The organism is Acetobacterium wieringae, assembly GCF_023700225.1.
GTDB classification, from domain to species: domain Bacteria; phylum Bacillota; class Clostridia; order Eubacteriales; family Eubacteriaceae; genus Acetobacterium; species Acetobacterium wieringae.
Map to the genome: position 1 here is coordinate 2,243,342 of NZ_CP097897.1, position 115,343 is coordinate 2,358,684.

The window sequence follows — 115,343 nt, forward strand, 5'->3', positions numbered from 1 at the left end:
CTGCCAGCCCCTAAAATTTCACGGATTGATCCTAAAACTGTTAAAGCTAATGTAAAACCTAGACCCATACCAACAGCGTCAGCAAAAGAATCAGCAATGCCATTTGAAAAAGCAAATGCTTCTGCCCGAGCCAGAATAATACAGTTAACAACAATCAAGGGGATAAAAATACCCAATGCTGCATCAAGTGCCGGCACATAGGCCTTCATCAACATCCCGACAATCGTAACAAAAGAGGCTATAACAACGACAAAGGCCGGAATTCGGATATTATCGGGTATTACTTTTCGCAATGCTGAGATCGCCACATTCGAACCAATCAATACCAACATGGTTGCCAGGCCCATCCCCATACCGTTGATGGCTGATGTGGTAACCGCAAGGGTTGGACACATCCCCAATACAAGTACAAAGGTGGGATTTTCTCGGATGATTCCTCGAGTAAGATTTTTCATAAAATTCATCTTGCGTTCCCTCCTATTCTGATAAAGTCTGGTAAACCTGGATTGAGACGTTTACCCCAGATGTAACCGCTTTTGAAGTAATTGTTGATCCAGTGATGGCCTGAATTTCATTGCTGTCTTCTTTAGCAGTACCTTTTACAACCACCAATTCTTCTTCAGCCGATTTGCCGGTAAACTGATCATTCCATTCTCCTGCTGCCAAAGCACCTAAGCCTGGAGTTTCGTTATGCTTAATAATCGTAATACCAGTGATGACTCCGTCCGACGAAATACCCGTTAAAACTTGAACTTCTCCTGCATAACCGCTGGTTGGTCCGGTTTTTACCGTATATCCCACTGTTTCGCCATTATTTGTTCCAATATAGACTTCCATCAGTTCTTCCGGTTTTTCCATACCAATTTCTGAAGCAATTTTTGCTACATCTTCTTCAGGAACTTGTTCAAACTCAGTGGCATCTGGCAGTACTTCCTGCCGTGCTTCCGTGTTTGCATCAATATTCATCTGTTCGATGGTAGGAGCTGTTACATAATTGGTTAATGCCAAGGCGCAGGCGGCTACAGCAGAAATAACCAACAAAATAAGACCGAGTTTGAAAACGACTTTCCAGTCGATTTGCACTTTTTCTTTTGCTTCCATTATGCCTTTGCCTCCTTTTTGATCTTAGTCACACCATAGATTCGCTCTTTGGTGAAGCGTTCAATTAGAGGTGTTGCAACATTCATCAATAAGATTGAGTACGAACATCCTTCCGGATATCCACCGTAGATACGAATGATCATGGTAATCAAACCACAACCGACTGCATAAATGATTTGACCTTTTGGAGTAACTGGAGACGAAGCATAATCAGTCGCCATAAAGAAGGCCCCTAAAACGACACCACCTGAGACAATATGAACAATTGGATCTTGTCCCACTAACAAAGCAAAAATGCCGATGGTTAATAAATAGATAACTGGGATTCTCCAACTGATAATTCCTTTAATAATCAGGTATACCCCACCGATTAATAAAGCCAGGGCAGAAATTTCTCCGATACAACCATAAACACCATTTAATCCTGTGAAAAGATCCAGTGTTGACGGCATACTTGCCAGATCACCAGCTTTTAATAATGCCAGCGGGGTCGCTGTGGTAACCGTGTCCGTAACCGGAATATAAGCGGTACTGGTCATATGTCCTGGCCAGGATGCCAACAGAAAGGCGCGTGCGGCCAGGGCTGGATTGATAAAATTCTGTCCTAACCCACCAAAACATTGTTTTACAATGGCAATAGCAAAAACAGAGCCCACAACAGCAATCCACCAGGGTGCATTAATCGGTAAGTTGAATGCTAAAAGCACACCTGTTACAACGGCACTCCAGTCATTGACTGTGATCGGTTTTTTCAGCAGCTTTTGAATGACTGCTTCCGTAACAACTGACGAGATAATACAAATAGCTACGAGTGCCAATGCCCATACCCCAAAAACATATCCTGCGACAGCCAATGCAGGTAACAAAGCAATAATAACATTTTGCATAATGTTGGCTGTTGAATGTTTTGCCCGGATATGAGGGGATGATGACACTGTAAGATTTAATTCATTCATCAATATTCCTCCTAATTTCCTTTTCTTCGTTGTGCGATAATCTCACGTTTTGCCACGCGAATAGACGATACCAGGGTACGTTTTGCGGGACAGATATAAGAACAGCTTCCACATTCGATACAATCCATGGCATGATTTGCTTCACATTTATCCCATTTATTTCGTTGCGAGTACTCAGCAATATAAAGTGGCTGTAAATGAATTGGACAGACACCAACACATTTACCACAATGAATACAATTTGAAGGCGTCGCAATTTTAGCTGACTCTTTCGTCAAACATAAAATCCCTGATGTTCCCTTCATTACTGGAATTTCAGTTTCAAACTGAGTAACACCCATCATTGGTCCCCCTGAAATTACTTTTCCAGGCTCAGCAGAAAACCCACCACATTGATCTATGACAGACTGGAACGGAACTCCCACACGAATTTCCATCGTCTGGGGATTTTTGATGGCATCCCCTGTGCAAGTCAGATAACGCTTATACAACGGCATGCCTGTCGTCATGGACTCAGCAATTTGAGCAGCAGTCCCGACATTCATAACAACCACACCGGCGTCAGCTGGCAGTGCTCCCGATGGAACTTCACGACCCGTTATTGCCGCAATAATTGTTTTTTCGGCACCCTGCGGGTATTTCGTGTGCAATGAATATACTTCTAATCTGCTATCGTTTCCAATAGCTTTTACCAGGGCTTCAATAGCATCGGTTTTGTTATCTTCAACCCCAATAAATCCTTTTTCAACACCAACCGCCTTCATGGCGACCTTCAATCCCATGACAACCTTTTCAGCTTGATTCAACATCAAGTGATGATCGGCCGTCAAATAGGGCTCGCATTCAGCGCCATTTAAAACGACACAATCAACTTTTTTGTCTGGTGGAATCGCCAGTTTTACATGCGTTGGGAACGTTGCCCCACCTAAACCAACGATACCAGAGTCCAGTACCATTTTTTTTATGGCTTCTGCATCCATATCTTCCAACGTACCGTATGGTTTAATACTGGGATCGATGGTATCCAAACCGTCTGATTCAATAACAACCGCCATGATTCGGTCTCCCGATGCATGTGGACGTTCCTCAACCGCAACAACAGTTCCAGAGACGCTGGCATGTACCGGTGCGGAAACAAACCCATTTGGTTCTCCGACTCTCTGGCCAAGAAACACCTGATCGCCTTTTTTTACGATCGGCGTACAAGGTGCCCCAATGTGCAGCGACATGGGTATGATCACCATTTCCGGCTTTGCGCCAAAGCCCAGAGGCACTTCAGCAGTACTTTCCTTTCTATAGGGTGGGTGGATTCCCCCCTTAAAGGTTCCATGTTTTACATTCATCTTTAGTCAAACACCCCTCAAATTAAATTTTTTACACAAGAGAAACTGTATACTTGTATATATAGGCAGTATCATAACATATAAATTATTTTTTTTCCATACGAATTGATAAATTTGTTTAAAATAATACTGTACCCGCTGGGCCCATAAAAAAAATGATAATTTATAGTTCTAAAAGTGTAAATTCTAGACCATAATTATCATTTTAAGGTGAACATTTATCTGACAAAAACCACAAATGGATTATATGGCATTTGTTACTATATTAACAAATGCGTTTTTCAAATCTGTATTTCGTCTTAACAGGTATTATTTTGTCATTTTGCTACGCCAGAAAGCTTTTATAGCCCTTATAACACATAAAAAGATCAACTTTAGAAGCCAATTCAAATGGCGAGTGCATACTTAATAGCGCTGGACCACAATCCAACACATCCATTCCATACTCAGCTAGAATATGGGCAATGGTTCCTCCGCCACCAAGATCTACCCGGCCAAGCTCTCCCATTTGCCAAACCACCCCAGCTGCTTCCAGTGTTTGTCTCATTTTTCCCATAAACGCCGCATGCGCATCATTGGATCCGGATTTTCCGCGGGCACCACCATACTTTGATAAAACCATTCCTTTACCAATATACGGAGCATTCCCTCTATCGTGGGTACCGGCAAAGTTAGGATCAACGCCAGCAGTAACATCAGCAGAAAGCATTTCAGAATTCATAAAACATCGGCGGATGGCCAATTCTGGTTTATTCACATCCATCAAATCGATAAGTTCAGCTACAGCGTTTTCAAAAAAACGAGAATGCATACCGGTGTTGCCTACACTGCCGATTTCTTCCTTATCAGCCAAGATTACACATCGTGTGCGAATCGGAACCGTCTCCTGATCAACCAAAGCACGGAGCGCCGTGTAGGCACAGATCCGATCATCCTGGCCATATCCCCCAATCAGACTTTCATCGAAACCAACATTTCGGGCTGCCCCGGCCGGCACTACTTCCAGTTCAGCAGTGGCAAAATCTTCTTCCATCATCCCATATTTTGTATATAAATGATTCAGTATGTTTAGTTTAACACCCTCTTTGAGATCTTTTTCCGGATATGGCTGGCTCCCCACAATAATGTTGAGCCCTTCTCCAGTAATCCCCTCAGTCATTTTTTTTGTATTTTGTTCTTGAGATAAGTGAGGCAGTAAGTCCGTGATACAAAAAACAGGATCTTCTGGGGCTTCTCCAATAGAAATGTTGACTGTTTCACCGTCTTTTTTTACGACTGTTCCGTGCATAGCCAGCGGGATGGTCACCCAATGGTATTTTTTTATGCCACCGTAGTAGTGGGTCTTGAAGAAAGCCATATCATCACTTTCATACAACGGCGATGGCTTTAAATCCAATCGGGGCGAATCAATATGGGCACCAACAATAGCCATTCCTTTTTCAATCGGTTCGCTACCAGCCACAAAGAAAGCGACAGTTTTGTCTTTATGAATCATATAAACCTTATCACCAGGCTTGATTTCCCCGGCTTTCTGATAGGTCTCCAAGGGTTTAAAACCAGCCTTTTCAGCCAATTCAACACTGAGCTCAACACATTGCCGTTCGGTTTTTCCAGCTGTCAAAAAGCGCATATAGTCATTGCTGATAGCCTTGACTTCTTCAACCTCTTCATCACCAAGGTCTTTCCATGCCAACTCCCATTTTTTTCCAAGCTGTTCCTGAAGCATAACAGCAGGGCTCTTTTCTTTGTCTTTATTTTTCATGTCATTTTCTCCTTAGTTTCTAGACTCGTTTACAATTCTACTTATCGACAATTTCAATATTGTCCAGTTGGGCTCTCAAATTTGTTCTAACAGCCGATAAATATTCAGCTCGCAATGTCATTTGTTCATCCGATTCATCTTCAGTCAACCCACACTCTTTTTTCTTCCGGGCCAATTCGTTGATTCGATCAATTTTTTCTTTTGTTATCATTTTAATTACCTCAAATTCTTTATCTTAATTTTTATATTTTTACGAGTTGCTTATCCTTAAGCCGCTGGAGGCTAAGCAAAACCCCCAGTTTGCCATGAAAATGGGTCAGTCCCCCCTGAAAATAGACATAATAAGGTTCTCGCATCGGCGCATCAGCTGAGAGTTCAATGGAAGATCCTTGAATAAAAGCCCCTGCTGCCATAATTATCGGATCTGAATAGCCGGGCATGTCCCAGGGTTCAGGAGTGGCCTGGCTATCAACCGGGGCCGCCTCCTGAATTGCCCGGCAAAAAGTCTTGACCCCTTCAGCCGTTTTTAAACAAATGCTCTGAATAATATCACTGCGATAATCTGACACTTCCGGGCAAACAGCAAAGCCCAGCTTTTTATAGCAAGCTGCCAAAAGCACCGCCGACTTAATTGCCTGAGCAACTACAGTTGGTGCCAGGAAGAGACCTTGCAACAACGTTCGATTAATTCCCAGTGTTGCCCCTGTTTCTCTGGCAACTCCAGGCGCCGCCAGTCGGCAGGCAGCCAGATGAACCAGATCTGCCCGTCCCGCTACATAGCCGCCAGTTGGAGCCAAACCGCCACCGGGATTTTTAATCAGGGAACCGGCCATCAAATCTGCCCCGATGGACACCGGCTCAACTCGATCCATAAATTCGCCGTAGCAATTGTCAACAAAAACAATGACGTCTGCTTTTACTTTACGAATTTTTTTGATCATCTTTTCCATCTCATCCATTTGCAGCGCAGCACGCCAGCTATAGCCAGTAGAACGTTGCAGATAGATCATTTTTGTCTCTGGAGTGATTGCAGCAAGTATGGCTGACTCATCAAAACAGCCGTTTGAGAGCAGTTCAATCTGATCGTAGTTTACCCCAAACTCTTTAATCGTTCCCTGGCCAATACCAGTGTCTTCCAGACCAATAACAGTACGTATGGTGTCATAAGGTGAACCAGTAATAGCCAATAAATGGTCACCAGGCCGCAATACACCATAGAGAGCCAATGCTATTGCATGCGTCCCCGATGAAATATGCGGTCGCACCAAAGCGTCTTCTGCACCAAATACATCAGCATAAATAGCTTCCACTACTTCCCGACCCACATCGTCATAACCATAACCGGTCGAAACGGTGAAGTGGCGATCTCCCAAACCTGCCTTTTGCATGGCTTTAATCACCCGATACTGATGCAACTCCGACAAATCGTCCAATTTCTTCAACTGTAGTGCGATATCTTTTTCTGTATTTTTTACGAAATTAATAACTGACTCTGATATTTTAAATTCCTGTTCAAGATAGGTTTTAATGTCTTTTTGAATGTTCAAACAATTTACTCGCTTTCATTTATTGATTCTAACTGTGGTTTAATCAGACCAAGGCACTCCATAACCTGATTTTCTAAATTGCTAGGTTCACCCATTTTTAGCCATTGGATACGCTCGTCCTTTCGAAACCACGTCATTTGACGTTTGGCATAGTGACGGGAATCCCGTTTCAAAATGCTGACCGCTTCTGCCAAAGTGGACTCACCGTCCAGATAAGGCTTCAGTTCCTTATAACCAATTGCCTTCAACGATGTCAGATTCCAATCATAACCCCTTTCAATCAGCATTTTTGTTTCTTCGATCAGACCTTCCTCGATCATCCGATCGACCCGATGGTTTATTCGATTATAAAGGGTCTCCCGATCCCAATCCAAACCGATCATTATATAATCGTAAGGCACTTCCCGTTTTCTTGATTCTTCATCAAAATGAGATTTTGGTTTGCCTGTGAGCTCATAGATTTCCAGTGCCCGGATAATGCGGTTTAAATTATTGGGATGAACGATTTCTGCAGTGGCTGGATCCACCAATTTTAATCGCTCATACAATGCATCTTTGCCCAGAACTTCAGCTTCAGCAGTTAATCGCCACCGAATTGTCTCATCGCTGTCTTTTTTTTGAAAATCCCATGGGAGACTCAGACTATTGATATATAATCCAGTCCCCCCTATTATAATAGGAAGTTTTCCTTTTAAAAGAATTTCTTCGATGGCTTCAAGCGCTGCCTCTTTATACTTAGCCACGCTGAACTCTTCATCTGGGGGCACACAGTCAATCAGGTGATGGGGCACCCCTTGCATCTCTTCTGAGGTAACCTTGGCCGTGCCGATATTCATATGTTTATAGATTTGCATGGAGTCGGCTGAAACAACTTCGCCGTTGAGTTTTTTTGCGAGAGCTACACCCAGGGCCGTTTTTCCGCTGGCTGTTGGCCCTACAATGACCACTATTTTCGGTTTTTTCACTTCCATATTATATTACCCGCTTGAATAATTTCATTAATTCATATTCCTTTAATCTCATTATAATGGGGCGACCATGTGGACAGGTGTAGGGATTATCAAGATTTGTCAAATTCTCGAGCAATCTTTTAATTTCGACCTGAGTTAAGGATTGCCCGCCCTTGATGGCAGCTTTACACGCCATGGAAATGATTTTATTCTGTGCTTTTTCTGAAAAAACGTTATTTTCACAAAATCTGTCTTCACACTCAAATAAATTCTCATCAATCATCAATTTTAGCAAATCCGGACTCTGGGGCTCCCCAAGTAATATTGGAACACTTCGAACCAACAGCGTGTCTTCACCAAAAACATCGCAGTCATAACCCAAACTTTTATATTGCACCAGGGTCTGTTCAATTCCCACTAAATCTTTTGGCCGAATTTTGAGCGGTATTGGCGTCATCAACCCTTGGCTGGGAAGAATCTCCTGACGATTAAACAGACGCATCAATTCTTCGGTTAAGAATGCCTCGTGGGCAGCATGTTGATCCAGGAGATAAATTTCCTTGTCTCCCTCCAGTAGAATATAGACATTAAACAATTGTCCGACGATTTTCATTTTAGTCAGATCTTTAATGTCTGCTCTGATACTTGTCGAACTATCCGATGCCTGAATACCCTTTTCCGGATCGGGCCGACCCGGCTCGAAGATACTCAAAGCGTTATCAACCTGCCTGCGCCGATCTGATGAAAAATACACGTCAGCATTCTCAGAAAATGCCATCTTTTCTACCTTTAAGCTTTCGGTTAATGATGCTGTGTTTAGCACTTCCTCCGATTGTCCTGGTAAAGCCGATTTTCTCTGATCAACACCAAACCCCATCCGCTTTTCAGACGATGACAATTCCGTATCCAAACAGTTCGCAGAAGTCATCAAAGCGCTACTACTTAGCACTGTCTCAATGGTAGTTTGCTCTTCTGGCTGGTTATTTTGTGCTACTGACACGCTTGTCACTTTGTCAGTGTTATAAAAAATCTCTGCATCATGGTTACCAGTCGGTTTTTTATCTGCGTATTTATTTTTCTCATTAACATCGTCAAAATCAACCGTGTGTGCGGTCCCCAACTCAACAATCAGACTGGCATTTCTGAGCGTTTCTCTGATCCCCTGTTTAAACAGCAAACAAACCAGGCTTTCATTAAGAATCTTTATTTCCGTTTTAGCCGGATGGATGTTTACATCCAACATTCGACCAGGCAGTTCAATAAAAACAATACCCAGGGGATGCTGGTGTTTCATACTATATCCTTCAAAAGCTTCGTCTAAGGCTTTGGACAATCGGTTGTTTTTGATAAATCGTCCGTTAATAAAAAACATTTGATCTTCCCGATGCGTTCTCATTGTTTTAAGATTCCCCACAAACCCTTTAAGCTTCATCGGTTTATTTTCATAATTAAGGGGTATCAGATTGTCTGCCAGTTCACCCCCGAAAAGTTTTTTGACCACATCGATTACCTTTCCTGTGCCAGGGGAATCGAGAACCATTCGTCCATTACTACTTAGTTGGAAACGAATCTCCGGGTGCGAAATAGCAATTTTCTCTAACTGATCCCGGAGGATCGCCTCTTCCTTTTTGTCCTTTCCCAAATGCTTTCGACGGGCCGGGGTATTATAGAACAAATCTTTCACTGTAATTTCAGTCCCCCGATTATAGGCGCAGACCCGCTGATGAATGAGGGCCCCCCCCCTCGAACAGGGCTTGGCTCCCAATCTCTTCATTCTCGAATCGCGTCGTAATCTGAACCTTAGCCACCGCCGCTACACTGGACAAGGCTTCGCCTCTAAACCCCAGCGATCCAATTTCTTCCAGATCTTCGATGGTTGACAGCTTGCTGGTGGCATGACGTTTAAAGGCCAATGGAATCTCATTATACGCTATCCCACAACCATTGTCCCGAACCGTTATTCGGTTTTTACCGCCTGCCTCAACAATCACCGTAATCTGATCTGCTCCAGCATCAATGGCATTTTCCACCAGTTCCTTTACCACAGATACTGGCCGGATGATAACTTCACCAGCGGCTATTTTATTGATTGTTTCGTTATTTAACATCTTAATTTTCATGGGAGATATTATATCATAAGAAAATACAGCCGTCGACTGAACCTGCTAGAAAAAAGGAAGCTGCCATCTGACAGCTTCCTTTCTACTCTACTAAACAGCGCTTTCTTATTGCATTTTTAAAATACTGGCATTTATTCCTCAACCATACTCAGTTGCACATTGGAATCACCTTGTGGTCTATTTAATACCAGTTTTGATTCTGGTAATTCGATCCCCAATGCTTCTTTTAGCACTTCTTCGATGGTTGCAACATGAATAATGGTTAACGCATTTCGCACTTCTTCAGGAATATCACTGACGTCTTTTTCATTATCTTTTGGCAATAGTACTTTTGTGATGCCACTGCGTTGAGCAGCAATAACCTTTTCTTTAATGCCGCCTACCGGTAATACCTGACCACTTAAGGTAATTTCCCCTGTCATGGATAGTTTTGAATCAACCGGTTTCCCGAGGATCAATGAAGCCAGTGCCGTCGTTAGGGTAACGCCGGCGGATGGTCCATCTTTAGGGGTTGATCCGGATGGCACATGAATATGGGTGTCATTTTTAAAGTAGTCAAAGCCATTGGCCAGATCACCCAATCGGGACCGGATCAGACTCATCGCAATCGTAGCACTTTCTTTCATGACATCACCCAATTGGCCCGTCAAAGTCAGCTTGCCACTTCCAGGCATCAGGCTTGCTTCGGTAAAGAGAATTTCTCCACCAACTGCTGTCCACGCCATTCCTGTTACAACGCCAGGTTTGTTATTTTCACCAGCTTTTTCATGTCGTCTGGTTTTATTACCTAACACGTCACTCAGGTTTTTCGTTGTCACAACAAACGGAAGCTCCACTTTTTTAGAGACAATTTTTTCCGACACAACTCGGGCAATTTTTGCCAACTGCTTGGTCAAACCTCGAACACCCGCTTCAGCTGTATAGTTTTCAACAATTGCTTCGATGGCAGAATCTTCAATCTGAAGCATTTCAGTGGTCAATCCATGATCTTTTAAAACGCTTGGCAGCAGGTGATCGATGGCAATCCGTTTCTTTTCACCGTTGGTATAACTCGACAGCTGGATTATTTCTGCCCGATCCAAGAGCGGTGCTGGGATGGTGCTCAAATCATTAGCTGTTGCGATGAAAAATACCTCCGATAAATCGTATGGGATTTCCAGGTAATGATCGGAGAAGGCACAATTTTGTTCTGGGTCTAATACTTCCAGCAAAGCTGAACCAGGATCACCCTGATGCGACATCCCCATTTTATCTATTTCATCCAGGATAAACACCGGATTCTTAGCTTCAGCATTGGCAATACCTTTAATGATACGTCCTGGCATTGCCCCCAGGTATGTTTTACGATGGCCTCGAATCTCAGCCTCATCCCGAACCCCACCCAGACTGGCTCGTACGTATTTACGATCCAACGCTTCAGCAATACTCCTTCCCAAACTGGTTTTGCCGGTTCCCGGAGGTCCCACCAGCAGCAGGATTGAACCTTGTTTATCTTTTTTTAATTTCATTACGGCCAGATGTTCAATGATTCGTTTTTTTACATCATCGATACCAAAATGATGAGACTCCAATACCGCTCTGGCGTGTTCAATATCAATTTCTTTTTTCTCACTGGTCCATGGTAGTTCTAAAAGCAAATCCAGATAGTTCATAATCACATTGCTTTCACCCCCATTGGGCGGTGAGTTTTCAAATTTCCTGACCTCTTTCAAGGCGATTTTTTTAACATCCGGGGGCATATCCGAATCCAGCACTTTTTTGCGGTAATCGGCTTCTTCTTCCAGCTCTTCATCGAGTTCTCCGAGTTCGGCTTTAATATTTTTTAACTGTTCCCGAAGCATCGCTTCACGATAGGTTTTATCCTTTCGTTGGGAATACTTTTTGCTGATTTCCAGTTGCAAATGAACCGAATCTTTTTCCCGGATAATATAGTCAATAAAGCTCAAGGCACGTTCTTTTAATGAATCAATTTCTAAAAGAACCTGTTTGCTTTTTAATGGAATGCCCATCATCGGAATGGTATAACCCATAATTTCTTCTAATGAAGGCAGACCTTCCAGGATACTGACAAAATACTCAGCTCCTTTAAAATTATGACTTAAGTCTTTCATCAATCCTTTAATGTAAACAATCATTTCCTGCTCTTCATCAGCATTAATGTCCAGTATATCGTCTTGAACAGTATATGAAGCAGTAATCTGTTTTTCTTCGAAGGTAAAATCCAGAACCTTTACACGATTGATGGTAGTAATATCAATAATGAAACCATTATCGGATTTCTGAATGTTGTCAAATTTCATTAACACGCCAATCCGATAAAAGGAATCAGCAGTCAATTGAACCAATCCTTTATAATCCTTAGTTGACAAGCCGATGGCCAGGGTATTATTTTTAATGATCAGTTCTTTGATATTATTACCAATATCTTCGTTGACAAAAATACGATTTGAAATCCCCGGATAAATTACAGTTTCCGTAATCGGGATTAATGGTGCGCTTTTAATTTCTAGTGTACTCATTTTTCTTCCTCCTCATCCTCTAAAGATTTGTTTTTTATTAAAGGATTTTGTTTAGTAAGGTGATCAATTGATCCAGCTCTTCATCGTTGAGACTGCTTTTAATACGTTCAATCATTTGAATCTGGGTTCTTTCCTCGGATCTGGCAATTGATTTACCCTTTGGTGTGAGATAAATAAAATACACCCTGCCATCCTCTGGTGAACGTTCACGATACACACAGCCCATGGAAATAAATTTACTAATCAATTCAGTAATCGTCGGTTTCGAATTTCGTGTTTCCTGAGCCAATTGACTAAAGGTGACACGATAATTCTTATCGATAATTTTCAGATAATATTTCTGTTTTGAGGTAACATCTTCCGCCTGACACTGACAGGTTTCATTTTCATGCAATGCCGCATCCAGTTTCAGCAGTTTATGATAGGCCTCATATAATTCGTTTTTCTTACAAGTCATATTATCACCCAACTTTTTTATTAGTTAGCGCTTACCTAACTATCTATCACTAGTATAGCGCTCCATTCCATAATTGTCAATCATGCCGTCTTATTATTCGGAATCATTAAGCTTTACTTAATGTAAATCGATCAAATCACATAATCATCCTGCTCATAGGCGCTACCCTCAACACCAGTTTAGATACAAGTGTATGCTACTTTGATTCGTAGCCTAGCTGAACTACGTATTGACAAAGATCCATCCACAGGCTATGATCATATAAGATAATAAATTTATTTGGACCTAAAGGAGACGATTATGGAAAAAACCCCTTTGGCTACCGTCAATGGTAAAACAATTTACTCTGCGGATCTCGATGCCTTAATAAGACAATTACCCCAAGAACAAGCAAATCAATTTACTTCGAAAGAAGGTCGACGTCAATTGCTAGAAGAACTCATTGCTCAAGAGCTTTTTTATTTAGAAGGCAAGGCAGCAAAGGTCGATGAAAGTGAAGAGTTTCAAAAAATGCTCATCGATGCTGAAGAAAAGCTGCTTAAAACCCATATGATTGCCAAATTCATGATGGATATCACCGTACCTGATGAAGAAGTTCAGAAATTTTACGATGAGAACCCGAACCAGTTCATTGCTCCCGACAGTATTCGAGCCAGCCATATTTTGTTGCCGACTGAAGAGCAAGCTGTAACCGTGATTGAAGAAATCAAAAATGGAAAATCCTTTGCAGCTGCTGCGAAAGAGTACTCGATGTGTCCATCCAATGAAAAAGGTGGAGACCTCAGTTATTTTTCTAAAGGTCAAATGGTTCCCGAATTCGAATCCGCCGCCTTTGCCCTTGAAATCGATGAGATGACCGAACTACCAGTACAAACACAGTTTGGCTTCCATATTATTAAGCTGACTGATCGCAAGATCGCTCAAACGATCCCCTTTGATGCCGTAAAGGAAAATGCTCGTAATTACTTACTGCGTGAAAAGCAGAACAAAGCATTTATCGGCAAGGTCGAAGACCTCAAACAAAAATATCCAGTCAAAATGGAAGCAAGCACCCTATGATTAAAAGACCGAAGCGTTTTTCGCTTCGGTCTTTTTCGTAACTCTTACCGTTCCGTTTCTCTATTCTTCATCCTGATTTTTACAACACCCTTTGCCGATAAAACGATGGCCGATGACAAACCCCGCAATCGTAAAGGCAATTGTAAGCACAACTAAAGCGCACGGGACAATTTTGTCCTTATGAACCGCTACACAGCATTGGCTCTCTTCATTATTTTTACAACACATTTTGTTTCCTCCAGCTTTCTTTAGTCTATGATCTGATTTGTACCCCATTTTTTACTTTTAAACCATCAGGCTTGCAATAATTCCCGCAACAGAATATTTATCGAAATTACCTGCACCTTATATATATTAACAATGAAAAATCCAGCCGGTGTTATAATCCGGCTGGATCCATTTAAATCGAGATATCCAACAACTGGCCGATATTAGGATCTGGTGCAGGACCAGCTACAGTGGCCGACGGAGTCGCTGTTTCGACCATTGCCATCATATCAGTCATTTGCTCTGTACCAGTTTCCATTGCCATTTTCATCACCGAAATACTGGCTTGTTGACTAACCTGCATTTGGCTCAAACCCATTGATAGTGCCGCAATATCCATATTCATTCCACCCTTCTTTTTTGTGAATCAATGAAAATTTCATGAAACAAATTCGTTCGAATCAGCCGTTGCCTTAATCTACATTCTAAACACATGTATGTTATCGTACTGCGATGCCTTTACTTTAGGATAATAATACCATAATATGAATAACAATATCTTAATCGTTACATTTAATTTTTAGACTATTAATTACTTAATTATAACACGAATAGCGATAAAATAAAAATAGTTACCATTGCTGTCATTCCCATAATCAGGGTCAATAGCGTCTGGGTACGATAGCCATCCTGGGGTGCCATTGCCCCAAAGTTTGTCACCACCCAAAAGTAGCTATCGTTTGCATGGGATAACGTCATTCCCCCAGCCCCGATCGCCAGCACTGCCAGAACTGCAGATAATGGGGTAGTTAAACCTAATGCCGTCATCATTGAGCCAGCGTCTGAATAGCTGCCCATAATTCCTGCCGTCGTAGTCATCGCAACTGTTGAAGATCCTTGAGCCGTTTTTAAAATAGCTGCAATCAGAAATGGAAAAAAGATACCGGCCTGGGATATGAAACCGGCATTGGACTGAATAAATTCAACAAAGCCAGCTGCAACAATCACCTTACCTAAAACCCCACCAGCAGCTGTTACAAATAGTATGGGTCCAACAATCTTCAAGGTTTCATTGGTCAGTTCATAAAAATCTGCTGTTTTTTTTGTTGAAATCAAGAGCCCCAACGCACATAGTAACCCTCCCGTTAGTGCAATCATGGGAGTTCCACAAAAAGCAAAAAATTGACCCAATATTCCGCCAACTGAGAATAAACTGGTAATTGAACCAAGCGCCATCAGTACCACAGGTACCAGAATCGGAGCAACGGAAGCCAGACCACCGGGTATTTCACCATATTCAGAAAGTAGTTCCGCCATATTTTTTTGATAGTCCTGATCCTCAAGTTCATCTTTTGATTTGATTTTTTCACCAATGTATTTTGAGAATATCAGCGCCGCCACTAATGTAGGAATCGACACCAGTGTACCGACACCAATAACTAACAGCAAATTATTTCCAACCCCAAGCGTTCCAGCTGCTGCAATCGGTCCTGGTGTGGGTGGAATAAATACATGAGCCGTATAAAGTCCCGCTGCCAGAGCTACCGTCATGGCTACTGATGAGGTTCTGGTTTTTGTTTGCATTGCTTTGCGAATCGGATCTAAGATTACAAACCCACTATCGCAAAAAACCGGCACTGCGACAACCCATCCTATAATCATCAAAGCCAGTTCAGGATTATTCTGTCCCACCATCTTTACTACAAGGTCTGCCAATTTAATTGCCGCACCAGTTTTTTCCAAGATTAATCCAATTAAAGCACCCAGAATAATCACAATACCAATACTTGTAAATATTCCTGAAAATCCGGATCCTAAAATTCCGGGAATTTCTGAAAGCGGCAATCCGACAACCACAGCAAGGATTAATGAAACACCCATAATCGCTAAAAAGGGGTGGACACCCCATCTTGAAATGGCGATAATCATCACACCAATTGCAATTGAAAATGTACTCATCAAAACCAAACCGGTCATAAAAATACCCCTCTTTTTATTTTAAGCATTCGTCCTGAAATCAGCGAAGCCTAGACGTTCTTACCATACTATTTAATATTCTGGCTAAGCTTTTGGCGCAAATCATTCATCCCATTGAGCATTTCATTTGCCATCAAAATGTGTTATGATTAAGATTATTATGATCCACTAGCAAATCATTTAAGGAGAACAATCCGATGCGAAAAAGACTATTTATTGTATGTATTCTATTCCTCTCTATTGCAACACTAGTTGGCTGTATACCGACTTCTGAAAAAGAGTCCGATTCCCTGGGTCTGGAATCCACCGACCGTTATGAGCTTCTTATCGGACTCAATGATGTGAGTACCGGTAAACAAATCATGGATACCCAGGAGGCCATTGAAATAATTAAAATGAAACTTTTAAACCATGTGAGGCGCGTAACACTAACTGTTTCTAATGGCTATTATTATATTGGCGCATTAATTGTAGATGAAACCACACTAAATTGTGTGATTTATGGTGCCAATGACGAATCCATTACCGCCCTTGTTGATGAAATAAACAAAGATCTGAATGTCTCTGTGTTGGTATCCAAAACGCCCAGCAAATACCGTCTAATCACACCATAGCGGGTAATTAGCGTCGGCGCACTGAAGATTATTTGTTCCACTACTGATGCATAAATCCGATTCAATGATCATTTTTTGTTTTAACAATATCAATGACTTTCCAGATATTGTCAATCATGAACGTGGGTTTACACTTTTCAAGAGCAAGGGGTGTATTATAGCCCCAGTTAACCGCAGCAACATCGACCCCAACCTTATGACAGGCTTCAATATCTCGGACTTCGTCACCGATATATAACATTTCACTAGGTTTAATATCATGCTTACGCAGCACCTTCTTGATTTTTTTGACTTCGACATCAGTGCCGAGCACATGATAAATTCAATCTCATGACTGATGTCGTAAGTTATTAAGAAATCAGAAACAGTTTTCTTTATATTCGAGGTGAGAATGCCAATATGCTTGGTTTCCTGTCTCAACGCCGTAAAAAACGCATGAATATCTGGGGCAAAAGCATGGATTTCATTTGATTCCTTGCGCATCATTTTTTGCCCATCCCGCAGTGCTCGAGGAAATTGATAAAATGGGATATCAACAATTTCCTTTATCTCTTTCACATGAAGATTCTTAATATGCTGAAGTTCTTCCATGGTGACAGTGCTGTATTTATATTTTGTTGCCAGTTCGTTGTATATATTAAAGGCTTTCTCTTCAGTATCCGCAAGGGTACCATCAAAATCGAAAACCACACATTTATAGGCCATAGATGACTCCTCAATTTAATTGTTTTTTTGTTTGTATCCAATCACTTTGCTTTTTAATTTCTTTTCTAATGAATCATGAAAAAAATAGTAATCCAGACCTAATCGCTGCGCCTCATGCATCGCTGCGCTACCAAAGCGGATTAAATCATCCTTAGTATTTGCATGGTCAGGAAATTTTGAAATTCCAATATGGCATTTTAATGTAAATGCGTTTTCCTCAATAACAAAGGGCACATCAAACAATTTCGATATCAATTGACAAATCTCCATAACTATTTTAATACCCGTGTCACACGGATAAAACAAAACAAACTGATCCGTATAACGACGAACGAAAAGCCCATATTTCCCAACACAGCCATATAACCGCTCACTCAACGACTGCATCAAATGATCTTCAACAGCCTGACCAAATGCGTCACCGACCAAATGAATTCCCTCAACGTGAATAAAAATCAAAGCCAGATTCTTATCAGGGTTTTTCCCGTTCTTGTCAAAGTAATTATCCAAAACCTGTTCCAACTTATAACGATTGGGTAATTTAGTGACTGGATCCTGAACAAACGCGGCTTCCAAGGCTTTGCGTTTTTCGATAGTTTCTGATACATCGATACCAAGCAGAATATTAGTGTTTTTTCCATCTCTTCTGGAAAAAGTCGCATGATCCCACTGAATATAATGGATATTTCCTTTGTAATCTCTAAAGGGTAATGGTCGTCGAAAATCTAAATTTTCATTAACAAACTTTCGATGTGCACGGTTAAGATTTCCAAAAACATCTCGAAGATTTTTATTTTCGATCTCATCATCAGTAATTCCACTCAATTGCTGAACCACGTGATTAATGTTTCTAACTTCAAAATTACTGTCAAATTCAATAAATAAAAGCCTGCTGTTGTTAAGCACCTTATCTGTGAAAATCAGTTGTGCATTTAGTTCTTCACGTAAATCGACCTGTTTTGTGACATCCTGAAGAATCCCAATGGTTCGAAGATGCTCATTTTCTTTAGTAAAATAATGTCGAATTCGCAAATAGATATCCCGAATTTCACCACGGTTGTTTTTTATCCGGTAATGTGTATCCACTTTTTCCTGCGCCTGAAATGCCCGTAAGAAGGCTTTCCAAACCCGGTTCTGATCATCCTCATAAGCCATCCAGTAGATGATGTCAAGATTCGGCTCGACCTCACCTTCTTCATAGCCAAGTATACTATAAAGCTCTTTTGACCAGTAAATTTTTTTGTTAAATAATTCATTTCCCAATAGCCCAAATGGGCAAGATGCTGAATTTCTAACAGTTCTTCTTTCTGCTGACTGATATACTCATCCTTTTCATAGGTATTTTTCAAATCCGTACCGGTTACCACCATGTAGGTTTTTTCACGTCCCTTTTTACTGTTTATCTTCAACGGTTTAAAAACTAGATGAATTGGAATTACCTCACCACTTTTATGATAAAACTTGATATCCCTTTCATACACACCCTTTTCAGCAATCGCTTTTTTTAATTGGTCCATCTCGTCTTCAAAAACATAGTCCATCGGAATCCGTTGGATACTTTTTCCGATAATTTTATCTGCTGGTTTTCCCTGATACTTCAAAAATGTTTCGTTTGCTTTATGTATGATTCCATTTTTATCAACTACAACAATACTATCTGTCACTTGATTGAATACTCCCTGAAACACCTTTTCAGCCTGTTCCCACTCTTCCCGCCGATTATTGATTTTAACGAGATGATAGATAATTGTCCCTGCCAAACAAAAAATAACAATGGTTCCTAATATTACCATTGTTGTTATATTCTCTCCTAAAAAAATATTTATCTCATTTTGCATAATGAACACCTTGCTTTCTGATGTATCATGTAATCGGCATATCAACCAAGCTATTTGTTCAAAGATGATACTTAGGATATTTGCCTTCAATTCACAGATATATTATAATACATACTGTCAACAAAATCCATTACTGTCCATTTTTATTTTTTTAAATTGGACTATCTATTTTGAACTACATCTATTTTTGTCGCCGACATGTAGATAACAATGAACATATTTGGAATCAATCATACACCAATAATCTAATCGTCCTTGCTTGTAACAAGCATCCGGCAGAAGGAAAATTGATAAATCACTTAAAAAGCTTTGACAAATTGTGAATTCATGCTACAATAGAGCTAACACTTTACCAGACTACAGCAATAAAGCAAATATGAACAAGGAGGTTCACATGCTTTTCAATTATACCATCGATGGATTCGAAAACATCCAGCATCAGGATTATTTTGCCTTGCAGCAAATCAATCATAAACTTATGTCACTTTACCGGTCCTTTGGCTATCATCAGATTTCCACCCCCACCTTTGAAACCTACGACCTTTACGTCAATGAAGATTCTATCCCCAGCGATGATCTCTTTAAGCTGGTGAATCATCAGGGCAAGGTCCTTGTCTTGAAGCCCGATGCCACCTTGCCGGTGACCCGTATGGCTGCTATGAACCATCCCAATGCTCAGGATGTCATTAAATTTTCTTATGAGACCAACATTTATCGTAATTTTTCATCACCAGAGATCATCAAAAAAGAGATTACCCAAATTGGGATCGAATATTTTGGCAACAACAGCCCGGAATGTGACGGCGAAGTGATTGCCCTGGCGATCCGTTCCCTGCTTCAAAACGGCATTAACGATGTCCATATTGATCTGGGCCATGTCGGCTTCATCAATTTTCTTTTTGACGATTTGGCCTTTTCCGCCAAAGAGAAGGCTACCCTATTTAAATACATCGAAAACAAAAACATTGGCGACATCGCCAACTATCTGGAAAAGCTGGCCTTGCCGGATGATAAAAAAGCCATCATTCTTAAACTGCCACTGCTTTATGGCGAGCCTAAAACGGTATTAAAACAGATGGAAGCCCTGTGCATCAATGATAAAATGCGTCAGGTTGTCGAAAAAATTTCTGAAATCTACGCCCATCTGGAGATCATTGGCCTGGCTGATTATGTCAGTTTTGATCTTGGTTTTACCAATCAGATGAACTATTACAGCGATATCAACTTTAAAGGTTATATCAACAGCTGTGGCGAGCCGGTGATCAGCGGCGGACGCTACAACCATTTATCCGAAAAATTCGGTATTCCCCGTCCGGCCTGCGGTTTTGCCATCGATCTGCTCAAAGTGATTGATTACATGGAGCAACATCAGCTACTGCCCCGGGATGACCAGCGGATCCATGTGCTTTTTTATGAAAAAGCACAAAAAGCCAACGCCTACAAAATGGCCGAGCAATTGCGATCTCAAGGAGCCATTGCCGAAGTTTTCTTGATGAATGAAACGAAAGAAACGCAGGCTTTGTCTTTCCAGGCAAATGCCCTTTATAAAAATGCCGCCCTGTACTTTATAATGGACGGCAAACTCTTTTCCGAAAACAACGGAAATTTTTCAGAAATCAAAACAATTAGTTCCGAAAGCGAGGTGCAATAAATGGTCATCCGATTCGCCCTGGCCAAGGGCCGTGTCGCCAAAAAAGCGATTGAGCTGTTAATTGATCTCGGTTATGTTTTTTCCGACTACTCGGAAAAAAGCCGCAAACTGATCTTTACCGATACCACCGGTGCTATTGAGTTTTTTCTGGTGAAATCACCGGATGTTCCCACGTATGTCGAAAAAGGCGCCGCCGATATTGGGATTGTCGGCAAGGATGTGCTGCTGGAACACCCGGCCCAGGTTTATGAGATGCTAAACCTTGACATCGGCAAATGCAAAATGTGCGTGGCTGGCTTTGAAAACCGTCCCATCCCCTATGGTAAAAAAATGGTGGTCGGTACCAAATACCCGGTTATCGCCAAAGAATACTTTCATACCAAAAACCAACTGGTCGATATCATTAAAATCAATGGCTCGGTGGAGCTGGCCCCGCTGATTGGTCTGGCCGACTGCATCGTCGATATCGTCGAAAGCGGCAGCACCTTGAAAGAAAACGGACTATCGGTGCTGGCAGAAATCTGCGAGATCAGCTCCCGATTGATTGTCAATCAGGTCAGCCTGAAAACTAAACGGGAAATGATCGACCCCATTATCAAGGCATTTGAAAACCAGTTGTAGTTATTAGTGACGAGAGCTGGTTATTTAATTAAATCGAGAGGAATAAAATGAAAACTATCACTTATAAACAAGGGATGGACCTTGACACCATCTTAAAACGCAACGACGATGAGCGGGAGGATATTCGCAACGCCGTTCTGGAAATAATTAAGGGCGTCAAAAAAGAAGGCAATGCCGCTCTTTTGTATTATACGCAAGCCCTTGATCACTGTGTTCTCACCCACTTGCAGGTCACCGAAGCAGAAATTGATGAAGCCTTTGCCGCGGTTCCCGCTGAACTTCTGGATATCATCCGGGAAGCGGCCGAGAACATTCGTGATTTTCACGAAAAACAGTTAGAAACTACCTGGACCTACACGCCCCAACCTGGGGTCATCCTGGGTCAGCACATCACACCGATTGAACGGGTCGGCCTCTATGTCCCAGGTGGAAAAGCAACCTACCCCTCGACCGTGCTGATGGATGCCATTCCGGCGCTGGTGGCCGGGGTCAAGTCCCTGGTGATGGTGACGCCACCGGGTCGGGACGGCAAAATCAATCCCACGATCCTGGCGGTACCGCCAAAATTGCCGGCGTCCACGAAATTTATAAAATCGGCGGCGCCCAGGCGGTTGCCGCCCTGGCCTATGGCACGGAAACCATCAAAGCGGTTAATAAGATTGTCGGTCCCGGGAATATTTATGTCGCCACCGCTAAAAAAGAAGTTTTTGGCAAGGGTCGATATCGATATGATTGCCGGTCCCAGCGAGGTCCTGATCATTGCTGATGAAAATGCCAACCCGGTTTACGCCGCTGACCTGCTGTCGCAAGCCGAACACGATGAACTGGCGATGCCGATTCTGGTGACGACCTCAGCGGAGCTCGGCAATCAGGTTATCGATGAAGTCTACCGCCAGATCAGTGAAGACTTAAGCCGCAAAGTAATCGCCAAAAAATCTGTCGATGATTATGGCTTTATCTTTATTGTCAAAGATCTCGACGAGGCCTTTGAGCTGTCCAACCAGATTGCGCCCGAGCATCTGGAACTGCTGATCGAACACCCGATGGATTCGCTGGAAAAAGTAAAAAATGCCGGGGCCATCTTTATGGGTGCCTACACCCCAGAACCCCTGGGCGATTATTTTGCAGGGCCCAACCACACTTTGCCGACCTCCGGCACAGCTAAATTCTCTTCTCCTCTGGGAGTCTATGATTATTTGAAAAAATCCAGCATCCTATCCTATGATCAGGCCGCATTGCAGTCAGTCTATCCCAAGATTGCCGCCTTTGCCCGTTGTGAAGGATTGGATGCCCATGCCAAAGCAGTTGAAAGGCGGTTTGAAGACTAATGGAATCACTGATACGAAAAAATATTCAGCAATTAATTGCCTACAAGGTCGATGCCCCGCAGTTTGAGATCGTCGTCAATGCCAATGAAAGTCCTTATGACTTTCCCATGCAGCTCAAACGAAAATTCTGCGACGAAATCTGTAACACTGATTTAAATCGCTACCCGGAGGCCTGTTTTCCGGAACTGATCGCAGCCATTAGTGACTACACCGGTGTCCCGGGCGAAGGCATTATCTGCGGTTCCGGCTCGGATGAGCTGATTGCGATGATCAACCAGGCCTTTGTCGATCCCGGTGATGTGGTGGTCTCCCACTCACCGTCCTTTGCCATGTATGATATCTGGGCCACCATTGCCAATGCCCGACATATCATGGTCCCCGATCTGCCGAGCCACATTCCCGACGTGGAGGGGTTGATTGCAGCGGCTTGTGAGAATCAGGCCAAACTGCTTTATATCTGTAACCCTAACAACCCCACCGGCTATATTTTTAGTCGAGCGGATATTGTCAAAATATTGGATTCGGTCCCTTCACTGGTGATCCTCGACGAAGCCTATATCGAGTTCTTTGGTGAATCGGGCGTTGATCTGCTGGAAAAATACCCCCGCCTGCTGGTGCTGCGGACCTTGTCTAAAGCCTTCGGTCTGGCTGGTATCCGCTGTGGCTATGCCCTCGGCAACAGTGAAATAATTGATATTCTTTACAAGGTTAAGGGTCCCTACAATCTCAATGTGCTGACCCAGAAATTGGCCGTTATCGCCCTTAAAAACTGCGATGCGATCCTGCGTAATCTGGAAATTTTAAGGGCCGAGCGCCAAAATGCGATGCAGGTGCTGGAGACCTTTCCGGGCCTGACCCTTTATCCCTCCGGCGCCAATTTTATTTATTTTGAAAGCGACCGGGCTGAAGCCATCTATCAGGCGCTCCTGAAACGAAACATCCTGATTAAACGCTTTGCCGAGACAGACGTGACTCCCGGCAGTATTCGTTTTTCGATGGGCAAACCCCAGGAAAACCAAAAGATTCTGGATATTATCCGGGAGGTCGTGTACAATGAAGCGTAAAAGCACCTTAAGCCGGTCCACCACCGAAACTGAAATTTCGCTATCACTTAATCTTGACGGCTCGGGAATCGCCCAGATCAACACCGGCGTCGGTTTTTTTGATCATATGCTGACGCTCTTCACCAAGCATGGCAAATTTGATCTGACCATCGACGCTCATGGTGACGAGGCTGACAACCACCATGCCATCGAAGACATTGGCATTCTGCTGGGAAAAGCCTTTTATGATGCCTTGGGTGACAAGGCTGGCATCAATCGCTATGCTTTCCAGTTCACTCCTATGGATGAGGCCCTGTGCCGCACCTGTGTGGACATCAGCGGTCGCAGTTACCTGGTTTTCGATGTCCCCCTGACCCGGGAATTCATTGGTGACTTTGAAACAGAAATGCTGGAAGAGTTCTTTAGTGCCTTCACCAGCAACAGCAAAATGACCCTCCATGTGGCTTCCCTCTATGGCAAGAACAACCACCATATTGTCGAAGGCATTTTTAAATCGCTGGGCCGCACGCTAAAAGACGCCTGCTCGATCGCAGCTGGCAACACCGAAATTCCATCCACTAAAGGAATAATCGAATAGGTAATTGCGAAACTACCGTGAGCTTTGCGCCCAGTTTCCACGAAACAATTTTTACACTGTACGGCGGACAGTTCGTTGAACTGTTCGCCTACACGTTACAAAATTGTTTGTGGAAAATGCACATAAAGCAACCGTTGTTCAATGCTTTTTCATTTCGCGATTACCTAGGAAAAATAAAATAACAGGAGGACAACCATTGATCGCAATTGTCGACTACGATGTCGGAAATTTAAAAAATGTCGCTACTGCCCTGGGTGATGTCGGTCTTTCCGGCACCATCACCCGAGATAAAAAGATTCTGGATGCGGCTGACGCCATCATTCTACCCGGGGTTGGAGCTTTCTCTGACGCCATGGATAACCTCAGAAAATTTGATCTCATTGATGCTCTGAATGATAATGTCAAAAAAGGCAAAATTCTGATGGGTATTTGTTTGGGCATGCAGCTGCTTTTTGATAAAAGCTACGAGGACGGCGAATTTTCAGGTCTCTCTTATATCCCCGGCGAAATCGTCAAATTCGACGCCCCCGGGATAAAAATCCCCCATATGGGCTGGAACAATCTGGTGATTAACCGGGACAGCCCGCTGGTCAAAAACATCGGCACCGAAGACTATGTCTATTTTGTCCATTCCTACTATGCCAAACCAGACAACTTTGATGATGTGGTGGCTTATGCAAAATACAGTGTCAAGGTACCCGCCATTGTTCAAAAAGACAACGTCATTGGGATGCAGTTTCATCCGGAAAAAAGCTCAAATGTGGGCTTTAAACTACTAACGAACTTTAAGGAGATGATATCATGATTGTGTTTCCAGCCATCGATTTAAAAAACGGCAAATGCGTCCGTCTGATGCAAGGACAGAAGGATGCCGAAACCATATATTTTGACAACCCGGTGGATGTCGCCCTGAAATGGCAATCTAAAGGTGCACAGTATCTGCATCTGGTCGATCTGGATGGAGCCTTTGACGGCCAACCGAAAAATCTGGAACTGATTAAGGATATTGTCGCCGCGCTGGATATTCCCGTCGAACTGGGCGGTGGTATCCGGACGCTGGAAATTGCCAAAGACTATATTGACAGCGGCGTCGCCCGAATCATCATTGGTACCCAGGCGGTAAAAGATTTCGATTTTATTGTCAAACTCCTGGATCTTTATGATGAAAAAGTCTGCGTCTCCATTGACGCTAAAAACGGTCTAGTTTGTACCGAAGGTTGGGTTGAGAGCAGCAATATTGAGGCCCTGGAACTGGCCAGCAACCTGGAAAAACTGGGTCTGTCGACTCTGGTTTATACCGACATATCAAAAGACGGCATGATGACTGGTCCAAATTTTGACATGCTCAAGCTACTCAATGACAACTTAAAAATTGATATTATCGCTTCCGGCGGCATCTCCAAATCAGCCGACCTGATCCGTCTTCAGGAAATGGGACTTTACGGCGCCATTACCGGAAAAGCACTTTATGAAGGGGCCATCGATCTGGAAAAACTGTTGCAAGAGGAGCTTAAATCATGCTGACCAAACGAATCATCCCCTGCCTGGACGTGGATCACGGCCGGGTAGTAAAAGGTAAAAAATTTCAGGATATTCAGGATGTTGCCGATCCGGTCGAACTGGGCCGATACTACTCCGACCAGGGTGCCGACGAGCTGGTTTTCTACGATATAACGGCCAGTTATGAAGATCGGGACATCTTTATCCATATTGTTGAGAAAGTTGCTGAAGCGATCCGCATCCCCTTTACCATCGGGGGCGGAATCAGCAAGGTTGAAGATTTCCGCAAAGTGCTGATGGCCGGCGCTGATAAGGTCTCAGTTAATTCATCAGCCGTTAAAAACCCCCAATTGATTCGCGAGGCAGCCCTTCGTTTTGGCGCCCAATGTGTGGTTTTATCGATCGATGCCAAACGCAATAATAAAGGTTCCTGGGATGTCTACGTTAAAGGCGGCCGGGAAAACACCGGTATCGATGCGATTGAGTGGGCGAAACAAGGCCAGGACCTGGGGGCCGGAGAGATTTGTATCAACTCCATCGATACCGATGGGGTAAAAAAAGGCTATGATCTGGAGCTCAACCAGAAACTCTCCCGTCTTTTGACCATTCCGATTATTGCCTCCGGCGGAGCCGGAAAAATGGAAGACTTTGCTGAAGTATTAAAAATAGGCGCCGATGCGGCCCTGGCGGCATCCGTTTTTCACTATAAAGAAATTCCCATTGCTGATTTGAAAAATTATTTACATGATCAGCAAATACCTGTCAGACGGGTATAGAAAGGTAAAACATGGATTTAGAAAATATAAAATATAATGAAGCGGGACTGGTTCCTGCCATCGTTCAGGATTATGAAACCCGTCAGGTGCTGATGATGGCCTGGATGAATGAAGAAGCGTTGAAAATGACCCTGGATACTAAAAAAGCCACTTTTTACAGCCGCAGCCGCCAGGCTCTGTGGGTAAAGGGCGAAACTTCCGGCAATACTCAAACCGTGGTAAAAGTTGATTATGACTGCGACGGCGATACGCTGCTTCTTCAAGTCATTCCAGCAGGCCCTGCCTGCCATACCGGCAACACCTCCTGTTTCTATCGCAGTCTGGCAGTGAATCCCGAAACAAACCTGGGCAACATGGAAGTATTGACGATGCTTTATCATCTTATAGCTGACCGAAAAACAAACCCGGTAGAAGGTTCCTACACGAATTATTTGTTTGAAAAAGGCGTTGATAAAATCTGTAAAAAAATTGGTGAAGAAGCGGCTGAAACAATTATTGCCGCTAAAAACAATGATCCTGATGAACTAATTTATGAAGCTTCAGATCTGATCTATCACTTGCTGGTATTGCTCAATAATCAGAATGTCGACCTGGAATCGCTATTCCATGAGCTGACTAAACGCCATAAATAAGTCTTTCAAAAGCCGATTAAATAAACGTTAATCGGCTTTTTTTAGACTATTTTATCCAAACAATAAGGGGCGCTTGCCACACCCCCTACTGCTCCAATTAACAACAATCACCGCCGCAAAAACTACGATTGGCCATTTTGGCTTTCATCAACATCATAACCAGTTCGTCCTGCGTCATTCCTGACCAGGTTGCTAAATCAAGGTTCGATGGATAGGAACCGCAACGTTTTATTTCACCATCCACTACAGTAACTGGCAGTGCATCCGAGCCATTTTTTTCAATAATCTCACTTATTTCCCTATTTCTGGTGAATACATCCGGATTTTCAATCAAACCGTATCGCAACACTTTTTTTCCTTCACTCGTTAACGCCCGAAGCATCGTTTTAATCCTTAAGACTTCCCGATCCGCTCCCGATCCGCAACCATTGCCACTATCGCATATTACCGAATCATATATCTCAATTATCTTCATTTTTATCAACTTAGTTCATCCCTATTTATCTTGAAGTCAATCAGATTTCGATGAACTACCTTTCATAGAACTACCTTTCATATTAGTATGATTCTAAAATAATCGAATTGACTGATTCTGTCAAGTTATCTTGCAAATCACTTAAGATGTTATACAGTTAGTTTGATAAAATATTTATATTAAAGCCAACCATATTTTTATTGCACTTACGTTATTAATCGTGTATAATATAGATACTCCGAAGTTTAAGATTTCTAAGGTGCTTGCTATGAACTTAAACCCGTAGGGTATAATCGGAAACGGTTATGTCTCCCATTGTGGAAAAGGGGCTTGACAGAATAATTTTTTTGTCATTTTGCATTGTTTAAGTGCAGAAAAAAAAGGCCATTCCATCAGGAGTGGCCTTTTTTTTCCCTGAACGTCCCTGAATTTTATTTATTTGTAACCGAAATACGTAAATCAGGACACTTTCTTTTAGACGCCAAAGCCGGACTAACCAACCGGTTTTTGGTTGTTTTTTGAAAAAATGTCTTATGTAAAAGCCAAGCCCGATTATTATCAAATCTCCGGGCTTGGCTTTTATCATCAACCTCCTGCAACAGGAGGAAAAATCGCCATATATCCATCTTCTTTAATGGGAACCGCAAGCATGGCATCAACTTTCCCGTCAACCCCATCGACGATAAGAGCTGCAATTTCCGGCGCGGTGATACCCAAACTATCGATGACATCCTGTCCTGTCATTCCCGGGGTATAATCCATTTCGACGATCTTCCCTCGGCCCTCCCGAAAATTTGCAAATAATTTTATTTTGATTGACATGTTTCCTCCTAAAACGAAAGGGACGATCAAAGATCGTCCCTTAAATTTATTCTATAATAAACCTAATTTTTCAAGACGTTCTTCCGTTGGAATACCATCTTCATCCCAGCCGCGTTCTTTGTAGTACAGTGGCAGCAATTCATCCAGTTTATGAACCCAACCTTTTGTTGGTCCATCTGGCATTGCTTCTTCTAATAAACGTGGTGGCAAGGTATCTTCTTCTGGTGAAATACCAGCTTCTAAATTAAAGAGTTTTTCCAGATTCCAGATTCGTTCACCAGCTAACAAAACATCTTCAGCCGTCCATTCGGTTCCCAGAACCTCGTTGAGCATGTCAGCATATTGCTGAGCACCCAAAGCAAATGAGGTGAACAGACATAAGCCAGTGGAATCGATAACTGCAGTCAGATCCTGGAATACTTTTGCCCATACTTCTTTACCTGAGAGATCAAAACGATCCAGTTTTTCGGGTAAACCAAGGATTTCAGGAGAAATCAGGTAGCCACGAACATGGCATCCACCACGGTTGGAGGTTGCATATTGAAGACCCATCCCCTGGATTCCACGAGGGTCATATGCTGGCAAGTCTTGTTTCTTAACCGACATGGAGTATTCAGGAACGCCAAAGAAATCAGCCAATCGGTAGGAACCACGGGCCAGTAAATCACCAAAGCCTTCTCGATTCCCCATTTTTTTGAGCCAATGAACTACTGACTCAGCGTTTCCGAATTTTAGGATCACATCATCATCAAGCATTTCGTCAGTGATATAACCACGTTGGTACAATTCCATGGCAGCAGCTAAAGTCGCACCAGCAGAAATGGTATCTAAACCCAGTTCATTACACCAGTAGTTCGCATCGATAACCACTTCCATATCGTCGATACCTAAGTCACCTGCAAACACCCAGAGGGTTTCATATTCAGGTCCACCGATGCCATCAGGACTCTTATCGCTTTTGACCCAGCGACCACAGCCAATTGGGCAATGATGACAAGGATTACGCTTGATCAGATATTTTTCAGTCATGGTTTCGCCGCTAACAGCTTCAGCGTCCGGATCGACACCTTCCTGGAAGTTTTTAGTCGGGTATACCCCATGTTCATTGATAATATTAACCAGGACAGCGGTTCCATAGGTTGGTAAACCACCACCCGTAACGCCATTCTCTTTTAACATTGCACGGCATTCTTTAGTAACTGCTTTTAATCCTTCTACATTGGCAATTTCCGGTTTTAAATTTCCTTTAACAGTAATAGCTTTTAAGTTTTTCGAACCCATTACTGCCCCAACACCGGAGCGACCAGCAGCTCGATCTTTTTCATTCATGATCGCTGCCATTTGAGACAGCTTTTCACCAGCTGGACCAATCGTTAATACCTTTGAGCCTGGTTGTTTTTCAGCCAGCAAATCACTGGCTTCTGTGGTGTATTTCCCCCACAGATCCAAGGCCGGTAAGATCTCTACCTTGTCTTCATCAATATTAATGTAGACCGGGAGACTGGCTTTCCCTTCAATGATAATGGCATCATAGCCAGCATACTTCAGGTAGGCGCCCCATTCTCCACCAGAGTTTGAAGAAGCAATGCATCCTGTTAACGGTGACTTTGTAACGACCATATACCGACCACCGGTAGGAGTCGCTGTCCCTGACAACGGACCATTGATAAAGACGATCTTATTTTCTGCCGCAAAAGGATCAACCTGCGGATCAACCTCATCCATATACAGCTTTGTTCCTAAACCACGACCACCAATATATTTTTTTGCCAACTCAAAATCCAGATCTTCAGTTGTCACTTCATTGGTCGTCAAATTGACACGTAAAATTTTCCCCATGTAACCAAACATTTCGTACGCCTCCTAAATTTTATTTATTTGTAACCACTATCATTATACCCAAATTTTACCTTTTATTCAATCGATTAAAGGAAAGTAAATGACAAGCGCAAAAATTTATAGCTTTTTTAGGATTCGCTGCGCAATTTTTGATCAGTTTTTGAGCGCAAATTTTATCAGTCCACCAAGCCGATCGTTTTTAGAATGTTATAACCCAGTCTCCGTTCCTGACCTTCATAGGGATAAGCGTGCATAACAATCATCGGATTAAAATTAAGTTCGATAATTCCATAGTTTGAATTGGGATTGCGGTAGTCTTCCAGGATAATATCAATGCCACAAAATTTGGCACCAAAGGCCCTGGCCGCCTTTAAGGCAATCTCTGAAAAGTACGGATGCATTTGATCCGTGAAATCGATACTGTCGCCGCCGGTACTGATATTGGAATTGCCCCGCAGCAAGACCATTTTCCCTTTTGCCGGTATCGACTGATTAGACAGCCCCTGTTTTTGAGAAACATTTGAGCCTGGTCATCCAGCTCAATTTTTTTAAGCGGACTGGTATGGCCATCGCCGCGATAGGGATGTTTATTCTTTTCATCGATTAATTGTTGGATCGTGGAAACCCCATCACCAACCACATTGGCCGGGCGACGATGGAGCACCGCTACAACCTCATCACCCATGGTCAGGAAACGGTATTCCAGCCCAGGAATGTAATCTTCAATTAAAATTGTATTGTCGTGTTCAAAGGCAATGCGAGCTCCTTCTAAGAGTTCCTCCAGGGTACCACCCTGATCAAAAATGCAGATCCCTAATCCAAAATTGGTGGACTTGGGCTTGATCACAACTTTATTGCCGACATATTTTGTCAATTTTTGTTTTGCTTCCATAAAGGAAAAGTATTCTTCGCCATCGGGAACCGGCAAACCATTTTCCTGCAGAATTTTTTGGTGACAACCTTATTTTCCATTAGCAGCGGGGTAACATAATTATCAGCACTGGTCTTTGTCGCCTGCTTAACATATTCCCGGCGACCGTCTTTTTCCAATCGGACAATATTGTCAGACGCATCCATTGGGATTACTTTTATTCCCCGGGTCAGTGCCTCCTTGATTAAAACCTGGGTCGACATTTCCCAGTTTTCGAACCCCTTCAGACGATAGTGATCCGCATCAGACTGTTTTTTATAGGCTTTAGCCATTTCCAGATTGGCATCCAGACAGCCCTTTTGCTGCATTAATAATTTCAATCGATGGGCATAGGTCGTTTCCGGTTGTCTTACCCGGTTCTGCATTTCCTTGATGCAGCGATCCTGTTTTAAATCAAGGTATTCATTAACCTCTGCCACCTTTTCCAAAATATCCTCAGCCCAGGCTGATTTGAGTGTCCAGTGTCGGTGATCCAGCAATTCCAAATCTGGTTCAAGCCCATGTTCGGCCACCGCCACTTCATTAATAAGCGCTTCCTGCTGCCAGGTGTCAAAAAATTCTTCTCCTTCCAACAGTAAAAAGAGCATAAAAATATTCATGAAGTCCAGATCTATTTTTGCGATGCCACACTTATCAAAAACATTGAGATCGATGGTGCGGATCTCCAGGTATTGGATCCCCTCTGCTGCCAAGGAGTCCAGTACGTTTTTATAATCCTTCGGTTTTAAGCGGATCTGGGCATACAGCTCTTTCGCTTCAGAAATATCTCCCCGCTCCACAAACTCATTGATACTCCGGATATAATCCTTAATGGAACTGTAGTCCGGATAAAGATCGATTTCATTTTTATAACCACTGCAACTGCCATTGCGGGCCGAGGTTCCGCCGGGACTGAGATAGGTTTCATTACCACAATCGCCCATACATTGCAGGCATTCCTCAATGTATGAATTATGGAGACCGGGCGTACAGCCCATTAAATAAATAATTAGCCAGCGATAACGTAAAAAATTACGTAAGACCTTTAAATAAATTCGATCTTTAAAATCTTTATAGCTCTCCTGCGTACCCAGTTCCTGCCAGATGGTTGTTAGAAATTCCTCGCCAAAAGAAAAGTTATAGTGGATACCGGAGATCAGTTGTCGCTTGCCACCATATTTAACCATCAGTTTTTCCCGATATGCCCGGGCTTTTTTTCCTTCTTCTCCCTGATAAGAGGCAATCGGGATCTGGTTGTCATCAGGAATACTACATGGCATCGAGTATGGCCAAAACAGCTCATTATTCACGCCAATCTCACCGATCACAATATCCGTAAGCGCTTCCAGAAAATCATAGGTTTCGTCGACTGAATAAAAAACCGGTGTAACCAGTTCAATCTGGCTTTCTGAGAAATCGGTAGTGATATATGGATTTTTAAGCTTATCGCCAAAAATCGGCGGATGTGGCGTCAATGCCAGTCTTCCCTGTGGTGTCACCCGGAGTCCTTCTCTTTCTACTCCAAACCCCGCCGTTAAAATGCTTTCCGGTGTCATTTTATTTTTTAATATTTCGATCATGCGCATAGCCTTTCCGTTGTTGTACAGATAAATCGGTGTGAACTGTACAAAATTTTTTTAATTATACCATAAAAAAGATTAATTCTAACTAACTATTTCCCTTTGATTGCTAGGGAATAATCGCGATTCCTGCAAAGTCCCAATCGTTCTATCCATATTTCACTACTTATTTGTTTAAAGTATTGACAAATAAAACAGAAGATGTTAGACTCTACTCATTGAGTTAGTATTTTCTAACTCAATTTTAATAATTATTATGTTAGTTATTGCTAACCAATAGGAGGAAAACCATGTTACTATCAATGGCGACACCCGGAGAAACAAATCACATCAAAAAAATCACCGGTAAAGATACTACGCATCAATTTCTGGCGAGCCTTGGTTTTGTCGAAGGCGCTGATGTAACAATCATATCTGAGCTTTCTGGCAACATTATTTTAAACATTAAAGATACCCGGGTTGCCATCGATAAGAACATGGCCAACCGCATTATCATTTAAGGAGATCAACATGAAAACACTCAAAGCTGTAAAATGTGGGGAATCCACTAAAGTTGTAAAACTCCATGGCGACGGCCCCATTCGGCGCCGGATCATGGATATGGGCATCACCAAAGGTGTTGATGTCTTTGTCCGAAAGGTTGCCCCCCTGGGTGACCCCATCGAAATCACCGTGCTGGGCTATGAACTGAGCATTCGTAAAGCCGATGCCGAATTGATCGAAGTTTTTTAACAATTACAATGCAAGAATTTAACAGCCATGGCTGTTAAATTTTTGCACACAATGTTAGTCATTGCTATCAAATTAACGAGGAGAACTTATATGAACTTAAAAATTGCACTCGTTGGAAATCCCAACTGTGGTAAAACAACCATGTTCAATGCGCTCACCGGCAGTTCCCAGTATGTGGGCAACTGGCCGGGGGTCACGGTTGAAAAGAAATCCGGCAAATTAAAAGGCCACAACGATGTCGAAATCATCGATTTGCCTGGTATTTATTCGCTGTCCCCCTATACTCTGGAAGAAGTGGTCTCCAGAAATTATTTACTGAACGAAAAACCCGACGTCATGATTAATATCGTCGATAGCAGTAATATTGAAAGAAACCTCTATCTGACAACCCAGTTGCTGGAAACTGGTATTCCGATGATTCTGGCCCTGAATATGACCGACATTGTCAAAAAGCGTGGTGATCTCATCAATATCAAAGCGCTTGCCAAGCGGCTGGGTTGTGAAGTAATGGAAACCTCTGCTGTTAAGAGCGAAGGATGTGCTGAACTGGCCGAGAAAGCCATTGCCCTTGGCAAAAGCAGACAGAAGTCAAAACCACTGCCGATTTTTTCAACTGACATCACCAAAACCTTAGGTCAAATTGAATCCATCATTAAAACCAAAAGCACCACCGAACATCCGGATTTTTATGCCATCAAACTTTTTGAGCGTGATGAAAAAGCCATCGAACAGCTTAACCTTTCAGATACGGTAATGGCTGAAATTACGGCACTTACCGTATCTTGTGAAGAAGCCATGGATGATGACAGCGAAAGTATCGTTACCTCAGAACGCTATCAGACCATCGGTCGCATCGTTTCGGATACAATCAAAAAGAAAGCCAGCACCGGCATGACCCCCTCGGACAAAATCGATCGGATTGTAACCAATCGCTTTCTGGCCTTACCTATTTTTGCCGCTATTATGTTCTTAATGTACTTTGTCTCCGTTACCACGGTAGGTGCCTGGGTAACCGACTGGACCAATGACGTGCTCTTTGGCGAAATTATTCCCCCGGCTGTAGAGGCACTTCTTGTTTCCTGGGGTACCGCTGAATGGCTGAATTCACTGATTCTTGATGGCATCATCGGTGGTGTTGGTGCGGTTCTCGGTTTTGTCCCCCAGATGTTTGTCCTGTTTCTCTTCCTTGCCATTCTTGAGGATTGCGGTTACATGGCCCGGGTTGCTTTTATCATGGATCGGGTCTTTCGAAAATTCGGTCTGTCCGGCAAGTCATTCATACCATTGCTGATTGGAACCGGCTGTAGCGTTCCCGGAATTATGGCCTCCCGAACCATTGAAAATGAGCGGGACCGCAAGATGACAATCATGACGACCTCCTTTATTCCCTGCTCGGCCAAGCTGCCCGTGATCGCCCTGATTGCCGGTGCCTTATTCCCCGGATCGGTCTGGGTTGCACCGTCGGCCTACTTCATCGGGGTAGCAGCTATCATTGTTTCCGGTATCATTTTAAAGAAAACCCGGGGCTTTTCCGGTGATCCGGCCCCCTTTATTATGGAACTGCCCGCATATCATGTCCCCGGTGCTAAAGGGGTTCTGATCCACATGTGGGAACGGGGTAAATCCTTTATCAAAAAAGCCGGTACCGTTATTTTTGTGGCCAGTATCACCATCTGGTTTTTGTCAAGCTTTAACTTTGCTCTGGAAATGGTCGACACCAACGAATCGATTTTGGCCGCCCTTGGCATGATCATTGCGCCGGTCTTTAGTCCCCTCGGTTTTGGTACTTGGGAAGCGACTGTTGCCACCATAACTGGTCTGATTGCCAAAGAAACAGTAGTCAGTACCTTTGGCGTCCTCTTTGGTTTTGCCGAAGTGGCCGAAGATGGTGCCGAACTGTGGCCCCAGCTGCAAATGGCCTTTACCCAGATGGCAGCCTTCTCGTTTTTGGTTTTTAATCTGCTCTGTGCCCCCTGCTTTGCTGCCATCGGCGCGATTCACCGGGAAATGGGCAGTGCCAAATGGACACTGATTGCCGTGGGTTATCAGACCGCATTTGCCTATACCATCGCCCTGATCATTTATCAATTGGGACTGTTTTTCACTGGTGGTGGTTTTGGTATCGGAACCGCTGCTGCGATCCTAATGATTGCTGCCCTACTCTATCTGCTTTTTAGAAAACCAGTCAGCAAAACAAAACAAAAACAATTGATATCGGTCAAAGAAATCTAACCTTTATCCTAAAAAAGCCAGACGCGAATGATGATCATTTTCGTCTGACCTTTTTACTTTTTTTGCTACAACCCCAACTCTTGTTTGAGTTTAGTCAATTCCTCATCCACCGATGTATTTCCGGTTTCGCCATACTTTTCTTCCAAAACTTCGGCAGGGTCAACCGGCTCAATATTCAGTTCGGCCATGGCATTAGCCTCATCCAGCATCCGGTCGGCCTTTTCTTCCATTCGGGTAAAGGCATCCATGGCATCCTCGGTTTGATTGGCTGAGCTGCTGGCTTGATTGATGATTTCCTGGGTTTTGGCAATCGACACCTTGGACTTGATCATGGTTCGACGGGCCTGCAGGGTTTGGATATCGGAAGCCAGTTTGTCATGCATCTGTCGCATCTTCATGGCATTTTCATGAGCTGCGGCATAGACATCCAGCAGTTCAGCATCACGGTTTTCCAGTTCCTGTTTTTTTGCGAGAAAGATCCGGGCATCGCCCTCGTTCCCAGCCACCAGCGCTTTTTTGGCCAACTCGGCATACTTTTCCACCTCAGCCTTGTTATTGTCGAGCAACCGTTTCGTACGGGTTTCTTCGCCCATTACTTCAGCAGTACTTCGCTTCACTTCGGCCAAATCCTCGAGCAGATCAATTAAATACTGATCAATCATCTTCGCCGGATCTTCCATCTGATCCAGAAGATCGTTAATGTTGGCCCGGATAATATCACCGAATCGTTCTAAAATTGCCATTTTTTTCCTCCTTTGAATTTTCTAATCAGTTTTTATCCTGATCGGACGGATTATCCTGATATTTCTTCGCCAAATCTTCAATTTCCACATCGTCAAATTTTTCCAGCGGGGTACTCAGTATTTCGGCGGTACGCTTATCCTCGAGATTCTTCTGCTTTTTGGCATGGCGCCACCAGACGAATAACAGAATGGCTAATATTACCACTGCAAATACAATTCCAATGGTCGTCATGGCTGCGATCCATGGTGACCTGGTAACGGTCATGATCCGGTCAGCCGCATCTCGGAAGGCGTTACTGAAGAACTCCTCGTCAGTGAGATTGCTGTCGTAATAATTGCGGTCAATGTAATCCAGCAAGATATCAGCCGCCTCCCGATCGATAACTGTTTTGGCCTGGGTACCGGCCACATAACGATCCATGTAAAAATCATTATACTCATAAAATACAAAGAGCAGATGGGCTTCATCCGTAAACAACTGATCATAAAGAGCATTTGCATAACTGTCCAACTCACTTTCGGTGGGGTTATACGAACCATTGATGTTATCAATTATCACCACATACGGTTGTACCCCGGTTTTCTGATAAAAGTATTTTAGCCCTTCCTCCATTTTTGTCTGATTTTTAATCCATCCCAATTCGTCGCGATAATATTCCGTTTCGTTGACCGAACCCGCTGGCAGTGGCTGCCGATTGATGGTTGATTTAGTGACTTCTGCGGGACCTGTTATGACGGATGCCACGAAAGCCCCGATAATCAGCACCAGAATCAGCACAATCAGTAGAATAATGATAAAACCGCAGCCACAGCCCACCGGTCCCCGCTGCCGCCGTCTTGATTGCCACCCCCGGGAGTACCCCCTGAACTCATTCTGGTGCCACTGCCAAACAATCTACTCCCCGAACTGCCCCCGGAACTGCCAAATGACCCCCAGGAACCACCGCCACCACTGCGGTGACTGCTCCCGATGCCACCGCTGCGACCACCGCTACTGCGACTCCCGCCACCTGAACCGCCACTTCTTCCCATGATACCCCTCCATTTATTTGCGCATTGTTACAATGGCTTTCTACCCCAAATGCGACCTTTCATTCATCATTGAACGTTGCAAAAAAAGAAGCACTAACGATCATTTTCTGATAAAATAAACAGATAAAAAAGCTTTACCAAGGAGAAAAAACACCAATGGCAAAACAAAAAGAAGTGAAAACCAATGCCATGCGCATTTTGGATAAATTAAAAATTGACTATACCCACCAAAGTTATGAATGCCATGAATTTGTCGACGGCTTGCAGACTGCCGATCTGCTGAAGCTGCCTTATGAACAGGTCTATAAGACCCTGGTGACGGAAGGAAAGAGCAAGAATTATTTTGTTTTTGTGATCCCCATCGATAAGGAGCTGGATATGAAGAAAGCCGCCAAAGCGGTTGGCGAAAAAGCGGTGGCAATGATTCATTTAAAAGACCTGACTGCGATCACCGGCTATGTCCGGGGTGGCTGTACCGCCATTGGCATGAAAAAACAGTTTAAAACCGTCATTAACAACACCGCCAAAGAGCTGGACACCATCTACATCAGCGGTGGAAAAATCGGATTGCAGATTCAGTTGCGCCCCGATGATTTCTGCACTGCGGCAGCGGCTGTTTATGGGGATATTATTACATCCTAAACCGCAATATGTTTTAAAGGATATTTTTCGGACGTTCAACTGCGCTGATTATTCAATCGGTGGCGATGATACGCCGATGTTCTTATCGGTGCTTTTAAAATTGGTTTGCTGATAACTATCATCTTATCAGAAAATTTTAAGCTGGATCTAGTTTCTTACTTCATCGATTTACCCTTTCTTTTATGAGTTGTTCCTGTGTATCCGCTAAGTTTTGATAACAATGGAAACGGGCAATCCCATCTTGAACCGATACTTTGCAGATCGTTTCAAGCTCATCCAAGTGATTCAGAATCACTTGATACACCGGTTCCCCATGCTTCGTTAGAAATTCATCCTGGAGGATCTGAATAATCCGGTCCGTTGACATCCCTTTGCGGTAGGGACGATCCTCTGAAAGGGCCGTGAATATATCAGCATAGGCGATGATATCCATCTCCTGAGAAATGCCGTCATTGACCAGATTCAAGGGATAGCCCGAACCATCGTGATTTTCATGATGACCGGAGGCCCACTCAACGATCCCCTCTAAGCCTGAGATGTGTCCCAAAATAAGATTCGTAAAATAGGCATGGGTTCTGATGTCAGCCTGTTCCGCTTCTGACAGCCGTTCTTTTTTTTCGATAATTTCAGTGGCAACGGCAATTTTACCCAAATCATGCAGCAATCCGGCCACTCTGATTTTGCGGCATTCTTTCTCAGAATACTCCATTCTTTCGGCAATGGCATAGGCCACCTGACTCACGCCGACCGAATGGGCAATGGCAAATTTGCTTCTGGAATCGATTATTTTTGAAAGAGTCAGAGCAAATTCCTCCAATAAATCCATGGTCAAGTCAATCTCGTAGCGCCTGGAAATTCCCAATTTAAGAATTTTTTCCATTTCCCAGTTATCAATATCCAACCAGAAAGAATCCTTCTGCGCCTGAATCAGATAAGCTGCCATCACCTCGGGGTGAAAGACAGTGCCATTATAAGACGCCATTTTGTCGATGATTTGTAGTTTTTGTGCCAAAATTGAACGATCCGGCTGTACCAGAATATCCGTCCGATCGGCCACATGCAAAATATAAGCTTCCAGCGGCACCGGGCCCAGTTCCGGAACATAGGTGTTGTCCAGATCATAATGCCAATGATGATAAAAGATGATACGAGAAATTTTTTCAAAGGGTGAAAATGACGACAGCATATAACTGCCTAAGCTGCTGTGCGGAAAAGGGTTCTCCACATCCATCTGAATCAGACTGTCTCTTTCACTGATGGTCAGGGCGCCAATATCATGCAAGGATGCTGCAATAATCAGATCACTCAGGCGGTCCGCTGATAACCCCATCTCAACGCCAATATGAAAAGCGGCAATGGCCGTTCGGCGGTGATGGTTCTTAAGCAGATAATTGTATAAATCAATTGATTTAGTAAAAGATGTAATCAATTCTTTCAACGTTATATTCATAAACCAGTCTCCCATCAGGTTGCGATCTTTCCTATCAAATAAATTTAATCAATTGCTTATTATATGAGCATTATTGCCAGGAATAAACAGGAATTTAAATTATTTTACTTCGATTATTAATTTTTCTGGAGGCTGTGCTTGTCACCTGTTAAGAAATTGTCTCATTAAGAGCATTCTGATTTCTTTGTTTCAGACAATCAAAACGTTCCCCTTGTTTTAATTACAATGCCTTGTTGGCTGCCAGCTCGGCTTCTGGTAGCTAAAACCAGAGCTTTTGCAGGAAAGTGCACCGATTGTGCAACAAAACGAAAAAAACTGGTTTTTGGCAAATAAATGCTTTAGTATAAAGCGTGTAGGAGGGAAACGCATGAAACTGATATTTAAAACGGATGCCAGCATCACCAAAGAAACGGCTCTGATTGTGACGCATCCTCAGGACACATTGATCAAGCAGCAACTTGAACGGGCTGTTGTGATGACTGAAAAAAACATCACCGCCATTAATCCACGCAACAGCCGGAATATCCAGGTGCCGATTGGAACCATCCTGATTGTCGAATCCGAGGAACGGATGTGCAATTTGCGCCTGACAACCGGCGAGATCTATCTCTACCCCAAGCGGCTCAAGTATGCCGAAGCGGATTTTATTAACCACGGCTTTATCCGGATCAACAATCAAACCATCATTAACAGCAAAGCGGTTAAACAATTTGTCCCCACCACAAACGCCCGCATCGAACTAACCTTAAGTGACGGTTCCACCTATTTTATCAGCCGTCATTACATTAATAATTTCAGGAGGTCACTATCATGATCAAAAATTTAAGTCAATCGTTCTTCCAGGTATTTTCCGTTACCCTGGTGTGGGTTACCCTGCTGTTGACGATCTTCTTCAACGGCCAAACCGTCGCTTTGAATTATCTGTGGAATTTAATCGGCATTGCTGCCATTTGCGCCCTACTGTTTGGTGTTGTTTACAGCGGTTTGTGGAACTATCTGACCTTAAAACCGGTCGTCAATATTCTGATTACTTCCGTTTTGAACATTGTCGGCTTAACCGCTGTATGGCTGTTCTCTACCGACATGTTTTATTTCATTGCCCCCTGGATTCCCGGCATGATCCTGCTTTCGCTGCTTCTGCACACCCTCGCTTTTTATGTCTATGCCAAAATCGATGTCAACCGAAAAGCCGCACAACTCAATGACCTGGTCAAAAACAAGCAGGCGTAAGTCGGCTCAACCCTTAAGATTAGCGTCTAAATGGTCGTCGATAATGTGCTCAAAATGAATTTGGCGGTATTAAATTTTGCCCACCGGCGCCATATAAATGACAAACTCCTGATCACCATCAAGATTAAGCAACGAATCGGCTCGTTGCTGATTATAGGCGGCAATGGCACAGGTTCCGGCGCCGATGACTTCACAGGTCAGATAGAGATTTTGACAAACGTGTCCGGCATCCAGAGCGATGACCTTGTAGGAGGCCTCGGCATAACGCCATTCCATTCGATAGGGAATGGTTGTCCAGATAAAGGTAACCGCTCCGGAACCGACAAAATACTGATTAAGAGCCGCATCAATCATCCGGTCTTTAAGATGATCCGGTGTTGATTCCAACACCAGTTGATGCCGGGAGGGCAGGTAGCGATAAATCCCCGGCTCCAGGCCGGTTACATGAAATACTACCAGATACGTCTCCAGGGCATGCCGGTTTCCGGCTGAGGGCACCGTTCGCAGGGCATTTTTCTGACGCCACTCCCGAACCCCCTGGGTAGACCAGAGCAGAAATGACAATTCGTCCAGAGATAGGGGCTGAGCTGTAAATTTCCGCCGGGATTCCCGGTGTGCAATGGCTTCTTTAAAGGCTATTGGGCCGATTTCAAGGGCCTCGGGTTCAGGCAGGGGGATTGTCCGGGCATCCGGTGGCACTGGTTTTTCAATTGGTGGCATCGGTATCCCGCTGTTCTGGTCGGTGCTGCGAAAATCGGTTTCCAGACGGATATCATCTTTTAAGAAGTATTTTAAGGTGCTTTTGTTTTCAGGTTTCATATCTTTCCTGCCTTTCCTATTTTGAGGGATAATTGGTTTAACAATTTATCTGATAAGATAACAAATTGAGGATTGCTTATTATATAAGCTTTATTGCTGGGGATAAACAATAATTTATAAGTTTATTTTATTTTTTCAGGTTGAGTTGGGATGCGCTGGCATAAAAAAGTTCAATCCGGCTTTGATTACCATGGATCGAACTTTTTCTTTGAGAAAGATTAAATTATTTCAGGTTAAAACCTAAAATTGAACAAAAATTTTATAATATTTTGTAGTACTTAGATTTTCTGAGATAACTTTTACCCATAGATAATTATTCAAAGCATTGAAATTAAAAGTATTACCAGGATAAAACGATGAGAAATCTTGATTTGTTATTTGCGTTCCATCGTTAAGATAAACGTAAATATTCGCATTGTCGGTAATTGGATTAAATGGGACACCAGTTACTTGCGGCGTATTAATCGAAACTTCTAAAAGTATGGGATCATTTAACTCTCCGGTTTCCCCAATTGAACCCAGATCATCCATGACAACTACATAGTCCAGTGTTGTGCTCGACTGGCCAGAAATAATCAACTCAGCACTTGAACTTCCAGGTGTTGTCAAGCCTAAGGCTAATACATTCAATGCTTTCACTTCTGCCGATGCATTACTTGCACCTGGTACTGCTTTTATCCGTACATACAGATCACCTGTCGCCGTGGCTGCTAAATCGCCTGTCTGCACACCGGTTGCAGGTACATCTGCCCAACTACCTGTCGAAGATGCCGCACCGTCTGCCACGATTGCGTACTCTAAAATGCCGCCAAAGTCGGTACCATAAGTAAATGTCAATTTCGTTTTGGTACTATCCGCGCCCGCAGCACTGACAACAAAGAACTTGCCTGCTCCTTTTGCCGCTCCTGCATCAGCCTGCATTGCTGGTGGCGCTGGTGGATTGATAATCACCGGCGGATTTCCTGTGTAACCAAGGGGTGGATTCCTGAAACCAGCATTATCACCAGTAATGTTGGCACCAGTGACGTTGCCATTAAACCGGGCATTATCGCCTTCGATAATGGCATGCAATATACTAACGTTTTGACCAACGGAGACATTATCAGAAAATTCATCAACCTCAAAACGATCAATAAAACTATCACCGGAAACGACTAAGCCTGAAGTACTTTTCTGAGTGTCATCGATACCCGCAATCAACCGCATAACCGTTGTTCCCGGAGCCAGCTCAAGATTGATATCCGGCGCTTGAACCAATACATCTTTAAAAGCCCCACTCAGAATAATGGGTTGCCCTTCAGGAATGTCGATGACCTCAAAGTTACCAAGGGAGTCCCAACGGCTGCAAAAAACAGGAGATCCGCTGATCGTTGTCAATCAGTTGACCTCCTGCGCCATTGCGTATGGATTATTATGTCAGTGTGCTATTTTTTTCAGGATGAACACGTCATCGATATTGGTGCTGAGAAAGGCCATGGCCGCCATCAGAATTGTACTAATCAATCGTTTTTATTTCTGCCGGAATCCACATTTTCGGGTTGTAATTGAGGGTGTATTTATACTTGGAAACATCGTTGCCGCCGAGATCTTCCACCACATAGGTGACGTTGTCGCTTAATCCGATAAAGTGCTTTTTGTAACTGCCGTCTTCATCTTCGACAATCACTTCCAGCTGATTGTCCGCCGTGTCGGCGGTGATTGACATCTTTCCGGTCATTTGAAATAACACGTCCCCCTCAATGCAATTGATCACTGTCAACTGCCTGATCACATTGAAGTTGTCGGCCTGCTGGGACAAATTGTAAGAAACTTTCTCGGCTTCGCTTTCGCAGCCGGTAAGCATTAATAAACCAAGTAGGGCAATAAAGATTGCTGTTTTTTTCATCATTCTGATCCTTTCAGCTGTTCATTTTATAAAACCGGTTACTGGGGCTGACCAAGCAGCGGCCATTTTTCGGTATCGGTAAAGTGGTCCACCAGGGTGTGGGCATTTGTGATAATCTGTTGGTCAAAATCCAAATAGTTCAGCAGGGCAATGGCATTTTTGGTCCGGGCCGGGCCGGGATGCAACTGATAATCAAAGCTGATGCTGTCATCGGTAATGGTTTCCTGAAAGTGATAATTGGCGTAACGGGCGGCCAGAATGTTAGTGAGTTCGATATCATGGGTGGCAATCAGGCACAGGCAGTTCTTTTGATCCAAATAATCAAGAATGGCCGATGAAGCGGCGATCCGCTCGATGGTGTTGGTGCCTTTTAAAATCTCGTCAACAAAGCAGAGACAGGGATAGCGATCGACCTGATCCAGGGTGCGTTTGAGGGATTTTATTTCCGCCATAAAATAACTGTCCCCGGCTAAAATGTCGTCCTTCACCGCCATGGAGGTCACCGGTAAACAATGGGCCATGGCAAAACTGCTGGCGGTGCAGGTATAAATTGTCTGGGCAAAAATGCTGTTAATCGCCAGGGCCTTGACAAAGGTCGATTTTCCCGAAGCGTTGGACCCGGTAATCAGGCTGTTTTGAGTCAGCTCAATATCATTGGCGATGGGGTCATCCAACAAGGGATGGTATAAGCCGGTGGCGGCCACGCTAAAGTCTTTGGTAAACACCGGGGTAACCGTGCCGGGCAGACTTTCCCGGAATGACGCCAGGGCAATGGCCAGATCCAGTTCGCCGATGTGCTGATAAAGGCGATGAAACGCCCCACTGTTTTTTGATACCAGGGCAATGGCTTTATTATAGGTGCGGAAGTCATAAAGGGTGATAATCTTCAGATAGTCCAGCAGCAGATCAAGATCAGAGGTGCCCCCCATCATCACGCCGGAAAGTTTGCCGGCCAGCGCTTTAAACGGGCTGGCGTCCTGGCGGATGGCGGCCATTATTTCGCTTAGTTCGGCGGTTTTTTCAAAATCCAGCAGTCGGTTGGCGCAGCGGAGGATGGCCGAAAAATAATGAATGGTCAATAAGTTTTTGGCGATTTCTTTCTTGAAATAATAATAGACCACGCCATTAACCAGCAGTGACCCCACCAGGCACACCAGACCCACCGACAGATTAAACAGACAAAGCCCCAGACAAAAAAGCGGAATAATTGCCAGAATGGTATAGACCCGGGGATTTTTCAGGGCTTTTAGCTGACTTTCAAAAATCAGGGCGGTGACGTCGTTATAGCTGGCTTTGCCGAGGCGGGACAGAATCATCTGGACTTCCAGCCGATCCCGGGGATGGGTGGCAAAGTACCTGATGTATTGCTCCCGGTCTTTGAGCGGTTTTTCACTCCACTGGGGTTGGTGCAGGGTGGCATAGAGGTACTCGTCGCCCACCGAGGTCAAACAGGTATCCAGCCGTTTAAAGACGTCGTCCATATCCAAATCGCTCCAGGTCAGTTCATCAATGGCCCCATCAATCTGTTCGTATTTGCGTTTGCGATCCCAATAATCCGACACGCTGCCCCAGATATCGGGATTAAAACTGGTGGGGGCCTTGCCGAATTCGTTTGCTAAACGCTGGCGAAAGAGCTGGCGGGCTCGGCGACTGGAGACCAACCCGAAAACAAGAATGGCGATGACGCCAATGATGATAAAAAATAGTATTCCCATTATACTCCTTTATCTTCAGGTCTGTGAATCGCAACTTGCCTGCATAGCCACCTGAAAAACATGCGTTAACTATACGCTTTCAGGGGGGCAATGTCAAATTTGATTCTTCATCACGAGATTAAGCAGCGCTGCTGACCCGATGGATTCCTTCCCCGATGCTCATTGTCAGTTGTTTTATAAGATAAGTGTGCCTGGCTACCCTAAATTACCAAAACCATGCCCTAAACCCGCAGCATCAGCCATTCCCGAAGCCGTTCCGGCAGCGCCAGCAGCAACGAAAAAACAAACGGCAATGCCACCGGATAGCGGCCTTTGAGCCTTTTCCTGGCCAGAATCGCGTCGATCTCCCCCGTAGCTTTGCTAAGATCGGCACGTTTCTGTTTTTTGCGAAAAGCCAGATCGCGCTGGTAAAAAGGATGGTACGGGGACTGGCTGTTTTGCATACGTTCATCCGAATTTTGCGACAGCGTCCGGAAAAAGTCGGTGTCCATAGCGCCGGGTTCAAGTACCGCCACCTGAATCCCAAAGCCCTGCAGCTCCAGTCGCGCAGCATCACTGATGGCTTCCACGGCGTGCTTCGAGGCGCAGTAACCGCCATTGACCAGCCCCGTCAGCCGGCCGGACACCGAACCGATGTTGATGATCTTGCCAGCCCCTTGCTGTCGCATGATGGGCGCCACGGCCTGAATCATCCGCACGATGCCGTAAACATTAACATCAAACAGATGCGCCAGTTCCTCTAGGTCAATCTCTTCGACGGCGGACCGGACCGAATAGCCGGCGTTGTTGACAAGCACATCAATCCGGCCGTACGCATTCATAACGGCGGCTATCGCCTGCTTGATGGAATCCTGATCAGTGACATCCAGCGCAACTTTCAGCGCCGCCGAGACCCCCTCCAGACGCTCAAGCGATCGGGCGGTCGCGACCACCCGATCGCCTTTTTCGGTCAAGGTCCGGCACAGTTCCCGCCCGACCCCGGACGAACACCCGGTAATTAAAACGACTTTTCCTACCATTGTTTTCACTCCCTGTTCTATCGGCGATGGCAAAACGTTGGTGAGTTTTGCCATCGTCCAATTTGTTTTAGACTAGCTTAGCAAAAACAAACAGAACTGTCATTGCCAAATGACAACTCGGTATTTAGAAAAGTGCTCCCCAGTACCGACAACTGATCGGTACAGAATTGGCCACGAACCGGGCTGCCGACTTACAGCTCCCGTTTGATGCGGCTTAAAGAACTCGGGGTGACGCCGATGTAGGAGGCGATGTATTCCTGCCGGATCTGTCTGGCCAAATCGGGATAGTTGGCGACAAATTCAAGATAGCGTTCTTTGGCCGGCAGCCGCTGGAAAGCCAGCCCCTTTTCATCACTGATAATAAAAGCCTGGCGGAATAATTTTTCATACAAATCCCGCAGTACCGGCGCGTCATCAAACGCCTGACGCAGCACCGGGACGCTAATCTGTGCCACCTGACAGTCTGCAAGTGCTTCAATCCCATATTCGGATGGCCCATCGTCCAGCAGATTGTAAATGCAGCACCAGTCACCTGTCTGGGAAAAGCATTTGGTGATGTCTGCACCCGCTGCATCCAGGTAAAAACCCCGCACGACCCCCTGCAGAATCAGACAGACAACTTTTGTGTTTTCGCCCTGCGGAAGCAGAATTTCACCTTTCTGATAGTCCCGCACGCGAAACAGCGGAGTCAGGGCCTGAATCAGGTCAGGGTCAAACCCTTGCTGGTTCAGATAGTCAGGCAGATTGATTGCATTTACCATTTTTTCCACCTTTTTCGTGGGGACTTCTGTTGATCAATAATACTTTCATTTGTTCTTCCTTTCAAAGCTATTATTTATTTTCGATTTGAAGTTAAGCATGTCTGACACCAGGGTATACACTATCAGAAAGATGTTTAGGTACACCCGATATTTTACTGCTAGATCCGGTTGTTCTTCTCTGCTGATTGCCGCTGGCGGCACACCCTGCAAGCCTGACCCGACCGGTAGCCTTTGCGCTTATCATCAATAATAGATTGCGTTTAGCGGGCTTTCCATCCCGATGATGCGCTTGTTCAATTGAATCATCGTATCGAGTTTTTCAACGGGCACTGCCACCGCACCCAATTTACAGGCCACTGAGCAGTGATAACAATGAATGCATTTAGCGCCTTCAATCGTTGCGACATCGTCCAGCCGGATGGCGCCCACCGGGCATTCTTTGACACATTTTCCGCAGCTTTTGCAGCGATCGGTTTTAATGGTGATGGGCAGTTCCCGTTTTTTGCCGATGATGTGAACCAGCGGATAGAGCAAGTCGACCCTTTTTTTCTGGACCGCAAAAAGCTCTTTCTGGCGATCATTGGCAATCGGTGCAAAATCCTTGGCCTTTATCGCTTCATAAAAATCACCGATTAAGGCTTCGGTGGTTTTTGTCGGAAACGGATCGGGGTGATGAAAATGCGGCGCCGTCACTTTCATGGCGCCGATCACGGGAATATTCAGGGCTTCCAATACTTGCGCCGTATTGGAAAAAGCCTTCCCCGAGGTGATCCCGCCATAGTTCAAATACAAAAATGCCCTGAACTGATAGGCCCGCCCGGCCGACTGCAGCGCCTGTAAAAACATTTTCATCGATTCGAGCATATCCATATGATAGGCCGGGGCGCCAAATCCGACGATATCGGCCGCATTGATGGTTTCCAGAATCGGTCCGAAATCTTGCCGGTACTCGCCGCGGCCTAAATTGATGTGTTCAACCGCATGTCCGTCTTTTTCAATGATATTTTTAAGCACCTGAGTGGTTTTTTCAGTGGTGCCATTTGGTGAAATATAGATTAATTTGAACTGCACTGCTGCCTCCTTTTAAGCGGCATCATGCCATGCCAAGTTCGTGAAAACATTGTTAGCTCCTTTCAAAATCAATAGAATCGTGCCCTTATTTTTTAACTGCTCGTCATCTATCACATAGGCTTTGATGGAAAATTCCTTGACAATTTCAGTGGACCATTTCCGAAAATGAACGGTCTTTTCAGAATTCACTTTGTAAGCAACCGCAATGAGCTTCGTTGATCTTGTCCAGCGTATATACCCAATATCGTTTTCAGAGTTCGAACCGAGTTTCAAAAGAATCCTTGTTGTTTGAAGGATTAATTCTTTCCCCAGCAGTCGAGAGTGCCAAAGTAATGCGGTCAAAATGATCTATGATCCAATCGAACACCTTCTGTTGTTCTGAAACATTGAATATATCCGCTTTATCCTCTACGACAATTGATCTGGTGGTACCGGTCGGCTTTGAATATTCCCAGTTAAGTGCCTCACCAAATTCAGACTCAATCTGATCCTTGCTTTCCTTCAGTCGGTTGTAGGTGTCTACATTATAGATATAGATTCCCATCTTGATCCGCTTCCCATATGGTATCGAAAAGAAAAGATGGTATCCGCTCGCTCCGATGTGAACATCATAATAAATCCTTTCAGAAGGCTTCTGTTTGGCGATATCAGCACTTCTTCCATGCTCTTCTGCGTACTTCGTAAAAGCACTCCAGAACTGTAATTTCTGTGAATCAGCATCTCCCTCTCCGCTATCCTCATTATCCGGTTCCGAAGCACTTGGCTCCTCCAGAACCGGAGGTATTTCTCTTCCATCAGTTACGAAGGACAGACCTGTTAGTTTTTCGATTTGTTCACCTGTCATCTGCAACTTCCATCGTGTTTGTAAGAACTTAAGCAGTTCACCGTTTCTCTTCAGTATTTCATCAGCAGACCATTCGCTGAGTTTCGATACTTCGATCTCCGAATGCGATCCGTTCTCATACCCCCGGCGACCATTTGTCTTAGAGTGTTTCTTGTCATCAAAGCTATCATTTTGAAGCGCAGAATTTACGCACTGTGACAGCGGAAGTAAATTACCAAGGGCTCCAGACAGAATCTTTATCTCAGCTGGACTATATTGCCTGAACTGATTACGCCAGTAATACTTCGTAGGTGTCTGCGGCAGAATGTGCTCAATCGAAACCTTGTCCTTTTCTGATTTTGTAAACATAGACCAGGAGCAGAATCGATCAATATTGTACTTTTCTGCAAGACTGGACTCATACTCATAAAACAAGTATCTTAGGCTGTTCCAATCATAATATCCATTGCCGCTAGACATGTATTTCTCAATTCTGGTCACAAAGTTTTGAATCGCAAACTCTGTATCATTTGTAGTTCTGTCATAAATTTCGTGATAAAGCTCATCAACGCCTTTTTCCTTCACATTGATGTGGCGGGCGGCTCTATAGTAATCGCTGCTTCCGTATGATGCATTGAAATTACCCAGACGGAAGACTATGAAGATAAAACGCTCTATCGCCTCAAAAATGGCAATTCTGCTTTCTGTAGAAATATCTCGTCTACTAATTATTGTTGTAACCAGCGGTCTGAAATGTCCGATACCTATACGATTCAGCCGGTCAACACGCTTCTGCTCTTCAGCGGTGAGATTCAAACTTTCAAACGGAAAATACGTATCGTACCAGTACTTCGCCATATCCTTGAGGCTATTTACATAGTCTTCAATCTCCTTTGGCTGAAGTCTGGAAATCTCGATAGTTTCAGGTTCTTCCGGTTCTGTGTTATCGGGCTCTTCGTTTTCCTGATCAGCTACTTCATCTGAAATAACGGCATCCGGTTCTGTCTCAACCAGTACCGGCGTCTTTTCAAAAATACCCTTGGGCGAGAATTTGCTAAGCAGGAATTTAATATAGTCATCACCACGTTCACGAGAATACCGGAAATACAGAATCCAGTGTGCTCGCAGGAAATCATCGTCTGACAGTGGAACATTTTTATTTCTGCCGAGTTGGAAGTACACTTCCTTCCATGCGTCATTGATCTTTTTTCGAAGAGCCGACTTGTCCTTCTCATCAAAGAGCTCATCGTCATAGAGCGTGGACAGATAAATAAGCCTATTTTTCAAGAGCTCCAAGTTCGTGAGCTTCTTGCCTCTGTTATTCATTGTCTCGAAAGCAACAAATACATCATAATCGTCATCGATTTCATGAAGATTGAACATCAGGCGCTGCGTCAGCTTCTTGTATACTGTGTTTACGGCTTCAAGTCCGTTTTCTTCGGCCTCTTCATAAAGTTTTCTGATGTTTTCTGCAAAGAAGTTCTTTGCAAACTTCAGATTCTTTGTATAGTAGGTTTCACTAACCGTGCCGGAAAACAGCTCCTTGAAAACCTTGTAGCGCATATATTCTGCGCTTGGATTGTCCACTTCGTATCCGAACAGATAAGTCGTTACAACACCATTCGGCGGGCGCTTTTTGCATATGTACTTGGCGACAATATCCTCAACGGTTTCATAACCAAGTGTGATATCCTTATCCGCCTTGTCAGCATTTTCTTCCAGCCCTCTGACGAAGATAACGATCTCATTCAGTAGAATAACAAAGGTAGTTATTCTCTGCTGTCCGTCCACAATATGACACGGCTTAAATCCGTTGTCTACAAGCCATAGATCATCTCCCCAGCCATGTGTTTCCTTGCCCTTTAGTGGCTTCAGCGATAACAGTCCGGTATAGTGAAATCTGTCAGGCTGCAGGTTAACAAGATCATCCCAGAAATCTACCAACTGCTGCTGCAACCAAGCATAGCCGCGCTGATAATCCGGTATTCTGAATAGTCTATTTTGGAAAAGCAGCGACAGCGGCTGCAGTTCGTTTGCCATTGCTAAACCTCCTTACTCAATAACTCCATCCATATCAAAGATATGATCCGCTTCATCCGTATTTAAGGCACGAGACACTTTGTCACGTATTGCTGTCCTATGCATATCCAGTCGCTTTAACTGATCTTTTCCGGCTGCAACCTTGCTCTTGTGAATGATCTGGATTCTGCCCACACCCGGATTCTGTCTTGAATATTCAGCAAAGCCTTTAGCATTTCAAATTAAGTGGTGCCATAAGCATCTGTCCTATGGGTTCTTATCGATCATTTAAAACGGCATCGGCGATTAAGCGATCGAATTTTCTGATGTCGACGCCTTTTCGCAAATTGACCTTAATGTGACCGGCACGTGTCCATAGTTCAACTTCGGCATTTAAATCAAGTAGCTTACCAGCATTTTCGGTCGACCACATATTAATCGCTGAGTATGGCAGGGAGTATACTTCTACCTTTTTACCGCTCAAACCCTGCGCATCTCTGACAATTAAACGTTTGTTGGTAAAAACCGCACTATCTCTGATTGTCTTATATGCAGCGACAGCTTGTTCACCTTCAACCAGCAATTCCTGGACATCTTGGGGAATCGGACACTCCGAAATGAAGGTCCATGATAAAATTAGACTTGTTTCTGCCATTTTTTCTCCTCTTTTGTTTGATTCAATTTTTATGCTTTATAATCATTTACTATGCGTTTATAGCAAATTTAAGTGATGCCTGACACGGGGGCTTTCCAAAGTTTTCAATCGGGATAAATACTTTGTTTTAATGTTTGAAAATATTTTCGAGTATTTGCTTTTTTTTCAGGTGTAAGGTCATAATTCAATTTTTTTTCAGAGATAATTTTCCTAAAAACTCTTCGCACATAATCATCTACAATACTTGATAAGTTTTTTAAACTTTCATAATTATTTTCTTTAATTATTTTAAATTGTCGCCGTGGGAACAATCCGAACGTACCCCGTATGCTTCTTTCATATAATTAATAATTTTTTCTCTTTCCTCATTATTCTTACCAATATAAACTGCTGTAATATATTATATATTTGTTTTGTGCTGTTTATTTATCGCATACAGGCATTCTAAAATTGAGCAATATTTATCAATCTTACTTGTTATCACGCCTGTCCTTCTTGCCTCTTGTAACAGTATTAGGGCCCTTGAATAACTATTTCCTTCCTTACTAATTGCTTTGTCAATTTCTCATACTGTTGTACCCCTACTACTCGTACAATTGATATGTCCCATTTTTGATTCATCCGGTAGCAGACAGCTATATACTTCATTCATTCTTTCAATTGCCTCTTTTACTTCATCAGCTGTTAAAAATGTCTCTGCTATAGAACCATTACTTAAAGTTACTGCCATTTCCCTATCAGACTGTGAATTATAGCACTAAACAGATTAAGCCAATAAATTTTCGTAGTCGAAATACAAGAATCTTTTATAAACCAACTTCCTATAGAAAATGTTTGTGCAAAATTATTTAAATGTATTGCTTTGATGCCATATTTTTCATCACATTCATTTTTTGACCATATAAATTCTTCTTCAATAGTTGGCATAAAACAAACCATCATTGGTTTTCTTAATAATGCATTATACATATTCACACCAATTTGATTTTTTAAGTTTGTCTTTTTTATCAAATCCATTACATTCATATTATTAATAATAAATTCTACATTTGTTCCAATTATAGCTCCCTCAATATTGATATCTTTTTTAATATCAACAGGTATAAATTCAAAGCTCCTTTCGCCAATATTTAAGTTATCTAGTCTATTCAAAAATATATTCATTTTTATCCTTTCGAAAGCTAAAAATAATAATCTATCAGCAAATCAACTAAACTGCCTGTGGGCCTCATCCAGACCTGCAGCGCCTTGGGGATGTTGGCATCACTGCGGACGTCCCGGAACCAGATGCCGGATTTGGTTTCGAGTTGTTTTAAGTATTTGCGGCCGTTGGTGGCAAAGAGTAAGGGCGCCTTGTAGCCGTTCCAGTTGCCGATGATGTAGGGGGCGTCGGCTTCCCGGACGGTTTGGGCGTAGGACTTGCACTGGTAGTCGATCACCGAGGGGATGTCGATGGCGGAGCGTTTAGCTTCAATCATACCGACCAGTTTGGTACCGACAAACAGGGCGTAGTCGGCATAGCCGCTTTTGCTGACGGTGGAGTCGGTGGGCCACTCGGCAATGGCCCGGGCTTTGCCCTTTTCGGGGCGGGCGCCACTGGCATAGGTGAGACTGACGGTGTCCGCCTCCCAGCCGACTTTGCGGAGCTGGCTGTCGATCAGGTAACGGGTCTGGGCTTAGCTCAGCTTAAGATGATCGGCTGCGGTTTGGCCTGTTTGGCCCGTTGCGGAAGGGTGGCCGGGGTAACAGAAAAGTGTTTTTCAACAATGCTTTGTAGTTGGGCGATCAGGGCTTCTTTTTCGGCCAGCGCCTTTTTAAGAGTCGCTGTTTCAGCCGCTTCCTGTTTTTCATAAGCCCTCCGACTGGCTTGGCTATTTCCGGTATAGAGTCATTCCTTGACAATTATCCGGGGTTCTGGCAACGCAAAAACAACGGGCTGATAGCCCCAGTCGCCGTAGACCTGCATAAACCAGACCCCCAGCTGCCAGGCCATTTCCAATAAGATCGCCGCCTCGTCACTGCTGCCGTAGTCCTCATGGACCGCCCGGTTTCAAGCTTTACGCAGGGTATAGAAAATATCGTCAATTTCCGGTGAAATCAGCCCTTCCCGTTTCAGGACTTTGAGGCGATTGGCATGGGTGTTTTCGAGCTCCGGGGGCGTGACATTGTCAAAATCCAACATCAGATTGACCATGGTTTCGCCGAACAGTCCCAGTTTGATCAGGCAGGTATTACTGTCGGTGTGGAGGTAATCTTCGGCCAGGCTACCCAGGATGGCCAGTTCTGGAAAACGATCGTTTAAAAATGCATAATTTGATTTCATAAAACATCCCATCAGTTGTTTGATTGAGTCATCTTTATTTAGATGTAATGCTTGGAATTATTGTATCATTTAATTGCCGGTAATGAAAGATTATAAAACAAAAAGACGATCCGGCCCCCACTTGGATAACGAATGAATAAAAACGGGCCAACAAAAAAACAGCGACCTGACATCGCTGTTTTTTATTACTTCAAACACACTGACGCGGCTAGTTTTTCTTAACTCAGAATGTTTTATTATCATTACTTCTTTATTCAGTTGTTAACTGTTGTTCATTTTTATTCGATTTCTTAGCATCCCGGTGCTAGAATTAATTCAGACGATGCTAATGACCAGCTACCGCCAGATCATACTACAGTTCCCGGCCGTCCCTGAGGCATTTAATCTGAACGATGCCCGACCTATAAAAATTGAGCATCAAAAGATCGTCGTTTGCACAGCTCGCATTTTCTCGGTTTCATCAGCTGACTCAAGCATTTGTATTCCACCGTTTCCGGTTTAATATGCCAGACCTGATTGCCATTAATCACCCTCGTCATAACTTTTTTCTGATAAAGATGGTTTTTCAGGGTATACTATACCCTATCAGTAGGCGATCAAGCAGATTTCAAGCGGACTTAAATAAAAAGGAGGTGCCCGATGAAAAATGAAACACCCCCCAACCCAAAGCTATCCACCAACGTCATCCGGATCACCGTGATTGCCCTGGCCATCAATGCTCTGGTCTATTTATTAATGCACAACCTGTTGGCTGACGTTGCCGACCCCGGCATTTTTTATGGCCTTAGTTTTATGGTGCTGTTTATGCCAGCCCTCGCTATTTATCTGCACCGGCAGCAAAAAAGCACCAACCCAGGCGACAGCGACCAGCTTGACAGCTGTGAAATCGATAAAACCGCCTTAACCCGTGAAATTGATGAACGTGAAGCCCGCTATCGGGTTCTGGTGGAAAACTCACCAGCAGGCATTATCACCTGTGATCTCGACGGCAACATCACCACCGTCAATCCGGCCGCAGTGAAACTGCTGGGATCGCCTTCGGCGCAGGCAACCAAACAGGTGAACGTATTTACCTTTGAGCCCCTGATTGCCTGCGGCATCGCCGGCAGTCTGAAAAGCAGTCTGGAAACCGGCGAAACGGTCACCAGTGAAACCTTCTATACCACCAAATGGGGCAAAAAGGTGTATCTGCGGATGCATTGTGCCCCGCTTCACAGTTTTTCGGGTGCCATCATCGGCGTTCAAGGAATCATCGAGGATTTCACGGCTAATAAAAAAGCCCAGGATCAGCTTAAGACCTATTATCATGTCATTGAGCACAGTCCGGTGGCGGTACTCATCAGTGATGACAAGGGGCAGATTGAATACATTAATCCCAAATATATCGAGCTGACCGGTTATACCCCGGATGACATCCTCGGCAACAATGCCAGTATTTTATATGAAAAAGACCCTGCTGCAGCGGAATACTATCAAGAACTCCTAAGCGCAGTCCGGGCAGGTAATGTCTGGCACCGAGAAGCTTTTAACGAGCGCAAGAATGGCGAGGGTTACTGGGAAAACATTTCCGTCTCCCCGGTGCTGGATGAAAATGGCCAGATTTATCATTTTGTTGTTTTGAAAGAAGATATCACCAAACGCCGGGAGGAATCGGAAAAGGCAAAATACCTGGCCTATCATGACAGTCTGACCGGGCTGTCCAATCGCAGCCTTTTTTATGACCGGCTGATGATTGCCGTGGCCAATGCCGCCCGTTATCAGAGCCGGATGGCGGTGATGTATCTGGATCTCGACGGCTTCAAGGAGATTAATGACACCTATGGTCATGATACTGGCGATGACGTCTTACAGGCCGTTGCCGGACAGCTCAAGAAAATCATGCGTAAAGGCGATACCGTCGCCAGAATGGGTGGCGATGAGTTCACCCTGATTGTTCCGGAATTTGAAGACGTGACGGATGTGGAATTAGTGGCTGAAAAAATTCTCAAGTCGCTGCGTCAGCCCTTAACAAAAAAAGCATTGCTGGTGACCCCCAGCATCGGGATTGCCTTTTATCCCCAGCACGGCACCAATCATGAAGCCCTGTTAAGCCATGCCGACAAGGCCATGTATCAGGCCAAAAAACAGGGTAAAAATAATTATCAGATTTATAAGGCGGATCAGGAAGCCTCAAATAGTGACCGGCACCAGTACAACCCGTAGACAATTTAAAAACAATGCCCGCAAAAAAAGACAGCTATCACTAGCTGTCTTAACTATTTTTTAATGGTCGGAGTGAGAGGATTTGAACCTCCGGCCTCATGGTCCCGAACCATGCGCTCTACCAAGCTGAGCCACACCCCGTAATATGTTGCATTTCCGACTCATATATTGTAAACTATAATAGATAAAAACACAATCATAAATTTAAATTTTTTCGATGTTAAGGAGGAACCCTACCATGCACAAAAGAAACCCACTCTATCGTGTTGGCGCATTGGTTTTAGTCGCCGTTATTGTTTTAAGTCTTCTTGTTGTTTACAGTTTCTAATCTGAATGAATATTCGCGTTATTGCTGTTGGAAAAATAAAAGAAAAATATTTAACCCAGGCTATTCAGGAATACACCAAACGACTAAGCGCCTATTGTCGCCTGGAATTAATCGAAGTTAAAGATGAGAAAATTCCCGAAAACGCCAGCGAAGCTCAGCGCCAAAAAGCCGTGGACAGTGAAGGACGCCGAGTTCTTTCTCATTTGAAAGATGATGAAATTCTGGCCACCCTGGAAATACAGGGCGATCAACTGGACTCACCAACTTTTGCCAGGAAAATCGAAAACTATGGCATTCAGGGAAAAAGCCAAATCACCTTTGTCATTGGCGGTTCCATCGGGCTTTCCCCTGAGATTACCAGTCGTTCACAATGGAAATGCTCCTTTTCTAAAATGACATTTCCCCACCAGTTATTTCGAGTGATGCTGTTGGAGCAAATCTATCGTTCCTTTAAGATAATCCGTGGCGAAACATATCATAAATAGCTAATTCAATTTAAACACTGAGAGGTAAAACATGCCGGACTATGTACTAAAAGCCACCGCCGGAAACGGACAGATTCGGGTCTTTGCGGCAACGACACAGGGACTCGCCGAAACCGCCCGTAAGCTTCATCACACCAGCCCAGTCGTTACCCAGGCATTGGGCCGATTATTGACTGCCGGTTCACTGATGGGGTCAATGATGAAAAATGCGGATGAACTGATCACTTTAAAAATCGCCAGTGATGGCCCACTCAGCGGCTTATTGGTAACCGCCGATGCCAGCGGCAATGTCAAAGGTTATCCCTATGTCAGTGATCTTTCTGACACCATGGAATCCCCCATGCCGGTTTCAGAAGCCATTGGCGATGGTGCCTTGAACATTTTAAAAGATATCGGTTTAAAAGAGCCTTATGTTGGTTATTCACCACTTGTCAGCGGTGAACTGGCCGAAGATTTAACTTATTATTATGCGCAATCTGAACAAATTCCCACCTCGGTTTCCCTAGGCGTTTTATTAAATGATGATGGCACAGTCCGACAGGCTGGGGGATTTATTATTCAATTAATGCCGGATACCGATGATGACGTGATTGATGCCCTGGAAGCAGCCCTGGCTGATACCCCATCTTTGACCAAACAGCTTGACGAAGGAAAAACGCTGGAAGAAATTATGGAAGGTCTGTTTAAACACCTGAACTTAAAGATTTCCAAAACAGAAATCACCCGGTTTATTTGTGATTGCTCCCGCCAGCGTATTACCAAAGCACTGATATCGATTGGAAAAAAAGATCTAATCGACATGATCGCAGATCAGGAAGATATCGAAATCAACTGTGACTTTTGTAAGGAAAAATATCTCTTTACCCCCGAAGACCTACAGTCCATCCTGGATCGCATCATAGAAAAAGAGGGTTGATATGGCTATAAAATCGCGCTCCAGTGGTGTCTTGATGCCAGTTCCCGCCTTACCGGGGGATTACGGCATCGGAACGTTAGGCAGTGATGCCCGCACTTTTGTTGACCTGCTTCAATCCATGGGCTTTGGCTACTGGCAAATTCTGCCAGTAGGTCCTGTGGACAGCTGTTTTTCGCCATATAAAAGTACATCCGCTTTTGCTGGTAATCCCCTTTTGATTGACCTTGAACGGTTATACCAATGGGGTTTATTAACTGCGGATGAACTGGCAACCGGTAAATCTACTGCTCCTGCTTACTCCATTAATTATCCCGATCTGACCTGCAATCGTCATTCTATTTTCAAGCTGGCTTTTTCTCGACTCACACCAAAGCAAAAAACAGACATTCAAAACTATGTCGAAGCCAACAGCGAGTGGCTTCCAGATTTTTCCTTATATACAGTTTTAGCCCAATATTATTCTGAAGAAGACTGGACTAAATGGGACAATCCGAATCTGGTAAAGCGAACGCCAGCCACACTTTCCATCGCCCGATCTGACTTTTGTGAAGAGATTAATTTTCAGAATTTTCTCCAATACACCTATGCTAAACAATGGTCGGCTCTTAAAGATTATGCTAATACAAAAGCGATAAAAATTATCGGCGATATGCCCATATATGTTGCGCATACCAGTGCCGATGTGTGGTGCCATCCGGAGCTTTTCCTGTTGGACGAAAAAGGCTCTCCCATTGAAATTTCCGGGGTTCCTCCAGACTATTTTGCCAAAAACGGTCAACTATGGGGTAATCCATTATATCGTTGGGATGTGATGAAAAAAGACCACTATTCCTGGTGGATGCGACGGATAAAAAAAGCACTGGCGGATTTTGACATGGTTCGAATCGATCATTTTCGGGGCTTTTCTGCATATTGGTCAGTCCCGGCAAGTGAAGCAACTGCCAAAAATGGTCGTTGGATTCCCGGCCCGGCGATGGATTTCTTCAGGCAATTGGAAAAGACCTTTCCCAAACCGAGTATCATTGCTGAAGATCTGGGGCTTCAGGATGAAGACCTGGTCAAATTGTTAAAAGACACCGGTTTTCCCGGAATGCGGATCATGGAATTTGCCTTCATTGATGATTTGGATAATATTCATCTGCCCCATAACTACAGCGCCAATACCGTAGCCTACTCAGGGACCCATGACAATAATACACTACTGGGGACTTTTTTTGACTACACCCCGGAACATCGTCGTTATGCTTTTGACTACTGCGGCTACACTGAGGCCTGGGAAAACCAATGGCAGATCGGCGGCCACCAGAGTCCTTCCTGTCGGGCTTTTATCCGCACCCTTTTTCAGAGTGCTGCCAATTTAGTCATCCTGCCCATTCAAGATATTTGCGGATATGGCTGCGACACACGCATGAATGAACCCGGAACCACAGCGAATAACTGGGTTTTTCGAATGACCCGGGACGGTCTTTTACAAATCGATGTTGATTGGTACAATCGTATCAATCATCTCTATCATCGAAAAGCTCTGTCTGTCATCTGACTACGGACGATCTGATTTCCTGATTTATTCTGCAAACCTTTACTTTAGCGCGCTAATGCAATACTGCAGATTGCGTAAATCAGTGTCATTAAAACAAGTGTCCGTATCATTCAAACATTTCTTAATATAAACTTGCAATAAAAGTGTAAACTTTGGTATAATAGCCACAGGTAAAAATTAGGAAAAAAAGAAAAAGGAGGACTTTACCTTGAAAAAACCTTTATCAGTATTATTGTCTCTGGCTTTGGTCGTAACCATGGCCGCTGGTTGTTCTAGCGGAACAACAACAACTTCTTCTGGGGATAGCGACGTCATTAAAATTGGCGTATTCGAACCCTTAACCGGTGCAAATGCCGCTGGTGGCGAGCTGGAAGTTGAAGGGGTCGAATTGGCCAACAAATTGCGTCCAGAAGTATTAGGCAAAAAGGTTGAATTGGTCATTGCTGATAACAAATCAGACAAGGCTGAAGCAACAACTGCTGCTGCCCGTTTAATTGAAAAAGACAAGGTTGTTGCCATCTTAGGTTCCTGGGGATCTTCACTCTCCATTGCTGCTGGTGACGTTGTCAAAACAAACCAAATTCCTGCCGTTGCGCTTTCAGCAACCAATCCACAGGTTACCGCCGGAAATGATTACTACTTCCGTGTTTGCTTCCTTGATCCTTTCCAGGGAACGGTCATGGCCAACTATGCTTCTAAAAAACTGAATGCAAAAAAAGTTGCCATCATCCAGGAAGTTTCCAATGACTACTCAGTTGGCTTAGCTAAATTCTTTACCGATTCTTTTGTTAAACTAACTGGCGATCCAAATGCCATCGTAGCTACTGGTAATTACAATACTGGCGATCAGGATTTCAACAGAATCTTAACCAATATTAAAGCTGCCAATCCCGATGCCATTTTTGCTCCTGGTAATTTCACCGAATCCGCATTGATTATCAAACAGGCCCGTGCCCTTGGCATCACTGCTCCATTTATTGGTGGTGATACCTGGGAAACAAACGAATTCATCACCGTTGGTGGTGCTGATGTAGAAGGCGCAGTCATGTCAACATTCTTTGACGATACCAATCCACTGACAGAAGCCGGTAAAACATTTGTTGCCGAATACAAAAAAGCTTATCCTGACCGTGAAAACATTGCAGCTGTAACAGCCCTTGGTTATGACGGCTACATGATGACCCTGGATGCGATTGAGCGAGCAGGATCTGCTGATCCTGTTGCCATCCGTGACGCACTGGCGGCCACTAAAGACTTTGAAGGCGCTACTGGGATGATTACCATTGATGCCAATGGTGACGCTACTAAAAATGAAGCGATCATTAAAACCGTTAAAGATGGTAAATTCACCTACATGGATTCCGTTACAATTGACTAACAAAAAGTCACAAATTACCATAAAGAAGTCATATTTTATGTGACTTCTTTTATGCGCAAGGGTGCGCAAAACAAAACGTACACTGTCTGTTTTGTTTGTGCTGCCTTCACAACAACTAACTTTGAGGGTATTTGTATGATCAGATACCCTCAATTTAAATTAAATGATATAACGAGGTTATAATTATGGTCGTTGGAATGACAATGGAAACATTCTTGCAGCAACTAATAAATGGTTTATCTCTTGGGAGTTTGTACGCGTTGATCGCCATCGGTTACACGATGGTTTATGGTATCTTAAGACTGATCAACTTTGCCCATGGCGATATCTTTATGATGGCTGCCTATTTCACATATTTTGGGATTGCCGTATTCTTTCTTCCCTGGTATGTCACGTTTATTATTACAATTGGGTTAACCATTTTACTCGGTGTCACGATAGAACGGGTAGCCTATCGTCCGCTCCGTGATGCACCTAAAACATCACTATTAATTTCAGCGATTGGGGTATCATTTTTGCTTGAAAATGTTGCCACTTACTTATTTTCAGGAAAGCCACAAGCGTTTCCAGAATTCCCGCTTTTGACAACACCTTTCTTTATAGGCGGTTTGTCGATTCAACCGGTTTCTATTGTTATTCCAATTGTTGCGTTTATCTTGATGTCAGCACTACTTTTTATGATTAATAAAACCAAACTTGGTATGGCCATGCGGGCTGTCGCAGTCGATTATGATACCGCCAAACTCATGGGTATTAAGATCAATGGGGTCATTTCTTCAACCTTTGCCATCGGTTCTGCGCTAGCTGCCGTCGGTGCTATTTTATGGTGTATGAAATACCCATCGGTGTTACCCCTCATGGGCGTTGTTCCCGGATTAAAATGTTTTATTGCCGCCGTAATCGGTGGAATTGGTAATGTTAAAGGCGCCGTTCTTGGGGGCCTGATCCTCGGGTTTTCGGAAGTACTGATGGTCGCCTTCTTTCCAGCACTTACCGGTTACCGGGACGCCATCGCATTTGTCATCTTAATTATTATTCTGCTCTTTCTTCCCAATGGTCTCCTTGGTAAGAAACAAGTGGAAAAGGTTTAGGGGAGGTACCAAAAATGAACGAAACTCAAAACAGCCTCGGTGCCTACTTAAAACTTCACTGGAAAACAGCGGTTTTCTTAGTTGTTCTCCTGATTGGAATAGGTTTAGCCGATATTTTTGTTGATTCCTATATGCGTCGTTTACTGAATTTATGCGCAATTTATGTCATCGTCAGTTTGGCAATGAATCTGGTTAATGGTTTTACCGGTCAGTTTTCATTGGGACAGGCCGGTTTTATGGCGATCGGCGCCTATACTGTCGCCATCTTTACAGTGCCTGTTGAATCTCGTGCGGCCATTTTTTATCTGGAACCGATGGCGCCTTTCTTAGCTAATATCCAGTTGCCCTTTGTGGTGGCATTGATTCTGGGTGGTCTGGCTTCAGTGGTGGTGGCCTTCTTTATTGGCTCCCCCTGTCTACGGCTTCGGGGTGATTATCTGGCCATCGCAACTCTCGGGTTTTCGGAAATTATTCGGATTGTCTTTACCAATACCCAATCGATCACAAATGGCGCCCTGGGTATTAAGAGTATTCCCACCATCAGCAGTCTCTGGTGGACCTATGGAACCGCTCTGCTGATCATTATCGCAACCATTTTACTTGTTTACTCGTCCTATGGCCGGGCCTTCAAGTCCATCCGGGAGGACGAAATTGCTGCCGAAGCGATGGGGGTTGGGCTCTTTAAAACAAAGATGACTTCCTTCCTGATTGGAGCATTTTTTACTGGCATCGGTGGTGGATTATTCGCCGCCCTATTGGGTACTGTTGATCCCAAACAGTTTTATTTCACCCTGACGTATAACTTTTTGCTGATCATTGTCCTTGGTGGAATGGGCAGCATCTCCGGAACCATCATTGCCAGTTTCCTGGTTACACTGGGACAGGAAGCCCTGCGTTTTCTGGATGAGCCCATGGCCTTCGGCCTGGATCTGCCGATCTTTCGACCCGGTCTGCGAATGGTTGTATTTTCATTCCTGCTGATGATTATCGTACTTTTCTATCGCAAAGGCTTAATGGGTACCAATGAACTCACCTGGGATTTCATAGCGCAGAAATTCCAGTCCATCAAGAAAAAACTGAGCCGAAAAAAGACCTCGACTGAAGGAGGTGGCAAGTAATGAGTCTGCTTAGAACAGAAAATGTCATCATGCAGTTTGGCGGTGTTGTCGCCGTCAACGACTTAAATATCAATATTAAAAAGGGTGAACTGGCTGCCCTAATCGGACCCAATGGGGCCGGTAAAACCACTGCCTTTAATGTCATCACCGGGGTTTATACGCCCACCAGCGGCAAGGTTCTTTTTACCCCAACCGATAAAAGCGGCACCGCCACTGAAATTGATATTACCGGTAAAAAGCCGGATAAAATCACAGCTCTGGGTGTCGCCCGAACCTTTCAGAACATCCGCTTATTCAAGGAATTGTCTGTTCTTGAAAATGTTCAGGTTGCTACCCACTTAAATACTGATTATAGTTTTTTATCTGCGATTTTGAGAACCCCCAAAGCCCGGAAGGGCGAAGCTCAGGCTAAAGCCGACTGTGAATTTTTGCTGGAACGATTGGGACTTATTGATTTAAGAAATGAAAAAGCTTCATCGCTCCCCTATGGACAACAGCGGCATCTGGAAATTGCCCGGGCCTTGGCAACCAAGCCACAGTTACTGCTGCTTGATGAGCCAGCAGCCGGAATGAATCCTCAGGAAACTGATGAACTGACGGATCTGATTTTTAAACTGAAAACGGATTTTGATCTGACCATTTTTATGATTGAACATCATATGGATCTGGTCATGGAAATTTCTGATCATATCTATGTATTGGATTTTGGCTGTACCATCGCCAAAGGAACCCCAGATGAGGTTCAGAATAATCCTAAGGTTATTGAAGCATATTTGGGGGTAGACGCCGATGTTGAAGATTAGTAATTTACAGGTCGCTTATGGCGGTATTGAAGCGGTTAAGGGCATTGATCTGGAAGTGCCAGAAGGCAAAATCGTGACTCTGATCGGAGCCAATGGGGCGGGAAAAAGCACCACGCTGCGAGCCATTGTCAATTTGGTTAAATCAAAAGCTGGCAGCATCACCTATAACGGTGAAGAACTGCTGGGCCTTGATACCACCAAAGTCGTTGACAAGGGTATTACTCTGGTTCCGGAAGGACGGCATGTATTTCCCGATCTGACAGTGCTGGAAAATCTCAAGATTGGCGCTTATATGCGCAAGGATAATCTGGACGCCGACATCAAGCATATTTACAGTCTCTTCCCCCGGCTGGAAGAACGTTCCTGGCAGGCCGCAGGCACCTTATCCGGTGGCGAGCAGCAAATGCTTGCAGTTGGTCGGGCCATGATGAGCCGGCCAAAACTATTGATGATGGATGAACCATCCTTGGGTCTGGCCCCCTTGGTTGTTCAGGGTATTTTTGATATCATCGAGACCCTTAATAAAGAAGGAATGACCATTCTTTTAATTGAACAAAATGCCAATATGGCCCTTCGGGTCGCTGATTATGCCTACGTACTGGAAACAGGCAAGATTACCAAAGCTGGAACTGGCCGGGAACTACTGGCTGATGAAAGCATTAAAGAAGCCTATCTGGGCAAAAGCCAACGAAACAAATAAGAAAAACTCCAATTATTCAGTTTTGAATAATTGGAGTTTTTTTATCGTCGCGAAATAATGACTTTGTTATTAATCGTCAGCGTTTTGTTAAACACCCGTTTGAATTTTTTGCCACATTCGTTGATGATCATATTATCAAATACTGAATGACCGGTTGTGAGGACATTCAGCTGGACTTCTTTTTCCAGAATCACGCAATTCACATCCTTGACGACACCATCCATACTGCGATCCAGATATTCTGATATTTGCAGAAACAAGCTCAATTGATCGATGAGGTGCCGCTCTTCATTCTGGAGCAGCCCCATGTATTCTTCCGAAATATGGATTTTTTTATTGGTACGATGATTAAGCGCAATAAAGGCACTCATTAAAAGCTCTTTCTGTTCGATCCCCAACAAACCGGAGTTTAAAATAATATAAAAACTATGCTCGTGATGATTTCCAAATTGAAGCTTGATGCCAACATCATGAAGCATGGCCGAGGCCCGGATCATCTTGCGGACGTCTTCTTTGATGCCATGGAGTGGTTTGAGCTGCTCAAACAGGTTTTCGGTCAGCTTCAGCACATGATAGGCGTGAGGGATATTCACATTAAAGTTTAACATGATATTGACCAGAGACAGTTCAAAAATATCATAAACCAGATTGTCTTCATTATAGCCAAAATAATCGTAGATGATACCATCCCGTAACCCGGCATTACTGATAATGAGTTCTGGCGAATCAATATGTTTCATAACCCGTTCCAGGGTATGGCTCGAACCCACGAAAATATCGATCCGACCCTTGGACAATCCTTTAAGATTTGAACGTTCCGCTAAATTCATACTGGCGGCCATTTCGCAGATCCGCTTGACATCATTGGATTTCATCCGATAATTATGGGCAATTTCCAAAGGATAATCGATGAAACTCCGGTGGATCCGGCCAACATTTCGAATTGTCCCACCCACGCCAATAACCGGCAACCCCTCAGCCTTTTTAAGGATTGCAATCGTACTAAATGCTTCTTTTAAAAACTCATCGAGAGCTTTCAGTTTTTTCTCTGATACCTCGTCGGTCAAATCAAATTTTTCGGCCAAATCGATGGAACCAAAGGGCAAACTCACCGCCTCTACCTTCTTGCGGTCTTTGATCAGCACAAACTCGGTACTCCCACCGCCGATGTCCATCAGCAAGGCGTCTTTAACATCAAGGGTGTTAATCGCGCCCAGGTAATCCATTGAAGCCTCGACTTCTCCGGGAATAATGGCCACATCCAAACCGACTTCGGTTTTAATTCGCGCCACATAGTCAGCTCCATTTGATGCTTTACGAACCGCTGCCGTTGCTACCGTAATTACCTTTTCGATGCCGTAGGCATCACACATACTAACAAACATGGTCAGGGTTTCGATTCCGAAATCCATCCGATCCTGCTGCAGTTTTCCGGTTTCAGCCAGCTTATCATTTAACCGGACATTCACCTTGACATCGTCAATAATCTGAAAATATTCATTGTTGTAGTATTCACCAATCACCAGATGGACACTGTTTGAGCCAATGTCGATGACTCCAATATTTCGCCTATCCATTGCTATTCTCCCTCAATATTATGTTTTATAACGGCTTTATTCTTGACCTGTTCAAATTCTGCTTCAGCTTCTTTGCAGAAGTAATCCTGACAGGAAAGCAATTCCTTGCCACGTTTGTCAACCCGGATATACTCTCCTGTTTCAGTCATTAACCGGGTTTTGATGGTGTCTTTTAAAGTAATCTCCAAAATGTGCTTTAGTTTTTTCTTGAGACTCTCTTCTTCAACCGGAAACAATGTCTCAATTCGCCGGTTCAGGTTTCGCTCCATCCAGTCGGCACTGGACAGAAAAATGTCTTCCTTACCCTGGTTGTAAAAATAATAGATCCGGCTGTGTTCCAAAAAGGTTCCCACAATGCTGTGAACCGTGATGTGCTCACTCATGCCCAACAAACCTGGTTTTAGTGAGCACATCCCCCGGACAATCAATTGAATTTCCACTCCTGCCTGAGAGGCCTCATAAAGCTTATTGATGATATCTTCATCAACAAGTGCATTCATTTTGGCAATGATTTTTCCCTTTTCTCCCATTTTGACATTTTCAATTTCCCGGTCAATGGCAATGTAAAAGGCATTTCTAAGCGTTTTCGGAGCCACCTCGATCTTTTTCCACAAAGTGTAGTGACTGTAGCCGGACAAGAGGTTAAACAAGGTTGAAACATCCGACCCATAACTCTCTTTGGCAGTGAACATTCCCAAATCGGTGTAAAGACCGGCGGTCACATCATTATAATTCCCGGTTCCAAGATGTACATACCGCCGGATCCCATCGGACTCTTTGCGAACCACCAGAATCATTTTACAATGGATTTTTAGCCCTACCAACCCATAAATGACATGACACCCAGCCTGCTCCAGTTTCTTCGCCCAGACAATATTATTGGCTTCGTCAAAGCGCGCTTTGAGTTCGACCAATACAGTAACCTGTTTACCATTTTGGGCTGCCTGAATCAATGCTTCAATGATTGGCGAGTCGCCACTGACCCGATACAACGTTTGTTTGATGGCCAGCACATCGGGATCGATGGATGCCGCCCGGACAAAATCAACCACTGTTTGAAAAGACTGATACGGATGGTGCAAGAGGCGATCCTTCTCCCGGATGACTTCAAAGATGTCGTCAACCTCATAGAATTCATTGGAGATAAGCGGGGTATAGCGGGGCTCCCGGAGTTCATTAAACTCGCTGCGGTTCTGAAATTTCATAAAGCAGGTCAAATCCAGGTTTCCCTTGAGTTCATAAAGCTCACTTTCGATAATTTCCAATTCATGCATCAACCATTTTTTCATTTTTTTACTCATGTCCCGGGTTACTTCCAGTTTAATGCTGGCTCCCCATTTACGTTGCTGAATTGATTTCTCAATTTCAATCAGTAAATCCTCGGCTTCATCCTCATCGATGGCTAAATCGCCATTACGGGTAATCCGGAATTCACTGACCTGCTTGACATCATAACCGGTAAAAAGTTCATTTACAAACGGGCTGATTAAATCTTCAATAAAAATATAGTTTAGCACATCCGATTCTTTCGCTTTCGGTAATGCAATGATTCGGTCCAGAACCTTGGGGATTTCCAGGATCGCCATAAAATCTTTTTCATCCTTAATCTTCGCCTCGGTGTCATGGAGCATGATACACAGATAAACCTGATTGTTTTTTACTAACGGAAAGGGGCGACTGTTGTCAATGGCTTGTGGCGTCAAAACCGGATAACACTCATGCCGGAAATAATGAAGGGCAAAGTCTTTGCCTTCCTCATTCAGTTCATCATAACGCAAAAAAAAGATATTGTTCTGATTCAGCTCCGGGATGATCGATTTTGATAAGCAGGTATACTGCCGAGCCATCATTTCCTGAGTCATGCTGTTAAGAACTGCCAACTGTTCAATCGGGGTTAGTCCATCTACCGATTTTTTGTTGTAGCCAACATTAATCTGATCCATAATCCCAGCAACCCGCACCATAAAAAACTCATCGAGATTTGATGCCGTAATCGCCAAAAATTTCAACCGATCCATTACCAGGTTGCATTTGTCATAAGCCTCGTCTAATACCCGGTAATTAAAATCCAGCCAACTGATTTCACGGTTTATAAATAATCTACTTTTCATGATTCAACCCTCTTAATTTTTAATATCGGTTTAATGCCATAAACATTCTCCATGGTTGCCCGACTTGCTTTAAAGAAATACTCTTCCAACTGAAAATTTTTCCCGGTGGTTAATTCAAGCATCAATTTTTCGTCCTTGACATGACAGTGAAGGTTTTGTATTTTTTGCTGATAACTCTTATCCAGGGCAATGGCCAGCTTTAAAATAGCCGCCAGTTTGGCTACCAGCAACTGTTCTTTTTCATCACTGGAATGAATCTTTTCTTCCACTTTAATAAAATTCGTTTTAACCGCCTCGGCGACCTTACCCATCACCGCTTTCTCTTCCTGGTTAACCCCGATAATGTCGGTTGTTTCAATAATATAGCGGCTTTGCACCCAAAAATTTTTATGATCAATAAAACTGCCCACCTCCATCAGATAACAGAGCATCGATAAGAGCTGCCGCTCTCTTTTTCCCAGTTGGTGATATTTTTTGAGCGAGTCAAATATCTTTAAGCTGATTTTTTCAACAAATTCCGAATGCCTGTGACTGGTATGATACTTTTTACCGATGGTTTTAGCAGAAAGATAACTGCCCTCTTCGATCCATTCAATCAACTGTTGTTTTTTTGTGATCTGGAATTCAAAATCCAAAAAAGCATCGCCGATAATCATCGGAATCAAAATAAAGGTTTCGACTCCTGTTTCAGCCAGTAGCTTTAAATAAAGCATCAGGGTATGATTCAGGGTTTCTGCTTCACTTTGATCCAAAAGTGGGTACTTTTTCAATAATTGGTTCACGGTCAGATCGCCCGCCACCTTGCACAGCTTCCCAAAATCCTCGGCATTGATCACATAATAATCCTGTCGTTCCGTGATGCCACAAAGCTGAGCAATGACATCAACTTCGTGGGAGGATACAAAAAGTCTTTTAATGTGACGTTTTCTGATGTTTTCAACAATATCCTGGGTATTGATGGAGATGAACTCCATCAGTAACGTTTCAAAGCGCTCCGAGTTTTCTTCGATGGATTTCAGGATTTCCTTCATTTTTAAATAACCCAGCTCAGCGGTCTGATGATAATCAATGACTCCATTTTTTAGGAGTGCCACTGACACATTCCCGCTGGAGATAGATGCCAGCATCTGATCCTCTTTGGTATCAGTGATTATATTAAATTGCGGATCGCACTTTAACACCATATGGCGATAAATAAGATGGGTCTCTTCTTCCTTGTCGAGAATTTCCACCTCGTAACCACCGGTATTGATTTTGATTTGTTCAAGAATATAAAGCCGATTTCTGGCTTCACGGAGAGCTGTTGTTCCAAATATTTTAATCGATTCAACGCCGTAGGTTTTAGACATTTCGATGTATTCATTAATCGTTTGACACAAGGCATATACAGATTTAAATGAGATCTCCCCTTTAGTAAAGCTCTGACTCCCAAAATTAATGGGAAACATGGCTCGATCCAATATTTTAATGCAGCCTTTGCCCCGCTGTCCAACGATCAGTTCACAACGGATTGAACCAATATAGATTACTGAAAACCGCTTAATCATAAACGTCACCTCGCATTCTTTTTTCTATTTTATCACAATTTAAACACTTTTTTTGTTAAAACTAATCGAAACACTGATTTTTTTTCAATAAAACAGCTCATCAGGGTAGTTATGTTTTCAGCGCTAGCGCTTTTATGTTACAATAGTAAAAGACTTTACATCAGGAGGAAAATCTTTTGCTTGGAACCATTATCAATGCCGCCGCCATTGTTGTCTGCGGCCTCATCGGCCTATTATTTAAACGGGCTTTACCACAACGTCTCTGTGAAACCATTACCCAAGGTCTGGGACTGGGCGTAGTTGTCATTGGCATCACGATGACCATCGAAACCGAAAACATTATGCTGATGCTGCTGAGTCTATTATTTGGCGGCATCCTGGGGGAACTGATCAATATTGAAAAACAATTAAAACGAATTGGCGACAGCCTGGAAAAAAAGATGAAAAACAATAGCAATAATATCTCCCACGGCTTTGTCAGTGCCTCCCTGCTTTTCTGCACCGGCTCAATGGCCATTATGGGTGCTTTGGAAAATGGGCTCACCGGGACGGTCAGTATTCTTCTGAGCAAGTCGCTCTTGGATGGTATTTTTTCGATGATTCTCTCATCGACTTTAGGAATCGGCGTCGTCTTTTCCGCTATTCCAGTTCTTCTCTACCAGGGCAGCATTTCACTTTTAGCTGGCTCAGTCAAAACCCTGCTCTCTCCGGAAATGATCACCGAAATGAATGCTGTTGGTGGCGTTCTAATCTTGGCCATTGGTATTAATATGCTTAAAATCAAAGAGCTTAAGGTCGGCAACCTGCTGCCAGCAGTTTTTATGCCGATTCTGTTTATCTGGATCATGGGAATTTTGGGAATTTAGCATAAAAAAAGTGTAGAATTCAAAACCGATTCGGTTAAATTCTACACTTTTTAAGCAAGCCATCATTACGACTTTTTTTATACTAATTGAAAACGCTGTTTAGACTTCTGAAAATGCGTTTTTATCAACGCCACATTCTGGACATACCCAATCTTCAGGAATATCGGCAAACGCAGTTCCAGCTGCTACCCCGTTGTCTGGATCTCCTAATTCTGGATCATATACATAACCACAGATATCACATTCAAATTTTTGCATTGTATTTCTCCTTTACTCTTAGAATGACATATTTCTATTATAATCATTCTAAGCAATATTACAATGTTTTTTTTTACTATTCAGTTTTTTCTCGCAATTTTCATTAAAAAGCAAATGCGTCAGATGAATTGTCGAAGATTGGCCGCACCGATCAAACCGGCTTCATTTCGAAAGGTAGCCAGCACAATTTCAGGCATTGCATACTGGGGATAGGTTAAACAACTTTTGGCGCTGGCCTGAATCCGGTTTAAAAGAAAATCTCCAGCCTCAGACAAACCACCACCAATTACGAATATCCCGGGATCTATGAGATCGTTGATGTTGGAAATGGCCCAACCTAAATATTTAGCCAGCCGATTGACTGCTGCCAACGCCAGTACATCGCCAGCTTTGGCAGCATCAAAAATTCGTTTGGCATCATAAGTGTCGTCTTTTTTTAATTCGGACTCCACGCCTTCATCTAGTTGTTTCTGACAATAGCGAATCAGTGCTGTTGCCGAAGCAAAGGTTTCAAGACAGCCGTTTTTGCCGCAATTGCAGTCGTAGAAATTTTCTTCCATGATCATGTGGCCGGCTTCTGAGGCGACCCCATGGGCTCCCGAAATAATCCGATCATTGATGATCACACCACCACCGACACCGGTGCCAAGGGTTAATAACACCGAGCTGGTTCGACCCCGAGTGCTGCCAAATGCCGCTTCAGCAATACAAGCTGCCGTGGCATCATTAACCAGAAGCACCTCAAGTGCCAGGACTGCTTCGAGATCTTGCTTTAGTGCTTTGTTCTTCCAATTAAGATTAGGACAGGAAACGACGGTTGATCCATCCCCTGAGAGGATTCCGGGAATTCCGATTCCCACGGTGGTTTCTTCCGGTGAAAGCTGAACCAGTTCGTTTATTAATGCAGCAAGATCACTCACTACACGATCATAGCCCATTTGGCTTTGGGTTTTGACTCGCCGTTCTTCCTGAATGACACCCCGATGATTGACAATACCACCTTTAATTGCGGTGCCACCTAAATCAATACCGATTCCCATCCTATTCCTCCCTTTTTAACTGATGGCTGTGGTTGATAATCCCGCCATCGAATTAAGACTAATCAACGACACACCTAGACTAAGACCAGCGGCTACCACTTCCAGTCCAATCACTGGAAGCGCCGTTTTTTTGTAACTCACACCGTAGACAATGGCCAGACCAATAATGGTCAGGACAATCTGCCAGATATTGAAAATGCTGAAAATCCCTCCCAGGAAGGCCACCCAATCCATCTCATAAACCTTGGTCATATCAATCGGTTTTTGAAAGAAAATATTGAGAATGTTCTGGAAAATTTTGGGGAAATAACTCAGGCCGACCACATACACTGCTGTCTTAAACGAACCCTCACCCCCCATTTTCTTTAACACCAGATTAAAGATGGCTGCCTTCACCACCATGGCAACTGCCACGCTGATGATCCCGGAGATGATTCCGGTAACAATGCTAATGGTTTTAACCATTCCCATCTGATCAGCTGGCAGATCCATGGTGCCTACCACATTTCCGGCAATGACACCTGTTAAACAGCCGATCATGGCAATAATCAAAATTGGGATAATCAGAGAATGTTTTTCTTTTTCGGCAACCTGTTTAAAAAATCTGACCGGATTAATTAATAAATATAAATAGTTCATCCTTACTCCTTCTCGTTTCAAATTTTTATCCTGTCTTTGCAACCGCTTATTCACACCTTAAAAATTGCAAGCTCAGTTATTTTTATTATCGCTTTCTGATATTTTTGCGCTCTTTCACTATTCACTGCGGATCGCATCCAGGGAACTGAGATTGGCTGCTTTGATAGCCGGACGAACGCCGGACAAGAGCCCGACCAGCGCCGAAAAAAACAAGGCAAAAACAACCAGACCGGGGGTGATGTAGGAAATCGTCACACCCCCTTCACCACCGATAAATAAACCCGCAATCAGATTGATCAGTACCGATAGCACCAGGCTGATGACAATCCCCACCAGACCGCCGATCAATCCAATCATGGTTGATTCGGCAATAAACATGTTGCGGATATCCGAAATCGATGCCCCAATGACCTTCATGATCCCAATTTCCTTGGTGCGTTCATAAATGGACATGGTCATGGTATTGACAATGCCGATACAGGCAACCAACAAAGCGACCCCACCGATACCACCCAGCAGAATCTGAAGCATCTGAAAGACGCTGCCCATCGAATCCAAAATCTGTTGCATCGAAAAGACTGTAAATTTCATCGCTTCAACTTCAGAAGTGACATCATTTACCACCGAAGAATCCTCGACGGTCACCAACGCCTGGGAATAGCCCTGCTTCTTGACAGTGGCTTTCCTCCCGGTCTGCCATTCGTTCAGGTCTGTCACTAGATGATAGTCAGCGATGATCGAGTAATCCTCATTTCCCCCAGTGGCTTCCAGCACACCAGTCACCTTCAGCTTCTGAGTCTTTATCTCTTCTTCGCCGTTGGCATTGGTACGTTTGATGGTCATGGTAATGTTCTGGCCTATTAGATCTTCCGGTTTAACCTCACTGGCTTCGAGTTGGGTTGACGCACCGGTGTAGGTAAAGCTGGTTAATACATCTTTGCCAAGGATCACACTGTTTTCATCGTTGGCTCCAGGCTTTTTACCACTGGTTGTAACATAGCGCATATCTTCCAGGACAGCATAGTCCACGCCCATCAGAGAAACCCCATATTGCTCACGATCAACTTCTATTTCCCCGCCGCTTAGATTGACCACCGGCGTAACCGCCACGACCCCATCGATTTTCTTTAAATCTTTGATGGCATCATCATTAAGGATTGCTTTATCGTCCGTTTTTCCACCACCCATCGCAGTCATCCCCATCGAAGAGAGATCCTGATAGACCTGTAGCGTGGTCACAGAACCAATCCCGGACAATTCATCCGTAATGCTCTTTTGAGCCCCGTTTCCAATGGAAACCATCACGATGATCGAGGCCGTTCCGATGACTACCCCAATAATTGTGAGGATTGTTCGAAATTTCATCCGCCAGAGATTCTCCCAGGATAATCGCAGGAGTTCTTGCTTATTCACACCTTCACCCCGCTAAGCGCCAATGCCAAAGATGACTCTGAGAAATTTTTGAAAAAAGTTCTCGTCTCCCGATTCCGCCGTCTGAGTTGTGGCTTCCTCAGAAACAATGGTAATGTTCTTTTCGATTACCCGTTCATTATTGAAACTGTCCATGTATTTTACGGATATTTTCCCGGGAAATTCACCACTTTGACTCGTGGTGACATCAGCGGAGAAGTCATCGTTATCATCTTTTTCGAAGGTGCCATAATACTGATAATCTTTGGAGAAATCGACACCATCAGCAGATACACTAACCTGCACCCCACGCACCGGATTTGATCCAAAATTAGCAATTTCAAAATTGATCGGGGTAACCCCTTTATCATTCTTAGCTAAAACAAAACGATCTGGGGCAATAATCGACATCGATTCACTTTCATTGATTACAATCCCCACTGTTTCTGTGAAATTATAAACACTGCCACCACTGGTTTCGCAATTGATTTGCAAATTTAAATTATAATTTTTAGCCTCAGCATTTGGTGATGTCACCATGGGAATCTCAATCGTTGCACTTTCACCAGAAGGAATTTCTTCCCGATAGAAATGACTGCCACTTCCTACCATCGAAAAGACCCCCAAGTCATTCGCGCCCGACTGGGACAATACATCCAGGGTTACATTATGGGCATCATAGTCACCATGATTGGTTAAGGTAACCACCATCTTGAATTCCTTACCGGGTGATACCGTCGCCGGATTGAAAGTGACTGAACTGATCTGAAGCAACGGTTGTTCCGGTGCCGCCAAAGCTGTTGGCATAAAACATAATGATAGCAGGATAATCACCAATAGGGCTGAAAGCAGCGGTTTTGTCTTCATTTCAATTTTTGTTCTTTCTTTCATAATTTCTCCATTTCTTTGAGTATTCATTCTGATCAATGTTTATTGATTGACTTCGGCCTCAATCAGGCCATCACACATGTGGATTACCTTGGTGCAGTATTTAGTCGTATCCGGATCATGGGTGACGATGACAAAGGTCTGCTTCTCTTCCCGGTTGAGTCGGGTAATCATTTCCATGATGTCGGCACTGGTTTTAGAGTCCAGATTCCCGGTGGGCTCATCGGCCAGAATTATTTCCGGATGATTAACCAGCGCCCGGGCAATACTCACTCGCTGTTGTTGGCCTCCAGAAAGTTCACTTGGTTTGTGTCCCATCCGATCCACTAAGCCAACAACTTCCAGCGCTTCCTGTGCCCGTTGTTGCCGGATTTCTTTTTTGACCCCGGCAAAGGTTAGTGCCAGTGCAACGTTTTCCATGGCTGTCATGGTGGAAATTAGGTTATAGGACTGAAAAATAAAACCCAGGTGCTCCCTGCGAAACAGACACAGTTCATTTTCAGTCATGTCGCTGATGCGATAATCACGAATCATAATGTCGCCGGAAGTAGGCGGAACCAGCCCCCCCAGAACGTTTAAAAAGGTGGATTTGCCTGATCCTGAAGGACCAAGCAGGGCCACCATTTCTCCCTGTTCAATATCCAGATCGATTCCCTTGAGGATATGAATGTCTTCCTTCCCCAACTTGAAATCTTTGTGCAAATCTCTGACTTGAATAAATATTTAGATCGCCCCGCTTTCATTTTATCTTTTTCAACCATTTAATTGCAGATTATTATAACACAAATCAACACAAATTATTCCAGATTTAGTCTTTTTTTCATAATGGTTAGGGTCGTGTAATAAAAACCCACTCCCATTACCACATTAAGTACGGTTGAACTATTAAGAAGCCAATTGATGGTAGTGATGGCATCGCTGCCATTTAGAACACTGTTCTCCAGATTTCCGATGGCAAAAACAGTCATAAAAATCGACATGATAATCTGGAGTGCAATCGTAATGACGATATAAGCCCCAAACGCAGCGACAATCCGGTGCTGATTAAATAATTGGCCAATGGCTATGGCTGCATAGATCATCAGAATCGAAGCAACGGTTTCAACCAGTAAAAAAATGATCATTTCAAAAATAAAAAAATTCAGTTCCATTCCAGTCTGCAGGTAAAACATTGAGTAAGCTGACCGGATCGCCTGAGTCAACTCCATCATCGAAAAGTTCCCCAGCGAGAAGATAAAAAAAGTCAAAAAAATCATAATTGTACAAACAGCCGACCAGATTAGGCCAACGATCAGCTTGGAGCATACCAGCTCCCAGGTTTTAACTGGCAGCGAAAACATCAGGTAGCCTTCGTCAGTAAATAAATTTTTATAAAAGCGCTGAATGATCATGACCAACGTCATCACACATATGGCTACTACCAGCACAAAATAGAGAGTGAAGCTGATACCTAAAATGATTTCCGCTGCCTTATTATTGGATACCGCTTCAGAAAAGAAATCCGGAGCACCAATTGCCATCACCAATTTGGTGAAAACTGTTAAAATCAACAGGGCGCCGTAAAGAGGAATAAAAATTCGGCTGGTGGCCCTAGTTTCATGCTTAATTAATTTTGCTAACATTTAAAAACCTCCCTGAATAATCCATCCACAGACTTGTTATGGGTTTCCCGGATTTCATCCACACTGGAACTCAATGCCAGTTCGCCCTGATTAATAAAAATAATGTCATCCAATATCTGCTCAACATCAGCAATCAAATGCGTCGAAATAATTACCGAGGCCTCTTCTTTATAATTGGTGATGATCGTATTCAATATATAGTCTCTGGCGGCTGGATCCACCCCGCCAATGGGCTCATCCAGGAGGTAGAGCTCAGCTTGACGGCTCATCACCAGGATCAGTTGCACTTTCTCCTTGGTTCCCTTGGACATGGTCTTGAGTCGATCATCAGGGTTGATATTTAGATCTTTTAACATGTTTTCAGCTTTAATGCGATTAAAGTCAGTATAAAAATCTTCAAAGAAAGCAATGATTTCACTGACCCGCATCCAATCATTTAGGTAGGTTCGTTCCGATAAATATGATACTTTCGCTTTGGTGTCGACCCCTGGAGGCTGACCGTCAATAATAATTTCCCCTGCTGTTGGCACCAGCAAACCAGCTGCTATCTTTATAAAGGTGCTTTTCCCGCTGCCGTTTGGTCCCAGTAATCCAATGATCCGGCCCCGGGATATTTCCAAGTTGATTTGGGAAAGGGCTGTTTTCTTTCCATAGCTTTTGGTTAAATTCTTAGTGCTTAATATGGTCATCTTCCTTCTCCCCTTCCTCGATCTTTTCCATCAATTCCAATATTTCATTACGACCCATCCCCAACTTTTTCATTTTTTCAAGGAATGCGCTAATTTCCTGAACTGCCAAACCCTTTTTTGCTTCTTCTATCACTTTCATATCCTCCGTAATAAATCTGCCGCTGGTTCGTTGTGCAAAGACGAGTCCCATTCTTTCCAGTTCTGCCAATGCTTTTTGCATCGTATTGGGATTGACGCCTGCATCCATTGCCATCTCTCTCACTGATTCAAGTTTTTCTCCCGGTGCATAAATACCGGAAATGATTCTAAGCTCTATTTGTTCCACCAACTGTTTATAGATGGGGCGATCGGAATCGATAATCCATTTCATGGCTGTCCTCCTTTGTATTATTGTATTACTTGATTAATACAATAATACTATTTAATTAAATTGTCAAGCGTTATTAAACAAAAAGAAAAAAACAGAACTCCGAGAGCTCTGTTTGAAGTTAACTCAGCATACCGCTTTAATATATCACGGCTTAGACTTCTTTGATTTCAAAAGCACTAACCATCTGTTTAAGCAGCTGTGCCTGTGCGGACAGCTCTTCACTGGCGGCAGAACTTTGTTCGGCAGTGGCGGAATGGGTTTGAACTACCGTCGATACCATTTCAATTCCCTGATTAATCTGTTCGATCGCGCAAGCCTGATCATGAGACGCCTCGGCAATATTTTTTACCAGATCGGTAACAATTTCAATCTCTGCCAGAATTTCTTTTATGCTGAGCGCTGTATCATCGGCGATTCGGCTACCAACTTTTACCGCATCAATGGAGCCTTCAATCAGACTGGTGGTTTCTTTGACGGCGGATCGACTGCGTACTGCAAGATTTCTGACTTCCTGGGCAACGACTGCAAAACCTTTGCCGTGCTGTCCGGCCCGGGCCGCTTCCACTGCGGCATTCAAGGCTAAAATATTGGTCTGGAATGCTATATCATCAATAACCTTGATAATTTGGGAAATATTTTGTGACGATTCATTAATAGCTGTCATAGCGGCCACCATTTTCTGCATTTGGGAATTGCCATCGATGGCATTTGTTCGCACTGCCAGCGCCCGCTCATTGGCTTCATTGGCGCGACTAGCATTATCTTTGGTTTCAACGGCCACTTCCTCAATCGATGCCGACAATTCCTGAATTGAACTGGCTTGTTCGGTCGTCCCCTGTGCCAATGCCTGGCTACTGTCAGAAATTTGGATGGCACCTCCCTCCACCTGGGCTGAAACCCCATCAATATCGGCAAGGGTGGTACTCAGTTGCCGATTGATGTCGTTAAGTGATCGTTTGATGGCTGAAAAATCGCCTCTGAATTCGGTGGTAATTTCCTGATTTAAATTACCCTGTCCCATTGCCGCCAACGTACCTGTTATTTCACCCACATAGGCCGCCAATGAAGTGATCGTCTGATTAAGATCCTCTTTAATTCTGGCATGATCGCCCTTGTATGCACCCTTAACCACCGTTTGAAGATTTCCTTGGGCCAAGTCCTGAAGCACGCTGGATGCTTCTTTGACCGGTTCGATAATCGCATCAAGCGTCTGATTAAATCCCTCAATGACCATGGCATACTCACCACAAAACTTACTGCTATCGCCTCGATGGCTTAAATCACCTTCCACCGCAATCTGAGCCATTGTTTCAGTTTCAGCCACCAATTGATAAATATTTTCCATCATCCCCACCAGGGTCGGCATCAATTTATCATTTTCGCTGCGCTTGCCATTCTGCTTTAAATCGGCCAAATCACTGAGATTGCCTTCCCGAATATTCCCTGCTATTCGTGTGATGGTCAGCAGCAACCGACGAATCCCATTGATGGACTCGGCAATTTCGGCATAAATCCCCAGGTAATCACCCTGAATTGACTGAGAAAAATCATTCTGATTCATCAGACCCAGCACCCGATTACCATCTTCCAGCGCCGCTAAGCCATCAATGCAGGCGTTGATGCTATTCTTAAAGGTTTCGAAATCACCATAGTAGGTGTCTTCTATTTTTTCGGGGATGATCCCACATCCAATCTGACTGACATATTCAGCGGCAACGTTTATTGGTACAACCAGGGCATCCAGTGTGCGATTAAAGCCAATCAGAATTTCTTTGAACCCGCCATTAAAGGCATCGGCATTGCTACGGATCTCCAACTGCCCGGCAACAGCTGCTTGAGCTAGCAAAGTAGACTCGGCAATCAGTCCCCGAATGGTTTTTATGGTCTGCTTTAACGCCGGGGTTATTTCATCCTGATCATCCTTGGCCTCAATGTTAGCCGACAGATTCCCGTTTGAAATCTGATGCATGGTTTCAATGACAACGTGCTGCAGATCATCCGCAAAATGGTCCATGGCCTCCGCCATTTCTCCCACCTCATCCTGACACTCCATCTTCAGTCGCATCCCCAAATGACCCATACTCATTTCTTTGATCATCACATTAATTCGAGCCATCGGTTTCGTGATGGTTGACGTAATCAGAAAGCCCAGCAGTAACGAGAGGATTACTCCAACAACCAACAAGATGATCGTTAACAAAGTTGATGATGCCGCAATAGCCTGGTTACTTTTAGCGGTATCTTTTACAATCACCAGTTTAAGCTCCATCATTTCACGATAATTGGCTTCAATTTGCGTATAGATTGTTTCAAATTCACTGCTCTTTGCTAGAACTCCTGCTTCGGCTGATCTCCCTGCTCGGGTCAGATCGATCATTTCAGTGACCATGGCATCAAATTGATCTTTAAGCAGATAGGTTTCATCGGCTATTTCAATGGCTTTCGAATCCATCAAGGTCGTTTGAAACGTTTTAAGATTGGAGTCGAATCGAGCGTTTCTTTTTAAGATTTCTTTTTCAATGGCATCAATGTCTTCCGGCGATGTGGCTCGGGTTAAATCATCAACTTTTCCGATAATTCCCTGAAAGGAGTCGACGATATTAACCAGTTCTCCCAACGGTTTGGCCATTTTCTCATAAAGATAAACATCTTGAAGACTGATTTTTTGAATACCCACCAACCCCATGGCTCCAATCCCTCCAGCTATGGCGGCAATGATCAGATATCCCAGAATTATTTTTCGGCCTATTTTTAAATTATAAAACCATTTCATTTACTTTTCTCCCCATCTGCTAACTGATTTATATCATTAAAGCTCATACAAACTAAATAACAGCGATTGAGATATAGGTTTCCCTATTATCTTCATCGCTGTTAAAGTCTAACATGCTCTGCAGTACCATATGTTAACGGCCTGGAAAGATTATATTAAGAGTCTGTTAATTTATCGTCATAATTATTTTAATTAAGGATCGTTCCGATTGTCAAAACAATAATTATCGGAACTAATGAGATCACCAGGTTTTGCACACTCAGTGGAAATGTCTTTGTCTTGGACTGCTGTTTTCTGAATTTTGAAATATTTTTATGAATAGGGATTAAACCCACAATTGCAATTAATCCATAAATTGGCACTAATCCAAGCATTACCATTATTATAGTGGCAGCAAACCCCAGGTAATAAAGCGCTGCAAAAATATTCAGAGCATTTTTTACACCAGTGTAATAAGGCAGGGTAAAGCGGTTTACTTTAACATCATCGTCAAGATCACAGATGTTATTTGCCAACATAATATTGGCAATCCCTGTGATCGCCGGGATTGTAACAACGCCCAATTTCAGTAGGTCCAGGATGTTAAATGACACTTGCAGAAGCCAGTTCGTAAAGGTAAAATAAATTAGACTAGCTTCAGGGGCATTAATAAAAACCACTAAGAAGGGAATAAACAAGCCCATAAATAATCCCGAGAAAATTTCGCCTAACGGCATCCGGGAAATTGGTACTGGACCGAAGGTATAGAAAATCCCCACGCCAAAACAGAGGGCGCCCAATACTAGAACAATCACTCCGGTATAAAATACCAGGGCCAGCCCCAATAATATCGCCAGAATCAAAAGGAAATACAATATCTGCTTCGCGGTTCTTTGAGAAAATTCCAAAATCTTGCCATTTGCTTTCACATCGATGTAATTATTTAAGGCGGTTGTTGCCATATCAAAGCTCAGCATTGATGTGAAAAATAGCAGTGTATTGCGAATATCAACCTGTTTATAGGTATACAGAACATAAGTCAAGCCCAGTAAAAATGGCAACAGACTGGCTATTTTTGTCCGAATTTCGACATAATTTAAAAACCGTTGGATCATCCGTTAATTCTCAACTTTCCAAATTCGCCCCAAAATCTTACCCATTAATTGTCGCTGATGCTTATTCGGCAGGGTATCGATCATTTTTTTTGTCTTGCGATAATATTTTTCGGCCACATCATGGGCCATTGAAACGCCACCAACATCGACCACCTCAGCAATGATTTCGTTAATCTCTGCCACACTCAATTGTTGCTGTCGGATTCGCTGTTTGAGTTCCGGTTTTTTCAGAAAAGCAAAAATTAACGGCAAGGTGATGACTTCTTCGGCCAGGTCATGCTTAACCGATTTTTTAGTTTCCACCACATCAGCTTCATAATCTGCACAATCATCGAGGATCTGAAAAGCCAAACCCATATTGTGACCAATCCGCCCCATAAAACGGGCTTCTTTATCACTGCTTCCATTGATGATGGCCCCGGAATACATCGCCAGCGCAAAGAGTGCCGACGTTTTACCAGCAATTATTTTCAGGTAATTTAAAACACTTAGATCGGTGTCTGAGTTATGTTTAAATTGACGCAGTTCGCCTAAACATATTTTTGTCATGGCCTGGGTAAATTCTTTCAGCTTTTCGGGATAGTGATTGGAAATCTCAGCCACCATGGCAATCGCAATGCAGAAGAGGTAATCACCACAGATTACCGCTTCTTTTTTGCCAAACTTTTTTTGCAGACTGGCTTGTCCCCGACGGATATCAGCCTCATCAATGATGTCATCGTGAACCAGGGTGGCAAGGTGCAGAATTTCCACTGCTGCTCCGGCAATAACAGCATCCTGTCGGACAAGCCCTTCTTCATCCATTGCCGACCCCAACAATAACATCGCTCTTAAATTTTTTCCAGTTCCCAATGTCAGGTGTTGCATCATCGCCTGGATTAATTCATCAGTACCCAACAAGGTCTCATCGATCAATCGTCTAACTGCTTCAAGAGCAGATTGGTGGTCCAGTCGTGGTGATAATTCACTCTTAATCATGATAAATATATAGTTTTCGGACGATTTTGATATTCTTATAGTGCTCTTTTAACCAGGGTATTGCATAATAATCAAGTCCGAATACGCTCCCTCCGCCAAAAATAACTGCCACTGCCGCAAAAATCATCCACCATGTACTCAGATAAAGCCCGGTAGTTGTCACAAACATCCCCTGGAGAACGATTGAATATAGGGCGGAAATGGTGGTGAACAGACCTAGAATCAACAAGACTCCGACAAGTATTTCAGAATAGACGATCACCGACTGAAAAAACACTTCTGAGCTCCCACTACTAAGAATCACAGTGTTGGTAAACCAATCCATAAGACCCATTTGTATTTTAATGGCAATATCCGATGTCTGAATTACAATAATTTTAAACAACCCTAAGATATTCCAATTGATGAGCAGATTTCCGGCCGCTTCAGCACCCGCTCCGGCTGCAGTAGCACTTGATACCGCATCGCCGCCACCAGTACCAGCCTGGAGAATCGAGTAATACAAATCATTTGCGCCTTTAAAAAACGGTGTCAGCATCGGCTTTTGGAGCCAACCTTCATTGACTTTCTTGATTCCCTCATAGACCCAGAAGGCACCTAAAAAAACCCGTAGGGGCACTAATAAGAAACTGGGCGTCCGATTTGAAAAATGGCCACCGACGAAGCTTCGTGAATTTCGGATCGTAAAAAACTCGTGTCGGATATAACTAAAGACCTTATTCCACCCCAAAATTTGGATGAAATAAATAATATTAATAAAATGCTTTATAAACTGAGAGAGAAACGAAGGTAAAGCAAATTTCTTTTTTTCGGTTCCGACATATGAAATACCATAACGGCCGCCGATACTAACCATTACGCCATGGAACTTGGGCGCATACCTTTCCATTTTCCCAGTTCCGGTAATGACACTGATCAGATTATGAGCTACTGTATCAGCAGATTGCTCGCAGTTTTCAACCATCTGTGGTACCGGTACTGTTTCACCCTCAGGAATATAGAAAATATTATCCCCGGCGATAAAAACATCATCTTTTCCTTCAGCTCTGAGAAATTCATCGGTTTTAATTCGGCCACGACCAACCTGAGTAAGTTGAACGGCCTGGTTAGCAATATCTGAACTCTCAATGCCAGCCGCCCAGACAACCGTCTTGGTAGGTAGTTCATGATGCTGATCAGCCTGTTTGAGGCCAATGAAGTCGGCGCCAATACAATCAACAGCTGTTTTTAACCTTACTTCCACGCCCATTTTTTCCAATCGTCTTTTTGCTTTTTCTGAAAGTTTCTCGGATAAATTAGGGACGACTCTGTCCATCATATCAACCAGCGTAATTTTTACCATCTCGCGCTCAATTTCAAATTGCTTGCAGAGTATCGGTACCCATTCCGCCAGTTCTCCGGCCATTTCGACGCCGGTAAATCCAGCCCCTAAAACATAGAAGCTTAGTAATTTCTGTTTTGCTGCTTGATCCGTTTCCTGCAAAGCTCCGGTGAACATTTCAAAAATATGTCCCTTCAGCTTAATTGCATCTTCATAAGACCAGAGCTTATAAGTATACTCTGCGGCTCCGCAAATGCCAAAAAACGAGGGTTGTGAACCCGAAGCCATTACCAGAAAATCATAGCTATAAGATGCGCTTTTCCCGGTTAGTTGCTTTTTTTCATAGTCAATCGCAGTAATTGTATCAATTACCACCTCAACATTTCGACCTTCGAAAATACGCTTAATGCTGATTCGGATACTATCCTCTTCAACACGATTTGCGGCCACCTCGTGGAGTTCAGTGAGCATGGTATGAAAGCTTTTTTTGTTGATCAAGGTAATCTTAATATCCGTCTGGCTTTTCAAACGTTTGGCAAGCTTTTTTGCAATTAGAATACCCGAATATCCGGCTCCTAATATAATAATATTCTTTTCCATAATGCACCTCCGGATTTAAACTTTTATTTTACAGCTCTCTTTTCATGATTATCTTCGTTCACTTATTGCTTAAATGAATAAGAGCCTCTAAATCGATGTCTTTCACACTTCAACTTAGAGGCTCCCAAAATTTTTATTGTGAAATGTCAAACATTACTGCTGTTGTTTTAATTCCTGAACGCCGGTAACTGAACTTGTCGCATCCATTTTAAAGGTAGCCTGGGCTTCGGGATTTGTAAAATACAAATTACCTTCGATTTTTTGATCTTTAAGTTGGAAATCTGTCGCTGTTACATAAACATCACCGACAAAAGTACCATGTTCGATGCTGGCTTTGGGACTGTTAATGGTAATTTTTGGTGCTGTCAGCGTGAATCTGGCAGTAACATTTCGGGCATCATCCTGTGTGTAGAGACCAATCTTTCGTTGAACAATATCATTTCCGGCGTCATCTTTCTTACCATTGACAAACTCACCATCCAGAACCAGGTCGGAATCAATTTTTAAATCACCAAGGGTGGCAATGATCCAGGTACCATCCTTACTGATGGCTTTTATAAAAGCACCCTCGGTATTGACAATCGAAGCGGTGGTGACAACATCTGTTGTTGTCTCTGAATCTTTTTTGTCTGTGGTTGCCGGAGTTTGCGTACAACCTGAAATCACTATAGCAAGAACTAGCAACATTCCTAAAACTACATTTCTTTTCATTTTCTTCTCCTTCTTGATTAAATTAGCTTAAGCAAAGCTTAGTATATTAATACCCAAAAGAAATCATTCTAATCTGAATTTTTAAAAAATCCACTACTCAGCGTTTCCGTTTCTTGCGATGAATCGAGATCATTAGCGCCAGACTTAAAATGATTGCCGTAGAATACCCCAGCGCCCCCAGTGCTGGAATCCCCATAAATTGAGGGGTCATGTCAGTGGTGGCAATAAAGCTCGAACCAATTAAAAGCGCTGCCAGAATAATGCAGATCACGATCTTATTAACCATCTTATCAATTTCAGCCAGAGGCTCATCCGAACCCATCACCTCCAGATTGACTTTCAACTGCCCCTTATTGGCCAGACTCAAAAAATCGGAAATTTGGCCGGGAACACTGATGGCCTTTTCGCCAGAAATCAGGATTTTTCTACGATTTGTTTCCATAAAATTATTCAAGTCAAAATTGGCAACCTGCTGTCCGGCCATGTGATTGGCCATGATCCGGACAAAATTAGCGTCCGGAGAGATTTCGGCAATGACCCCTTCGATGGTGATCATCCCGCGACTCAGCATGCTGATCCCCCGGGGCATGCCGATATGATTTTCAGCAGCGATCCGCAAAATCTCTTCTAAAAATCGGCCCATATTGATATTGCTGAGTTCTTCGGTGCCGTAGACATCAAGCATCCGGTCAATCGATTCATATAACAGTGAATGATTGATCCGTCGACTCTTGTGAACCCCCAACGATAGAATGGCCCCTTCCAGGCTTTCGACATCACGACTCGCCACGGCCTTGACACTTCGCCGTAGTAGTCCCATTTCACGCTTGGACAGTTTCCCCATCATCCCCAGATCAATCCAGACAATCTGACCATTTCTGATAAAGATATTGCCCGGATGGGGATCAGCATGAAAAAAACCATCATCGATGATCTGTTTAACATAATTTTCAGCCAGTTTAACCCCGATTTCCTGAAGATCATAACCGGCGTCCTGCAGTCGTTTTTTTTCATTGATTTCGATACCGACAATGTCCTCCATAACCAGAACCTTTGAGGTCGTAAACTGATTGTAAATTCGCGGACAACCGATGTATTTGATTTCGGCATTGAGCTCGTTGAATAATTGGGCATTCTTGGCTTCAAACAAAAAATCCATTTCCTGCTGGGCAGTACTCCACATTTCATCGACGATCATCTTAAAATCGACCACATCGCCAATGTTGCTGGCAAGATTGAGAATCCCGGTGGCCCGGTTTAAAAGTACCACGTCCTGAGCCATCACCTTATAGATTCCTGGGCGCTGCACCTTGATCACCACCTTGGCACCATCAACCAATTCGGCAGCATGAACCTGGGCGATTGAAGCCGATCCCAACGGTACCCGGTTGATTGTCCGAAATACCTCATCGATCGGGCAATCATACTCGTCTTCAATAATACGAATAAATTCATCAAAGGGCATCGGGGTAACCTGTGAACGCAGTTTTTCAAGCTCGCTACAATACTCACTGGGAAAAATATCCCGACGCATCGACATAATCTGGCCAATTTTAATAAAGGTTGGCCCCAGGTCTTCAATGATCAATCGAAGTTTTTCCGGAGTCAACCCTTTGGTAATCTCATGTTTTACCAGAATGGAAATAATTATTTTAAGCCGTCTTCCATTGGTTTCCATTGAATTTTTGGTTAGATCTTTTACTGTTACACCGGCATCACTTAAGTTCATCAATTTCCTTTTCGCTGACATTTTCTTCTAAATCAGAAACCTCGATGATTTCCTTCTCAACTGGGGCTGCCGTCGTCATCGCCTCCAGTTTGTCTTTAATCTTCTGAAGCTCTTCGGGGGTCATCTGATCGAGACTATCAATAACGACTTTCGCACTCGGAGCTGTTTCTTCTTTGACTACATTAACCGTCACTGTATCTCTGATGGTTTCTTTGATATTATGTTTTAACTCTTCATTGAGAATTTTGCCCTGCTGAACCGTCAAATCACCTTTTTCCACCAGTTCATCGATGAGAATCTTTGATTTCTCAGCGGTGATTGCCACTGCACCGACGCCAAATAAAAACACCTTTTTTAAATCTTCGCTGATATTGGTTAACATTTTTCTCCTCCTGTTTTCATCAAATTTATTTAGTTTTTCCATTGGAATAATAGACGATTTTAGCTATGATGATCTTTATTTATCTCAGTGTGCTCTTTTGGGGAGTCGCTCCATTCTTATAAAAAAGCACACCGCCGATAAAAACAGATGTTAAAAGACCTATCGCAAAAAATATACCCCGTTCTTTTTAAATCAATCACCAAACGGCATTATTTTCATTTTAATTCTGCAATTTAAAACCACCTTGAATCAGACCTTCCCGAATCTGGCGAATGTGTTCGTAATTCCGGGTTTCCAACTCGATCCGCAAAAAACAGCCATTGATATCTGATCCTTCATTGCTCCGCTCATGGTGAATGGAGATGACATTGCCACCGAGATCGGCAATAATCTGGGAAACCTTCTTCAGCTGACCGGGCTTATCCAGCAGCTCAATGTTAAATGAACAGGTTCGACCGGAAGTAAGCAATCCCCGTTTAATGATTCGGGATAAGATCGTGACATCAATATTCCCGCCGGAGACAATGCAGACCGTCTTTTTCCCTTGAATCGGTAGTTTGCCAAACATCGCTGCTGCCACCGCCACTGCCCCGGCCCCTTCAGCAATGAGCTTTTGTTGTTCAATCAGAGTCAGAATAGCCGTCGAGATTTCGTCTTCGGTCACCGTGACAATTTCATCGACAAAATCACTGCAGAGGCTGAAAGTCAACTCACCCGGTTCTTTCACCGCAATCCCATCTGCAATGGTGGATACCTGAGGTAACCGACAGATTTTATTGTTTTTAATCGACAGCTCCATACTGGGTGCGCCACAGGCCTGCACCCCATAAACTTTAACATCCGGCTTTAAGGATTTAAGGACATAGGCAATCCCGGAAATCAGACCTCCGCCGCCAATTGGGACGATCACTGCCTCCAGATCCGGCAGACTTTCCAATAATTCAAGTCCGATGGTGCCCTGGCCGGCGATGACAAACTCATCGTCAAAGGGATGGATAAAGGTATAACCCTTCTCAGCCTGAAGCTCCAAGGCTTTGGCATAGGCCTCATCATAGCCGCCTTCAACCAGACAAACCTCGGCGCCATACGCTTTGGTGGCCTCCACCTTAGAAATCGGCGCACCGTCCGGCAGGCAGATCAGAGCTTTGATCTGATCAATCGCCGCCGCCATCGCCACTCCCTGAGCATGATTGCCAGCTGAACAGGCAATGACGCCTTTGGCTTTTTCTTCGTCACTAAGCTGGGATATTTTATAGCAGGCCCCCCGAACCTTAAATGATCCGGTGATCTGCAGGTTTTCGGTTTTTAAATAAATATCACTGTCTGGACAGATTTTGGGCGCATGAATCAGATCGGTGGGACGGACGTATTTTTTTAATGTAAATGATGCGTGGTATATTTTATCCAGTGTTAGCATTAGCTCTCCTATAATATTTTACTGTTAGGTAATTGCGAAACTGCCGTGAGCTTTGTGCCCAGTTTCGCACGAAACAATTGTTACACTGTACGGCGGACAGTTCGCTGAACTGTTCGCCTACACGTTACACAATTGTTTGTGGAAACTGCACTCAAAGCAACCATTGTTCGGTGCTTTTTCATTTCGCAATTACCTATATTTTACTGTTTTTATTTGGGTTTGGCCATCTCACTGGGGTACCATTTTAGAAACCACAGTGAAAATGCAAAGGTTGGGATGCTCAAAAGAATCGGAATGATCGCTGCGAAATTGATCAGCAGCGTGGTATTAAGCCATAGGGCCAGGCCTGCCTGGGCCAGAAATACCAGTGACCAGATATAACATAACAACCGATTGGTTCTTAGAAACAACACGTTTTTAAGGGCGTTGCGGCCATTGAAATAGTGGGTGTAGTCTGCTGTTAATGGAACCGTCTTTAAGGTCGAAATGACCCAAATCAGTGCCAGGGCAAAATACCCGATGATTGCAAAAGTGTTTCCCTGATAATCCGATCCAACGGTTACCACCATTAAACTGAGCAGAGAAAAAGTTAATAAAGTCGCCCGTTCAAAATAAACCAGATCGGTGCCGCGCTTGATACCGCAAAGGATACCACTGATCATCATCGGAATCACTACTCCAATCAAGGGATTGTAATTGGCAAAAAGAAAACAGAAAATCCAGGGGCACATTGCCACAAAGAACCAGTAGGGGGTGTTTTTAAAACTGATCGGCACCAGCCGTTTTTTCTTATCGGGATTTAAATTGACCGGTCCAAACAAGCCATCGAGAAAGGCATTGAAAACCCGCATATCGCCAACAACGGCGTATTTTTTTTCTAATAGCGATTGGGCGGCATCAATTTTACCTTCCAGGATACGCTCCAGAGTGGTCAGCGTGATGCTGATCGCCGTTGTCTCCCGGGCAAAATCATTTCGGAGTAAGGTACAGGTTTCATCCTTGATCACCAGCTGATAGCGTTCTTTTATGTCGGTAAAATCAATCTGGAGCACCGCATTCATTTTAGGCCGGATCTTGGGATTAAAGGCAGCCTGAACCTCTTTCATATAATTCCAGGCGATCAGACCACCATCAGAATCCTTCATCCGGGTATCATCCACTCCCCAACTCAGATTTGTTGTCTGGAGATAGGTCGGCGTTTCCACAAAGGGTTTTGCCAGACCTTCCCGTATTTTCGGTGAAATGCTCAAGCTTTCACCGTATTCTTTTCCGGCTATTTTAACCAGATCCAGATACGGGCCGGTCAGATTGTCCAGCTGGTGGATCCCCAGCAGTTCACCTTCAACGCAAATAATTTTTTCCCACTTATCCTTGCCAAAAAGATTATTAAACTGTTCTTCGACTCCCTCATAATTGTTCTTTTTCGATGGAAAACCACATGTGCTGATCAGCACATGTTTTTTATTTTGCATTTTTTCTGGGTTCCGGAAGGGATGTCCGTAGGTTCCCCTACCTTCGTTGTCAATAAATGGGAGCAGTGCCGGTTGGGTTCGTTCCATAAATTTTTTCATGGCGCTGGAGATCCCATAATGGTACAGCGGCGTGGCCCAGATCACAATATCGGCCTCTTCATATTGATGGAACAGTTCCGTCATATCATCCTGAAAAACACATTCTCCCGGGGTGGTCGTCCAGCAGCTATGGCAGCCGGTACAGGCACTAATATTCTTCTGGATTAAATTGATGGTCTCGACGACTGTTTCCGGATCATACTCAATTAACCCCGATGTAAATTGTTCGGCAATGATCATTGTATAGCTTATGGTTGATTTATGACTGCCGTTTAACAAGAGAACTTTACGCATGGTATCCTCACTTTCTTATTTAACTAACTGAAAAAGGTCATCAAATAAACGATCCTGTTGGTGGCATCGTTTTTCCTAATATATAATACCTCATCTCCCAAAATTATAACAAAAAACATCGCCGACGAATACACCTAATTTGAAACTTATGTTTTATCAGTTCTGGGATTAAGGCATCCTTCGTGTGTCACGTGTTATAATGATACACAAAAGCGTCTCATTTTGACACACGAGACACAGATTCACCATCAAAAAAACCAGTTTCCGGCTTTTTTAAGCGTACTTTGTTTTGGCATGATTATTGCGGGTATATAATTACACGTCCATGTTTATGGGCAAATATATGGTGACTATACCAAAAGGAGATTATCATGAGTAAAACAAAAGTATCTGTTGTAAAGGTTGCACAACCTGAAGGCAATGCCTCTTTCATGAACGGAAAATATGTCCGGATTGAAGAGGATGTCAGAAAAATTGAAGCCGCTGTTGCCGAAGCAGTTGAACTCGCTATTGGTTCCCTTGATACCATCATCAAGGAAGGCGATACGGTCTTAATTAAACCGAACCTTGCTTTCCAGGCTCCCCCTGAAAGCCACGCCGTTGTTGATCCCCGAACCATCGAAGCTGTTGTTTCTTATGTTAAGAAAAACTCCAAAGCAGGAAAAGTCGTCGTCGGCGATAACCCTTCCTTAGGCATGCATGTTGGCCGGGCCAAACCTGCCTTTAAAGATTCCAAAATGGAAGAAGCTGCTAAACTTGGCGGCGCTGACGAAGTCATTTATTTCGATGAACATGATGTTGTTCCGGTAGAAATTGAAGGGGCTAAATTATTCAAACATGCCACCGTTTTTAAACCCTTCATGGATGCTGATGTAGTCATCAACCTGCCAAAAATGAAGGTTCATTTAGCTGGTACCGTTACCTTAGGCCTCAAAAACTGGAATGGGATCATCCCCAATTGTCACCCCAACGATCAACAGCAAGGGGCTCACCGTATCGAGTTGGGGCAAAAAATGGCCGATATGTATCGAATTCGCCATGCCGATCTGACGATTGTTGATTCCGTTATTGGGATGGAAGGTCAGGGACCGCACGCCGGAACCCCGATTGAAATGAACCTGATTGTCGCTGGCACCGACACCGTCGCTGTCGATTCGGTCGCCTGTTCGATTATGGGCTTTGAACCGATGGAAATACCTGCGATCCGCTGTGCCGGAACCGAAGGTCAAGGCGAAATCGATTTAGATAAAATCGACGTTCTGGGGAACTCCATCGAATCAGTCATGAAACATTTTAAACGTCCCGGAGGTGATCCCATTGGGATGTATGCCGGATTAACCTGCATCATGCAGCAAACCTGTCCTGGTTGCTTTGTCAATGTTCGAGGAGCTCTGGACTCATTTAAAAACTCCGGCATCGACATGAAAACCTTCCTGGCTAAATCCGGTGAAGTCGTGGTCATCGCCGGTGGTGTGCCAGACATTGATCCACAATTCTGTGCCGGTAAAAACGTCTTTATTTGCGGCGATTGCTGGGAACTATTCCCCTCAGCAGACAAAGTTCGGGAAGCAGCCTCACTGGCTAAATCAGTAACCTATTATCCCGGTTGTGCACCCGTATACATTTTTGCACAACTCAACGGTGATCTTCAGAAACTGGCTGCTGGCAAATAGATTTTCGACTCTCGGTATCAGGGGATCCCCCCTGATACCCTTTGTTAATCAATTGCAAAAGCAATCGCCTTCGCAAGAAACAAACCAACAAAATAGAGGAGTGTGAACGCGTTGAAAATTTCTGCTGATTTTGAGATGATTAAAAAAACCTGGGAAGACTTTATCGTATCCGGGAACGTCGGACATCATGTCCGTAAACCGATCATTGATTCCTGGCTGCGCTGTCAACAAGCAGGACTTGATCCCCGGGCTTTAAATCGCACTCCAACAGTCAGCGAAGAAAATTTTAGAAAACGCCTCGAACAGAATCAGTTATTGCTGGATGTCAGTATTCCTTTTATGGTTGAATTACAGGAATTTGTCAACAAGTCTGGTTTTTCCACCACCCTCACCGATCCCAACGGCGTCATTTTGGAACTGATTTGTGACCAAGCTATTTTAAAAGAAGCCTTCACCAAAAATCTGGTTCGGGGCAGCATCTGGAATGAACACATGGCCGGCACCAACGCCACTGGTTTAGCCATTGATCTACTCCAGCCAATTCAGGTAATCGGCGCCGAGCACTACTATGAATGCTATCACGAACTAACCTGCTCTGCCGCACCAATTCTTGATGCCAACGGCAAACTGCTGGGCGTCATGGATATGGCTGGACCTAAAGAAATGGCCTATCCCCATACATTGGGCATGGTTGTTGCTGCCACAAAAGCAATCTCCCGACAGCTCTGTATTGCCGAATCCCATCGCCAGGTTGATTTAACCAATCACTACCTGCGAACCCTGATCGACTCAATGACCGATGGGGTGGTGGCCGTCGATCTCAAAGGCAAAATCATTGGCATCAATTCTCAAGGTGCCAAGATTTTAAAAACCACTACCTTTGAATCCTACGGGAAAAATATTCTGGAAATTATGGACGGCGAAACGATTCTCGATCATAACGGTGATGTTCCGCCATCATTTGAAGAAAAAGATAAACACATTATTACAAAGAGTAAAAAAATCAACTGCCTGATTAACAGCAAACTGATTCTTCATGACAATGGCACTGTTGCTGGAGCTGTTGCCACCTTGAAAGATCTGGATAAAACCATTCAGGTTTCAGAAAAAGCCAAACGCAAAGGCACCCGATTTACCTTTGATGACATCATCGGAGAAAGCTCTGAACTGCTACGCTCTGTCCATCTTTCACAAATTGCCGCCAAAGGTAGTGCGACGGTTCTTTTAGAAGGCGAAAGTGGAACCGGCAAAGAAATGTTTGCCCAGGCCATTCATAATGCCCATCAATCAGACCAGCCCTTTATTGCCATTAATTGTGCCGGAATTCCCGAAAGCCTGATTGAAAGTGTGCTTTTTGGCTATGAAGAAGGATCTTTTACGGGAGCCAGCAAACACGGAAAAATCGGAAAATTTGAACTGGCCAGGGGCGGCACCATTTTTCTCGATGAAATTGGTGAAATGCCCTTAAACACCCAGACCATCCTGCTACGGGTTTTACAGGAGCGGTACATCCAACGCATCGGTGGAAACAAGGATATTCCCATTGATGTGCGGGTTATTGCCGCTACAAATAAAAATCTTGCCGAAGAAGTTAAAAAGGGGCGGTTTCGACAAGATCTTTACTATCGACTGAATGTATTGCAAATCAATATTCCACCGCTACGCAAACGAAAAAAAGACATTCCCATTCTGGCTGAGTTTTTTCTGCGTGACATCACCCAGACCTGCGGTAAATACATCGAGCCCCTCCACCCTTCCACTATCGCAACGATGCAGGAATATGAGTGGCCGGGCAATGTGAGACAATTTAAAAATGCCATTGAACAGGCCGTCAATTTTACCGAAACCAATCGCATTGACAACTATTTTATTGCCAGTTACTTACCCAATATTAACGCTGAGCTGACCCCGAAAGAAAACCTTCCTGTACAAAAAAAGATTATTGAAACACTAACAGAGCAACCCAATGTGGACTTAAAAAATATCGAACTCACCACCATTAAAAAAGCCCTAGCTCTTTTTTCTGAACGCAAGAAAGCAGCTGAGTACCTGGGTATTTCCCGGAGTACCCTGTACCGCAAAATGAAACTGTATCACCTGGAGGACTAAGCATGAAAAAAGACCTCATTTGGATTGACCTGGGACTGATTTCCTATGAAGATGCCTTTGTCATTCAGGAACAACTCCATAAAAAATGTGTCACCAAAACATGCCCGGACACCCTGCTTTTTCAGGAAAACTATCCGGTTATCACCCTGGGTCGGGGCACTCATGAGCAGAACCTGCTCCTGACCCCAGCTGAACTTTTGGATCAAGGTATTGCTCTGACAGCGGTTAGCCGTGGCGGTGATATTTCCTATCATGGCAATGGTCAATTCATTGTTTCACCAATTCTGCACTTTGATCAGTATGTCAAGGGGGCACATCAATATGTTCGCTGTCTGGAACAGGTGGTTATTAATCTGCTGGCTCATTATCAGCTAAAAGGCAAACGTATCAAAGGACGCAGCGGCGTCTGGGTTGTAGAACCCGAAACCGGCGAAGAAAAGAAAGTCTCCGCTCTGGGCATTGCGGTATCCCATGGGGTTACCCTCCATGGCATATCGATTAATGTCAACCCCAACCTCGAACATTTTAAGGCCATCATTCCCTGCGGCATTGCAGACAAAGGTGTCACCTCCATGGAAGCCTGTGGATGTCCCCCGATCAACCTGCCTGATCTGCGTGACCAGTTCATTTTGGCCTTCGATGAGATGTTTGGCAGCAACACTACTAAAAGAACCATTGACGAAATTGTCAGTCATAAACGTTAAACTGTGTCTTAAACAAATAGTTGTTAATCTTGAAGAAAAAATTTAAAGGAGAACCAAATGAAATACGAAATAGCAATCCCCGAATTCGCTGAAGGCGCTGAAGAAATCAATTTAAGACAATGGCTTGTGGCTGTTGGCGACACGGTTAAAAAAGGTGATAACATTGCTGAAGCAGCCACCGATAAAATTTCTATCTACATCGAATCCCCAGCCGACGGGGTTCTTTCTGCGATCCTGGCGCAAGAAGATGATCGCGTTTTAGTTGGCCAGATTATTGGCGAAATTGAGGGTTAAGAACATGGCCGGTATACATCAGGATAAGGTTATTATCATCACCGGGTCGTCCCGGGGAATTGGTTATTCGTTTGCTGAATATCTCAGTAATGAAGGGGCCAATATTGTTATTATTGGTCGAAATATTGAAACTGCCAAGGCTGCTGCCGAAAAGCTGCCGACCAAATGTATTGCTATACAATGCGATATCTCGTCCGAAGCAGACGCCATCAGAATGGTCGACATTGTTATGGAAACCTACGGGAAAATTGATGTGCTGATTAACAACGCCGGAATCTTCCCCGTTAAAACCTTCAGCGCCATGACCCTGGACGACTGGAAAGCGGTGATTGACATTGATTTAACCGGCACCTTTATCGCCACTCATGCGGTTTACAAGGTGCTGGAAAAGCAAAAACGGGGTAAGATTATTAATGTGGCTTCCATCGCCGGTCGGGTTGGTGGACTCGGGTTTACTCATTATTCCGCCGCTAAAGGTGGTGTCATCGCCTTTACCAAAGCCCTGGCCCGGGAAGCTGCTCGTCTCAACATTCAGGTTAATGCCATCGCTCCAGGAGTTATTGAAACCGATATGGCCAATTCAAACTTCCCCAAATATGCCCTGACTGAGCACACCAAAAATACCCCGGCCGGTCGACTGGGAACAGAAGAAGACTTATTGGGGATTATCTCCTTTCTTTGCTCATCAGGCAGTGATTACATCATCGGGCAGACCATTGCCATCGATGGTGGTTATACCATGATCTAATGTGGATCTGACCAAATTGTTGAGGAGACTTCCATGAATATACAAGACTCGTTTATCAAGCTAAAAACCAGTGATGTCACCATCACGTATCTGGAGGCCGATGGCCAGGAATTTACTCAGACCTACGCCACGCTTTTTGAAAATGCCATGAAAGTCCTCGGCGGTTACCAGTCAGCCGGTCTAAAAAAAGGATCCCTGCTGGTGTTTCAGCTAAAAAGTATCCAGGCCCAAATCACCTGTTTCTGGGCGGGCATCCTGGGCGGCATGGTTCCCGCCATCCTACCCCTGGCCCAGGATGAAAAATCACGGGCTTATCTGCAAAGTGTCCTTAACACACTGGAAGACCCCATCATTGTCAGTGATCTGGAAGGGGTAACAACCCTGTTTGAAAACAACCAGCTGATGTTTCGGGCCTTGACCGAATCGTCCCCGGGAACCATTGTTTCAGTGTGTGACACAGATCCTGGAATGATTCAGTTTACCTCCGGTACCTCTTCGGATCCGAAAGGCGCTGTTCTGACTACCCGCAACCTCCAAGAAGGCGGTGTTGCCAGCAGTATCATCGTCCGCGACAATGTGCAGGAACGCTATCTAAGCTGGCTGCCGCTATCCCATTGCTTTGGTTTTGTCGGCTATCATCTGGTTCCGATTGTCAACAACTTTCCTCAGTATTTAATGAGCCCGCTGCAGTTTGTAAAAAACCCCAACCGCTGGCTGGAAAAGCTCTCGCAGTTTTCCGCCACTGTCACCGGAGCGGCCCTTTTTGGCATCGAACTATTGCTGAAAGTCGGCATTAAACAGAATCGGGCAGTAAATCTTGACACTCTTTATATCTGCTTTTGCGGTGGCGAAGATGTCAATCCCCTTTCCTTAACCGCTTTCGAAGATCAAACAGCCCCAATGGGTTGGACCCGGGATACCTTAAAACCAGCCTACGGTCTTAGTGAAACCACCATGGGTGTGGCTTACACCCCCTACGGTTCACCCTTCCGGATGGATTATTTTTTGGGCAGCGGCATTGCCATTGGCGAAAAACTGTTCTTCTGTGATCCTGATGATGATACCATCGGCCGGATGTCAGTAGGTGTTTTGGACGAATGTAATGAGGTCGTCATTAAAGATCTGAACGGAAATGTTTTGGATCCGGAATATCTGGGTCTGATCCATATTCGTGGCACCAATGTCATGCAGGGATATTATTCCAAAACTAAAAACACCCCTACCGGGGTGGATGAAGACGGTTATTTTAACACCGGCGATCTGGGCTTTTTTCGAAATGGCTGGTTGAATATATTTGGCCGCTATAAAGATATTATTATCGTCAACGGTGAAAATTATCTGGTCTCCGATCTGGAAAAAACCGGCAAGCAGGCCTTGCCTGAGAATACCAACCTGATTGTTGTTCAGGGCAAAAACCGGAACACTCAGGACAACTGTCTGATTCTCTTTAGTGATTCCAAAAATCCGGAAACTTTAACCCTGGCTGGCCAGTCTATTTCTGCCACCTGGCAGCTTCCGATAAAATGGGGTGTGATGATTGACGAAATACCCAGAACCACCTCTGGAAAAATCAACCGGTTAGCTTTGGCTGTTGCCTGGGAAAACGGCGACTATGATCATTATGATCTGGCCATTCCCTTAAGCAACGTTTCTGAATCAACCCTGGATGGACCATATAATGAGATGGCAAATTGCTGGGCCGATATTCTGAAAATTTCGCCAGCGATGATTGGGCTTGACAGTCATTTTATTTTTGATCTCGGCGGCGATTCGCTGGGTCTGATTGATCTGATTAACCAACTGGAGCAGACCAATGGGATTAAAATAAACACCAATCAGTTCCGCAACTACCTGACCTTAACTGAAATGACCAATTATATTTTGTCACTTTAACAAATTTTTTAATATTTTGCTGACTCATCAGCAGTAATGGAGACAATTATGAATGTAGATCAATTAACAAAATTATTGGAAGACGTCAAAAACCACGAATGCGAGGTCAATACCGCTCTGGAGTTGCTAAAAACCTTGCCCTATGAAGACCTTTCCTATGCCAAAGTGGATCATCACCGGGAGCTACGAAACGGTTATCCGGAGGTGATTTACAGTCCCGGAAAGTCGCTGAACCAGATTAAGGGGATTGTCGAAAACATGCTGACCCGATCCACTGGCAACATCCTTGCTTCCCGGGCTGAACGGGACGTCTTCGACACCATCAAATCCATTACCCCTGATGCTATTTATTACGAAGAAGCCCGCTCCGTGGTCGTCAAACGGGAAGAATATAAAACCACCGAAGATTATATTCTTGTCGTCACGGCCGGAACCTCAGACATTCCGGTTGCTGAAGAAGCCGCTGTAACTGCCATGGTGATGGGCAATCAGGTCAAACGACTCTATGATGTGGGAGTCGCCGGGATTCATCGGCTACTTGGCAACGTCCCAATTATCAATCACGCCAAAGTCATTATTGTGGTGGCTGGTATGGAAGGTGCTCTGGCCTCAGTCGTCGGTGGACTCACCGATAAACCCATCGTTGCCGTTCCCACCAGTATCGGTTACGGCGCCAGCTTTGGTGGAATCTCGGCTTTACTGGGGATGCTGACCTCCTGCGCCAGCGGGATTGGTGTTGTCAATATTGATAATGGTTTTGGGGCTGCCTGTATGGCATCAAAAATTAACAAACTATAAACATAAGCGAAATTTCATCAGGGCGTGGCCCAAAGAAGGAGAATTGTCCATGAAGGTTTTATTTTTCGATTGTTTTTCCGGTATTAGTGGGGATATGGTTTTGGGTGCCTTTATTGATTTGGGTATTGATCCAGCATACCTTGACGCTGAACTGAAAAAGCTGAATCTCAGCGGGTTTCGTATCGAAGCCGAGCAAACCATGAAAAAGGGAATTTCCGGCACTCGCTGTCATGTTATCCTGGAAGCTGACCGACACCATCATCGGCACTTTAATGATATAAAAGAAATCATCGAAAATTCAACCCTCTCAGACGAGGTTAAAAAAACTGCTCTGGCTATTTTTATGCGGGTGGCAGTCGCCGAAGGCAAGGTTCATAATGTTTCGGTTGAACGGGTTCATTTTCATGAGGTTGGCGCTCTCGATTCAATTGTTGATATCGTCGGGGCGGCCATCTGTTATCATGCCTTAAAACCGGATCTGGTTTATGGTTCCAAAATAAATGTCGGCAGCGGCTGGGTTCGCTGTGCCCATGGTCTCTTACCGGTACCAGCTCCAGCCACCGCAGAGATCCTCTGTAATTCCAATTTCGAAATGTATTCCAAGGCCATAGACGGTGAATCAGCCACGCCCACCGGGGTGGCCATTCTCGCTGAATTGGCTACCTATTCCCCGACCACCCCCAGTTTTATTCCGGAAAAAACCGGCTATGGTTTTGGCGGCAAGGATTTTGGGGTTTTAAATGCTCTGCGGATTATTCAGGGGCGTAAATCTGAAGCCAACACCATTATGGTGGTAGAAACCAATGTTGATGACATGACTGGCGAAATGGCTGGCTATGTCCTCGAAGTTTTATTGCAAAACGGTGCCCTGGATGCCTTTTACACGCCGGTCTATATGAAGAAAAACCGCCCAGGCATCCACCTGACGGTTCTCTGCAGCGAAGCCCGGCTGCCGCTGATTGAAGAAATTATTCTAAAGGAAACCTCCACCATCGGCATTCGCAAATACCCGGTTGAGCGAACCTGCATGCACCGGCATTTTAAAAAAATAGCAACTCCACTGGGTGAAGTAACCATTAAAATATCCCAACAGGGCGATATTACCCGGGCTACCCCGGAATATGAGGATGTCAAAAAAATCGCCCAGGAATCGGGCAAATCGCTGTGGGAAGTATTAGAAATGGTTGAAAAACTAAAGTAGCGTTGCAAACCAGTAAAACAAAAGACTCAGATGCTTAGCTTTCTGAGTCTTTTGTTTTGTTGTATCCACTGATATTCCTTTTAAAATTACCCTGATTTACTGAAGCTTAAATTGATTGGTCTGTCTTTTTAATATCTCAGCCTGGTTAAAGAGTTCTTGACTGGCGGCGGCAGTTTCTTCCGATGTTGCTGAATTAGTATGAACCACGTTGGCAATAATACTGATCCCTGAATTGATTTCGTGAATATTTTGGGTTTACTGCTCTGATGCTTTGCCAACTGCTTCAACCCGGGTTTCAACGGCTTTCATACTCGCTTTGATTTCGTCCAGTGCTTCCGACACCCGATTTGCCACTTCGATACCGATTTTGACATTCTTTCCCGATGCTTCAATCAAACTGGAGGTTTGTTTTACTGCGTCAGTCGTGCGGATGGAGAGGTTTCTTACCTCGCTGGCGACCACTGCAAACCCTTTGCCATGTTCCCCGGCCCGAGCGGCCTCCACACTGGCATTTAATGCCAGTACATTGGTTTGAAAGGCAATCTCATCGATTACTTTGATGATGTTTCCGATATTCTGCGATGAATCATTAATGTCATCCATACAGGCCAGCATATTATGCATTTCCCGGTCACCGCTGTTAACCTTAGCCTGGGCATCACGGACCAATGCAACAGCTTGACTGACACTTTCGCCGTTGATGGTAGTCTGCTCATCAATTTCGTTGATGGAGGCAGTCAGTTCCTCAATGGAACTGGCCTGTTCCGTGCCGCCAATCGACAGGGATGTGCTGGCCGTGGAAATATTCTGGGCACCCATGGCAACCTCTTCCGAAGAATCCGCTATTTTTTTTAAAGCTGTTCGCATATTAACGATCATCCGCTCAATCGCCACGGCTAATACGCCGATTTCGTCTTTACTTTTGACCGTTTCAACTTGTTGCGTCAGATCGCCTTGCGCTACCCGATTGGTGACTTTTTCCAGCATCACTAATGGTCGGGTCATCCGGTCAGTAATGATCCAAATGACAATACCCGCCAGCGTAACGGCCACGATGGAAAATAAAATCAGCATATTTCTGAAATCCATAGCCAATTTGTCATAGATGGTATTGGGAATTCCCACGTACCAGATGCCGATCACCTCGCCCTTGGCATTGGTGATCGGTTTATAGACTGTTTGGTTCCAGACACCCACTACATTGGCCTTACCGATGTATGTTTCGCCCTGATCCAAAACAGTTTTTTTAACCACGTCGGTTGCCTCCGTATTAACCGCCCGATTACCTTCTGCATCTTTTACGTTTGTGGCAACCCGGGTATCATCTTGAAAGACCGTTACCGTATCCCCTGTTAACTCCCCGATTCGATCAACAATTCCGAAATTATCATTCATTTTCACCGAGCCTTTGTACAAATCGCCCTCTTTAATAATCCAGTCCCCGGGAATCTGTTGATCCAGGAAAGCCTCGCCCAAAGCAGCATCACTCAGGAGCTTGGAGCGGGCAGCATCAAGCACTTTATTCTGCATGCTGTTTACCGCATAAATACCGATTCCAAGGTTGATTAAAACAATGGCCGACACAAACAGGGCTACGATTTTATACTTGAATTTCATCAATCATTCTCCTTATCGGTAAGTATATTGGCTTATTTATATTTTTATCCAATTTGCGCGCCGATAAACAAAAAATGCCAGCTTCCTGTTTTCAATTACCATAACCTGAGCTATAAGATCCGTCTATTTTCTTTATTTTAACATAATAATCCTCCGTATCACGCAACAAAACACCGATAACTTGTTAAAAACAAGGTGCCGGTGTTTTTTTGCTTACCTTTGATTTTCAGACAGCTTCTTGATTTGTCGTTGGATTATCTTCTGCTGTCGTTTTTTCTTTTGTATCTGCCAATTTATTTTGGGTCGTAAAGACCTTGCCTTCGCGGTAGCCCTGAGCATAAAACGAATAATGATCATCATGATTCTTCTCTTTAATGTGCGCACGTTCCATCGGTTCAAGAATTGCTTTAACTTCCGGTGGGACCACCATCACCAGCCCCCACTCCTGATGCACATACTCCTGGGTCGTGTAAGCGTCATCCAAACCTTCATAAAAACCCTTACCATAAGTTTCACACGCTTCATTAATGATATTAGCTGGCTGCTCATTTAACTTCATCACTTTTTTTATCGCTTTGATCTGGGTTCGCACACAATCAACAGCATAGGCAAAAATGCTGTTGCAAATCAGCGCATCTTCCTCATAACCATGAAAAATAATATAATGGCGTTGCGATCCGGACGGCGTGACCATATAAAAGACACAGCAGTTGTTCTCCGAAATCACATCCGCCAGGCCAGTCATCCAATGCTCACTGCGGGTTGTATAATAAATATCACTATCCACTTTAATCGGATTTTCATCATGGCGCAATAATTCCCGTTCAGTCAGCTTGTATTCAACCATCAGCTTTTTTGCTTTTAATATTGCGTAATTTGCTTCATTGGGATTGGGACTTCTACCAAGGGCTAACAGTTTTTTTATTCGATCTTTGATATTGGCTTCCATTTTTCTTCCTCGTTTTGAACTTTCTGCTTTTTGCCAAAAACAAACACTTCAATATAGAATCCATCTTAATTAAATATCATTTTACTATACATCTCTTATTTTATTTGGTATGGCTCCAACTGTCAAGAACGAAGACGGAAAAATTTATGGATTCTTAATTATTTTAGGATGGGATTTTCAAACCGTCGCCACTTAAGGGTTTTCTTTCCATACTGAATCGCTTTCTGGGGACAGCGGTTGATACAGGCGGTGCAGTGCGTACATTGTTTTGCCGTCCAAACCGGCTTGTTATTAACCATTTGAATCGCCGAAACAGGACAAATTTTCTCGCATTTTCCGCAGCCGTTACACTTGTCATCAGCATAAAAGAGCCTGGTTTTTCGGCCATGGACGTATAGCGGATAAGCTATATTGGTCAAAAACGATTTTTTTCGTTTGTTGCTATCATCCTTCTTTTTCTTTGATATTGCAGCGATAATGTCAGTTAGCTTTTTATCTGTTGTAATCTGTATCTTCTTTTGTAGCGCTGGCCCCGTTGGCTGGTACATCATGATGTAATTGCTGGCCATCTTAACTTCAAACGCAGCATCGAGCGACACCTTTTGCTTTTTCAGGAGATCTTCCAGCATTTTCGGCGTTCCGCCCATTCCGCCGCCACAAGTCATCACACTAAATACATAAGGTTGCATGCGGGCTTCCAGATTTTGTTCAATTATGAGCTCAGCGATAAAATCAGCTACAATTGAAGGTACGCCATAAAAGTAAACCGGGAAAATAAAACCAATTCTTTCATCGACTGAAAGCGAATAAACAAAAGATTTCTCTTTCATAGCCGTGGTTATATCGACGAGTCGCTCTCCCAGCTCATCACCAATCCTTTTTGTCACATACAACGAGTTACCGGTTCCGGTAAAATAAAATATCATCTTCTTCTCCTTTATTTTGAGTATGTAATTTGATACGCTACTTGCATTGTTCCATTAACAGTTCAATATGCTCCACCAAAGTTTTTAAATGCAGCAACCTGCTTTTTTCCGGATCCAGATAATAAAAATTCATGGTTCCTTGCTTACTCACATTAACAATCTTAGCATCCATCAGGATTTTGATATGATGGGATACTGCTGGTCGGGACAGATTGACTTTTTTGGTAATTTCTCCTACCCGAATGCCAGGATAGCACCCATTTTCCATAATTGCCACCATGATTAACTGTCGGGTTTCATCCCCGATGGCGGTGAGTAGTGGTTGACAATCTTTGAACATTTCAATCAGCGCTTTTTGCTCGTTACTCATTTCTAGCACTCCCTTCCTCCGTTTAATGGTTTAATTCATTAAACCATTGCTAACAGTATACATGAATAAATATTTTTATCAACATCGGGAAAGAAATTCGAGACCATTCAAGTTGATTATCTGCGTTTTTTTCATCCGATCCGTATTCAACGACTGTAAAGCAATTCCCTCCTTCAGGCCATTTATTCCCCACAATCACACTTGACAACGGGTTAAAAATACAATAAAATATTAATCATATATAGTTACTATGATTAATGTGAAGGAGTGTATTATGGATAACCTGACCAATAAATATCAAGCGTTAAAAGATTACCTGAGCAAACTGGAAAGTGTCGCTGTAGCCTTTTCTGGTGGTGTTGATTCGACGTTTTTGCTAAAGGTTGCTTACGATGTCTTAGGAAAAAAAGCGGTTGCAGTGACCGCCCGGTCCGAGAGCTTTCCCAAGCGCGAATTACAGGAAGCCACCGCCTATGCTGAAGAATTGGGTGTCGATCACTTTATAATTGATTCGGAAGAGCTGGATATTGAAGGTTTTTCCCATAATCCCAAGAACCGCTGTTATTTATGCAAGTCCGAGCTTTTTACCAAGATCAAAGAAATTGTGACTCTTCAGAAATTAAATTACGTTATTGAAGGCTCCAACACTGACGATGATGGTGATTACCGACCGGGACTATTAGCGGTAACCGAGTTAGGTGTCAAAAGCCCGTTACGATTTGCCAAGCTTTCCAAGGATGAAATCCGTCAGCTGTCGAAGGAATTGAATCTTCCCACCTGGAACAAACAATCCTTTGCCTGTCTGTCTTCCCGATTCCCTTATGGCGAGAATATTACCCCAGATCGCCTGCAGATGATCGACCAGGCTGAACAATACCTTCTTGATCTCGGCTTCCATCAGGTGCGCGTCCGCTATCACGGTGACCTGGCCCGGATCGAAACCGATGAAGCCGGTTTCGAAACCTTAGTTAATGAAGGTATTCGCAGTAAAATTCATGATCGTTTTAAAACCATTGGCTTCACTTATATCAGCCTTGATTTAAAAGGCTATCGAACCGGCAGCATGAACGAGACGCTATAAAAAAACAGGATTGCTAGACTCTTTGATTTAGTAATCCTGTTTTTTGTCGTCTCTTTTATCATATTCTAATCTAACTAGCTATTGTGCCAACGCATTGTTTTTTCATCATTTTGTGCTGTCACAGCTAAATCATAAAAGCGCCTTAATAAGGCTTTACCATATGTTTTATGTTCAATAGTATTACAAAATACATCGCCTACACATTCTGGATGAAATTGAACGCCCCAGACGTTTTCCTTATATCGAAGTGCATGAGTCGTCTCAAAATCATTTTCTGCCAATATCACGGTATCAGGTGGTATTTTGGTAACGGTCTGAAAGTGGGACGAATATGCACTAAAACGGGCTGGTAATACCCCCAGCAATGGATCTTTCTTGCCATCTTCAGTAAGATGAATCTCAACCTCGCCTTTTTCTTCACCCTGTTCATGATAGTCAACCGAACCACCAAAGGTATGGGCAAGCAATTGATGTCCAAAACAGATACCCAAAACAGGAATGTTCTTTTTAACAACCTGTTTTAACCATTGCGCGGTTGCTACCCCCCAGGGTTCCAAATCCGTTACCATTGAAGGGGAACCAGTAATAATAATCCCAGCAATATCGTCCGGCAGAATTGGTACGGCATTTTCATAGACTGAAATTACCCGGACATCATCATATGGTATTCCGATACATTGGGCAATGCGGACATCACAGTCGCCACATTTGTTGATCACATGTTGATCCGATGATCCGGTCTTTATAATGAGTAGTTTTTTCATAATAGTTCCTCCTTCAAACAACGTTCTTTTCATACTTTTCCTATATGTAATAAATTATATATAATAACGTGCTAATTGTCAATAGAAATGGCTGATGAAATAAATAACATTATTCATATTATTTTTATATGTTTTGTGTGTTTTATTCTTGCAAAAACAAATGGTTCCTGTTATAATAAATCGCATTAAACATATAAAATTACTATGATATGAAAGGTGGTGACCTCATGACTAAATCCATGTGTTGTCTGATGTAGTAATTACATGTAGTAGATAAACCAAAAAAATAAAAATTTTATGATTAGAAAAGAGAGGATCTCAAATGAAAACTAAACGAATTATCGGATTTATTGCAATTATAAGCATTTTGCTGATCGCCCTGACAGGTTGTTCTTCATCAAGTGCTGCCACAACCGAACCAGCAAAGGTTTTGAAAGTAGGCGTGTGTGCCGGACCATATGGCGATATGTTCACAGAAGCAATTCAACCTTCCTTAGAAGAAAAAGGCTACACCGTTGAAATCGTCGAATTCTCAGACTATGTTCAACCAAACAAAGCATTAGCCGCCGGTGAAATTGATCTCAACCTGTTTCAGCATTCTACTTACTTGACCAACTTTGCCAAAGAGAACAACTTAGACCTAACCTTCATCAAAGAAGTTCCCACTGCTGCGATGGGAATTTTTTCCGAAAAATATAAAACTATTAATGATGTCGAAGACGGCGCTACCGTAGCGATTCCAAATGATGCGACTAACTTATCCCGAGCTATTCGAGTCTTGGCGCAAACCAATATTATCACCATCGACCCAGCTGTCGATCCTAAAACAGCCACTCAAAACACCCTTTCCAGCAATCCTAAAAATTTACAGTTTGTCGAAATCGAAGCGCCCCAATTACCAAGAAGTCTTGACAGTGTCGGCATTGCCGTGATTAACGGTAATTATGCACTCAGTTCTGGACTCAACCTTTCTGATGCCCTTTATAATGAAAAACTGTCTGAGGGCTACATCAATGGTGTCGCTGTCCGAATTGAAGATAAAGATTCCGATTTTGCGAAAGATGTCATTGCCGCAATCGAATCCGATGCCTTTAAAAAAGTAATCGAGGATCCGACCAAACAATATGTTTCTTTCCAAAGACCATCTGACTATTAAAATTTTAACAAAAGCTCAGTTAATTTAAAGAACTGAGCTTTTGCCTTAAATCCTATAGAAAAAGGTAACGATTATGATTGAATTCAAGCATGTCTCTGTCAGCTTTAAACAGCACAAACAAATTTTTGAGGCTGTTAATGATGCCCATTTTAAAATTGAAAAGGGTGAGATCTTTGGTATCGCCGGTTCAAGTGGTGCTGGCAAAAGCACCCTGCTTCGTACCATCAATTTATTACAGACTGTTTCCTCCGGTGAAATATTGGTAGACGGCGAAAATGTCACCAATTATCGGAGAACACAGTTGCGAATACTCCGTCGCAATATCGGGATGATTTTTCAACACTTTAATCTGGCCCGAAATCTAACCGTCTATCAGAATATTGCCTTTGTTTTAAAGGCAGCAGGGAAATCAAAAGTGGAAACTGAAACCCGGGTCAATGAATTACTGGATCTGGTCAATTTATCGGAGAAGTCCAATTCCTACCCCGCCAACCTTTCAGGTGGTGAAAAACAGCGGGTTGCAATTGCCCGGGCACTGGCTAATGATGCCAAAATTCTGCTCTGTGATGAGCCCACATCCGCTCTTGATCTGGAAACCACCTCATCCATTTTAAGCTTATTAAAAGACCTGAATAAAAAATTTGGTATCACCATTGTCATCATCACCCATGAACTGGATGTCATCAAAAGTATCTGTACCCGATGTGCGGTAATGAACAAGGGATCGGTCGTCGAAATTGGCGATGTCTATGATATTTTCACAAAACCCCGGGAAGACTTCACCCGACAGTTATTAAGTCACACCAGTCATTTTAATTTACCTGAGCAAATTATTGACAAGATGCAAGGTCCAATTATCCGTCTCACATTTAAGGGGGACACTGCCAACAACCCGATTCTCTATTACGCTGCCAATACCTTTCAGATTGGTTTTAATATCTTGCTGGGTAAGGTGGAGTACATCAACGATTTACCACTGGGGATACTCTATATCGAATTAATTGGTGAAACTGAGCCACTAAAACTGGCAATCGAATTTCTTGCCGCAAATACGGCTGATTTGGAGGTAATCAATCATGGACTTTGATTTAAAAGCAGCTCTGTTTCTAACCTTTGGTCAAACCATGCAAATGGTCATTTCGTCCCTGTTGGCCGCCATTATCATTGGTGGCAGTATTGGCCTGCTATTGTTTTTAACATCGAACACACTTTTTCTCAAAAATCGGGCCATCAATCAAATTGTCGGTGTCATTATTAATATCACCCGTTCAATCCCCTTTTTGATCTTGCTGGTATTGATGATACCCGTTTCAAAAGCGATCGTGCATACATCCATCGGTCCCAATGCTGTGGTCATTCCTCTGGCAGTAGCGGCCATCGCCTTTTTTGGCCGACTGTCCGAAGCGTCTTTTTCCGATGTTGATAATGGCGTACTGGAAGCCGCCATTGCTTCTGGGGCCAGTAAATTGTCGATTGTATTGAAGATTCTGCTGCCGGAAGCCTTACCATCGCTGATTAAGAACATTACCGTCACTGCAGTGTCATTAATCGGTTTTTCGGCTATGGCCGGAACCGTTGGCGGCGGCGGAATTGGTGATCTGGCCATCCGATACGGCTATCAGCGCTATGAACCCGAAGTGATGTTTATCTGTGTGATCGTTCTGGTGCTGCTGGTACAGATCTTTCAGGTTATTGGGGATTCATCCGCAAAAAAACTGGATAAAACCAGCAAATAAATCACTACTTAAGAATCGAGGAAACATTATGATTGAAATACGTTGGCATGGACGCGGCGGGCAAGGGGCCTTTACCGCTGCTAAAATTTTGGGGGCCGCTTCATTAATCGACAATAAATTTTCGCTGGCTTTTCCTTCTTTTGGCCCCGAACGCCGCGGTGCGCCAATTCAGGCCTTTAATAAAATTGATACGCAGGCAATTATCGATCGAAGTGAAATTAAAACCTGCAATTATTTAATCTTTCTGGATGACAGTTTGTTCTCTTCTGATTATTTAGACGATCTGAAAGACGATGGCATCGCTCTGATTAACACCGCAACCCCAGAAAAGTTTCGTGATTTTTCACAGATCCAGACAATTGATGCAAATCTGATTGCACTTAACATAATCAAAAAGCCCCTCAGCAACACAGCAATGCTCGGAGCCCTGGCAAGTATCTCTGACGACGTTTCGCTGTCATCATTGCAGCAGGCCAGTAATCAGTATTTGTCGGCAACCCACGCTACCAAAAATCAGTTGATTCTACAAGAATCCTATGATCATTTTAAGGAGGTTCACTAAATGAGCAAGCCTTATTTACGACATTATCAGAAACCCCAAAAATTGTCAGATTATCCCTTAGGCACTGCCAGTGAAGCCGGCTATCTGGTTACCAAAAATTGCGGCTGGCGAAATGAACGTCCGATTATCGTTACGACTGAATGCATCAACTGCCTGCAATGTTATCTTTACTGTCCCGACGGCGTTATTTTTAAAACAGCTGATGGGTTGGATATTGACTACGACTTTTGCAAGGGTTGCGGCATCTGTGAAAAAGTCTGTCCCAAGCAAGCCATTAAAATGGAGGTAGAAACAAATGACTAAAACATTTTTATCAGGCAATGATGCCTTTGCCGAAGGGGTTCGGTTGGCCCGCCCCCAGGTTATTTCGATTTACCCGATCACCCCGCAGACAACAGTGGTCGAAAGGCTTTCTGAAATGGTGGAAGACAGCAGTTTAAAAAGCGAACTGATCCACGTTGAATCGGAGCACTCCGCTCTATCCTGTGCCATTGGTGCCAGTGCCATGGGCGCCCGCACCTTTACGGCGACCTCTTCCCAGGGTCTGCTGTACATGGCGGAATGTTTGCACTATGCCAGCGGCGGTCGCTTTCCGATTGTGATGATGAATGCCAACCGCTCCACTGCCTTACCCTGGAATATTTATGGCGACCAGCGGGATTCCCTCTCGCAGCTTGACAGCGGCTGGATCCAGGTATATGTGGAAGATGCCCAGGAAAGCCTGGACATGGCCCTGCAAAGTTACCATATTGCCGAAAACCCTTTGGTATCAACCCCGGTTATGGTCAATTTGGATGGGTTTGTCCTGACTCACACCTACGAAACCGTGGAAATTCCAGATCAGGGGGTTGCTGACCGCTTTTTGCCACCGTTTCAAACTGAGAACAAAATGAGTCTGGATAACCCGAAAAATCTGGCTTTTAGTGTTGGTCCCGACAATAATATGGAATTCAAATACCTCCAGCATCAAGCAATGCTCGATAGCAAACGAATTATCGAGGAAACCGATGCAAAATTTGCTGAAATTTTCGGCCGCAGCTATGGTGGGCTAACCCAGGGTTATCGTATTGACAATGCTGACTATATTTTAATTACCCTGGGCAGCATCACCGGCCTGTGCCGGGAGGTGGTAGATGAATTACGTGAACGTGGTGAAAAGGTTGGCCTGCTCAAGCTCCGTTTTTTAAGACCCTTTCCCCAGGAAGATCTGGTTGCGGCACTGGGATCAGCAAAAGCTGTTGGGGTGTTGGAAAAAGACATTTCCTTTGGTTATGAAGGCACCGTCTATACCAATGTTAACTCGGTTATTGCAAAGAATGGCTTACGTCTGGAAACTTATAATTTCATTGCCGGTCTCGGCGGCCGTGATATCAGCCGGGAAAACATCACCGCAATCTTTCGCCATCTGCAAACAGGTGGGCAACATGTTAATTTTATCGGACTGGGGGTGACCATTGATGACTAATAAAATAACTGCAAAAACGATCACGGATAGTGAATTTTTTTATGGCCATAAGGCCTGCGCCGGTTGCGGTGGCAGTCTGGCCGTGCGGATCGCTCTTAAAGTTCTGGGCGAGAGGGCCATCTCGGTGCTCCCGGCTGGCTGTATGTCCGCAGTTGGTTTTAATTATCCACATTTATGCTTTAGCAATAATTCGATCATTTCCACCTTTGCCGGAACCGCTTCGATGCTGACCGGTGTTGAAGCTGGTGCCCGGGCGGTTGGGATTAAGAATTTCAAAGCGGTCGGGTTGGCCGGCGATGGCGGAACTGCCGATATCGGCATTCAGGCCTTATCTGGGGCCATTGACCGCAACGATGATATTCTTTATATCTGCTACGATAATGAAGCCTATATGAATACCGGCATCCAAAAAAGCGGTTTAACTCCTTTTGGTGCCAAAACAACCACAACCCCCAGCGGTGAAAATATTCACGGTAATCTACGCCCCAAAAAATCTCTTTTTGAGATTGTGGCAGCCCATGATATCCCCTATGCTGCCACTGCCAGTATCGGGAATCTTCCCGATTTTATCAATAAGATTGAAAAAGCTTCTAAAATAAAAGGCACGGCCTACATCCATGTGGTCGCCCCCTGCCCAATTGGTTGGGGAATTCCCGTCAATGAAACGATTGATATCGCCAGAAAAATGATGGATTGCGGTTTGTGGTACCTGGCCGAATATGAAAACGGACAGTTTAAACTGAATAAAAACCCCCATGAATTTTCGTCAATTAAAGATTATCTGCTATCCCAGGGACGCTTTAAACATTTAAACTATGTTGATATTGAAATACTGTCCTCACAACGGGATGCCAAATGGGAGTTGATACGAAAAAATTGGAATACCACCAAGGAGGAATTATGAGCGAGAAAAAATATTGGGACGAAAAAATAGAAACCCTGCCACGAGCAGATCTGGAAGACTTACAGCGTCGCGAATTAAAGGAAATGCTGACATTTGCCTACAGCAATTCTGCTTATTATAAAGAAGCCTTTGATGCGGCCGGACTGACCCCAGCTGATTTTAATCAGCTCGAAGATATTCAAAAATTTCCGTTTACCAATAAGGCCACCCAACGGGAACAGCAGGCAAAAGGTGGTCTCTTAGGCGACATGATTGCCGTTTCTGAAGATGACGTGGTTTTTGTATCAGCTTCCAGCGGCTCAACCGGGGTTCCGACCCTTAGTCCCTTTACCAAACAGGATTTTGACGAATGGCAGGATGTCGAAAGCCGCCTGTTTTACGCTGCCGGGATGCGCAAACATGATCGTTATGTTCATGCTCTGAACTTTTCATTATTTGTGGGCGGACCAGATGTCATCGGGGCCCAGAATTTGGGAGCCCTTTGTATCTGGGCCGGAACTGTGCCATCGGAACGGCTGCTTTTTATTTTAAAAGAATTCCAACCGACGATTATCTGGACAACTCCATCTTATGCTTTGTATCTCGGCGAAACAGCCCTTAAAATGGGGATTGACCCGGCCAAGGATCTGGCCATTCGTACTATTATTGTAGCCGGCGAGCCCGGTGGGTCGATTGGAACTACCCGGGAAACCATCGAAAAAGTCTGGAATGCCGAGCTGTATGACTTTTTTGGCTTATCAGATATCTTCGGGGCCTGTGCCGGGATGTGCGAAGCCAAAGATGGCCTCCATATCGCTGAAGATCATATCCTGGTTGAAGTCCTGGATGTAAAAACCGGAGCACCCTTACCTGATGGTGAACGGGGTGAACTCGTCTACACCACCCTGCGTAAAAAAGCCCGACCACTGATCCGTTTCAAAACCGGTGATATTGGCTCAGTCAACCGCAAACCCTGCAGTTGTGGGCGAACCCACGCCCGCATTAAAATTCATGGCCGATTGGATGACATGTTTATTGTCTCTGGGGTTAATGTTTTCCCCAGTGATATTGAGTTTGTTATCCGGGGAACTGAAGGAATTACCGGCGAATACCTGATTCGTTTATATGAACAAAATCATTCGGTTAAATATCGGCTGGAAATCGAAAAATCCGATGACAACAATGAACCGGATGAAGTATTAAAAGAACGGGTGGCTGCTGCGCTAAAAACCCGGTTAGGTGTAAAACCTGGTGATGTCACAATCTTAAACGATGGTGATTTGGAGCGGGCGACTCATAAGGCAAAACGCTTAATCGATGAGCGAACCTTAATCTATGAAATTTAAAGAAGGTGCATGATGAAACCACTGAGTAACCGAACTGCTGACTTTACCGATTCTGTAATCCGACGGATGACCCGTATTTCCAATCAGTATAATGCGGTCAACCTGTCCCAGGGATTTCCTGACTTTGATCCACCGAAACCAATTCTTGAGGCTCTGGAAAAAGCTTCCCGTCAGGGGCCTCATCAATATTCGATTACCTGCGGGGCGCAAAATTTCCGGGAAGCCCTGGCACAAAAACAGAGCCGGTTAATGGGCCGATCAATTAATCCGGAAACCGAAATTGTCGTGACCTGTGGCAGCACCGAGGCGATGATGGCCGCCATGATGACCGTCGCTAATCCCGGTGATAAGGTCATCGTTTTCTCACCTTTCTATGAGAACTATGGGGCGGATACCATTTTATCCGGTGCTGTTCCGATCTATGTCCCCCTTCATCCACCTGAGTTTAACTTCAATACCGATGAATTGGAAGCCGCCTTTAAACAGGATCCCAAAGCACTGATTCTGTGCAACCCTTCCAACCCCACCGGCAAGGTGTTTAACCGGGAAGAACTGACGATTATTGCTGATTTGGCTAAAAAATATGATACCTATGTGATCACCGATGAAGTTTATGAACATATTGTTTACGAACCCCATGAACACATTTATCTGGCTTCTTTACCGGGTATGTTTGAGCGCACCATTTCCTGCAGTTCTTTATCGAAGACCTATTCCATCACCGGCTGGCGGTTAGGCTATATCATCGCTCCGGAAACGATTATTGATGTCGCTAAAAAAGTTCATGATTTCTTAACCGTCGGTGCGGCGGCACCACTCCAGGAAGCTGCCACCGTTGGTCTACAATTTGGTGATGATTATTATCTTGATTTACGCAAACACTATACTGCCAAAAGACAGCTCTTTTTAAATGGTCTTAATGATATCGGTCTTGGCTATAGTACACCCCAGGGTGCTTATTATGTGATGATTGACGTATCCCCCTATAAAGCCGATGATGATCTGGCTTTTTGCACCTGGTTAGCCGAACATGTCGGCGTTGGAGCTGTCCCCGGCTCTACTTTTTTCAGGGAAGATGTCAATCACCTGATCCGCCTGCATTTTGCCAAAAAAGAAGCAACCCTCTATGAGGCTCTGAACCGTTTGGCCGATCTTAAACAAAAATGGCAGAGACATTCTTTTTAGAAGTCTCTGCCTTTTTATTTCGCTATTTATTTGGTTTTACACGTCATTTTTGATGGCCTTTTCCAGCTGATTAAGGGCCTGCTCCAGAATCAACCGGGGTGCCGCCATATTGATACGCTGAAAGCCCTCGCCACCAGCGCCAAACATCGTCCCGGCGTCGAGCCAAAGCCCCGCCCGGTTGATAATTAAATCTTCCAATTCCGAATTGCTAAGGCCCAGTTCACTAAAATCCAGCCAGATCAGATAGGTTCCTTCCGGTTCAATCAGTTTTACCTGGGGCAGCCGCTCTGCCAGGTACGTTCTAACAAAGCTTAAGTTATCAAATAAATAATCCTTTAATTCCTCCAGCCATTTCTGACCCTTTGAATAGGCGTACGCACAGGCGACAATGCCCATAATACTGATCTCATTATAACCGCCTTTATGCATTTCTTTTCTAAACTTTTTGCGGATCTCCCGGTTCTCGATAAAAATATTGGAAACCTGAAGCCCAGCCAGATTAAAGGTCTTGCTGGGGGCGGTGCAGGTAATGGTATTACTTGAATATTCCGGCTTCAAATTGGCAAAAACCAGATGTTTAAAGCCCGGGTAAACAAAATCCTGATGAATTTCATCAGCAATGACGATAACCCCATATTTTAAGCAGATATCGCCCAGGCGGGTCAACTCTGCATAGGTCCAAACCCGCCCCACCGGGTTATGGGGATTGCAGAGAATAAACAACTTGACATCATTTTCTACAATCTTTTTTTCAAAGTCGTCAAAATCAATGCGGTAGCGGCCTTCCTCATAAACTAACTGGTTCACCACCAGATTCCGCTCATTGATTGTGATCATTTCGGCAAAAGGATAATAAACAGGTTGCTGAATAATGATGCTGTCACCTGCATTAGTCAGCGCCCGGATGGCAGTAGCAATGGCGTAAACCACTCCGGGGGTGGTCACCAGCCAATCCGGCTGAATATTCCAGCCAAACCGGCTTTTAAACCATTCCTTCAAGATAAAGAAATAATCCTGGCCGCTTTCTGAATATCCAAAAATACCATGCTTGCTCTTTTCAACCAGAGCCTCGACAACCGGGGCTGGGGTCTTAAAATCCATATCAGCTACCCAGAGTGGCAAAAGCCCCTCCGGCATGCCACGCCGATGGGCAAAGTCATACTTGATGGAATTGGTATTATCCCGGGTGATAATTTCGTCAAAGTTATACTTCAATGGACAGCCTCCTTTAGGACCCGGTCAAGCTCATCGATCAGGTCATTTACACTTTCAATTCCAACCGATAAGCGCAGCAGGCGATTGTTAATCCCCTTGGCTTCCCGCTGCTCTTCTGGAATATCGCCGTGGGTCTGCA

The 115,343-nt window shown here is 43.9% G+C and carries 114 protein-coding genes, 1 tRNA gene, 3 pseudogenes and 1 riboswitch (2 of these 119 running past the window's edge); of the genes and pseudogenes, 46 read left to right on the forward strand and 72 right to left on the reverse strand.

All coding sequences use genetic code 11. The features are described from left to right. The 12 genes from rsxE to CHL1_RS10955 form a co-directional block, all read right to left on the reverse strand. Positions 1-464, reverse strand: partial view of an electron transport complex subunit RsxE gene (gene rsxE / locus CHL1_RS10900; protein ID WP_250932861.1) — the 5' portion only. 127 nt of this gene lie to the left of the window's left edge; the window shows 464 of its 591 coding nt (coding positions 1-464); its start codon is at positions 462-464; its stop codon lies beyond the left edge, outside the window. 13 nt (positions 465-477) lie between these two features. Further along, positions 478-1,101 carry an RnfABCDGE type electron transport complex subunit G gene (locus CHL1_RS10905; RefSeq protein WP_148636419.1) on the reverse strand — a complete coding sequence of 208 codons (624 nt, stop codon included), beginning with the start codon at positions 1,099-1,101 and terminating at the stop codon, positions 478-480. Next, a complete protein-coding gene (locus CHL1_RS10910; protein ID WP_250932863.1) occupies positions 1,101-2,057 on the reverse strand; it encodes an RnfABCDGE type electron transport complex subunit D in 957 nt (318 codons plus the stop codon). The genes CHL1_RS10905 and CHL1_RS10910 overlap by 1 nt, the downstream gene beginning before the upstream one ends. A gap of 11 nt (positions 2,058-2,068) precedes the next feature. Next, a complete protein-coding gene (gene rsxC, locus CHL1_RS10915) occupies positions 2,069-3,400 on the reverse strand; it encodes an electron transport complex subunit RsxC (RefSeq protein WP_250932864.1) in 1,332 nt (443 codons plus the stop codon). Between the two features lie 325 nt (positions 3,401-3,725). Next, positions 3,726-5,162, reverse strand: coding sequence for an aminopeptidase (locus tag CHL1_RS10920; RefSeq protein ID WP_250932866.1), 1,437 nt, complete (start codon positions 5,160-5,162; stop codon positions 3,726-3,728). A gap of 37 nt (positions 5,163-5,199) precedes the next feature. Then, positions 5,200-5,373 carry a DUF896 domain-containing protein gene (locus tag CHL1_RS10925; protein ID WP_084633607.1) on the reverse strand — a complete coding sequence of 58 codons (174 nt, stop codon included), beginning with the start codon at positions 5,371-5,373 and terminating at the stop codon, positions 5,200-5,202. A gap of 31 nt (positions 5,374-5,404) precedes the next feature. Next, positions 5,405-6,703 (reverse strand): methionine gamma-lyase family protein, encoded by a 1,299-nt coding sequence (locus CHL1_RS10930; RefSeq protein WP_250936279.1) that lies wholly within the window; start codon positions 6,701-6,703, stop codon positions 5,405-5,407. 11 nt (positions 6,704-6,714) lie between these two features. Then, positions 6,715-7,680 carry a tRNA (adenosine(37)-N6)-dimethylallyltransferase MiaA gene (miaA, locus tag CHL1_RS10935; protein WP_250932868.1) on the reverse strand — a complete coding sequence of 322 codons (966 nt, stop codon included), beginning with the start codon at positions 7,678-7,680 and terminating at the stop codon, positions 6,715-6,717. A gap of 1 nt (position 7,681) precedes the next feature. Continuing rightward, on the reverse strand, positions 7,682-9,433 hold the full coding sequence (gene mutL, locus CHL1_RS10940) for a DNA mismatch repair endonuclease MutL (protein WP_250932870.1): 1,752 nt from the start codon (positions 9,431-9,433) through the stop codon (positions 7,682-7,684). Beyond that, a complete protein-coding gene (gene mutL, locus CHL1_RS10945) occupies positions 9,363-9,767 on the reverse strand; it encodes a DNA mismatch repair endonuclease MutL (protein WP_250932872.1) in 405 nt (134 codons plus the stop codon). The genes mutL (CHL1_RS10940) and mutL (CHL1_RS10945) overlap by 71 nt, the downstream gene beginning before the upstream one ends. Positions 9,768-9,910: 143 nt before the next feature. Further along, positions 9,911-12,298: an endopeptidase La gene (gene lon, locus CHL1_RS10950; protein ID WP_250932874.1), complete on the reverse strand. Its 2,388-nt coding sequence runs from the start codon at positions 12,296-12,298 to the stop codon at positions 9,911-9,913. Positions 12,299-12,335: 37 nt separating this feature from the next. After that, positions 12,336-12,755: a MarR family winged helix-turn-helix transcriptional regulator gene (locus CHL1_RS10955; protein ID WP_070371163.1), complete on the reverse strand. Its 420-nt coding sequence runs from the start codon at positions 12,753-12,755 to the stop codon at positions 12,336-12,338. Positions 12,756-13,055: 300 nt separating this feature from the next. On the opposite strand from CHL1_RS10955, the gene CHL1_RS10960 reads away from it, so the two are divergent. Then, positions 13,056-13,814, forward strand: coding sequence for a peptidylprolyl isomerase (locus CHL1_RS10960; RefSeq protein WP_070371162.1), 759 nt, complete (start codon positions 13,056-13,058; stop codon positions 13,812-13,814). 60 nt (positions 13,815-13,874) lie between these two features. Here the strand turns inward: CHL1_RS10960 and CHL1_RS10965 are convergent, their stop codons facing one another. The 3 genes from CHL1_RS10965 to CHL1_RS10975 all read right to left on the reverse strand — a co-directional run bounded on the left by CHL1_RS10965 (position 13,875) and on the right by CHL1_RS10975 (position 15,998). Next, a complete protein-coding gene (locus CHL1_RS10965) occupies positions 13,875-14,042 on the reverse strand; it encodes a hypothetical protein (RefSeq protein WP_250932876.1) in 168 nt (55 codons plus the stop codon). Positions 14,043-14,214: 172 nt separating this feature from the next. Continuing rightward, on the reverse strand, positions 14,215-14,427 hold the full coding sequence (locus tag CHL1_RS10970; protein ID WP_228883351.1) for a YjfB family protein: 213 nt from the start codon (positions 14,425-14,427) through the stop codon (positions 14,215-14,217). Between the two features lie 194 nt (positions 14,428-14,621). Further along, on the reverse strand, positions 14,622-15,998 hold the full coding sequence (locus CHL1_RS10975) for a GntP family permease (RefSeq protein ID WP_250932878.1): 1,377 nt from the start codon (positions 15,996-15,998) through the stop codon (positions 14,622-14,624). A gap of 197 nt (positions 15,999-16,195) precedes the next feature. Here CHL1_RS10975 and CHL1_RS10980 point away from each other — a divergent pair, with 197 nt between their 5' ends. After that, positions 16,196-16,612, forward strand: coding sequence for a hypothetical protein (locus CHL1_RS10980; RefSeq protein ID WP_250932880.1), 417 nt, complete (start codon positions 16,196-16,198; stop codon positions 16,610-16,612). A gap of 61 nt (positions 16,613-16,673) precedes the next feature. On the opposite strand, the gene CHL1_RS10985 is transcribed toward CHL1_RS10980, so the two are convergent. The 4 genes and pseudogenes from CHL1_RS10985 to CHL1_RS18635 all read right to left on the reverse strand — a co-directional run. Then, entirely contained in the window at positions 16,674-16,853 is a 180-nt protein-coding gene (locus tag CHL1_RS10985) for an HAD hydrolase-like protein (protein WP_420840468.1), read from the reverse strand. 104 nt (positions 16,854-16,957) lie between these two features. Next, positions 16,958-17,317: pseudogene (locus CHL1_RS10990) on the reverse strand (HAD hydrolase-like protein); the annotation flags it as partial. 15 nt (positions 17,318-17,332) lie between these two features. Next, complete coding sequence (locus tag CHL1_RS10995) at positions 17,333-18,580, reverse strand: sensor domain-containing diguanylate cyclase (RefSeq protein ID WP_250932884.1); 1,248 nt, start codon at positions 18,578-18,580, stop codon at positions 17,333-17,335. 98 nt (positions 18,581-18,678) lie between these two features. Beyond that, positions 18,679-19,155: pseudogene (locus CHL1_RS18635) on the reverse strand (PAS domain-containing protein); the annotation flags it as partial. Positions 19,156-19,549: 394 nt separating this feature from the next. Between CHL1_RS18635 and CHL1_RS11005 the strand changes: the two are divergent. The 9 genes from CHL1_RS11005 to hisIE all read left to right on the forward strand — a co-directional run bounded on the left by CHL1_RS11005 (position 19,550) and on the right by hisIE (position 27,304). Beyond that, positions 19,550-20,806 carry an ATP phosphoribosyltransferase regulatory subunit gene (locus CHL1_RS11005; protein WP_250932885.1) on the forward strand — a complete coding sequence of 419 codons (1,257 nt, stop codon included), beginning with the start codon at positions 19,550-19,552 and terminating at the stop codon, positions 20,804-20,806. Next, positions 20,807-21,427 carry an ATP phosphoribosyltransferase gene (gene hisG / locus CHL1_RS11010; RefSeq protein ID WP_070371156.1) on the forward strand — a complete coding sequence of 207 codons (621 nt, stop codon included), beginning with the start codon at positions 20,807-20,809 and terminating at the stop codon, positions 21,425-21,427. It abuts the gene before it with no gap. A gap of 47 nt (positions 21,428-21,474) precedes the next feature. Further along, complete coding sequence (hisD, locus tag CHL1_RS11015) at positions 21,475-22,755, forward strand: histidinol dehydrogenase (RefSeq protein WP_250932887.1); 1,281 nt, start codon at positions 21,475-21,477, stop codon at positions 22,753-22,755. Continuing rightward, positions 22,755-23,819, forward strand: coding sequence for a histidinol-phosphate transaminase (gene hisC, locus CHL1_RS11020; RefSeq protein WP_148636416.1), 1,065 nt, complete (start codon positions 22,755-22,757; stop codon positions 23,817-23,819). The genes hisD and hisC overlap by 1 nt, the downstream gene beginning before the upstream one ends. After that, positions 23,809-24,396 carry an imidazoleglycerol-phosphate dehydratase HisB gene (gene hisB / locus CHL1_RS11025; protein WP_070371153.1) on the forward strand — a complete coding sequence of 196 codons (588 nt, stop codon included), beginning with the start codon at positions 23,809-23,811 and terminating at the stop codon, positions 24,394-24,396. Before hisC ends, hisB begins: the two co-directional genes overlap by 11 nt. A 196-nt stretch (positions 24,397-24,592) precedes the next feature. Beyond that, positions 24,593-25,201 (forward strand): imidazole glycerol phosphate synthase subunit HisH, encoded by a 609-nt coding sequence (gene hisH, locus CHL1_RS11030; protein WP_148636415.1) that lies wholly within the window; start codon positions 24,593-24,595, stop codon positions 25,199-25,201. Continuing rightward, entirely contained in the window at positions 25,198-25,920 is a 723-nt protein-coding gene (gene hisA / locus CHL1_RS11035) for a 1-(5-phosphoribosyl)-5-[(5-phosphoribosylamino)methylideneamino]imidazole-4-carboxamide isomerase (protein ID WP_148636414.1), read from the forward strand. The genes hisH and hisA overlap by 4 nt, the downstream gene beginning before the upstream one ends. Next, positions 25,914-26,672: an imidazole glycerol phosphate synthase subunit HisF gene (gene hisF / locus CHL1_RS11040; RefSeq protein ID WP_250932888.1), complete on the forward strand. Its 759-nt coding sequence runs from the start codon at positions 25,914-25,916 to the stop codon at positions 26,670-26,672. The genes hisA and hisF overlap by 7 nt, the downstream gene beginning before the upstream one ends. An 11-nt stretch (positions 26,673-26,683) precedes the next feature. Further along, positions 26,684-27,304 (forward strand): bifunctional phosphoribosyl-AMP cyclohydrolase/phosphoribosyl-ATP diphosphatase HisIE, encoded by a 621-nt coding sequence (hisIE, locus tag CHL1_RS11045; RefSeq protein ID WP_070371149.1) that lies wholly within the window; start codon positions 26,684-26,686, stop codon positions 27,302-27,304. Positions 27,305-27,401: 97 nt separating this feature from the next. On the opposite strand, the gene CHL1_RS11050 is transcribed toward hisIE, so the two are convergent. From CHL1_RS11050 to gshAB, 7 genes are all read right to left on the reverse strand, one after another. Continuing rightward, on the reverse strand, positions 27,402-27,779 hold the full coding sequence (locus tag CHL1_RS11050) for an arsenic metallochaperone ArsD family protein (protein ID WP_148636412.1): 378 nt from the start codon (positions 27,777-27,779) through the stop codon (positions 27,402-27,404). Positions 27,780-28,004: 225 nt separating this feature from the next. Further along, positions 28,005-28,122, forward strand: a riboswitch (molybdenum cofactor riboswitch). A gap of 21 nt (positions 28,123-28,143) precedes the next feature. Next, positions 28,144-28,365, reverse strand: a complete 222-nt coding sequence (locus CHL1_RS11055) for a hypothetical protein (protein ID WP_070371148.1) — start codon at positions 28,363-28,365, stop codon at positions 28,144-28,146. After that, entirely contained in the window at positions 28,365-28,601 is a 237-nt protein-coding gene (locus CHL1_RS11060; RefSeq protein ID WP_070371147.1) for a MoaD/ThiS family protein, read from the reverse strand. The genes CHL1_RS11055 and CHL1_RS11060 overlap by 1 nt, the downstream gene beginning before the upstream one ends. Positions 28,602-28,652: 51 nt before the next feature. Continuing rightward, a complete protein-coding gene (locus tag CHL1_RS11065) occupies positions 28,653-30,452 on the reverse strand; it encodes an aldehyde ferredoxin oxidoreductase family protein (protein WP_070371146.1) in 1,800 nt (599 codons plus the stop codon). A 164-nt stretch (positions 30,453-30,616) separates the two neighbouring features. After that, positions 30,617-30,841, reverse strand: coding sequence for a hypothetical protein (locus tag CHL1_RS11070; RefSeq protein WP_250932890.1), 225 nt, complete (start codon positions 30,839-30,841; stop codon positions 30,617-30,619). Beyond that, positions 30,811-31,332: a hypothetical protein gene (locus CHL1_RS11075; RefSeq protein WP_250932892.1), complete on the reverse strand. Its 522-nt coding sequence runs from the start codon at positions 31,330-31,332 to the stop codon at positions 30,811-30,813. Before CHL1_RS11075 ends, CHL1_RS11070 begins: the two co-directional genes overlap by 31 nt. After that, positions 31,311-32,930 (reverse strand): bifunctional glutamate--cysteine ligase GshA/glutathione synthetase GshB, encoded by a 1,620-nt coding sequence (gene gshAB, locus CHL1_RS11080; protein ID WP_250932894.1) that lies wholly within the window; start codon positions 32,928-32,930, stop codon positions 31,311-31,313. The genes CHL1_RS11075 and gshAB overlap by 22 nt, the downstream gene beginning before the upstream one ends. A gap of 290 nt (positions 32,931-33,220) precedes the next feature. On the opposite strand from gshAB, the gene CHL1_RS11085 reads away from it, so the two are divergent. From CHL1_RS11085 to feoB, 3 genes are all read left to right on the forward strand, one after another. Further along, positions 33,221-33,430 carry a FeoA family protein gene (locus CHL1_RS11085; RefSeq protein WP_070371145.1) on the forward strand — a complete coding sequence of 70 codons (210 nt, stop codon included), beginning with the start codon at positions 33,221-33,223 and terminating at the stop codon, positions 33,428-33,430. A gap of 10 nt (positions 33,431-33,440) precedes the next feature. Then, positions 33,441-33,662: a FeoA family protein gene (locus CHL1_RS11090; RefSeq protein WP_070371144.1), complete on the forward strand. Its 222-nt coding sequence runs from the start codon at positions 33,441-33,443 to the stop codon at positions 33,660-33,662. A gap of 90 nt (positions 33,663-33,752) precedes the next feature. After that, on the forward strand, positions 33,753-35,894 hold the full coding sequence (gene feoB, locus CHL1_RS11095) for a ferrous iron transport protein B (protein WP_250932897.1): 2,142 nt from the start codon (positions 33,753-33,755) through the stop codon (positions 35,892-35,894). A 65-nt stretch (positions 35,895-35,959) separates the two neighbouring features. Here feoB and CHL1_RS11100 read toward each other — a convergent pair whose 3' ends face one another. From CHL1_RS11100 to CHL1_RS11110, 3 genes are read right to left on the reverse strand one after another with little or no spacing between them, the layout of a single operon-like run. Next, on the reverse strand, positions 35,960-36,637 hold the full coding sequence (locus CHL1_RS11100; RefSeq protein ID WP_250932899.1) for a PspA/IM30 family protein: 678 nt from the start codon (positions 36,635-36,637) through the stop codon (positions 35,960-35,962). Positions 36,638-36,662: 25 nt separating this feature from the next. Beyond that, the gene (locus CHL1_RS11105) at positions 36,663-37,454 is read right to left on the reverse strand and encodes a TPM domain-containing protein (protein WP_250932901.1); all 792 of its coding nucleotides are present in this window, start codon (positions 37,452-37,454) and stop codon (positions 36,663-36,665) included. Beyond that, the gene (locus CHL1_RS11110) at positions 37,418-37,669 is read right to left on the reverse strand and encodes a hypothetical protein (protein WP_250932902.1); all 252 of its coding nucleotides are present in this window, start codon (positions 37,667-37,669) and stop codon (positions 37,418-37,420) included. The genes CHL1_RS11105 and CHL1_RS11110 overlap by 37 nt, the downstream gene beginning before the upstream one ends. A 156-nt stretch (positions 37,670-37,825) precedes the next feature. Between CHL1_RS11110 and ybaK the strand changes: the two genes are divergently transcribed. Beyond that, a complete protein-coding gene (gene ybaK, locus CHL1_RS11115) occupies positions 37,826-38,311 on the forward strand; it encodes a Cys-tRNA(Pro) deacylase (protein ID WP_250932905.1) in 486 nt (161 codons plus the stop codon). 160 nt (positions 38,312-38,471) lie between these two features. On the opposite strand, the gene CHL1_RS11120 is transcribed toward ybaK, so the two are convergent. Continuing rightward, positions 38,472-39,761, reverse strand: a complete 1,290-nt coding sequence (locus tag CHL1_RS11120) for an HD-GYP domain-containing protein (protein WP_250932907.1) — start codon at positions 39,759-39,761, stop codon at positions 38,472-38,474. A 367-nt stretch (positions 39,762-40,128) separates the two neighbouring features. On the opposite strand from CHL1_RS11120, the gene CHL1_RS11125 reads away from it, so the two are divergent. Together CHL1_RS11125 and CHL1_RS11130 are read left to right on the forward strand one after the other, a co-directional pair. Then, positions 40,129-40,575 carry a LytTR family DNA-binding domain-containing protein gene (locus CHL1_RS11125; RefSeq protein WP_070371138.1) on the forward strand — a complete coding sequence of 149 codons (447 nt, stop codon included), beginning with the start codon at positions 40,129-40,131 and terminating at the stop codon, positions 40,573-40,575. Continuing rightward, positions 40,572-40,991: a hypothetical protein gene (locus tag CHL1_RS11130; protein WP_250932909.1), complete on the forward strand. Its 420-nt coding sequence runs from the start codon at positions 40,572-40,574 to the stop codon at positions 40,989-40,991. Before CHL1_RS11125 ends, CHL1_RS11130 begins: the two co-directional genes overlap by 4 nt. A gap of 69 nt (positions 40,992-41,060) precedes the next feature. Here CHL1_RS11130 and CHL1_RS11135 read toward each other — a convergent pair whose 3' ends face one another. The 12 genes from CHL1_RS11135 to CHL1_RS11185 form a co-directional block, all read right to left on the reverse strand. Continuing rightward, on the reverse strand, positions 41,061-41,810 hold the full coding sequence (locus CHL1_RS11135) for a SagB/ThcOx family dehydrogenase (RefSeq protein WP_250932912.1): 750 nt from the start codon (positions 41,808-41,810) through the stop codon (positions 41,061-41,063). Positions 41,811-42,050: 240 nt separating this feature from the next. After that, positions 42,051-43,187, reverse strand: coding sequence for a hypothetical protein (locus CHL1_RS11140; protein ID WP_250932914.1), 1,137 nt, complete (start codon positions 43,185-43,187; stop codon positions 42,051-42,053). Positions 43,188-43,305: 118 nt separating this feature from the next. Further along, positions 43,306-43,695, reverse strand: coding sequence for a beta-sandwich lipoprotein (locus CHL1_RS11145; protein ID WP_250932916.1), 390 nt, complete (start codon positions 43,693-43,695; stop codon positions 43,306-43,308). A 38-nt stretch (positions 43,696-43,733) separates the two neighbouring features. Further along, positions 43,734-45,410, reverse strand: coding sequence for a MutS-related protein (locus tag CHL1_RS11150; protein WP_250932918.1), 1,677 nt, complete (start codon positions 45,408-45,410; stop codon positions 43,734-43,736). A 221-nt stretch (positions 45,411-45,631) separates the two neighbouring features. Then, positions 45,632-46,429 carry an SDR family oxidoreductase gene (locus CHL1_RS11155; protein ID WP_250932920.1) on the reverse strand — a complete coding sequence of 266 codons (798 nt, stop codon included), beginning with the start codon at positions 46,427-46,429 and terminating at the stop codon, positions 45,632-45,634. 191 nt (positions 46,430-46,620) lie between these two features. Continuing rightward, a complete protein-coding gene (locus CHL1_RS11160; protein ID WP_250932922.1) occupies positions 46,621-47,190 on the reverse strand; it encodes a Crp/Fnr family transcriptional regulator in 570 nt (189 codons plus the stop codon). Positions 47,191-47,433: 243 nt separating this feature from the next. Then, positions 47,434-48,261 carry a 4Fe-4S binding protein gene (locus CHL1_RS11165; protein WP_250932924.1) on the reverse strand — a complete coding sequence of 276 codons (828 nt, stop codon included), beginning with the start codon at positions 48,259-48,261 and terminating at the stop codon, positions 47,434-47,436. Positions 48,262-48,273: 12 nt separating this feature from the next. Further along, positions 48,274-48,603 carry a RhuM family protein gene (gene rhuM, locus CHL1_RS18425; protein WP_338078221.1) on the reverse strand — a complete coding sequence of 110 codons (330 nt, stop codon included), beginning with the start codon at positions 48,601-48,603 and terminating at the stop codon, positions 48,274-48,276. Next, the gene (locus tag CHL1_RS11170; protein ID WP_250932926.1) at positions 48,512-51,124 is read right to left on the reverse strand and encodes a DUF4268 domain-containing protein; all 2,613 of its coding nucleotides are present in this window, start codon (positions 51,122-51,124) and stop codon (positions 48,512-48,514) included. The genes rhuM and CHL1_RS11170 overlap by 92 nt, the downstream gene beginning before the upstream one ends. Before the next feature lie 256 nt (positions 51,125-51,380). Then, positions 51,381-51,758, reverse strand: a complete 378-nt coding sequence (locus CHL1_RS11175) for a PH domain-containing protein (RefSeq protein WP_250932928.1) — start codon at positions 51,756-51,758, stop codon at positions 51,381-51,383. A gap of 720 nt (positions 51,759-52,478) precedes the next feature. Further along, on the reverse strand, positions 52,479-52,922 hold the full coding sequence (locus CHL1_RS11180; RefSeq protein ID WP_250932930.1) for a hypothetical protein: 444 nt from the start codon (positions 52,920-52,922) through the stop codon (positions 52,479-52,481). Between the two features lie 17 nt (positions 52,923-52,939). After that, the gene (locus tag CHL1_RS11185; protein ID WP_250932932.1) at positions 52,940-53,197 is read right to left on the reverse strand and encodes a hypothetical protein; all 258 of its coding nucleotides are present in this window, start codon (positions 53,195-53,197) and stop codon (positions 52,940-52,942) included. Between CHL1_RS11185 and CHL1_RS11190 the strand changes: the two genes are divergently transcribed. Continuing rightward, on the forward strand, positions 53,165-53,611 hold the full coding sequence (locus CHL1_RS11190) for a hypothetical protein (protein ID WP_250932934.1): 447 nt from the start codon (positions 53,165-53,167) through the stop codon (positions 53,609-53,611). The two genes, CHL1_RS11185 and CHL1_RS11190, sit on opposite strands and share 33 nt — an antisense overlap. A gap of 197 nt (positions 53,612-53,808) precedes the next feature. Here CHL1_RS11190 and CHL1_RS11195 read toward each other — a convergent pair whose 3' ends face one another. Continuing rightward, complete coding sequence (locus CHL1_RS11195) at positions 53,809-54,081, reverse strand: hypothetical protein (protein ID WP_250932936.1); 273 nt, start codon at positions 54,079-54,081, stop codon at positions 53,809-53,811. A 639-nt stretch (positions 54,082-54,720) separates the two neighbouring features. Here CHL1_RS11195 and CHL1_RS11200 point away from each other — a divergent pair. Then, the gene (locus tag CHL1_RS11200) at positions 54,721-56,283 is read left to right on the forward strand and encodes a sensor domain-containing protein (RefSeq protein WP_250932937.1); all 1,563 of its coding nucleotides are present in this window, start codon (positions 54,721-54,723) and stop codon (positions 56,281-56,283) included. 64 nt (positions 56,284-56,347) lie between these two features. Here the strand turns inward: CHL1_RS11200 and CHL1_RS11205 are convergent. Beyond that, positions 56,348-56,424 (reverse strand) — tRNA-Pro (locus CHL1_RS11205). A 192-nt stretch (positions 56,425-56,616) separates the two neighbouring features. Here CHL1_RS11205 and rlmH point away from each other — a divergent pair. The 8 genes from rlmH to CHL1_RS11245 all read left to right on the forward strand — a co-directional run bounded on the left by rlmH (position 56,617) and on the right by CHL1_RS11245 (position 64,642). After that, positions 56,617-57,096 (forward strand): 23S rRNA (pseudouridine(1915)-N(3))-methyltransferase RlmH, encoded by a 480-nt coding sequence (gene rlmH / locus CHL1_RS11210; RefSeq protein ID WP_070371127.1) that lies wholly within the window; start codon positions 56,617-56,619, stop codon positions 57,094-57,096. A 31-nt stretch (positions 57,097-57,127) separates the two neighbouring features. Further along, positions 57,128-58,012, forward strand: a complete 885-nt coding sequence (gene hslO, locus CHL1_RS11215) for an Hsp33 family molecular chaperone HslO (RefSeq protein WP_148636391.1) — start codon at positions 57,128-57,130, stop codon at positions 58,010-58,012. 1 nt (position 58,013) lies between these two features. Then, the gene (gene malQ, locus CHL1_RS11220; protein WP_250932939.1) at positions 58,014-59,552 is read left to right on the forward strand and encodes a 4-alpha-glucanotransferase; all 1,539 of its coding nucleotides are present in this window, start codon (positions 58,014-58,016) and stop codon (positions 59,550-59,552) included. Between the two features lie 208 nt (positions 59,553-59,760). Next, complete coding sequence (locus CHL1_RS11225) at positions 59,761-60,930, forward strand: ABC transporter substrate-binding protein (protein ID WP_250932941.1); 1,170 nt, start codon at positions 59,761-59,763, stop codon at positions 60,928-60,930. 197 nt (positions 60,931-61,127) lie between these two features. Beyond that, positions 61,128-62,021, forward strand: coding sequence for a branched-chain amino acid ABC transporter permease (locus CHL1_RS11230; RefSeq protein ID WP_070371226.1), 894 nt, complete (start codon positions 61,128-61,130; stop codon positions 62,019-62,021). Positions 62,022-62,035: 14 nt separating this feature from the next. Next, positions 62,036-63,139, forward strand: a complete 1,104-nt coding sequence (locus CHL1_RS11235) for a branched-chain amino acid ABC transporter permease (protein ID WP_250932943.1) — start codon at positions 62,036-62,038, stop codon at positions 63,137-63,139. Further along, on the forward strand, positions 63,139-63,942 hold the full coding sequence (locus CHL1_RS11240; protein ID WP_070371122.1) for an ABC transporter ATP-binding protein: 804 nt from the start codon (positions 63,139-63,141) through the stop codon (positions 63,940-63,942). Before CHL1_RS11235 ends, CHL1_RS11240 begins: the two co-directional genes overlap by 1 nt. Continuing rightward, complete coding sequence (locus tag CHL1_RS11245; protein ID WP_070371121.1) at positions 63,929-64,642, forward strand: ABC transporter ATP-binding protein; 714 nt, start codon at positions 63,929-63,931, stop codon at positions 64,640-64,642. Before CHL1_RS11240 ends, CHL1_RS11245 begins: the two co-directional genes overlap by 14 nt. 41 nt (positions 64,643-64,683) lie before the next feature. Here CHL1_RS11245 and CHL1_RS11250 read toward each other — a convergent pair whose 3' ends face one another. From CHL1_RS11250 to CHL1_RS11260, 3 genes are read right to left on the reverse strand one after another with little or no spacing between them, the layout of a single operon-like run. Beyond that, positions 64,684-66,219 carry a Ppx/GppA phosphatase family protein gene (locus CHL1_RS11250; RefSeq protein WP_250932945.1) on the reverse strand — a complete coding sequence of 512 codons (1,536 nt, stop codon included), beginning with the start codon at positions 66,217-66,219 and terminating at the stop codon, positions 64,684-64,686. Between the two features lie 2 nt (positions 66,220-66,221). Next, positions 66,222-68,330 (reverse strand): RNA degradosome polyphosphate kinase, encoded by a 2,109-nt coding sequence (locus CHL1_RS11255; protein ID WP_250932947.1) that lies wholly within the window; start codon positions 68,328-68,330, stop codon positions 66,222-66,224. Next, positions 68,327-69,877 carry a Ppx/GppA phosphatase family protein gene (locus tag CHL1_RS11260; RefSeq protein WP_250932949.1) on the reverse strand — a complete coding sequence of 517 codons (1,551 nt, stop codon included), beginning with the start codon at positions 69,875-69,877 and terminating at the stop codon, positions 68,327-68,329. Before CHL1_RS11260 ends, CHL1_RS11255 begins: the two co-directional genes overlap by 4 nt. A 176-nt stretch (positions 69,878-70,053) precedes the next feature. Here CHL1_RS11260 and CHL1_RS11265 point away from each other — a divergent pair, with 176 nt between their 5' ends. Continuing rightward, positions 70,054-70,743, forward strand: coding sequence for a DUF554 domain-containing protein (locus CHL1_RS11265; RefSeq protein WP_250932950.1), 690 nt, complete (start codon positions 70,054-70,056; stop codon positions 70,741-70,743). Between the two features lie 99 nt (positions 70,744-70,842). Here the strand turns inward: CHL1_RS11265 and rd are convergent, their stop codons facing one another. The 18 genes from rd to CHL1_RS11355 form a co-directional block, all read right to left on the reverse strand. Further along, positions 70,843-71,001: a rubredoxin gene (gene rd / locus CHL1_RS11270; RefSeq protein WP_070371116.1), complete on the reverse strand. Its 159-nt coding sequence runs from the start codon at positions 70,999-71,001 to the stop codon at positions 70,843-70,845. Between the two features lie 119 nt (positions 71,002-71,120). Next, complete coding sequence (locus CHL1_RS11275) at positions 71,121-72,041, reverse strand: ROK family protein (protein WP_070371115.1); 921 nt, start codon at positions 72,039-72,041, stop codon at positions 71,121-71,123. A gap of 15 nt (positions 72,042-72,056) precedes the next feature. Beyond that, a complete protein-coding gene (locus tag CHL1_RS11280) occupies positions 72,057-72,680 on the reverse strand; it encodes a Yip1 family protein (RefSeq protein WP_070371114.1) in 624 nt (207 codons plus the stop codon). Between the two features lie 117 nt (positions 72,681-72,797). After that, positions 72,798-74,045: an ABC transporter permease gene (locus CHL1_RS11285; RefSeq protein ID WP_250932952.1), complete on the reverse strand. Its 1,248-nt coding sequence runs from the start codon at positions 74,043-74,045 to the stop codon at positions 72,798-72,800. 60 nt (positions 74,046-74,105) lie between these two features. Continuing rightward, entirely contained in the window at positions 74,106-74,981 is an 876-nt protein-coding gene (locus tag CHL1_RS11290) for a COG1361 S-layer family protein (protein WP_070371112.1), read from the reverse strand. 39 nt (positions 74,982-75,020) lie between these two features. Continuing rightward, positions 75,021-75,701, reverse strand: a complete 681-nt coding sequence (locus CHL1_RS11295) for an ABC transporter ATP-binding protein (RefSeq protein WP_070371111.1) — start codon at positions 75,699-75,701, stop codon at positions 75,021-75,023. A gap of 74 nt (positions 75,702-75,775) precedes the next feature. Then, a complete protein-coding gene (locus tag CHL1_RS11300) occupies positions 75,776-76,600 on the reverse strand; it encodes an ABC transporter permease (protein WP_250932954.1) in 825 nt (274 codons plus the stop codon). Next, a complete protein-coding gene (locus CHL1_RS11305; protein WP_070371109.1) occupies positions 76,594-77,289 on the reverse strand; it encodes an ABC transporter ATP-binding protein in 696 nt (231 codons plus the stop codon). Before CHL1_RS11305 ends, CHL1_RS11300 begins: the two co-directional genes overlap by 7 nt. Continuing rightward, the gene (locus tag CHL1_RS11310; RefSeq protein WP_070371108.1) at positions 77,270-77,659 is read right to left on the reverse strand and encodes a GntR family transcriptional regulator; all 390 of its coding nucleotides are present in this window, start codon (positions 77,657-77,659) and stop codon (positions 77,270-77,272) included. The genes CHL1_RS11305 and CHL1_RS11310 overlap by 20 nt, the downstream gene beginning before the upstream one ends. A 151-nt stretch (positions 77,660-77,810) precedes the next feature. Continuing rightward, on the reverse strand, positions 77,811-80,432 hold the full coding sequence (locus CHL1_RS11315) for a methyl-accepting chemotaxis protein (protein ID WP_250932956.1): 2,622 nt from the start codon (positions 80,430-80,432) through the stop codon (positions 77,811-77,813). 188 nt (positions 80,433-80,620) lie between these two features. Beyond that, the gene (locus CHL1_RS11320; RefSeq protein WP_250932958.1) at positions 80,621-81,526 is read right to left on the reverse strand and encodes a UbiA family prenyltransferase; all 906 of its coding nucleotides are present in this window, start codon (positions 81,524-81,526) and stop codon (positions 80,621-80,623) included. A 3-nt stretch (positions 81,527-81,529) separates the two neighbouring features. Beyond that, positions 81,530-82,441 carry a polyprenyl synthetase family protein gene (locus CHL1_RS11325; RefSeq protein WP_250932959.1) on the reverse strand — a complete coding sequence of 304 codons (912 nt, stop codon included), beginning with the start codon at positions 82,439-82,441 and terminating at the stop codon, positions 81,530-81,532. Between the two features lie 55 nt (positions 82,442-82,496). Continuing rightward, the gene (locus CHL1_RS11330) at positions 82,497-84,425 is read right to left on the reverse strand and encodes an NAD(P)/FAD-dependent oxidoreductase (RefSeq protein ID WP_250932961.1); all 1,929 of its coding nucleotides are present in this window, start codon (positions 84,423-84,425) and stop codon (positions 82,497-82,499) included. Positions 84,426-84,578: 153 nt separating this feature from the next. Continuing rightward, positions 84,579-85,136 carry a hypothetical protein gene (locus CHL1_RS11335; RefSeq protein ID WP_250932963.1) on the reverse strand — a complete coding sequence of 186 codons (558 nt, stop codon included), beginning with the start codon at positions 85,134-85,136 and terminating at the stop codon, positions 84,579-84,581. A 97-nt stretch (positions 85,137-85,233) separates the two neighbouring features. Beyond that, a complete protein-coding gene (locus CHL1_RS11340) occupies positions 85,234-86,865 on the reverse strand; it encodes an ABC1 kinase family protein (protein WP_250932965.1) in 1,632 nt (543 codons plus the stop codon). After that, positions 86,852-87,247 carry a hypothetical protein gene (locus CHL1_RS11345; RefSeq protein WP_250932967.1) on the reverse strand — a complete coding sequence of 132 codons (396 nt, stop codon included), beginning with the start codon at positions 87,245-87,247 and terminating at the stop codon, positions 86,852-86,854. The genes CHL1_RS11340 and CHL1_RS11345 overlap by 14 nt, the downstream gene beginning before the upstream one ends. Positions 87,248-87,467: 220 nt before the next feature. Further along, a complete protein-coding gene (gene ilvA, locus CHL1_RS11350) occupies positions 87,468-88,664 on the reverse strand; it encodes a threonine ammonia-lyase (RefSeq protein ID WP_250932969.1) in 1,197 nt (398 codons plus the stop codon). A 209-nt stretch (positions 88,665-88,873) separates the two neighbouring features. Continuing rightward, positions 88,874-90,529, reverse strand: coding sequence for an NAD(P)H-dependent oxidoreductase (locus CHL1_RS11355; RefSeq protein ID WP_250932971.1), 1,656 nt, complete (start codon positions 90,527-90,529; stop codon positions 88,874-88,876). 371 nt (positions 90,530-90,900) lie between these two features. On the opposite strand from CHL1_RS11355, the gene CHL1_RS11360 reads away from it, so the two are divergent. The 8 genes from CHL1_RS11360 (at position 90,901) to larC (ending at position 99,949) form a co-directional block, all read left to right on the forward strand. Continuing rightward, the gene (locus CHL1_RS11360) at positions 90,901-92,202 is read left to right on the forward strand and encodes a DUF362 domain-containing protein (RefSeq protein WP_148636377.1); all 1,302 of its coding nucleotides are present in this window, start codon (positions 90,901-90,903) and stop codon (positions 92,200-92,202) included. 111 nt (positions 92,203-92,313) lie between these two features. Beyond that, positions 92,314-94,311 (forward strand): sigma-54-dependent Fis family transcriptional regulator, encoded by a 1,998-nt coding sequence (locus CHL1_RS11365; protein WP_250932973.1) that lies wholly within the window; start codon positions 92,314-92,316, stop codon positions 94,309-94,311. Positions 94,312-94,313: 2 nt separating this feature from the next. Beyond that, positions 94,314-95,015: a lipoyl(octanoyl) transferase LipB gene (lipB, locus tag CHL1_RS11370; RefSeq protein WP_228883139.1), complete on the forward strand. Its 702-nt coding sequence runs from the start codon at positions 94,314-94,316 to the stop codon at positions 95,013-95,015. A gap of 57 nt (positions 95,016-95,072) precedes the next feature. Further along, positions 95,073-95,309: a biotin/lipoyl-containing protein gene (locus CHL1_RS11375; RefSeq protein WP_070371954.1), complete on the forward strand. Its 237-nt coding sequence runs from the start codon at positions 95,073-95,075 to the stop codon at positions 95,307-95,309. 4 nt (positions 95,310-95,313) lie between these two features. After that, positions 95,314-96,057: an SDR family NAD(P)-dependent oxidoreductase gene (locus CHL1_RS11380; protein WP_228883137.1), complete on the forward strand. Its 744-nt coding sequence runs from the start codon at positions 95,314-95,316 to the stop codon at positions 96,055-96,057. Positions 96,058-96,090: 33 nt separating this feature from the next. Next, positions 96,091-97,950: a non-ribosomal peptide synthetase gene (locus tag CHL1_RS11385; protein ID WP_070371956.1), complete on the forward strand. Its 1,860-nt coding sequence runs from the start codon at positions 96,091-96,093 to the stop codon at positions 97,948-97,950. Positions 97,951-97,998: 48 nt separating this feature from the next. After that, positions 97,999-98,748: a nickel pincer cofactor biosynthesis protein LarB gene (larB, locus tag CHL1_RS11390; protein WP_070371957.1), complete on the forward strand. Its 750-nt coding sequence runs from the start codon at positions 97,999-98,001 to the stop codon at positions 98,746-98,748. Positions 98,749-98,797: 49 nt separating this feature from the next. After that, on the forward strand, positions 98,798-99,949 hold the full coding sequence (gene larC, locus CHL1_RS11395; protein ID WP_070371958.1) for a nickel pincer cofactor biosynthesis protein LarC: 1,152 nt from the start codon (positions 98,798-98,800) through the stop codon (positions 99,947-99,949). Positions 99,950-100,273: 324 nt separating this feature from the next. Here larC and CHL1_RS11400 read toward each other — a convergent pair. The 4 genes and pseudogenes from CHL1_RS11400 to CHL1_RS11415 form a co-directional block, all read right to left on the reverse strand. After that, positions 100,274-101,566: pseudogene (locus CHL1_RS11400) on the reverse strand (methyl-accepting chemotaxis protein); the annotation flags it as partial. A gap of 226 nt (positions 101,567-101,792) precedes the next feature. Continuing rightward, on the reverse strand, positions 101,793-102,515 hold the full coding sequence (locus CHL1_RS11405; protein ID WP_070371960.1) for a DUF2786 domain-containing protein: 723 nt from the start codon (positions 102,513-102,515) through the stop codon (positions 101,793-101,795). Between the two features lie 158 nt (positions 102,516-102,673). Then, entirely contained in the window at positions 102,674-103,441 is a 768-nt protein-coding gene (locus CHL1_RS11410) for an EFR1 family ferrodoxin (protein WP_228883131.1), read from the reverse strand. Between the two features lie 37 nt (positions 103,442-103,478). Then, on the reverse strand, positions 103,479-103,811 hold the full coding sequence (locus tag CHL1_RS11415) for an ArsR/SmtB family transcription factor (RefSeq protein ID WP_148636369.1): 333 nt from the start codon (positions 103,809-103,811) through the stop codon (positions 103,479-103,481). 274 nt (positions 103,812-104,085) lie between these two features. On the opposite strand from CHL1_RS11415, the gene larE reads away from it, so the two are divergent. Continuing rightward, positions 104,086-104,892 (forward strand): ATP-dependent sacrificial sulfur transferase LarE, encoded by an 807-nt coding sequence (gene larE / locus CHL1_RS11420; protein ID WP_250932977.1) that lies wholly within the window; start codon positions 104,086-104,088, stop codon positions 104,890-104,892. A 74-nt stretch (positions 104,893-104,966) separates the two neighbouring features. On the opposite strand, the gene CHL1_RS11425 is transcribed toward larE, so the two are convergent. Continuing rightward, entirely contained in the window at positions 104,967-105,656 is a 690-nt protein-coding gene (locus CHL1_RS11425) for a glutamine amidotransferase (RefSeq protein WP_148636367.1), read from the reverse strand. 322 nt (positions 105,657-105,978) lie between these two features. On the opposite strand from CHL1_RS11425, the gene CHL1_RS11430 reads away from it, so the two are divergent. The 9 genes from CHL1_RS11430 (at position 105,979) to CHL1_RS11470 (ending at position 113,989) form a co-directional block, all read left to right on the forward strand. Then, positions 105,979-106,812, forward strand: coding sequence for a MetQ/NlpA family ABC transporter substrate-binding protein (locus CHL1_RS11430; protein WP_148636366.1), 834 nt, complete (start codon positions 105,979-105,981; stop codon positions 106,810-106,812). A gap of 73 nt (positions 106,813-106,885) precedes the next feature. Next, positions 106,886-107,899: a methionine ABC transporter ATP-binding protein gene (locus CHL1_RS11435; RefSeq protein WP_250932979.1), complete on the forward strand. Its 1,014-nt coding sequence runs from the start codon at positions 106,886-106,888 to the stop codon at positions 107,897-107,899. Continuing rightward, on the forward strand, positions 107,889-108,548 hold the full coding sequence (locus CHL1_RS11440) for a methionine ABC transporter permease (RefSeq protein ID WP_250932981.1): 660 nt from the start codon (positions 107,889-107,891) through the stop codon (positions 108,546-108,548). The genes CHL1_RS11435 and CHL1_RS11440 overlap by 11 nt, the downstream gene beginning before the upstream one ends. A 28-nt stretch (positions 108,549-108,576) precedes the next feature. Then, entirely contained in the window at positions 108,577-109,110 is a 534-nt protein-coding gene (locus tag CHL1_RS11445) for a 2-oxoacid:acceptor oxidoreductase family protein (protein ID WP_250932983.1), read from the forward strand. Then, a complete protein-coding gene (locus CHL1_RS11450; protein ID WP_250932986.1) occupies positions 109,111-109,413 on the forward strand; it encodes a 4Fe-4S binding protein in 303 nt (100 codons plus the stop codon). Next, the gene (locus tag CHL1_RS11455) at positions 109,406-110,575 is read left to right on the forward strand and encodes a transketolase C-terminal domain-containing protein (protein ID WP_250932988.1); all 1,170 of its coding nucleotides are present in this window, start codon (positions 109,406-109,408) and stop codon (positions 110,573-110,575) included. Before CHL1_RS11450 ends, CHL1_RS11455 begins: the two co-directional genes overlap by 8 nt. Continuing rightward, positions 110,568-111,479, forward strand: coding sequence for a thiamine pyrophosphate-dependent enzyme (locus CHL1_RS11460; RefSeq protein ID WP_250932990.1), 912 nt, complete (start codon positions 110,568-110,570; stop codon positions 111,477-111,479). Before CHL1_RS11455 ends, CHL1_RS11460 begins: the two co-directional genes overlap by 8 nt. After that, positions 111,476-112,804 (forward strand): phenylacetate--CoA ligase family protein, encoded by a 1,329-nt coding sequence (locus CHL1_RS11465; protein WP_250932992.1) that lies wholly within the window; start codon positions 111,476-111,478, stop codon positions 112,802-112,804. The genes CHL1_RS11460 and CHL1_RS11465 overlap by 4 nt, the downstream gene beginning before the upstream one ends. Positions 112,805-112,816: 12 nt before the next feature. After that, entirely contained in the window at positions 112,817-113,989 is a 1,173-nt protein-coding gene (locus tag CHL1_RS11470; protein WP_250932994.1) for a pyridoxal phosphate-dependent aminotransferase, read from the forward strand. Between the two features lie 36 nt (positions 113,990-114,025). Here CHL1_RS11470 and CHL1_RS11475 read toward each other — a convergent pair whose 3' ends face one another. Both CHL1_RS11475 and CHL1_RS11480 read right to left on the reverse strand, forming a co-directional pair. Next, complete coding sequence (locus CHL1_RS11475; protein WP_250932995.1) at positions 114,026-115,204, reverse strand: MalY/PatB family protein; 1,179 nt, start codon at positions 115,202-115,204, stop codon at positions 114,026-114,028. Beyond that, positions 115,201-115,343: the final stretch of a trans-sulfuration enzyme family protein gene (locus CHL1_RS11480; protein ID WP_250932997.1), read on the reverse strand. The gene runs 1,003 nt beyond the window's last position; only the last 143 of its 1,146 coding nucleotides appear in the window; its start codon lies beyond the right edge, outside the window; its stop codon occupies positions 115,201-115,203. The genes CHL1_RS11475 and CHL1_RS11480 overlap by 4 nt, the downstream gene beginning before the upstream one ends.

What these genes read in the sequence shown, in the direction of transcription:
- CHL1_RS10905 (WP_148636419.1), bottom strand. Translation starts at nt 1,101, where the DNA reads ATGGAAGCAAAAGAAAAAGTGCAAATCGACTGGAAAGTCGTTTTCAAA.
- CHL1_RS10910 (WP_250932863.1), bottom strand. Translation starts at nt 2,057, where the DNA reads ATGAATGAATTAAATCTTACAGTGTCATCATCCCCTCATATCCGGGCA.
- rsxC (WP_250932864.1), bottom strand. Translation starts at nt 3,400, where the DNA reads ATGAATGTAAAACATGGAACCTTTAAGGGGGGAATCCACCCACCCTAT.
- CHL1_RS10920 (WP_250932866.1), bottom strand. Translation starts at nt 5,162, where the DNA reads ATGAAAAATAAAGACAAAGAAAAGAGCCCTGCTGTTATGCTTCAGGAA.
- CHL1_RS10925 (WP_084633607.1), bottom strand. Translation starts at nt 5,373, where the DNA reads ATGATAACAAAAGAAAAAATTGATCGAATCAACGAATTGGCCCGGAAG.
- miaA (WP_250932868.1), bottom strand. Translation starts at nt 7,680, where the DNA reads ATGGAAGTGAAAAAACCGAAAATAGTGGTCATTGTAGGGCCAACAGCC.
- mutL (WP_250932870.1), bottom strand. Translation starts at nt 9,433, where the DNA reads ATGAAGAGATTGGGAGCCAAGCCCTGTTCGAGGGGGGGGGCCCTCATT.
- mutL (WP_250932872.1), bottom strand. Translation starts at nt 9,767, where the DNA reads ATGTTAAATAACGAAACAATCAATAAAATAGCCGCTGGTGAAGTTATC.
- lon (WP_250932874.1), bottom strand. Translation starts at nt 12,298, where the DNA reads ATGAGTACACTAGAAATTAAAAGCGCACCATTAATCCCGATTACGGAA.
- CHL1_RS10955 (WP_070371163.1), bottom strand. Translation starts at nt 12,755, where the DNA reads ATGACTTGTAAGAAAAACGAATTATATGAGGCCTATCATAAACTGCTG.
- CHL1_RS10960 (WP_070371162.1), top strand. Translation starts at nt 13,056, where the DNA reads ATGGAAAAAACCCCTTTGGCTACCGTCAATGGTAAAACAATTTACTCT.
- CHL1_RS10965 (WP_250932876.1), bottom strand. Translation starts at nt 14,042, where the DNA reads ATGTGTTGTAAAAATAATGAAGAGAGCCAATGCTGTGTAGCGGTTCAT.
- CHL1_RS10970 (WP_228883351.1), bottom strand. Translation starts at nt 14,427, where the DNA reads ATGAATATGGATATTGCGGCACTATCAATGGGTTTGAGCCAAATGCAG.
- CHL1_RS10975 (WP_250932878.1), bottom strand. Translation starts at nt 15,998, where the DNA reads ATGACCGGTTTGGTTTTGATGAGTACATTTTCAATTGCAATTGGTGTG.
- CHL1_RS10980 (WP_250932880.1), top strand. Translation starts at nt 16,196, where the DNA reads ATGCGAAAAAGACTATTTATTGTATGTATTCTATTCCTCTCTATTGCA.
- CHL1_RS10985 (WP_420840468.1), bottom strand. Translation starts at nt 16,853, where the DNA reads ATGTTATATATCGGTGACGAAGTCCGAGATATTGAAGCCTGTCATAAG.
- CHL1_RS11005 (WP_250932885.1), top strand. Translation starts at nt 19,550, where the DNA reads ATGCTTTTCAATTATACCATCGATGGATTCGAAAACATCCAGCATCAG.
- hisG (WP_070371156.1), top strand. Translation starts at nt 20,807, where the DNA reads ATGGTCATCCGATTCGCCCTGGCCAAGGGCCGTGTCGCCAAAAAAGCG.
- hisD (WP_250932887.1), top strand. Translation starts at nt 21,475, where the DNA reads ATGAAAACTATCACTTATAAACAAGGGATGGACCTTGACACCATCTTA.
- hisC (WP_148636416.1), top strand. Translation starts at nt 22,755, where the DNA reads ATGGAATCACTGATACGAAAAAATATTCAGCAATTAATTGCCTACAAG.
- hisB (WP_070371153.1), top strand. Translation starts at nt 23,809, where the DNA reads ATGAAGCGTAAAAGCACCTTAAGCCGGTCCACCACCGAAACTGAAATT.
- hisA (WP_148636414.1), top strand. Translation starts at nt 25,198, where the DNA reads ATGATTGTGTTTCCAGCCATCGATTTAAAAAACGGCAAATGCGTCCGT.
- hisF (WP_250932888.1), top strand. Translation starts at nt 25,914, where the DNA reads ATGCTGACCAAACGAATCATCCCCTGCCTGGACGTGGATCACGGCCGG.
- hisIE (WP_070371149.1), top strand. Translation starts at nt 26,684, where the DNA reads ATGGATTTAGAAAATATAAAATATAATGAAGCGGGACTGGTTCCTGCC.
- CHL1_RS11050 (WP_148636412.1), bottom strand. Translation starts at nt 27,779, where the DNA reads ATGAAGATAATTGAGATATATGATTCGGTAATATGCGATAGTGGCAAT.
- CHL1_RS11055 (WP_070371148.1), bottom strand. Translation starts at nt 28,365, where the DNA reads ATGATAAAAGCCAAGCCCGGAGATTTGATAATAATCGGGCTTGGCTTT.
- CHL1_RS11060 (WP_070371147.1), bottom strand. Translation starts at nt 28,601, where the DNA reads ATGTCAATCAAAATAAAATTATTTGCAAATTTTCGGGAGGGCCGAGGG.
- CHL1_RS11065 (WP_070371146.1), bottom strand. Translation starts at nt 30,452, where the DNA reads ATGTTTGGTTACATGGGGAAAATTTTACGTGTCAATTTGACGACCAAT.
- CHL1_RS11070 (WP_250932890.1), bottom strand. Translation starts at nt 30,841, where the DNA reads ATGCATCCGTACTTTTCAGAGATTGCCTTAAAGGCGGCCAGGGCCTTT.
- CHL1_RS11075 (WP_250932892.1), bottom strand. Translation starts at nt 31,332, where the DNA reads ATGGAAGCAAAACAAAAATTGACAAAATATGTCGGCAATAAAGTTGTG.
- gshAB (WP_250932894.1), bottom strand. Translation starts at nt 32,930, where the DNA reads ATGATCGAAATATTAAAAAATAAAATGACACCGGAAAGCATTTTAACG.
- CHL1_RS11085 (WP_070371145.1), top strand. Translation starts at nt 33,221, where the DNA reads ATGTTACTATCAATGGCGACACCCGGAGAAACAAATCACATCAAAAAA.
- CHL1_RS11090 (WP_070371144.1), top strand. Translation starts at nt 33,441, where the DNA reads ATGAAAACACTCAAAGCTGTAAAATGTGGGGAATCCACTAAAGTTGTA.
- feoB (WP_250932897.1), top strand. Translation starts at nt 33,753, where the DNA reads ATGAACTTAAAAATTGCACTCGTTGGAAATCCCAACTGTGGTAAAACA.
- CHL1_RS11100 (WP_250932899.1), bottom strand. Translation starts at nt 36,637, where the DNA reads ATGGCAATTTTAGAACGATTCGGTGATATTATCCGGGCCAACATTAAC.
- CHL1_RS11110 (WP_250932902.1), bottom strand. Translation starts at nt 37,669, where the DNA reads ATGGGAAGAAGTGGCGGTTCAGGTGGCGGGAGTCGCAGTAGCGGTGGT.
- ybaK (WP_250932905.1), top strand. Translation starts at nt 37,826, where the DNA reads ATGGCAAAACAAAAAGAAGTGAAAACCAATGCCATGCGCATTTTGGAT.
- CHL1_RS11120 (WP_250932907.1), bottom strand. Translation starts at nt 39,761, where the DNA reads ATGAATATAACGTTGAAAGAATTGATTACATCTTTTACTAAATCAATT.
- CHL1_RS11125 (WP_070371138.1), top strand. Translation starts at nt 40,129, where the DNA reads ATGAAACTGATATTTAAAACGGATGCCAGCATCACCAAAGAAACGGCT.
- CHL1_RS11130 (WP_250932909.1), top strand. Translation starts at nt 40,572, where the DNA reads ATGATCAAAAATTTAAGTCAATCGTTCTTCCAGGTATTTTCCGTTACC.
- CHL1_RS11135 (WP_250932912.1), bottom strand. Translation starts at nt 41,810, where the DNA reads ATGAAACCTGAAAACAAAAGCACCTTAAAATACTTCTTAAAAGATGAT.
- CHL1_RS11145 (WP_250932916.1), bottom strand. Translation starts at nt 43,695, where the DNA reads ATGAAAAAAACAGCAATCTTTATTGCCCTACTTGGTTTATTAATGCTT.
- CHL1_RS11150 (WP_250932918.1), bottom strand. Translation starts at nt 45,410, where the DNA reads ATGGGAATACTATTTTTTATCATCATTGGCGTCATCGCCATTCTTGTT.
- CHL1_RS11155 (WP_250932920.1), bottom strand. Translation starts at nt 46,429, where the DNA reads ATGGTAGGAAAAGTCGTTTTAATTACCGGGTGTTCGTCCGGGGTCGGG.
- CHL1_RS11160 (WP_250932922.1), bottom strand. Translation starts at nt 47,190, where the DNA reads ATGGTAAATGCAATCAATCTGCCTGACTATCTGAACCAGCAAGGGTTT.
- CHL1_RS11170 (WP_250932926.1), bottom strand. Translation starts at nt 51,124, where the DNA reads ATGGCAAACGAACTGCAGCCGCTGTCGCTGCTTTTCCAAAATAGACTA.
- CHL1_RS11175 (WP_250932928.1), bottom strand. Translation starts at nt 51,758, where the DNA reads ATGGCAGAAACAAGTCTAATTTTATCATGGACCTTCATTTCGGAGTGT.
- CHL1_RS11180 (WP_250932930.1), bottom strand. Translation starts at nt 52,922, where the DNA reads ATGAATATATTTTTGAATAGACTAGATAACTTAAATATTGGCGAAAGG.
- CHL1_RS11195 (WP_250932936.1), bottom strand. Translation starts at nt 54,081, where the DNA reads ATGAAATCAAATTATGCATTTTTAAACGATCGTTTTCCAGAACTGGCC.
- CHL1_RS11200 (WP_250932937.1), top strand. Translation starts at nt 54,721, where the DNA reads ATGAAAAATGAAACACCCCCCAACCCAAAGCTATCCACCAACGTCATC.
- rlmH (WP_070371127.1), top strand. Translation starts at nt 56,617, where the DNA reads ATGAATATTCGCGTTATTGCTGTTGGAAAAATAAAAGAAAAATATTTA.
- hslO (WP_148636391.1), top strand. Translation starts at nt 57,128, where the DNA reads ATGCCGGACTATGTACTAAAAGCCACCGCCGGAAACGGACAGATTCGG.
- malQ (WP_250932939.1), top strand. Translation starts at nt 58,014, where the DNA reads ATGGCTATAAAATCGCGCTCCAGTGGTGTCTTGATGCCAGTTCCCGCC.
- CHL1_RS11230 (WP_070371226.1), top strand. Translation starts at nt 61,128, where the DNA reads ATGACAATGGAAACATTCTTGCAGCAACTAATAAATGGTTTATCTCTT.
- CHL1_RS11235 (WP_250932943.1), top strand. Translation starts at nt 62,036, where the DNA reads ATGAACGAAACTCAAAACAGCCTCGGTGCCTACTTAAAACTTCACTGG.
- CHL1_RS11240 (WP_070371122.1), top strand. Translation starts at nt 63,139, where the DNA reads ATGAGTCTGCTTAGAACAGAAAATGTCATCATGCAGTTTGGCGGTGTT.
- CHL1_RS11245 (WP_070371121.1), top strand. Translation starts at nt 63,929, where the DNA reads ATGTTGAAGATTAGTAATTTACAGGTCGCTTATGGCGGTATTGAAGCG.
- CHL1_RS11250 (WP_250932945.1), bottom strand. Translation starts at nt 66,219, where the DNA reads ATGGATAGGCGAAATATTGGAGTCATCGACATTGGCTCAAACAGTGTC.
- CHL1_RS11255 (WP_250932947.1), bottom strand. Translation starts at nt 68,330, where the DNA reads ATGAAAAGTAGATTATTTATAAACCGTGAAATCAGTTGGCTGGATTTT.
- CHL1_RS11260 (WP_250932949.1), bottom strand. Translation starts at nt 69,877, where the DNA reads ATGATTAAGCGGTTTTCAGTAATCTATATTGGTTCAATCCGTTGTGAA.
- rd (WP_070371116.1), bottom strand. Translation starts at nt 71,001, where the DNA reads ATGCAAAAATTTGAATGTGATATCTGTGGTTATGTATATGATCCAGAA.
- CHL1_RS11275 (WP_070371115.1), bottom strand. Translation starts at nt 72,041, where the DNA reads ATGGGAATCGGTATTGATTTAGGTGGCACCGCAATTAAAGGTGGTATT.
- CHL1_RS11280 (WP_070371114.1), bottom strand. Translation starts at nt 72,680, where the DNA reads ATGAACTATTTATATTTATTAATTAATCCGGTCAGATTTTTTAAACAG.
- CHL1_RS11285 (WP_250932952.1), bottom strand. Translation starts at nt 74,045, where the DNA reads ATGAAATTTCGAACAATCCTCACAATTATTGGGGTAGTCATCGGAACG.
- CHL1_RS11290 (WP_070371112.1), bottom strand. Translation starts at nt 74,981, where the DNA reads ATGAAAGAAAGAACAAAAATTGAAATGAAGACAAAACCGCTGCTTTCA.
- CHL1_RS11300 (WP_250932954.1), bottom strand. Translation starts at nt 76,600, where the DNA reads ATGTTAGCAAAATTAATTAAGCATGAAACTAGGGCCACCAGCCGAATT.
- CHL1_RS11305 (WP_070371109.1), bottom strand. Translation starts at nt 77,289, where the DNA reads ATGACCATATTAAGCACTAAGAATTTAACCAAAAGCTATGGAAAGAAA.
- CHL1_RS11310 (WP_070371108.1), bottom strand. Translation starts at nt 77,659, where the DNA reads ATGAAATGGATTATCGATTCCGATCGCCCCATCTATAAACAGTTGGTG.
- CHL1_RS11315 (WP_250932956.1), bottom strand. Translation starts at nt 80,432, where the DNA reads ATGAAATGGTTTTATAATTTAAAAATAGGCCGAAAAATAATTCTGGGA.
- CHL1_RS11320 (WP_250932958.1), bottom strand. Translation starts at nt 81,526, where the DNA reads ATGATCCAACGGTTTTTAAATTATGTCGAAATTCGGACAAAAATAGCC.
- CHL1_RS11330 (WP_250932961.1), bottom strand. Translation starts at nt 84,425, where the DNA reads ATGGAAAAGAATATTATTATATTAGGAGCCGGATATTCGGGTATTCTA.
- CHL1_RS11335 (WP_250932963.1), bottom strand. Translation starts at nt 85,136, where the DNA reads ATGAAAAGAAATGTAGTTTTAGGAATGTTGCTAGTTCTTGCTATAGTG.
- CHL1_RS11340 (WP_250932965.1), bottom strand. Translation starts at nt 86,865, where the DNA reads ATGAACTTAAGTGATGCCGGTGTAACAGTAAAAGATCTAACCAAAAAT.
- CHL1_RS11345 (WP_250932967.1), bottom strand. Translation starts at nt 87,247, where the DNA reads ATGTTAACCAATATCAGCGAAGATTTAAAAAAGGTGTTTTTATTTGGC.
- ilvA (WP_250932969.1), bottom strand. Translation starts at nt 88,664, where the DNA reads ATGCTAACACTGGATAAAATATACCACGCATCATTTACATTAAAAAAA.
- CHL1_RS11355 (WP_250932971.1), bottom strand. Translation starts at nt 90,529, where the DNA reads ATGCGTAAAGTTCTCTTGTTAAACGGCAGTCATAAATCAACCATAAGC.
- CHL1_RS11360 (WP_148636377.1), top strand. Translation starts at nt 90,901, where the DNA reads ATGAGTAAAACAAAAGTATCTGTTGTAAAGGTTGCACAACCTGAAGGC.
- lipB (WP_228883139.1), top strand. Translation starts at nt 94,314, where the DNA reads ATGAAAAAAGACCTCATTTGGATTGACCTGGGACTGATTTCCTATGAA.
- CHL1_RS11375 (WP_070371954.1), top strand. Translation starts at nt 95,073, where the DNA reads ATGAAATACGAAATAGCAATCCCCGAATTCGCTGAAGGCGCTGAAGAA.
- CHL1_RS11380 (WP_228883137.1), top strand. Translation starts at nt 95,314, where the DNA reads ATGGCCGGTATACATCAGGATAAGGTTATTATCATCACCGGGTCGTCC.
- CHL1_RS11385 (WP_070371956.1), top strand. Translation starts at nt 96,091, where the DNA reads ATGAATATACAAGACTCGTTTATCAAGCTAAAAACCAGTGATGTCACC.
- larB (WP_070371957.1), top strand. Translation starts at nt 97,999, where the DNA reads ATGAATGTAGATCAATTAACAAAATTATTGGAAGACGTCAAAAACCAC.
- larC (WP_070371958.1), top strand. Translation starts at nt 98,798, where the DNA reads ATGAAGGTTTTATTTTTCGATTGTTTTTCCGGTATTAGTGGGGATATG.
- CHL1_RS11405 (WP_070371960.1), bottom strand. Translation starts at nt 102,515, where the DNA reads ATGGAAGCCAATATCAAAGATCGAATAAAAAAACTGTTAGCCCTTGGT.
- CHL1_RS11410 (WP_228883131.1), bottom strand. Translation starts at nt 103,441, where the DNA reads ATGATATTTTATTTTACCGGAACCGGTAACTCGTTGTATGTGACAAAA.
- CHL1_RS11415 (WP_148636369.1), bottom strand. Translation starts at nt 103,811, where the DNA reads ATGAGTAACGAGCAAAAAGCGCTGATTGAAATGTTCAAAGATTGTCAA.
- larE (WP_250932977.1), top strand. Translation starts at nt 104,086, where the DNA reads ATGGATAACCTGACCAATAAATATCAAGCGTTAAAAGATTACCTGAGC.
- CHL1_RS11425 (WP_148636367.1), bottom strand. Translation starts at nt 105,656, where the DNA reads ATGAAAAAACTACTCATTATAAAGACCGGATCATCGGATCAACATGTG.
- CHL1_RS11430 (WP_148636366.1), top strand. Translation starts at nt 105,979, where the DNA reads ATGAAAACTAAACGAATTATCGGATTTATTGCAATTATAAGCATTTTG.
- CHL1_RS11435 (WP_250932979.1), top strand. Translation starts at nt 106,886, where the DNA reads ATGATTGAATTCAAGCATGTCTCTGTCAGCTTTAAACAGCACAAACAA.
- CHL1_RS11440 (WP_250932981.1), top strand. Translation starts at nt 107,889, where the DNA reads ATGGACTTTGATTTAAAAGCAGCTCTGTTTCTAACCTTTGGTCAAACC.
- CHL1_RS11445 (WP_250932983.1), top strand. Translation starts at nt 108,577, where the DNA reads ATGATTGAAATACGTTGGCATGGACGCGGCGGGCAAGGGGCCTTTACC.
- CHL1_RS11450 (WP_250932986.1), top strand. Translation starts at nt 109,111, where the DNA reads ATGAGCAAGCCTTATTTACGACATTATCAGAAACCCCAAAAATTGTCA.
- CHL1_RS11455 (WP_250932988.1), top strand. Translation starts at nt 109,406, where the DNA reads ATGACTAAAACATTTTTATCAGGCAATGATGCCTTTGCCGAAGGGGTT.
- CHL1_RS11460 (WP_250932990.1), top strand. Translation starts at nt 110,568, where the DNA reads ATGACTAATAAAATAACTGCAAAAACGATCACGGATAGTGAATTTTTT.
- CHL1_RS11465 (WP_250932992.1), top strand. Translation starts at nt 111,476, where the DNA reads ATGAGCGAGAAAAAATATTGGGACGAAAAAATAGAAACCCTGCCACGA.
- CHL1_RS11470 (WP_250932994.1), top strand. Translation starts at nt 112,817, where the DNA reads ATGAAACCACTGAGTAACCGAACTGCTGACTTTACCGATTCTGTAATC.